At 62.8% G+C, this 84893-nt stretch carries 80 protein-coding genes, 2 tRNA genes and 2 pseudogenes (1 of these 84 running past the window's edge); 34 read left to right on the top strand and 50 right to left on the bottom strand.

What is annotated here, in order from left to right:
- Window positions 1-319 precede the first annotated feature (319 nt).
- Window positions 320-1705: a replicative DNA helicase gene (dnaB, locus tag ABH924_RS11115; protein WP_404498783.1), complete on the bottom strand. Its 1386-nt coding sequence runs from the start codon at window positions 1703-1705 to the stop codon at window positions 320-322.
- A 626-nt stretch (window positions 1706-2331) separates the two neighbouring features.
- On the opposite strand from dnaB, the gene ABH924_RS11110 reads away from it, so the two are divergent.
- Entirely contained in the window at window positions 2332-2811 is a 480-nt protein-coding gene (locus tag ABH924_RS11110) for a hypothetical protein (protein WP_234752894.1), read from the top strand.
- Between the two features lie 3 nt (window positions 2812-2814).
- Complete coding sequence (locus ABH924_RS11105; RefSeq protein WP_404498781.1) at window positions 2815-3390, top strand: hypothetical protein; 576 nt, start codon at window positions 2815-2817, stop codon at window positions 3388-3390.
- Window positions 3391-3418: 28 nt separating this feature from the next.
- Here ABH924_RS11105 and ABH924_RS11100 read toward each other — a convergent pair whose 3' ends face one another.
- The 6 genes from ABH924_RS11100 to rpsF form a co-directional block, all read right to left on the bottom strand.
- Window positions 3419-4045 carry an FMN reductase gene (locus tag ABH924_RS11100; RefSeq protein WP_404498779.1) on the bottom strand — a complete coding sequence of 209 codons (627 nt, stop codon included), beginning with the start codon at window positions 4043-4045 and terminating at the stop codon, window positions 3419-3421.
- A gap of 100 nt (window positions 4046-4145) precedes the next feature.
- Window positions 4146-4982: a PhzF family phenazine biosynthesis protein gene (locus tag ABH924_RS11095; protein WP_404498790.1), complete on the bottom strand. Its 837-nt coding sequence runs from the start codon at window positions 4980-4982 to the stop codon at window positions 4146-4148.
- 111 nt (window positions 4983-5093) lie between these two features.
- Window positions 5094-5546: a 50S ribosomal protein L9 gene (rplI, locus tag ABH924_RS11090; RefSeq protein WP_234752901.1), complete on the bottom strand. Its 453-nt coding sequence runs from the start codon at window positions 5544-5546 to the stop codon at window positions 5094-5096.
- Window positions 5547-5563: 17 nt separating this feature from the next.
- A complete protein-coding gene (rpsR, locus tag ABH924_RS11085; RefSeq protein ID WP_003800144.1) occupies window positions 5564-5803 on the bottom strand; it encodes a 30S ribosomal protein S18 in 240 nt (79 codons plus the stop codon).
- Window positions 5804-5926: 123 nt separating this feature from the next.
- Window positions 5927-6502: a single-stranded DNA-binding protein gene (locus ABH924_RS11080; RefSeq protein WP_078107100.1), complete on the bottom strand. Its 576-nt coding sequence runs from the start codon at window positions 6500-6502 to the stop codon at window positions 5927-5929.
- Window positions 6503-6557: 55 nt separating this feature from the next.
- The gene (rpsF, locus tag ABH924_RS11075) at window positions 6558-6863 is read right to left on the bottom strand and encodes a 30S ribosomal protein S6 (RefSeq protein ID WP_028267876.1); all 306 of its coding nucleotides are present in this window, start codon (window positions 6861-6863) and stop codon (window positions 6558-6560) included.
- A 260-nt stretch (window positions 6864-7123) separates the two neighbouring features.
- Here rpsF and ABH924_RS11070 point away from each other — a divergent pair, with 260 nt between their 5' ends.
- Window positions 7124-7462 (top strand): YnfA family protein, encoded by a 339-nt coding sequence (locus tag ABH924_RS11070; RefSeq protein ID WP_404498775.1) that lies wholly within the window; start codon window positions 7124-7126, stop codon window positions 7460-7462.
- 166 nt (window positions 7463-7628) lie between these two features.
- Window positions 7629-8300 carry a DUF1345 domain-containing protein gene (locus tag ABH924_RS11065; RefSeq protein WP_234752906.1) on the top strand — a complete coding sequence of 224 codons (672 nt, stop codon included), beginning with the start codon at window positions 7629-7631 and terminating at the stop codon, window positions 8298-8300.
- Window positions 8301-8332: 32 nt separating this feature from the next.
- Here ABH924_RS11065 and ABH924_RS11060 read toward each other — a convergent pair whose 3' ends face one another.
- From ABH924_RS11060 to ABH924_RS11035, 6 genes are all read right to left on the bottom strand, one after another.
- Entirely contained in the window at window positions 8333-9634 is a 1302-nt protein-coding gene (locus tag ABH924_RS11060; protein ID WP_404498773.1) for a M18 family aminopeptidase, read from the bottom strand.
- Window positions 9635-9690: 56 nt separating this feature from the next.
- Window positions 9691-10386 carry a response regulator transcription factor gene (locus ABH924_RS11055; RefSeq protein ID WP_234752910.1) on the bottom strand — a complete coding sequence of 232 codons (696 nt, stop codon included), beginning with the start codon at window positions 10384-10386 and terminating at the stop codon, window positions 9691-9693.
- Window positions 10383-11669, bottom strand: coding sequence for a sensor histidine kinase (locus ABH924_RS11050; protein WP_404498771.1), 1287 nt, complete (start codon window positions 11667-11669; stop codon window positions 10383-10385). Before ABH924_RS11050 ends, ABH924_RS11055 begins: the two co-directional genes overlap by 4 nt.
- Before the next feature lie 64 nt (window positions 11670-11733).
- Window positions 11734-12624 (bottom strand): ABC transporter permease, encoded by an 891-nt coding sequence (locus ABH924_RS11045; RefSeq protein ID WP_404498769.1) that lies wholly within the window; start codon window positions 12622-12624, stop codon window positions 11734-11736.
- A complete protein-coding gene (locus tag ABH924_RS11040) occupies window positions 12621-13619 on the bottom strand; it encodes an ABC transporter ATP-binding protein (protein WP_404498767.1) in 999 nt (332 codons plus the stop codon). The genes ABH924_RS11045 and ABH924_RS11040 overlap by 4 nt, the downstream gene beginning before the upstream one ends.
- A gap of 165 nt (window positions 13620-13784) precedes the next feature.
- Window positions 13785-15281, bottom strand: coding sequence for a bifunctional phosphatase PAP2/diacylglycerol kinase family protein (locus ABH924_RS11035; RefSeq protein ID WP_404498765.1), 1497 nt, complete (start codon window positions 15279-15281; stop codon window positions 13785-13787).
- Window positions 15282-15440: 159 nt separating this feature from the next.
- Between ABH924_RS11035 and ABH924_RS11030 the strand changes: the two genes are divergently transcribed.
- From ABH924_RS11030 to ABH924_RS11015, 4 genes are read left to right on the top strand one after another with little or no spacing between them, the layout of a single operon-like run.
- Window positions 15441-16988, top strand: a complete 1548-nt coding sequence (locus tag ABH924_RS11030; RefSeq protein ID WP_404498762.1) for an efflux RND transporter periplasmic adaptor subunit — start codon at window positions 15441-15443, stop codon at window positions 16986-16988.
- A 6-nt stretch (window positions 16989-16994) separates the two neighbouring features.
- A complete protein-coding gene (locus tag ABH924_RS11025; protein ID WP_234752919.1) occupies window positions 16995-17723 on the top strand; it encodes an ABC transporter ATP-binding protein in 729 nt (242 codons plus the stop codon).
- Window positions 17720-18967, top strand: a complete 1248-nt coding sequence (locus ABH924_RS11020) for an ABC transporter permease (protein WP_404498759.1) — start codon at window positions 17720-17722, stop codon at window positions 18965-18967. Before ABH924_RS11025 ends, ABH924_RS11020 begins: the two co-directional genes overlap by 4 nt.
- A 56-nt stretch (window positions 18968-19023) precedes the next feature.
- Complete coding sequence (locus ABH924_RS11015; RefSeq protein ID WP_404498757.1) at window positions 19024-19437, top strand: hypothetical protein; 414 nt, start codon at window positions 19024-19026, stop codon at window positions 19435-19437.
- Window positions 19438-19497: 60 nt separating this feature from the next.
- On the opposite strand, the gene ABH924_RS11010 is transcribed toward ABH924_RS11015, so the two are convergent.
- The 8 genes from ABH924_RS11010 to ABH924_RS10975 all read right to left on the bottom strand — a co-directional run bounded on the left by ABH924_RS11010 (window position 19498) and on the right by ABH924_RS10975 (window position 29202).
- Entirely contained in the window at window positions 19498-20691 is a 1194-nt protein-coding gene (locus tag ABH924_RS11010) for an MFS transporter (RefSeq protein ID WP_404498755.1), read from the bottom strand.
- Between the two features lie 267 nt (window positions 20692-20958).
- A complete protein-coding gene (locus ABH924_RS11005; RefSeq protein WP_404498753.1) occupies window positions 20959-22641 on the bottom strand; it encodes an ABC-F family ATP-binding cassette domain-containing protein in 1683 nt (560 codons plus the stop codon).
- A gap of 45 nt (window positions 22642-22686) precedes the next feature.
- Window positions 22687-23262, bottom strand: a complete 576-nt coding sequence (locus ABH924_RS11000; protein WP_404498751.1) for a TetR family transcriptional regulator — start codon at window positions 23260-23262, stop codon at window positions 22687-22689.
- 23 nt (window positions 23263-23285) lie between these two features.
- Entirely contained in the window at window positions 23286-24566 is a 1281-nt protein-coding gene (locus ABH924_RS10995) for an FAD-dependent oxidoreductase (RefSeq protein WP_404498749.1), read from the bottom strand.
- A 115-nt stretch (window positions 24567-24681) separates the two neighbouring features.
- The gene (locus tag ABH924_RS10990) at window positions 24682-24972 is read right to left on the bottom strand and encodes a hypothetical protein (protein ID WP_234752932.1); all 291 of its coding nucleotides are present in this window, start codon (window positions 24970-24972) and stop codon (window positions 24682-24684) included.
- 178 nt (window positions 24973-25150) lie between these two features.
- A complete protein-coding gene (locus ABH924_RS10985; protein ID WP_404498747.1) occupies window positions 25151-27142 on the bottom strand; it encodes a penicillin-binding transpeptidase domain-containing protein in 1992 nt (663 codons plus the stop codon).
- Window positions 27143-27238: 96 nt separating this feature from the next.
- Window positions 27239-27898, bottom strand: a complete 660-nt coding sequence (locus ABH924_RS10980; protein WP_404498745.1) for a response regulator — start codon at window positions 27896-27898, stop codon at window positions 27239-27241.
- Window positions 27895-29202 (bottom strand): sensor histidine kinase, encoded by a 1308-nt coding sequence (locus tag ABH924_RS10975; RefSeq protein ID WP_404498788.1) that lies wholly within the window; start codon window positions 29200-29202, stop codon window positions 27895-27897. The genes ABH924_RS10980 and ABH924_RS10975 overlap by 4 nt, the downstream gene beginning before the upstream one ends.
- 194 nt (window positions 29203-29396) lie before the next feature.
- Between ABH924_RS10975 and ABH924_RS10970 the strand changes: the two genes are divergently transcribed.
- Together ABH924_RS10970 and ABH924_RS10965 are read left to right on the top strand one after the other, a co-directional pair.
- Window positions 29397-30488 carry an ABC transporter permease gene (locus tag ABH924_RS10970; protein ID WP_404498743.1) on the top strand — a complete coding sequence of 364 codons (1092 nt, stop codon included), beginning with the start codon at window positions 29397-29399 and terminating at the stop codon, window positions 30486-30488.
- 40 nt (window positions 30489-30528) lie between these two features.
- Entirely contained in the window at window positions 30529-31299 is a 771-nt protein-coding gene (locus ABH924_RS10965) for an ABC transporter ATP-binding protein (RefSeq protein ID WP_404498741.1), read from the top strand.
- 49 nt (window positions 31300-31348) lie between these two features.
- Here the strand turns inward: ABH924_RS10965 and ABH924_RS10960 are convergent, their stop codons facing one another.
- Entirely contained in the window at window positions 31349-31741 is a 393-nt protein-coding gene (locus ABH924_RS10960; RefSeq protein ID WP_404498739.1) for a winged helix-turn-helix transcriptional regulator, read from the bottom strand.
- Window positions 31742-31823: 82 nt separating this feature from the next.
- Here ABH924_RS10960 and ABH924_RS10955 point away from each other — a divergent pair, with 82 nt between their 5' ends.
- Window positions 31824-32429, top strand: coding sequence for an NAD(P)-dependent oxidoreductase (locus tag ABH924_RS10955; RefSeq protein WP_404498737.1), 606 nt, complete (start codon window positions 31824-31826; stop codon window positions 32427-32429).
- A 270-nt stretch (window positions 32430-32699) separates the two neighbouring features.
- On the opposite strand, the gene ABH924_RS10950 is transcribed toward ABH924_RS10955, so the two are convergent.
- Window positions 32700-34145 (bottom strand): phytoene desaturase family protein, encoded by a 1446-nt coding sequence (locus tag ABH924_RS10950; protein ID WP_404498735.1) that lies wholly within the window; start codon window positions 34143-34145, stop codon window positions 32700-32702.
- A complete protein-coding gene (locus ABH924_RS10945) occupies window positions 34138-35709 on the bottom strand; it encodes a glycosyltransferase family 87 protein (RefSeq protein ID WP_404498733.1) in 1572 nt (523 codons plus the stop codon). Before ABH924_RS10945 ends, ABH924_RS10950 begins: the two co-directional genes overlap by 8 nt.
- 202 nt (window positions 35710-35911) lie before the next feature.
- On the opposite strand from ABH924_RS10945, the gene ABH924_RS10940 reads away from it, so the two are divergent.
- A complete protein-coding gene (locus ABH924_RS10940) occupies window positions 35912-36226 on the top strand; it encodes a glycoside hydrolase family 15 protein (protein WP_404498731.1) in 315 nt (104 codons plus the stop codon).
- 6 nt (window positions 36227-36232) lie between these two features.
- On the opposite strand, the gene ABH924_RS10935 is transcribed toward ABH924_RS10940, so the two are convergent.
- Entirely contained in the window at window positions 36233-36919 is a 687-nt protein-coding gene (locus ABH924_RS10935; protein ID WP_404498729.1) for a hypothetical protein, read from the bottom strand.
- Between the two features lie 441 nt (window positions 36920-37360).
- On the opposite strand from ABH924_RS10935, the pseudogene ABH924_RS10930 reads away from it, so the two are divergent.
- Window positions 37361-37660, top strand: a pseudogene (locus tag ABH924_RS10930) (IS1634 family transposase); the annotation flags it as partial.
- Window positions 37661-37767: 107 nt separating this feature from the next.
- Here the strand turns inward: ABH924_RS10930 and ABH924_RS10925 are convergent.
- The 3 genes from ABH924_RS10925 to ABH924_RS10915 form a co-directional block, all read right to left on the bottom strand.
- Window positions 37768-37908: a hypothetical protein gene (locus ABH924_RS10925; RefSeq protein WP_404498727.1), complete on the bottom strand. Its 141-nt coding sequence runs from the start codon at window positions 37906-37908 to the stop codon at window positions 37768-37770.
- A 579-nt stretch (window positions 37909-38487) separates the two neighbouring features.
- Window positions 38488-39072, bottom strand: coding sequence for a histidine phosphatase family protein (locus ABH924_RS10920; RefSeq protein WP_234752949.1), 585 nt, complete (start codon window positions 39070-39072; stop codon window positions 38488-38490).
- Window positions 39073-40569: a CCA tRNA nucleotidyltransferase gene (locus ABH924_RS10915; RefSeq protein ID WP_404498725.1), complete on the bottom strand. Its 1497-nt coding sequence runs from the start codon at window positions 40567-40569 to the stop codon at window positions 39073-39075.
- 216 nt (window positions 40570-40785) lie between these two features.
- Between ABH924_RS10915 and ABH924_RS10910 the strand changes: the two genes are divergently transcribed.
- From ABH924_RS10910 to trxA, 5 genes are all read left to right on the top strand, one after another.
- The gene (locus ABH924_RS10910) at window positions 40786-41286 is read left to right on the top strand and encodes an NUDIX hydrolase (protein ID WP_059388857.1); all 501 of its coding nucleotides are present in this window, start codon (window positions 40786-40788) and stop codon (window positions 41284-41286) included.
- Window positions 41287-41346: 60 nt separating this feature from the next.
- A complete protein-coding gene (murJ, locus tag ABH924_RS10905) occupies window positions 41347-43428 on the top strand; it encodes a murein biosynthesis integral membrane protein MurJ (protein ID WP_404498786.1) in 2082 nt (693 codons plus the stop codon).
- A gap of 143 nt (window positions 43429-43571) precedes the next feature.
- Entirely contained in the window at window positions 43572-45236 is a 1665-nt protein-coding gene (locus tag ABH924_RS10900; protein WP_404498723.1) for an ABC transporter substrate-binding protein, read from the top strand.
- A 276-nt stretch (window positions 45237-45512) separates the two neighbouring features.
- Window positions 45513-46469: a thioredoxin-disulfide reductase gene (gene trxB, locus ABH924_RS10895; protein WP_234752955.1), complete on the top strand. Its 957-nt coding sequence runs from the start codon at window positions 45513-45515 to the stop codon at window positions 46467-46469.
- Between the two features lie 36 nt (window positions 46470-46505).
- On the top strand, window positions 46506-46832 hold the full coding sequence (gene trxA / locus ABH924_RS10890) for a thioredoxin (protein ID WP_078107075.1): 327 nt from the start codon (window positions 46506-46508) through the stop codon (window positions 46830-46832).
- A gap of 6035 nt (window positions 46833-52867) precedes the next feature.
- On the opposite strand, the gene ABH924_RS10885 is transcribed toward trxA, so the two are convergent.
- The 8 genes from ABH924_RS10885 to rpmH all read right to left on the bottom strand — a co-directional run bounded on the left by ABH924_RS10885 (window position 52868) and on the right by rpmH (window position 58468).
- A complete protein-coding gene (locus ABH924_RS10885) occupies window positions 52868-54055 on the bottom strand; it encodes a ParB/RepB/Spo0J family partition protein (protein ID WP_404498720.1) in 1188 nt (395 codons plus the stop codon).
- A 67-nt stretch (window positions 54056-54122) separates the two neighbouring features.
- On the bottom strand, window positions 54123-55178 hold the full coding sequence (locus ABH924_RS10880) for a ParA family protein (protein ID WP_234752959.1): 1056 nt from the start codon (window positions 55176-55178) through the stop codon (window positions 54123-54125).
- An 86-nt stretch (window positions 55179-55264) separates the two neighbouring features.
- Window positions 55265-55915 carry a 16S rRNA (guanine(527)-N(7))-methyltransferase RsmG gene (gene rsmG, locus ABH924_RS10875; protein WP_404498718.1) on the bottom strand — a complete coding sequence of 217 codons (651 nt, stop codon included), beginning with the start codon at window positions 55913-55915 and terminating at the stop codon, window positions 55265-55267.
- 6 nt (window positions 55916-55921) lie between these two features.
- Window positions 55922-56497 carry a protein jag gene (locus tag ABH924_RS10870; protein WP_404498716.1) on the bottom strand — a complete coding sequence of 192 codons (576 nt, stop codon included), beginning with the start codon at window positions 56495-56497 and terminating at the stop codon, window positions 55922-55924.
- A complete protein-coding gene (gene yidC / locus ABH924_RS10865) occupies window positions 56497-57474 on the bottom strand; it encodes a membrane protein insertase YidC (protein WP_404498714.1) in 978 nt (325 codons plus the stop codon). Before yidC ends, ABH924_RS10870 begins: the two co-directional genes overlap by 1 nt.
- A 17-nt stretch (window positions 57475-57491) precedes the next feature.
- The gene (gene yidD, locus ABH924_RS10860; RefSeq protein ID WP_404498712.1) at window positions 57492-57890 is read right to left on the bottom strand and encodes a membrane protein insertion efficiency factor YidD; all 399 of its coding nucleotides are present in this window, start codon (window positions 57888-57890) and stop codon (window positions 57492-57494) included.
- Window positions 57883-58290: a ribonuclease P protein component gene (gene rnpA, locus ABH924_RS10855; RefSeq protein ID WP_404498710.1), complete on the bottom strand. Its 408-nt coding sequence runs from the start codon at window positions 58288-58290 to the stop codon at window positions 57883-57885. The genes yidD and rnpA overlap by 8 nt, the downstream gene beginning before the upstream one ends.
- 40 nt (window positions 58291-58330) lie before the next feature.
- Window positions 58331-58468, bottom strand: coding sequence for a 50S ribosomal protein L34 (rpmH, locus tag ABH924_RS10850; RefSeq protein WP_011776797.1), 138 nt, complete (start codon window positions 58466-58468; stop codon window positions 58331-58333).
- Between the two features lie 465 nt (window positions 58469-58933).
- On the opposite strand from rpmH, the gene dnaA reads away from it, so the two are divergent.
- The 12 genes and pseudogenes from dnaA (at window position 58934) to ABH924_RS10790 (ending at window position 72201) form a co-directional block, all read left to right on the top strand.
- Window positions 58934-60355 (top strand): chromosomal replication initiator protein DnaA, encoded by a 1422-nt coding sequence (dnaA, locus tag ABH924_RS10845; RefSeq protein WP_234752965.1) that lies wholly within the window; start codon window positions 58934-58936, stop codon window positions 60353-60355.
- 533 nt (window positions 60356-60888) lie between these two features.
- Entirely contained in the window at window positions 60889-62013 is a 1125-nt protein-coding gene (gene dnaN / locus ABH924_RS10840) for a DNA polymerase III subunit beta (protein WP_404498708.1), read from the top strand.
- Window positions 62014-62085: 72 nt separating this feature from the next.
- A pseudogene (gene gnd / locus ABH924_RS10835) lies at window positions 62086-62994 on the top strand (phosphogluconate dehydrogenase (NAD(+)-dependent, decarboxylating)); the annotation flags it as partial.
- Window positions 62995-63017: 23 nt separating this feature from the next.
- A complete protein-coding gene (recF, locus tag ABH924_RS10830) occupies window positions 63018-64211 on the top strand; it encodes a DNA replication/repair protein RecF (RefSeq protein ID WP_404498706.1) in 1194 nt (397 codons plus the stop codon).
- Window positions 64198-64752 carry a DUF721 domain-containing protein gene (locus tag ABH924_RS10825; RefSeq protein ID WP_234752970.1) on the top strand — a complete coding sequence of 185 codons (555 nt, stop codon included), beginning with the start codon at window positions 64198-64200 and terminating at the stop codon, window positions 64750-64752. The genes recF and ABH924_RS10825 overlap by 14 nt, the downstream gene beginning before the upstream one ends.
- Before the next feature lie 397 nt (window positions 64753-65149).
- Window positions 65150-67225: a DNA topoisomerase (ATP-hydrolyzing) subunit B gene (gene gyrB, locus ABH924_RS10820; protein ID WP_308193874.1), complete on the top strand. Its 2076-nt coding sequence runs from the start codon at window positions 65150-65152 to the stop codon at window positions 67223-67225.
- A 63-nt stretch (window positions 67226-67288) separates the two neighbouring features.
- Window positions 67289-70024, top strand: coding sequence for a DNA gyrase subunit A (gene gyrA / locus ABH924_RS10815; protein ID WP_404498703.1), 2736 nt, complete (start codon window positions 67289-67291; stop codon window positions 70022-70024).
- Window positions 70021-70716 carry a DUF3566 domain-containing protein gene (locus tag ABH924_RS10810; RefSeq protein WP_404498701.1) on the top strand — a complete coding sequence of 232 codons (696 nt, stop codon included), beginning with the start codon at window positions 70021-70023 and terminating at the stop codon, window positions 70714-70716. The genes gyrA and ABH924_RS10810 overlap by 4 nt, the downstream gene beginning before the upstream one ends.
- Before the next feature lie 113 nt (window positions 70717-70829).
- Window positions 70830-70903, top strand: a tRNA-Ile gene (locus ABH924_RS10805).
- Between the two features lie 57 nt (window positions 70904-70960).
- Window positions 70961-71077, top strand: coding sequence for a DLW-39 family protein (locus tag ABH924_RS10800; RefSeq protein WP_234752975.1), 117 nt, complete (start codon window positions 70961-70963; stop codon window positions 71075-71077).
- 72 nt (window positions 71078-71149) lie between these two features.
- Window positions 71150-71225 (top strand) — tRNA-Ala (locus ABH924_RS10795).
- Between the two features lie 67 nt (window positions 71226-71292).
- Window positions 71293-72201, top strand: a complete 909-nt coding sequence (locus tag ABH924_RS10790) for a DMT family transporter (protein ID WP_404498698.1) — start codon at window positions 71293-71295, stop codon at window positions 72199-72201.
- Window positions 72202-72216: 15 nt separating this feature from the next.
- On the opposite strand, the gene ABH924_RS10785 is transcribed toward ABH924_RS10790, so the two are convergent.
- Both ABH924_RS10785 and ABH924_RS10780 read right to left on the bottom strand, forming a co-directional pair.
- Window positions 72217-73101, bottom strand: a complete 885-nt coding sequence (locus ABH924_RS10785; protein ID WP_234752978.1) for a glycosyltransferase family 2 protein — start codon at window positions 73099-73101, stop codon at window positions 72217-72219.
- 122 nt (window positions 73102-73223) lie between these two features.
- Window positions 73224-74204: a hypothetical protein gene (locus ABH924_RS10780; RefSeq protein WP_404498696.1), complete on the bottom strand. Its 981-nt coding sequence runs from the start codon at window positions 74202-74204 to the stop codon at window positions 73224-73226.
- A gap of 153 nt (window positions 74205-74357) precedes the next feature.
- Here ABH924_RS10780 and ABH924_RS10775 point away from each other — a divergent pair, with 153 nt between their 5' ends.
- The gene (locus tag ABH924_RS10775) at window positions 74358-74900 is read left to right on the top strand and encodes a peptidylprolyl isomerase (protein ID WP_234752982.1); all 543 of its coding nucleotides are present in this window, start codon (window positions 74358-74360) and stop codon (window positions 74898-74900) included.
- A gap of 21 nt (window positions 74901-74921) precedes the next feature.
- Window positions 74922-75791: a rhomboid family intramembrane serine protease gene (locus tag ABH924_RS10770; protein ID WP_234752983.1), complete on the top strand. Its 870-nt coding sequence runs from the start codon at window positions 74922-74924 to the stop codon at window positions 75789-75791.
- A 15-nt stretch (window positions 75792-75806) separates the two neighbouring features.
- Here ABH924_RS10770 and ABH924_RS10765 read toward each other — a convergent pair whose 3' ends face one another.
- From ABH924_RS10765 to ABH924_RS10755, 3 genes are all read right to left on the bottom strand, one after another.
- Window positions 75807-76277 (bottom strand): SRPBCC family protein, encoded by a 471-nt coding sequence (locus ABH924_RS10765; RefSeq protein ID WP_234752984.1) that lies wholly within the window; start codon window positions 76275-76277, stop codon window positions 75807-75809.
- Entirely contained in the window at window positions 76252-76656 is a 405-nt protein-coding gene (locus tag ABH924_RS10760) for a metalloregulator ArsR/SmtB family transcription factor (RefSeq protein WP_344789090.1), read from the bottom strand. Before ABH924_RS10760 ends, ABH924_RS10765 begins: the two co-directional genes overlap by 26 nt.
- A gap of 527 nt (window positions 76657-77183) precedes the next feature.
- On the bottom strand, window positions 77184-77615 hold the full coding sequence (locus tag ABH924_RS10755) for an FGGY-family carbohydrate kinase (protein WP_404498693.1): 432 nt from the start codon (window positions 77613-77615) through the stop codon (window positions 77184-77186).
- A gap of 71 nt (window positions 77616-77686) precedes the next feature.
- Between ABH924_RS10755 and ABH924_RS10750 the strand changes: the two genes are divergently transcribed.
- Window positions 77687-77830: an SDR family oxidoreductase gene (locus tag ABH924_RS10750; protein WP_234752987.1), complete on the top strand. Its 144-nt coding sequence runs from the start codon at window positions 77687-77689 to the stop codon at window positions 77828-77830.
- A gap of 46 nt (window positions 77831-77876) precedes the next feature.
- Here the strand turns inward: ABH924_RS10750 and ABH924_RS10745 are convergent, their stop codons facing one another.
- The 9 genes from ABH924_RS10745 to ABH924_RS10705 all read right to left on the bottom strand — a co-directional run bounded on the left by ABH924_RS10745 (window position 77877) and on the right by ABH924_RS10705 (window position 84384).
- Window positions 77877-79232 carry an FtsW/RodA/SpoVE family cell cycle protein gene (locus ABH924_RS10745; RefSeq protein ID WP_234752988.1) on the bottom strand — a complete coding sequence of 452 codons (1356 nt, stop codon included), beginning with the start codon at window positions 79230-79232 and terminating at the stop codon, window positions 77877-77879.
- 141 nt (window positions 79233-79373) lie between these two features.
- Window positions 79374-80438, bottom strand: coding sequence for a cation diffusion facilitator family transporter (locus tag ABH924_RS10740; protein ID WP_404498690.1), 1065 nt, complete (start codon window positions 80436-80438; stop codon window positions 79374-79376).
- A complete protein-coding gene (locus ABH924_RS10735; RefSeq protein WP_234752990.1) occupies window positions 80435-80797 on the bottom strand; it encodes a metalloregulator ArsR/SmtB family transcription factor in 363 nt (120 codons plus the stop codon). Before ABH924_RS10735 ends, ABH924_RS10740 begins: the two co-directional genes overlap by 4 nt.
- Before the next feature lie 309 nt (window positions 80798-81106).
- Window positions 81107-81709: a DNA-3-methyladenine glycosylase I gene (locus tag ABH924_RS10730; protein WP_234752991.1), complete on the bottom strand. Its 603-nt coding sequence runs from the start codon at window positions 81707-81709 to the stop codon at window positions 81107-81109.
- Window positions 81710-81765: 56 nt separating this feature from the next.
- Window positions 81766-82461, bottom strand: a complete 696-nt coding sequence (locus tag ABH924_RS10725) for an alpha-ketoglutarate-dependent dioxygenase AlkB family protein (RefSeq protein WP_404498687.1) — start codon at window positions 82459-82461, stop codon at window positions 81766-81768.
- Window positions 82458-83078, bottom strand: a complete 621-nt coding sequence (locus tag ABH924_RS10720; RefSeq protein ID WP_404498685.1) for a methylated-DNA--[protein]-cysteine S-methyltransferase — start codon at window positions 83076-83078, stop codon at window positions 82458-82460. The genes ABH924_RS10725 and ABH924_RS10720 overlap by 4 nt, the downstream gene beginning before the upstream one ends.
- Window positions 83075-83581, bottom strand: coding sequence for an RNA polymerase sigma factor (locus ABH924_RS10715; RefSeq protein WP_404498683.1), 507 nt, complete (start codon window positions 83579-83581; stop codon window positions 83075-83077). The genes ABH924_RS10720 and ABH924_RS10715 overlap by 4 nt, the downstream gene beginning before the upstream one ends.
- Entirely contained in the window at window positions 83581-84090 is a 510-nt protein-coding gene (locus ABH924_RS10710; protein WP_404498681.1) for a methylated-DNA--[protein]-cysteine S-methyltransferase, read from the bottom strand. Before ABH924_RS10710 ends, ABH924_RS10715 begins: the two co-directional genes overlap by 1 nt.
- A 42-nt stretch (window positions 84091-84132) precedes the next feature.
- Window positions 84133-84384: a cell division protein CrgA gene (locus ABH924_RS10705; protein WP_234752996.1), complete on the bottom strand. Its 252-nt coding sequence runs from the start codon at window positions 84382-84384 to the stop codon at window positions 84133-84135.
- Window positions 84385-84682: 298 nt separating this feature from the next.
- On the opposite strand from ABH924_RS10705, the gene ABH924_RS10700 reads away from it, so the two are divergent.
- Window positions 84683-84893: the 5' portion of a class E sortase gene (locus ABH924_RS10700; RefSeq protein ID WP_234753039.1), read on the top strand. 518 nt of this gene lie beyond the right edge of the window; the window shows 211 of its 729 coding nt (coding positions 1-211); its start codon is at window positions 84683-84685; its stop codon lies beyond the right edge, outside the window.

The raw sequence follows: 84893 nt of genomic DNA, 5'->3' as shown, positions 1-84893 counted from the left end.
ATGAAAGTAAGCTCAAACATAGCCGGGACCTCCCAAACCTCACATGTGGCACTACCATTGCACTCCCCGGGAGCCGTCAGGCCAAGGGAGCCGTCGATGGCAACCCACGGCCCTGTGAAACAGAAGGCCCCGGCCCCCATACCCGCTTGCCCTCACGTTCCCCGTCCGGGATAGAGGACATCACCGCCGGGTTCCAGGCCCCGCAGCGCCGCCCTTCCCGCACCCCGGGGAACGGATCACACCAAGCCGGCGCTGCCGGACCGCCCCCGGCGATAATGGCCGGCCCGGACGGGCAGGATCTGCATTCACTTCATATCGTCTAGAACCCGCCGCCGCCGCCTGTCTCGCCCGCCATATTGGCGAAGCGGGAGTAATGCCCTTGGAAGGCAACCACGATGTCCTTGGTGGGACCGTTACGGTGCTTGGCGATGAGGATGTCGGCCTCGCCAGCGCGGGGGGACTCTTTGTCGTAGACGTCTTCGCGGTGAAGCAGGATGACCATGTCGGCGTCCTGCTCGATGGAACCCGATTCGCGGAGGTCCGAGACCATGGGCCGCTTGTCCTGGCGCTGTTCGGATCCACGGTTGAGCTGCGAGAGCGCGATGACCGGAACCTGGAGCTCCTTGGCCAACAGCTTAAGGGCACGCGAGAATTCGGAGACTTCCTGCTGGCGGGATTCCACCTTCTTGCCGGAGCTCATGAGCTGGAGGTAGTCGAGAATCACCAGTTTGAGGTCGTGCTGCTGCTTCAGGCGACGGCACTTGGCCCTGATTTCCATGAGGGACATATTGGGGCTGTCATCGATGAACAAAGGAGCGTCGTTCATGCGGCCCATGGTGGTGGCGATCTTGGACCACTGCTCGTCCTTGATGGTGCCCTTGCGCAGGTCCTGAAGGCCAATGGTGGCTTCCGCTGACAGCAGGCGCATCGCGATTTCGTTGCGTCCCATTTCCAGCGAGAACATCACGGTGGCGAGGTTGTGCTTGATGGCAGCGGAACGGGCGAAGTCCAGCGCGAACGTGGACTTACCGACGGCTGGGCGCGCGGCGATGACGATCATCTGGCCCGGGTGCAGACCATGGGTGAGCTCATCGAGTTCGTAGAACCCTGTGGGGACGCCCGTCATGCCTTCCCCGCGGTGACCGGATGCCTCGATCTCGTCAACGGTGGACTCCATGACGTCCTTGAGCGCCACGTAGTCTTCCGCGGTGCGGCGTTCGGCCACGGCATAGATCTCGGCCTGGGCCTGGTTGACGAGGTCTTCCACCTCGCCGTCCTGGCCGTAGCCCATCTGGACGATCTTGGTGCCGGCGTTGACGAGTCGGCGCAGGACGGCTCGCTCAGCCACGATTTCGGCATAGTAGCCGGCGTTGGCCGCCGTGGGCACGGTCTGGATGAGCTCGTGCAGGTAGGCAGGGCCGCCGATCCTGTTGATCTCGCCGCGTTTGGTCAGCTCGTCGGACACCGTGACGGCATCGGCAGGTTCGCCGCGGCCGTAGAGGTCGATGATGGACTCGTATATGGTCTCGTGGGCCGGGCGGTAGAAATCATGGCCACGGACTAGTTCCACGACGTCGGCAATGGCGTCCTTGGACAGCATCATGCCGCCGAGAACCGATTGCTCAGCGGGGATGTCCTGGGGAGGTTTGCGGCTGGCGTCCGATGTCCGGCCGCCCTCGATCGAATCCAAGTGCGTAACTGACAAGCCGTCCTCCATTGTGTACCGCGCAGATAACTGTTCCCGGCGGTGCGGTAGGCCAATGCCCCGGTGAGGGTTGCTCCGACCGCGCCGTTTATGCCGGCTGGTCCAAACTGTTCCGTAGGGCACCGACAATTTTGGTTCCCCGAGATTTCCACAACTTATCCACAGACAGGTCCGCGGGCACGCTGCTTACCGACGGCACCAACGCGCCGTCCACCAGAAACAGGGGTTTTCCAAGTACCTAAAGCAGGTACTCAGTCACGTTAGCCCTGCTTTTCCGAGGCACCAAGCCGGGCCTGTGGATAAAGTGTGGAATACACACCCCTACTTGTGCACAGTCTGTGCATGACCCTGTGGAAAGAGAAATTCTTTTTGCGGCAAATAGCCTCTGAACTGGGAAAACGTTCTTCCCGCCATGTGGATCAAAAGTATTTTCTTCGGCGGATCATCCACAGGCCGATTCGCTCAATCCACACCCCGTCCCTCGTCCAATGGCCCAAAGAGGGATAAATATGCCAAAAATGTGATGCTCCCCACAATCCCTCCCGGAATTTGACAGATGGCTCCCAGAAGCTATGCCAAAGCAGGAATGTGCTGTGGATAACTGCGTTCTGACATAAGCTCTAGGTATGGGTTTCACTGTTGGGGATGTACTGCTGGTCGCAATGCCCGTTGTCATCCTTGTGGCTGTGATTTGGGCCCTGACGGCGGCATTCAAGCCACGCAACTCGGGGTTGTCCGACGCCGAGCGCTATCAACGGGAGCTGGCCGCCCGCTCGGCAGCCCACCAGGCCGCCCAAGTGCAGGCGGCAACGGCGGCAAGGGCCCGCATCGATGCATCCACAAGGCCGAGTCAAAACGCGCAGCAACAGTCGCAACAGGACAGCCAGTCGCGGGCCGCGCTGAGGGCGCAGGTCGCAGCCAGCCCGGGGGTCGGCCAGGCCGGCTACAACGGTCCCATCCTGCCCAACGGGCAGTTGAATCCACAGTTCGCCCTGCAATTGCAGGGCATGGTCCGCAGTGGGCAGAAGATTCAGGCCATCAAGCTCCTGCGCCAGCAAACCCACTCGGACTTGTTGACCGCCAAGAACTACATAGATCGGCTTTAGCGCATGTCATCCCTACTCGTCCCGGTCTCGATCCTGGCCGCCGTCGCCGTCGGCGTGCTGCTGATCAGCCGCATGCTCTCCCGCCGCTCTGCGGAACTTCGCAGTAATGCTGCCACGGGCAAAGCGGCCGTGGATCCCGTGGAGCTGGCCCGCAGTGCCGCCGCAAAGCTGAACGAGGATCAGCACCGGCAGCTGTATTCCCTGATCGCCCAGGGTCAGGCCATGGCGGCCATCAAGCTGTACCTCAGCGCCACCGGAGAAGGCCTGCGCGCCTCACGGGACGCCGTCGGCGCCCTTGCAGCGCACCCGCAGCCCTTCCGCAAGCCCGAGCCTGCCCCACAGGACCTCATGCCCGACGACGACGAGCCGGAGCGCTTCCCGTACCGTTACCGGGCAATCGCCAGCAAGGGCGACGTCACGCGTGAGGTGAGCAGCAACATGCTCAATGACGAGATCTACGGACGGATCCGCACCTTGGCCAAGAGCGGCGATGTCGAGGCCGCGGCGTTGGCGCTGACCAAGCATTCCGACATCAGCATGAAGCAGGCCCGCGAGTTCATCGAGCTGCTGGACGACTAGTGCCAGGAGCTGGGCAGCCGAGGCTCCCCTAGCGTCCCGCCGTGATCCCCGCGAGTAGTTGCTCAAAAGGCAGGGATTCCATCGCGTCCACCTTGCGGTGCGGCTGTTCGCCGCTCAGAAGCCGGGCCAGCTCGCCCGCCGCCCGGTCCACGCGGACCGATAGTGGCGACGCGCCGTCGTCGGCGTTTCCCCAATCCTGGGGCCCGGCGAAAACGGACGTCTGGGTTATCCGGGTGCGAAGGTAGGTGAAGAGCGGACGCATGGCGTAGTCGAGCACCATTTGGTGCCGGTCCGTGCCGCCCGTGGCGCCGAGAAGAACTGCCTTGCCGTCCAGGGACTTCGGGTCCAGAACGTCGATGAAGGACTTGAACAGCCCGCTATAGGAGGCGCTGAAGACGGGCGTGACGGCGATGATGCCATCAGAATCCTCGACGCCGGCGATCACCTCCGCGAGGCGCGGTGCTGCATAACCGGCGACGAAGTTATTGGCGATATCCACGGCCAGGTCCCGGAGCTCGACAACGTCCACCCGCACCTCATACGCGGCATTGCCCAGCTGGCGCTTGGCCGACGCGGCGAGCTGGTCTGCAAGAAGCCTGCTCGACGACGGTACGCCAAGTCCGGCGGAAAGGACGGTTATGCGGCGGGTCTCCATGGCAATCTCCTGTTGCTGGGCGGTTTGATGGCTTCAAACCAGAGTACATGCGTTTGCATCTATACTCCCAAACTATGCCCCCGCCCCTTTTATTCCCCTGCTACAGCCGGACGGTTCCCTGGATGCACATCACCGAGCTCCCGCCCACCCAGATGTCGCCGTCTTCCGCCTTGACGTGGATCCGTCCCGCCCGGCCCAGCGCCCTGCCCTGCGAGGCGACGTATTGCTCCGGAGCCCGGCCACTGCCGATCAGCCACTGGGCCGCCCCCGCATTGAAGCTTCCCGTCACGGGGTCCTCCACCATGGCGTCGCCCGGAATGAACGTCCGGACCTCGAAATCGACGCCGGCACCCGGTTCTTGGGGACCGATCACGCCGACCTTCAGATCCCCCAACGCCGCGAGGTCCGGCTCGAGGCCAAGGACCTGCTCGGCCGACTCAAGCAGTACACCGATCCACTGCGGGCCATTGACCAGCCACGAGGCATCCAAAACCGCGGTTCGGGGCAGTCGAAGTCCGGCGGCCAACTGTTCCATGATTGCCTCGTCGACAGGCCCGAAGCGCGTCAGCGGCGGGGCAGCGAAGGCGAGGCGGCCGCCGTCGAGCTTCACCTTGACCAAGCCTGCGCCGCATTCCTGAACCAGCATCCCGTCCTGCTTCGGCACTCCGCCGGACGCCAGCCACGCATGCGCCGAGCCGAGTGTCGGATGTCCCGCGAAAGGAAATTCCTCGCTGCCGGTGAAGATCCGAACGCGGTAATCGGCCGCAGGATCGCTGGGCGGCAGCAGGAAGGTGGTCTCAGACAAGTTGGTCCAGTTGGCGAAATGCTGCATCTGCTCCGTGCTGAGCCCTTCAGCGTCGACGACGACGGCAAGCGGATTGCCGAGGTACGGCACGTCGGTGAAGACATCCACTTGCGAGAAGGGCCTGGTGCGCATCGTTTCAAGGTTCACCGCTGCAGGCTATCACCGGGGGGTGCGCGCAAAGCAAAGGACCCCCGCCTCCGGAAACCGGAGACGGGGGTCCTTCGAGCTGCGTCAGAGCTTACGCTACTTACTTGCAACGACCTCGAGGTCGATGACAGCAGAAACGTCCTCGTGCAGGCGGACGTTGGCCTGGTACGAACCAAGGGACTTGATGTGGTTCGGCAGTTCAACGTTGCGCTTGTCGATGGAGCCGAGGCCAGCGGCCTCAACTGCAGCAGCGACATCAGCCGGCTTGACGGTGCCGAAGAGACGACCGGACTCGCCGGCCTTCACTACGAGCTTGACCTTCTTGGAAGAAAGCGCAGAAGCCTGGGCCTGTGCAGCTTCAACCGAAGCGTGGGCACGAGCAGCGCGGGCAGCCTTGATGGACTCAACCTGCTTCTCGCCACCCTTGGTCCAGGTCAGAGCGAAGCCGCGGGGCAGCAGGAAGTTACGTGCGTAACCGTCCTTGACCTCGACAACATCGCCAGCAGCACCGAGACCGGTTACTTCGTGGGTCAGAATGAGCTTTGCCATGTTAGTTAATCCCTTCCTTAGCCGCGGCCAGCGCCGGAGTAAGGCAGCAGAGCAACTTCGCGGGCGTTCTTGATTGCCTGGGCGATTTTGCGCTGTTCCTGCACCGTGACGCCAGTGACGCGACGGGCGCGGATCTTTCCGCGGTCGGAGATGAACTTGCGCAGCAATGCTACGTCCTTGTAGTCGATGACGGTGATGTCAGCGGCCTTCAAGGGGTTGGACTTTGGTTTGGGCTTACGGAGTTCAGCCTTAGCCATCGTGGAGCTCCTTTTCTATGGAGCCCGTGGAATGGATCCACGGGATGGTGGTGCTCGACGGCGGTCGCCACCCGGGTGCCTCGCGGCACGTCCGGCGGGTTCCGGCGTCGAACTTGTGAGTGTTTAGAAGGGAGGTTCGGAATCCGGGCCGTTGCCCCATCCGCCCGCGTTGCTGACGCCCGGGGTAGCCCAGGGGTCTTCCTGCGGTGCGGATTGGCCGCCGCCCCATGTTCCGCCGGAGTTGCCGCCCTGGTTTGCACCAGCGCCGCCACCTCCGAAGCCGCCGCTGTTGTTGCCGCCGCCGAAGCCGCCCTGACCACCCTGACCGCCGGAGCGCTGGGTGCGGTTGACCTTGGCGTTGGCGTAACGCAGGCTCGGGCCGATTTCATCGACTTCGAGCTCGATAACGGTGCGCTTCTCGCCTTCCTTGGTTTCGTAGGAACGGCTCTTCAGGCGGCCGGAAACGATCACGCGCATGCCCTTGGTGAGGGATTCGGCGACGTTTTCGGCTGCTTCGCGCCATACCGATGCGCGGAGGAACAGGGTTTCCCCGTCCTTCCACTCATTGGACTGGCGGTCGAAGGTCCGGGGAGTAGACGCGATGGTGAAGTTCGCTACCGCCGAGCCTGACGGTGTGAACCGCAGTTCGGGGTCATTGGTGAGATTACCGATGACCGTAATAGTGGTTTCGCCTGCCATCTACTGCCTCCTTGTTCGTTCCTGCGGGGTAAAGAATGAAAGCTTGGAGCTGAAATTACTCAGCAACGACCTTCTGCTCTTCGGGGCGGGTGATCTTGGTGCGCATGATGGTCTCGTTGAGACTCAACTGGCGGTCAAGTTCCTTGGCGGTTTCCGGCTTGGCGGTGAAGTTCACCACAGCGTAGATACCTTCGGACTTCTTCTTGATGTCGTAAGCGAGGCGACGGCGGCCCCAGATGTCAACCTTTTCGATGGTTCCACCATCGGTGGTGATGACATTGAGGAACTTCTGAAGCGACGGCTCTACGGTACGCTCTTCGACCTCGGGGTCGATGATTACCATCAATTCGTAAGGACGCATATGTGAACCCACCTCCTTTGGGCTAAGCGGTTACGGCATTTCCGTAACAGGAGGTTCATTTGCGATGAACAGTGCTGCTGACCGCTTCCAGAAGCGGAAGCATGGCGCAGCACAGACTTCAATATCTTAGTCCATTTCCCGCCTCTAAGCCTATTCGGCGTGTCGGCAAGGTGGAATGCGCGGCGTCGCGTATGTGGATAACCCAGGTATGTGGATAACCCGCGTGGAACCGCCACGCCAGGCTCAGGCAGACTGAACCCATGACCATCCTCAAATCCACCGCCCTCTTTGTCCTCGCGGCCATCGCCGAGATCGGCGGGGCCTGGCTGGTATGGCAATCGGTCAAGGAGGCCAAGCCCTGGTGGTGGGCAGGCCTTGGGATCGTGGCCCTCGGCATCTACGGGTTCGTGGCGGCGTTCCAGCCAGACGCGCATTTCGGCCGCGTGCTTGCCGCTTACGGAGGCGTGTTCATTGCCGGATCTTTGGCTTGGGGAATGCTCATGGACGGATTCCGCCCGGACCGTTGGGATGTCATCGGCGCCATGATCTGCCTTCTGGGCGTCGCCGTCATCATGTTCGCGCCGCGATCGGGAAGCTGAGCCGCCAAGGCAGCTAAGCCGTCGAAGCGGCCGTCACGCAGCGCAACTTTCTGGACCGTCCGACGTCGGGATCCCCCGGTTTTCCGGAGTGCCGCTCCACCCGTGACGCTAAAAGTCTGCGTGGCGTGACGCCGGGGCCGGCCAGCCCCCGTGCCATGATCTGACTATGAACGCCGCAGCAAAGAGCCAAGGTCCGAAGTCTGTCCGTGCCAAACGTTCCCGATTGCGATTCGGGCTGATGATCGTCGCCGGCATCGCTGCGGCCGTAGCGACCGGAATATGGGGTCAGTGGATCTACGCACCCGCCGCCGGCTGGGCAGTGGCAGCGGCGGTCTACAACGTTTTCGTGTGGACAGTCATCACCCCGATGAAGGCCGATCAGACGAGGAGCCATGCCACGGAAGAAGATCCACGGCGCTCCACGGCCGACCTCCTCATCCTGTGTGCCGCCGTCGGTTCGCTCGCCGCCGTCGTGCTGGTGATGATCGGCGCCAAGGACGCGCACGGATTCGACAAATTCATGCTCGCACTGCTTGCCCTCGGCGGTGCGGTGGCGTCGTGGCTCCTAGTGCACACCCTCTTCACCTTGCGCTATGCCGAGGTGTACTACACGTCCGATCCGCCCGGCGGCATCGAATTCAACCAAAAAGCACCGCCGCAATACACGGATTTCGCCTATATGGCATTCAGTCTCGGGATGACCTACCAAGTCTCGGACACGTCGATCACCACCAGGGCAATGCGGTCTGCCGCTTTGCGGCACAGCCTGCTCGCCTACGTTTTCGGCGTCGGGATCCTGGCCACCACCATCAACCTCGTGGTGAGCCTCGCCTCCTGAGCCGGGCCGCCTTAGCCGGAGCTGCAGTCAAGCTAGATCGCTGTCCGGAAGAACAACTCCGCCACCGTGGCCAGGTGGCGCGGGTCTTCAACGCCGCATAGCTCGCGTGCCGAGTGCATCGACAGAAGGGGCACGCCGACGTCGACCGTCCGGATCCCCAGGCGGGTAGCCGTCAGCGGACCGATCGTAGAGCCGCAAGGGACGTCGTTGTTGGAGACGAACTCCTGGTAGGGGACGCCCGCCTCGCCGCAGAGCCGGGCCCAGAATGCTGCTCCGGTAGCGTCTGTGGCGTAACGCTGGTTGGCGTTGATCTTGAGGAGCGGTCCGCCGTTGAGGATGGGCCGGTTGGCGGGATCGTGCCGCTCGGGGTAGTTGGGGTGGACGGCGTGGCCGGCATCCGCAGAAACGCAGAACGACGCCGACAACGCCTGGCGCCGTTCGCTCACTGTGGCGCCCAATCCGTCGGAGATCCGGGTGAGGATGTCTTCGAGGATGGGTCCGCAGGCGCCGGAGCGCGAGGCAGAGCCGATTTCTTCGTGGTCGAAGGCGGCCAGGACCGCGATGGGGCCCCCGGCTGGCGCACCCGCGGCTGCGTGCGCAATTAGTGCCGCAAGCCCGGCGTGGGTCGAAGAGAGGTTGTCGAGCCGTCCTGAAGCGAAGAACTCGCCCTTGGCACCGAACTGCTCAGGCGCCTGGGTGTCCGCGACCACGATGTCGTAGCCGCCGATCTGGGCGGGATCCACGGAAGCCCCTGCCACGGAGTCCGCCAGTATTGCCAAGACGTCCGCGGAACCGGGATCGCCGAGGCCGAACACCGGGTTCATGTGCTGTTGCTTGTCCAGCGTGAGGCCGTCATTGACAGCCCGGTCCAGGTGGATGGCCAACTGCGGGAAGCGCAGGAGCGGTCCGGTAGCTGTGAGGTGCTGGGTGCCGTCCAGCATCACGAGCCGCCCCGCGAGCCGAAGCTCGCGGTCCAACCAGGAGTTCAACAAAGGGCCGCCGTAGACTTCCACGCCGGCCTGGAGCCAGCCGAACTTGCCTGTCGTCGGCTTGGGCTTGAGCTTGAAGGACGGAGAGTCCGTGTGGGCGCCGAGGATGTTGAATGCCGTGGTCGGAGTTGCGCCTTCCGGCGTTACCCAAGCAATGAGGGCGCCGTCCCGGATCACGTAGAAGCTGCCAGCCCCGCCCTCCCATGGCTGAAGTTCATCAAGGGCCGTGAAACCGGCCGCATCGAGCCGGCGTGCGGCCTCGTTGACGGCGTGGAAGCTCGACGGCGATGCGCTCACATATGCGCCAAGGTCCTGGATGTGTTCTGCAGCGGAGTTCGAAGGCATGGCTCCGAGTCTAGTTCCCTGGTCCGTTTGCGCGACGCGAGGCAGAATCAGCGTCGCTAGTAATCCGGGTTGCTCGGGATCACGAGTCCTGTTTCGTACGCGTAAACCACCACTTGGACCCTGTCGCGCAAGTGCAGCTTGGTGAGGATACGCCGGACGTGGGTTTTGACCGTGGCCTCGGACAGGAAGAACTTGTGGGCGATTTCCGCGTTGGACAGCCCGGCGGCGATAGCCTCCAGCATCTCGGTTTCGCGGGGGGTCAATTCTTCGAGCAGGGGATCGCGGGGCTGGGCTGTGGCCTGGCCCGGCACGCGACCCCCGCGGACGTAGGTCTCCAGGAGCCGCTGGGTGACCCGCGGAGCCACCACTGCGTCGCCGCTGGCCACGAGCCGGACGCCTTGGACCAACTCGGCAGGCGCAACATCCTTCAGCAGGAAGGCGGAAGCCCCTGCCTGCAGGCCGGAGAAGGCATATTCATCGAGGTCGAAAGTTGTCAGGATGATGATCCTCGCGTTGGATGCCGAGGCCGTGATCCGCCGTGTGGCTTCGATTCCATCCACGGCAGGCATCCGGACGTCCATGAGCACCACGTCCGGCTCCAGTTCCTCGACCTTCCGGACTGCTTCGGCGCCGTCTGAGGCTTCGCCCACCACCTCGAGGTCGTCTTCGCCTTCCAGGATGAGCCGAAATCCCATGCGCAGCAGGGGTTGGTCGTCCACCAGCAGAACCCTGATGGGAGCATTGTCCGTCATGATTTCCCCTTGTCGCCATTCCAATTCAGTTCCGCATGGACACGCCACCCGCCGTGTATTCCAGGACCGGCATCCACGGTTCCAGCATAAATTCCCGCACGTTCACGCATCCCCGCTATGCCCTGGCCCGTTCCCAGGGCCGCCTCTTCGGTGCCCGGATCCCGGGAGCCCCGGCCGTCGTCGAGCAATTCAATGGTGACCGAGTCGCCGTCCCGCACGATCCGCACATCCACTTGGCTCAAGGAGCGCCCGTACCTGAGCACGTTGGTCAGGGACTCCTGCACGATCCGGTAGACGGTGAGCTGGAACGCCGGGTCTTCAGGAAGGGCAGGTCCCGTGTGCGAGTAGTGCAACGGCAGCCCTGCCGTCCGGAATCCATCCAGCAGCTTGCTCAGGTCGTGCCCGGAAACCAACGGCTCCAAAGGCGCCGGGCGGGCTGAGTCGTCCCGCAGCACGCCGAGGACGCGGCGCATGTCGGCCAGCGCGGTCCTGCCGGTGCGGGAGAGTTCGCCAAGCACCTCACCCGCGCGCTCCGGATCCTTCTTGACCACGACGGCCGCGCCGTCCGAGAGGCTGATCATGACGGTGAGGGAGTGGGCCACGACGTCGTGCATCTCCCGGGCGATCCGGTTGCGTTCGGTGACGGAACCCAAGCGGGCCGTGCGTGCTGCCCAGGCCCTGATTTCGCTCTCATGCTCGCGGCGCTGCCGCACCGAAATGCCGATGCCGGTGGCGATCAGGTTGGACAACAAAATGCTGGCCGCGGCGGCGATGTTGCTGATGAGGTGGAAGTTCTCCGGAATCGCCTCTCCGTTGGATGGGGTCGCCGGGCTGGTCCACATGAACAGGTACACGAGGGTCAGCGGCAGGCTCGCCGCGCCAAACACCGTCAACGCGAAGGTCCGGGCCCTCGCCACGGCCACTGCATACAGCGCAAACCACAGTCCTGCGGAGACGTTCGAACCCCAGGGATTCAGCAGCGTCACCGCAACTTCGAGGACCGCAACGGCCGCAGTGACACTGAGCGGATTGCGGCGTCGAAGGAACACGATGGCAGCAATGGCGACGAGCAGCAGGGCGGCGAACCACTTGCCGTCCACGATGGAGCTGATGAACGTCGGCAGTGCCAGCAGCGAATAGCAAAGCACCACCACCGCGTCCATGACCCGCGGGTGCTCAAAGAGATAGCGGCGGAACCTGCCACGGCGGCGCAGCGTGATTTCAGCAAAGGACGCGTCGGCCACGTGGGCCGACGCGTCCTGTGCTGGCAACTCTTCACTCATGGCTTGAGCCTAGTGGCCTTGCCTGGAGTGGATGCCCCTGGATTGCGAATCAGACGATCGCGAATCAGACGTCGCGCTTCTTGAGCACAATGAGGGCAGGAACCATGAACAAGATGACGTAGCCAAGGAACACGAGGCCGCCCGCCCATGGATCCAGGGTGCCGTCTACATGGCCGATCGACAAGAAACGGCCACCGGCCTCACTGGGCAGGTACTGCGGGACGTACTTCCAAAATTCTCCCGGTGCGAGGCCGAGGAACTGGCCGGCGAACGGGAGGACGAACATGATGCCCACCAGGACAGTGATGCCGCCGGCCGGGTTCTTCAGCAGTGTTCCGAGCGAGAGGCCGATCAGCGCGACCCCGGAGACATAAAGGCCGCCGGTGAAGACGCTGTAGAGGACACCGTCCGTGTTCCAGCCGAGGTCAAGGGCAAAGTTGGCAAACATGGGTGACGCCACCAGGAAGGTCACGACGCCGGCCACAACCGAAAGGACGTAGGAGACCACAACCAGGACCACGGCTTTGGCGCCGAAGGTGGAGAGCCTGCCCGGAGCCGCGTTCATGGTTGACCGGATCATGCCGGTGGCGTACTCGGAGGCAATGAAGAGTACGGCAAGGGAACCCATGACGAGGATGCCGATGTTGAGTCCGGCGTTCGGCAGGTTGTAGAGGTTGAATCCCGAACCTGGCGGGAAGGAGTCAACGGCTTGCTGCACCGTTTCCTTGTGACCCTGGCGGCCGACTTCGACCATCTGGTTGATGAAATTCCAGCGGACCAGGGCGGACAGCAGGCCGATGCCGACAATCGCCACGAAGGTCAGGACCAACAGGAGCTTGGTGCTCATGAGGGTCCGGAACTTGATGGATTCGGAGTTCAGTACCCGGAGGAAAGTGACGCCACTGGTCCCGGCTGACGGGATCGCATGTTTCTTGTTGATGGTGGTGGTGCTCATGACTGGATCCCTTCCATGGTGGCAGCGGATGTGGCGCCGACGCCGGCGGGGCTTCCGTCCAACGGCCCGCCTGGTGCTGCCGGTCCGCCGGTGATGTGCGAGTGGTATTCCACTTCGTCCTTGGTCAGCTGGAAGTAGGCCTCTTCCAGCGACGACGTGAGCGGAGTGAGCTCGTAAACGAGTACCCGGTTGTCGAGGGCGAGCTCGGCGATGCGGAGCGGCTCCACCCCGTACACTTCCAGGGTTTCACGTTCGTTCTGCTCCACCCGGACACCGTCGCGGGCCAGCAACTCGGTCAGGCGCGTTGTCTCCGAGGTACGGACCAAAGTGCGTTTGCGGGACTGGCTCTCAATCAGCGCATCCACCGTGGTGTCTGCAATGATTTTGCCGCGACCGATCACAATGAGGTGGTCCGCGGTCTGGGCCATCTCGGACATGAGGTGGCTGGAAATGAAGATGGTCTTGCCCTGGCTTGCCAGGTAGCGTGCAAGGTTCCTGACCCACTGGACGCCCTCGGGATCGAGTCCGTTGACCGGTTCGTCAAGGATGAGCGTTTGGGGATCACCCAGGAGTGCGTTGGCGATGCCAAGCCGCTGGCCCATGCCGAGAGAGAACCCTCCGGCCTTCTTCTTGGCAACTGCGGTGAGGCCCGTCATCTCGATGACTTCCTCAACGCGCGAGTTCGGAATCCCGTGGGTGGCGGCCATGGCTCGCAGGTGGTTGTACGCACTGCGGCTGGTGTGCACCGCCTTTGCATCGAGCAGCGCTCCCACTTGGTGGAGCGGGTCTTTGTGCTGGGAGTAATGCTTGCCGTTGACGATGACGTCGCCCGACGTCGGGCGGTCGAGACCCATGATCATGCGCATGGTGGTGGACTTGCCGGCGCCGTTCGGGCCAAGGAAGCCCGTGACTTTCCCGGGCTGTACGGTGAAGCTGATTCCGTCCACGGCTGTCTTTGCGCCGTAGACCTTCCTCAAGCCTGTTGCCTCAATCATGGAAGCGTTCCCTCCGCTTGCTGCAGCTGTGTGGTGACTGTAGGTACAACGCTAGCCACCGGTAGGTCGGAATTCGCCGGTCTCAGGGATGATTCAGGGGCCGCTCAGGGTAGTCCCTATGGATGATGCCGGCCGCGGCCAGGTCTTCCCGACACTGGGAAAGCACTAGGAAAGCGGCGAATACACCCGCAGCGCCCGGCGCTTCACAGTGAACTCCGCGGTCCGCACACCAGGCAACGGCTCGCCGTCGACCGCTATCACTAGCGGTTCTCCTGACGCTTCGATGCTGAGCTCCGCAGCCTCACTAAGGTGGGTCACCTTGGAGGTACCCACGGTTCCGGTGAGGACCGCCCACAGCAGACGCAGCCGCGCGAAAGGCTCATCGGCCGTGACCATGCGGATGTCCAGCACGCCATCGTCAAGCACGGGACGCGTCAACGGCGCCAGGTCCCGCGGGTAGTAGCGGCCGCGGCCCAAGTAGAGGATCCACAACTTGTGGGGGACACCATTGATCCGGAGGGTCGTGGGCCTTGCCGCGCCGAAGGTGCGCAGGCCTGCGACGAGTCCCGCAAGGGGCTTCCCCAGGGCGGGTTGCAGCCGTTCGCGTCGCCGCACCAGGTTGGGGTAGACACCGACGCTTGCCGTATTGAGCATGATGAGCTCTGTGGTCTCGTCCTTGCCATCGACGCCGCGGCCCGCGCTCACATGACCCACGTCCGTCCATGCTGCTGCTCCCGTTTTGGCGGCTTTGAGCGCCCCTTCGAGGGACCGGGCGTCCACGTCACGTGCGAAATGGTTCAGCGTTCCGCCGGGCAGCACCAGCAAAGGCAGCGAGTGCTCGACGGCGGCCGCCGCGGCAGTGCCGACAGTTCCGTCGCCGCCCCACACGCCCAAAGCCTTCGTCCCGGGCCGCCCTGCTGCGGCCTGGATTTCGGCAACCACGTCATCGCCCTCGGAAATCAGGCGAATATGCGCCTTGGGGAATATTTCCCGAAGCTGCGTCTCGGTCTCCGGCGAGTAGGAACCGCCGAGGGTGTTGACCGCAATACTCAGCCCCTCGCCGGTGCCGACTGCGGGGGCATCGGCCGGTGAACGGTCCGTGGCCGGAACGGGAGACCGGGCCGGCCACCATTTTCGCGTCACGAGGGCCGCTCCGGCGCCGATCGCCGAGCCGAGAACCACGTCGGAAGGCCAGTGGGCACCGGTATGAACCCGGGAGTACGCCACACCTGCCGCAACCGGAGCCAGAACTGCACCGAGCCGGGGACTCACCAGCGCGGCGCCAAGAGTGAATGCGACGGCAGACGCCGAATGGCCCGAAGGCATCGAGGAGCTTGTGGGTTGCGGGTTGACAAAGCGGAAAGCCGGCAGGAGTTCGGGCAATGGCCGCATCCGCGGAAGAAGCGTCTTGAAAGCGAGATTGGTGACGGCCGACGCAACGCCAAGCGCCAGGAGTCCGTGGATCGCTGCATTGCGAGGCTTACCCGGAAATGCCGCGCAAACTCCAGCGACGGTAAACCAGAGCTTGCCCTTGGTGGCAGCCTCCGAAAGGTTTTTCAGAATGAGGTCGTGCTGGCCTTCCGGCCACCGCGAGACCGCTCGGACCGCTGCCCGATCGAGCCGCGCCATCCGCCCTGAACCCCATCGCAGCATGCTTCGCATCCCACCAGACTATCGGCGGGCTAGTTAGGATGTGGAGATGGTGAGGGTCGTTCTTCCCCGCATGCCCGAGGAGAGCGGCACGCCGAGCAGAACGTCACATAGGGTAAACCATCAGGTAGCACTCGGCATGCTCCAAGACAGCGACCATAGTCTTCGGGCATGCTCTCAAAGCCTCAACTCATCAACAGCGGCATCGGGGTGGCCGTTATCGGCATTGCCGCCGGTGCCTTCTTCGTGCTGAACGGTGTGCCGCAAACGGCCGCCGACACCACCGCCCGCACCGTCGCCGTCAGCGCTGCGGACCTTGCCGCGGTCTCAACGGCGAGCGGAAACGTCTCGCCCGCAAGCACCACCGTCATCAACGCGCAGAACTGCACCGGACCCATCGCCACGGTCTCCGCCGTGACTGGTCAGCAAGTCACGGCCGGGCAGGTGCTGGTCACCATTGATCCGACGAACGCCCAGAACGCCCTGGCAGTTGCCCAGGCCCAACTGGATTCCGCCGCGGCGCAGGCTAACCAACAGCAGGCCTCAGCCAACAACCAGGTAGCTTCGGCGAGCCAGAGCCTGGCCAACGCCCAACAAACGGCAAACCTGGACGCGAGCCAGCAAGCCAGTGCCGTAGCCGCCGCGCAGACGGCCGTGAACAATGACAATGCGACTGTCGCTGCGGCTCAGACCGCTGCCAGTGCCCAGCCCAGCAGCCAGCCGGCGCAGAACGCGCTCAGCACGGCACAGGCCCAGCTGGCGAAGGACAACCAAGCACTGACCCAGGCAGCTAACCAGCTAGCCAGCTCGGCCCTCAAGGACAAAGAGCAGATCGCCTCGGCTTCGACGGCCCTCAATTCCGCCCAGAGCGGTGGCGGCGCCACGTCCAACACCACGTCTGCCCAGATAGCAGTCGACACTGCAACCAAGAACCTGGCGTCCTGCTCCCTCGCGGCCCCGGTTTCAGGAACGGTCACCGCCGTGAACGCTGTCGTCGGAGGCAACGCCGGCAGCAGCTCCGGCTCTTCCGGGTCCTCCGGTTCCGGCTCTTCCGGAGCATCCGGTTCCTCGAGCAGCACTTCCACGAGTGCCGCGAGCACATCGTCCTCCGGACTGATCACGATTAGCGACACCGCGCACCTGCAGGTGATCGCCAACTTCGCCGAATCGGACATTGCCGCCATGAAGACCGGCGACTCAGCCACCTTCACCTTCCCGGCACTCAAGACCGACCCCTCCGCGGCACCCGTCACCGGGACCATCACGGCGATCGCCCAGAACGCCACAACCACCAACAACGTGGTCAGCTACCCCGTGACGATCTCCATCAAGAACCCCCCGGCTGCCCTCCGGCTCGGCCAGAGCGCAAACATCTCCGTAACCACGGCGACGGCCAAGAACGCGTTGACGGTGCCTTCGCTGGCCATCACCACCACGGGAACCAAGCAGACCGTCAACGTGATGAAGAACGGGACCACGACGGCGGTGGCCATCACCACCGGGATCACGGACAACGGCCGCACCCAGGTGCTCACCGGACTCAGCGCGGGCGATCAGATTGAACTCCCGGCCATCTCCTCCACCCTGGACACCACCGGCACTACCGGACGAACCGGGACGGGCGGGGCGGGCGGACTTGGCGGTACGGGCGGATTCGGTGGCACAGGCGGCGCCGGAGTTACGGGCGGTACCGGTGGCGCACGCGGAAATGGCGGGTAATCAGCCGTGAACGACGCTGTCATCCAACTGGACTCCGTGAGCAAGATCTATGGCAAAGGTGAGGCCGAAGTACGGGCACTTGATTCCGTCAGCATCTCGATTGACCGAGGCGACTTCGTGGCCATCATCGGCGCCTCGGGCTCCGGAAAGTCCACGATGATGAACATCATCGGCTGCCTCGACGGCGCCACCCAGGGGACTTATCACCTGGACGGCATCGATACCGGGACCCTGGACGAATTCCAGCTCGCGCAGATCCGCAACCGGAAAATCGGCTTCGTCTTCCAGAACTTCAACCTGATACCGCGCACGCGGGCCGTGGACAACGTCTCCATGCCGCTCGCCTACGCAAAAGTGCACCGCAAGGAACGGCGCGAGCGGGCCTTGGAGGTGCTCGATTCCGTGGGTTTGGCCGAGCGGGCGGACCACAAGCCTTCGCAGCTCTCCGGTGGACAGCAGCAGCGTGTTGCCATCGCCCGGGCACTCGTGACCAACCCCGTGCTGCTGTTGGCCGACGAGCCTACGGGTGCCTTGGACACCAAGTCCTCGCATGAAATCCTGGATCTCTTCGAGTCGTTGCACGCCAACGGCCGGACCATTGTGATGATCACCCACGAGGCCGACGTCGCGGCGCGGGCCAACCGCGTTGTGCGGTTCCAGGACGGGCACATCATTGAGGACCACCGGATCCGCGCCGTTAACGCGCACCCCGTAGCGACGGCGGTGCCGGCATGATGATCGCCGAATCCGTTCGCTTCGCCCTGACCGGGGTGATGGCCAACAAGATGCGCTCCATCCTCACCACCCTGGGCATCTTGATCGGCATCGCATCCGTCATCATCCTGCTGGCCGTGGGCGCCGGAACTTCAAACGCCATCAAGGCCCAGATCGGCAAGCTAGGAACCAACGTTCTCACCGTGAGCCGCCAGACGACGGCGGGCGGCCGCGCCGCAGGCGGCGGACAAGCGGTCACCGGTCCGCGGTCCCGCGGCACCAACCTCACGCTCCAGGACATGGCCGCGCTGACAGATCCCGTCATGGCCCCCGACGTCGCCGCGACGGCGCCGGTGGTCACGGCACAGAACGTCACGGGTACTTACCAGGACGCAACCCATGCGGTCGCAACGTTCGTGGGGACCACGCCGTCGTACTTTTCCATTTCGAACGACACGCTCGCGGCGGGGTCCTACTTCAGCGACGGTGACGCCAGCAGCGGCACCGCAGTGGCGGTGATCGGCAATACCGTGGCGCAGGATCTGGTGGGCAGCTCGGTGGCCTCGGCTGTGGGGCAGACGATCGCCCTCAACGGCCAGAACTTCGTGGTCACCGGCGTCCTGGCCCAAAAGGGGTCCTCGGGTCTCAACGATCCAGACGACATTGTGGTGATCCCCTACAGTGCGGCCCAGGACAAGTTCACCGGATACTCGCCGTCGCTCGCCTCCATCACTGTCCAGGCGAAGTCAGCGGACGTGATGAACCAGGCCCAGAACGAGGTTCAGATGATCCTCGATGCCAGGCACAACGTCACCTCCGCCAACCGTGACTATCAAGTGCGGAACCAGGCGCAGATCCTCACGACGGCCACCACCACCACGGCCACACTGACCATCCTCTTGGGCGCCGTGGCCGGCATTTCGCTCCTGGTGGGCGGAATCGGCGTCATGAACATCATGCTCGTCACGGTCACCGAACGTACACGCGAAATCGGCATCCGCAAGGCGATCGGAGCCTCGCGGGGCAGCATCGTGAGCCAGTTCCTGATCGAATCGCTCATCATCTCGCTGATCGGCGGAGTGCTGGGAATTGCCGCGGGCTACATCGGAAGCGCCTTTCCCTTGCTGGGAACGCAACCCGAAGTCCAGTGGTGGACCGTGTGGCTGTCGTTCCTGGTATCCGCGGCGATCGGCCTGGTTTTCGGAATCTACCCGGCCAACAAGGCGGCGAAGCTACGGCCGATCGACGCCCTGCGGTACGAATAACCGCCCACAGTTCCACCTCCAGCAACTAAAAGAAACAGCCAACAGGAGATCCAAAAATGTCCTATTCAGCACCGGAGCCCGGTCCCACGAACCAGCCGGAGCCCCAGCCGCCCTACACCCAACAGCCCCACGCCGGACAGCCGACCGCGGTCCTGCAAGCCACCGGCCAGGAACCCACCGGGCAGGGTTGGGGCCAACCCCAGACGCCGGAGCCGTTCGTGCCCAAGAAGCGCTTCAAGATGGGCCGCCTGACGCAGATCCTCCTTGCCGTGCTGCTGGTCGCAGTGGGCTTCTTCGGAGGCGTCGGCGTCACCAAGCTCATGGACGCCGGACAGGCCCGTCCCGGCCGCGGCCAGTTCCAGAACTTCAACGGCCAGGGCGGCCAAGGCCGGAACCGGCAGAGCGGCGCTCCCACCAACGGGGCCTCGCCGAGCGCTGTTCCTTCGGCACCCGCCACCTCAGCGCCGTAACCACCCAACTCACTCGCAGTTGTTGTCGTTCTGAGCCTTCATAACGACAACAACTGCGAGTCAGTTGCTTTTCGGCAGGGGTTTCGCGGCGCCGGCCAGCCACAGGGCAATCAGGATCGGCGCCCCGATGGCAAGCAGGGCCAGGTGGATGCCGGTGTGATCGCCCAGGTATCCCAGAAGCGGCGGGCCGGCTAGAAACGCCACATAGCCGATTGTCGAAACCACCGAGACGCGTGCGGCTGCGTGTTTCGGATCATCAGCAGCAGCGGACATGCCCATGGGGAAGGCCAAGGCTGCGCCGATACCCCAAAGGGCCGCACCCACGCCGGCAAGGATGAGGTTGCCCGCGAAAACGAAGAGAGCCAGGCCCACTGCTGCGGCGCCCATGCTGACCCGCAGCACGGCTACACGTCCGAATCTGTCGATCGCGCGGCCGCCAAGGAAACGCATCAAGGTCATCGCCGCCACGAAGAGCGCAAACAAAAGAGCTCCCGTCGATTCGGAAGTATTCAAGCCATCCACCGAGGCCTTGGCGATCCAGTCGTTTCCGGCGCCTTCCGTGAGGGTCGCTCCGAGCACCACCACGCCGATCAAGAGGGTGCGGGAGTCCCGCCAGGCCGACGGACCCTTGACAGCGGGCGCGCCGCCGTCGGGCGTTCTTCCTGTGGTTTCGTGGGGCATGAAGTAACGCGGCGCCGTCAACGCGAGAACAACCACGACGCCGGCAATGACGAGCAAGTGCCCCGGAAGTCCAACGCCGATCTCGGAAAGCCACGCACCAATCAGCGCACCCACAAAGGCGCCCCCGCTAAAAGCGGCGTGGAACTGCGGCATGATGGTGCGCCCGAGCCGGTGTTCGACGTCGGCCCCTTCGATATTCTGCGACACATCCCACAGACCGACCCCCACACCGAAGAAAAACAGCGCCAGCGCGGTGGCGGAAACGGAACCGGCCATCAAGGAGAAGGCAATAGCCGCTCCGGCCGAGGCGGCCAGCAGTCCGGCAGCGCGAACGGTATTGGCCGTACCGATCCTGCCGACAATCCATCCCGCGGAGGGCAGCGCCACAAGGGACCCGACGGCGGTGCACAGCAGGAGGGTGCCCATCTGTCCGGACGTCAGGTGCAGGGTTTGGGTGACGGCGGGTATCCGGGCAGCCCAGCTGGCAAAAACCAGCCCGTTCATGCCGAAGACCAGGAAAGTGGCGATTGCAGCGGCTTTGACGTTCGGAGCGGTTCGGGTGCTGGTGGTCATACGATCACAACTTCCACGGAGAGATTTTCAAGTAGGGTGCGTTCTTCAGTGCTTGGTTTCCGGTCCGTCACAATGACATCTACCGCGTCCATGGCTGCAACCAGGGCCACAGCCTGTGCATTCCATTTACTTCGCGTGCAGGCCACTATCACCCGTCCGGCCGAACGGCTCAGACGCTCGCTCACCTTTGAGGCGTTTCAGGCCGACGCTCGCTCACTAATAAGGTGAGCGAGGTTTCCGGGCTCGGCGGCCGGAGTCGGCTGGAAGTCAGCGGGCCCGCTCTACCCGGGACTCGTCCCAGACGGGCTCGGCGGACTCGTAGACTTTGCCGTCGGATCCGAAGACGAGGAAACGGTCGAAGGACTTCGCGAACCAGCGATCGTGCGTGACGGCCAGGACGGTGCCTTCGAACGCGTCGATGGCACGCTCCAAAGCTTCGCCCGAGTGCAGGTCCAGGTTGTCGGTTGGCTCGTCCAGGAGCAGAAGCGTGGCACCCGACAGCTGGAGCAACAGGATCTGGAAGCGCGCCTGCTGCCCCCCGGAAAGCGACTCGTACTTCTGCTCGGCCGAACCCACCAGCCCGTAGGAGTCGAGCGCGCCGGAAGCGGCCTCGCGGCCCAGCCCGGAACGGTGTTCGTCACCGCGGTGCAGGATGTCCAGGAGCGTCCGGCCCAGGAGATCCGGACGGGAATGGGTCTGCGCGAAGAATCCGGGACGGATCCTGGCACCCAGTTTGACGGTGCCCTCGTGCGGAACTTCAGCGATTTCGACGTCCGAAACGGGCAAATGCTCGCGCTCCGGGTCGGTGCCGCCGGCGGCGAGGAGCCGCAGGAAGTGGCTCTTGCCCGAGCCATTGGAACCGAGCACGCCCACGCGGTCCCCGAACCAGATCTCGGTGGAGAACGGCTTCATCAGGCCCGTGAGTTCAAGCTTTTCAGCCACCACGGCGCGTTTGGCCGTGCGGCCTCCCTTGAGGCGCATGTGCACGTTCTGCTCCAGCGGCAGGGCTTCGGGCGGTCCGGCCTCCAGGAACTTGGCGAGCCGCGTCTGCGCGGCCTGGTACTTGTTGGCCATGTCCGAGCGGAATGCAGCCTTGGTCTTGTACATGATGACGAGTTCCTTGAGCTTCAGGTGCTCCTCGTCCCAGCGCTTGCGCAGTTCCTCGAATCGCGCGTTGCGGTCGATACGCGCGTCCACATAGGTGCCGAAACCGCCGCCGTGCACCCAGGCGCCGGCACCGTTGATGCCGGGTTCAAGCGTCACGATCCGGCCCGCGGCGTTGTTGAGCAGCTCGCGGTCGTGGCTGATGAAGAAGACCGTCTTCTTGGATTCGTTGAGCTTGCTTTCGAGCCAACGCTTTCCCGGAACATCGAGATAGTTGTCCGGTTCGTCGAGGAGCAGCAGCTGATCCGGTCCGGAGAACAGTGCCTCAAGCACCAGCCGCTTCTGCTCGCCGCCCGAAAGGCTCGACGCCGGGCGGTGCTGTGCGCGGTCAAAGGGGATGCCGAGCGCGGCCATGCAGACCTCGTCCCAGACGGTCTCAACGTCGTACCCTCCGGCGTCTCCCCAGTCCACGATCGCTTGGGCGTACCGCATCTGGGTTGGCTCGTCGTCGTGCTCCATCATGGCGAGCTCGGCGTCCTCGACCGCCTTGGCAGCCGCGGCGAGGGTTGGCGGCGCGGCGGAAACCAGCAGGTCGCGCACGGTGGATTCATCGCGGACCTGCCCGACGAATTGCCGCATGATGCCCATGGTGCCGGAACGGCCCACTACGCCTTCGTCAGGCGTGAGATCGCCGGCGATGATCTTGAACAGGGTGGTCTTCCCCGTTCCGTTGGGCCCGATCAGGGCCGTTTTGCTGCCGTCCGGGACCTTGAAAGTCACGCCGTTGAGCAGCTGGGTACCGTCGGAGAGGAAGTAGTCGATGCCTGAAACGTCAATATGGGCCACTGCCCAATCTTCCCACGGACCGCGGGGGACTCCTCAGCCGCCCACTCAGGCCGACAGTTCGCCGCTTACCGCGCCGGTGAGATACCGCTGGATTGTCGGCCCCAGCGCCTGAACGACCACCGCGTGCGGCGCCGAAGCGATCGGCTCCAGTTTGATCAGGTAACGGGTCAGGATGAGCCCGGAAAGCTGCGATGCCACCAGGTTTCCGCGCCACGATGCCTCTTCCGCGGGCACCCCAAGGCCAGCCAGAAGCGGATTGATGGCGCGGTTCAGGATGAACTCGCGGACCAGCGCGGCACTCCACTCGTGTTGCATCGCCGTCCGCAGGACCGCGACGCCGGCTGCCCCAGCGGGCGAGTCCCACACGGTCAGGAAGCGCGTCACCAGCCTCTCCCCAACGTCCTCCCTCGGCCCGCTCAGAACAGCCGATACGTGGTCCTTGGGGTCCACGGGTGACTCGAGCGCAGCCATGAACAGCTGTTCCTTCGTGCCGAAATGATGGTTGATCATGGATGGATCCACGCCCGCCTCGGCCGCGATGGCCCGGACTGTTGCGGCGTCATATCCTTTGCGACTGAACTGTTCACGGGCCGCACGGAGAACCTCGTCCCGGCTGCTCACTTGTCCCGGCCGGCGACCCCTGTTCACGCCGGTTTCCGGTTCACGGTGGGCTTCCGGCGCGCAAAGTCCGGGGCGTGCTCCGGCCGCGGCCCGAAGGCGATCATGAGGGCTGGAAGTTTCCCGAAACCGGGTACGTGGCGGGCGATAAAGACCACCGGACCCGGCGGGCCCACCAACTGGCCTCTCACTGCGGGGCCGAAGACCGCTTTTTGGATGAGGAGCTGCATACTCTGGATCACCACGGTGGGGAACCAGCGCCGCTTCTGCACCGAAGCGAGATCTGCCTCGCCGAGCGTGCCCTGAAGCAATGGGCGGGCGATGCGCTGGGCCGCGGCAACGGCGTCCTGGATAGCCAGGTTGATCCCCACACCGCCTGCTGGAGACATCGCGTGGGCGGCGTCTCCGATGAGGAGGAGGCCCGGTTTGTGCCATGGCTTGATCCGGTTGAGCTTCACATCGAGCAAATGGAGATCGTCCATGGACCTGATTTCGTCCACGCGGTCCGCCAGATCCGGGCGGATGCGGGCCACACGTGCACGGAAACTCTCCACCCCTTCGGCGCGCATTTGCGGGTCCTTGCCCTTCTCCGCGATGTAGGCGATCTGGTAGAAGTCCTTGCGGGTCAGGCTAAGGAGCACATCGGTGCCGGAGAAGCGGGGCATGATCGAGGCCAACTGTCCCTGTTCGTCCGCGCGCCGGGAGAGCCTGAACCACCAGGTGTCGAACGGCACGGGAAACTCGCGGGGGACCAGTCCTGCCTTCTGCCGGAGCACCGAGCTGCGGCCGTCGCACGCCACCGTCAACGTCGCGCGAAGCTCCCCCGTCCCGGTTTCCTCTCCGGACGCCGCGTCCCGGGTGCGGTACGCCACCCCGGCGACCTTCCCGCCGTCGTCGTACAGCAGATCCGTGGCCTCAGTGTTCATCCGGAGCGTGAACTGCGGCTCTTGCTGTGCGGCGTCCACCAGGAAATTCAGCAGGTCCCATTGCGGAACCATGGCTACGTAATCGTAGGGCGGCTTGAGGCGATCGAAGTCGACCAGGGTCACTTCCTTGCCGCCCGCGGGGAGTTTGAAATTGCCGAGCTTGCTTTGGGGCAAAGCCCGGAATCCCTCGCCCAGCCCAAGCTCATCCAAGAGTCGGATGGTGGACGGGTGGACCGTGTCGCCGCGGAAATCGCGCAGGAAGTCGGCATGCTTTTCGAGGACGGTGACGTCGACGCCGGCCCGGGCCAGAAGGAGTCCGAGCATCACCCCCGCCGGGCCCCCGCCCGCGATGACGCATGTCGTGCTTTCAGGCTGGTCCATGGCCACTCCCACCGTTGCAACTAATTCAACAAGCGTTGAATTAAGTGTGCACCCGCCGGGAAGTCGTGTCCAGAGGGACTGTGCAGCTCAGCCTGCCGCGGTCAGGAATGTTCCGTTACGGGCCGGTGCGGCCCGGGTACGGGGTGTGTGGCAAGTTCGCGATGATCGCTGCGAACAGGACAATGTAGGCAACGAAAAACAGGACCCATAAGATGAACAGGCCGATCCCCACCCAACCGAGGATCTTTCCTTCCTGAGCCGCTACCCCGAATCCCTCGGCTTTCTTCGCCTGCATAATGGCCAAGGGTCCGAAAACAACGCCCAATGAGAAGATTCCGATCACGCCGAACACAGCCGCCAGGCGCGCGTGCCTCATGCCCTCGATGTACCACTGCAACTGACCCATGTTCACAGGGCGTTGATCGGACGGTGGTGGGTAAGCGGACTGAAATCCTTGCTGCGGCGTCGACATGGGTTCCCCTCGGTTCTGTTGCTCTCTAGCGTTACCTTCCAGCAGAAGGCGCGGCGTGACAGCCTGAGAATACGTCCATCCAGAGAACAAACACCAGCGGTCTGCGGACGGCTCAGCCGGCCACGGTCAGGAACGATTTGAGCAGCGGGCCACTGGTTGTCGCACCGAGGCCGCCGTCTTCCACGAACACTGCCACCGCCAGATCTCCGTGCACTGCAACGATCCAGGCGTGCGTCTTGGGCGGATTGTCGTTTCCGAACTCGGCCGTCCCGGTCTTCGCGCCCACAGGCGCCCCCGGCACCGACGCGAGGAAACCGGCGTGGCCGGAGGTCACCACGGCCCTCATCATGTCGCTAAGCGCGGCTGCCTCCGCCGGCGTAACCGGCTTGTCGGACGCCGGCGGGGCGGGAGACACTGGCGCGGCGGGGGACGCCGACGACGGCGCGCCGGACGCCGTCGGGGTGGCACCCGCGGAGGGCGAGACTGCGCCGGGGTTCAAGACGAGCTGCGGCGACACGGGCGCGCCGTGGGCCACCGAGGCGGCCATAATGGCCGCGGCGAGCGGGGAAAGCAGCACTTTGCCCTGGCCGATCATCGAAGCTGCGTGCTCGGTGCCGTCAGCATTTCCCGGCACGGAGCCCAGGAACGCGTCGGCCCCCAGCTTCGGGGCTTGGACTGCCAATCCCAATGAAGTTGCCGCAGATTCGAGCTGGGCCTGGCTGACCTTGTCCCGGGAACTGATGAAGGCAGTGTTGCACGAATGCGCAAAAGCGTCCCGCAAAGCAACAGAGCCGAGGGACGACACCGGATAACCCTCGGCGTTCTTGAAGGTCCGGCCGTCGACCGTAATTGTTGGCGTGCATTCCACCTTGGAATCGGGCGTCATTCCATTGCGGATCAAGGCGAGGGAATCAACGATCTTGAACGTGGAACCCGGAGCGTACTGGCCCAGCATTGCCGTGTTGTAGCCGTTGCTTCCAGGGCCGGAGGCCGCTGCGAGGACGGCGCCGGTGGAGGGGCGCAGCGCCACAATGGCCGAGGCCGGGCCGACGCCCGCCAAGGTGTCTTCGTCGAGCTGCTGCAAGCGCGGATCCAGGGTGGTCTTCAACGGATCGCCGGGCTTCGCATTGACGGCAAAAAGCACTCGGCGGGGATCCGGATTTGCTGCCTTGATCTGGTCGTCGGTCATGCCTTGCGGCCGGGTCTTGATGGAGACCCCGTCCTGGCCTCGGAGCTGGGCGTCATATTGTTCCTGCAGGCCGCCGGTTCCGACGGTGTCTCCCACCTTAAGGGCACCCCCGGCCTTTTGGATCTGTTCGGCGCTTGCCTCAGCCGCGGTACCCAACACAGCCCGGGCGAAGGTGCGGGTGGGTGCCAAGGGCAGAAAATCGTGGATGGCACGGGCGCCCGGAATCGCCGCAATCTGCTGGTCCGTCACCGTCCGGTTTCCGTCCTCGCGCAGGGTGATGGCGCTGACGAATGCCTGCGGGCCGGACGCCTGGACCTGTTTCACATACGCGGCTTCGTCCACGCCGACCAGTTGTGCGAGCTTCGCCGCAGAAGCTGCAGGATCAGCCGATCCGATCGTTGTCTTGTCGATTCCCACGTGAACCACGGGACGGTAGCTGACCAATTTGGCGTCCCCCGCTCCGAGGATATCGGCTCTGGAGGGCGAGTTGACGGTCTTGTCCAGGACTTCGCCGTCCTTCAGGTCCGGCTCCAGGAGTGTCGTGGTCCATTGGACGGCCCATTTGTCGCCGGATTTCTTCAGTGCGGCCTGGGAGGTGTATTTCCACTCCGCGGTTCCGATCTTCCACGTGAAGTTGAGCGGGACCGACGCTTTGTCGCCGTCGAGCTTCACAGGGCCGCTTTCAACGGAAGGCTTGGCCGGATCGAGGGCCGCAAACACGGCCTTGAGCTGCTCGTTCGCCGCTGCGGCGTCTTTGCCGTCGACGGCGAGCGATCCGACGTCGAGCGCTGCCAGGGACGACGCGAGCTGCTTGGCCGCGCCGTCCGCCCCGGAGCGGCCGTCATCACAAGCGGTCAGCGAGCCGGCAATCATCAGGGCGGCAAGCCCCAGAACAAGATTCTTGGTTTTCCCCATTTGCGCCATTATGCCTTCTTGGAGCGACAGGAATGATCCAAAGCACAGCACGTTGTGCTTTTGTGATGGTTCAGGCGCTCGGTTACGCGCGAATCCCTATTGGCTCCGGATGATCCTGCGCTGGGTTGCCGCTGCGATGGCCGCCGTCCGGTTGTCGACGCCCAGCTTGCCGTAAATGTGCACTAAATGGGTCTTGACTGTGGCCTCGGAAATGAAGAGTTGCTTCGCCATCGCACGGTTGCTCATGCCAGTGGCAAGGAGCTCCACGAGTTGGACTTCACGCGCACTCAGGGCATGCACTGGATTGCGGATCCGCCCCATGAGCCGGGCGGCAACCTCGGGCGCAAGGGCCGTCTGACCCGCTGCGGCAGACACCACGGCCTGTCGGATTTGCTCGGGTGGCGCGTCTTTGAGCATGTATCCGCTGGCACCGGCTTCTACTGCGGCGAGGATGTCGGCGTCGTTGTCGTACGTGGTCAGGATCAGGACCGGCGGCGGGGGAGTCCCGGCTTCACCGGCTTTGATCTTGCCCGTGGCGGTGACGCCGTCCATCCCCGAGCCCATTTGCAGATCCATGAGGACCACGTCCACGGGCTCGCCGAGCGTATGGAGCTTCGAAAGTTCTGCCAACGCGGCGCCGCCGTCGGCCGCTTCCGCCACCACTTGGACGCCTTCGAAGTCGGCAAGCATGGCGCGGAGCCCCGCGCGGACCACGGGATGATCGTCAACGAGCAAAACCCTGATGTTGTCGGTCATGGGGACGCCTCCAAAGCCGGGTTGCCAGTACCCAGCGGCAGCCGGATTGCCACCACAGTCCCCTCACCGGGAGCCGACTCCACGTCGAGCGTTCCGTCCAGTGCTGTAAGGCGCTCGCGCAGGCTCTTGAGCCCGACGCCGGTTCCGTCACCGCGGGTTTCCGCGGCCGCGGCCGCTGCGGGATCGAAGCCAGCACCGTCGTCGAACACGTCCATGGTCACCTCGCCGTCCAGGAAGGACAAGGTGACGACGGCGGTGCTCGCCTGGGCATGCGCCCACACGTTCGCCAAGGAAGACTGAGCCGCGCGCAACAAAGTGGTCTGGTAAGGGTTGGGAAGCGCCACCGGCGTGCCCTGGAGCTCGAATCGGCAGTGCAACGTGGCTCCGCGGGCGGCGGCCTCGGTCTCGGTCTTAGCGCAGAGGCGCCGCAGAGTGTCTGCCAGCGTGGACTCGTCCAACTCCGGTGACCCGAGTCCCCGGACAAAATTGCGGGCCTCAGCAAGGTTGCCGGCAGCTGTCTCCCGGACCGTCCTAAGCCGGTCGCGGGCCGCGGCGTTGTCACCGCCGTCGAGGGCTTTCTCAGCCGAGCGCCCCATCAGGACGATGCTCGAGAATCCCTGCGCCAGAGTGTCGTGGATCTCGCGGGCAAGTCTTTCGCGCTCAGCCAGCACACCGGCGTCGTGCTGGCTGCGTGCCAGCTCGGCCCGGGTGCGGCGCAATTCCTCAGCGGCGAGGCGCTGGTTCTCTGCCTCGACGTAGAGCGCCCGATACGCCAGGCCGGTGACAACCGCGAAGGCGGCCCCGAAAACAGGCCCGAGGACCATGGCAAGTTGCAAGGCATCCGCTCCGGCACCACGGTTATGGAACCACATGGCCGAGATCAGCAGTGCGGTGCTGGCAGCTATGGCGGGGAGGGCCAAGCGCCGCGGCAAGATATGCAGTTGCAGGAAGAACAACGGGAAAGCTATCCAAGCGAAATCCGGACTGATGAGCATGAGCAGCAGCCACAGGAAACCAACGACCGCGAGCCACCAGCGCGCGTAAGGCTTCGGATCGAAGCGCTCGGGATTGCCGGCGCGCCTTTTCTCGAGAACCGTGCCCACGAGGTAGACGGCAGCCAGTAGCAGCGCAAGGCCGAGGCCGGACCCGGTGGCAAAAGGGGAAAGTCCCGCGGCCGCAAGCCTGACGACTGCCACGAACAAAAGCACCGCGAAACCGACGTGCAGGCTGACGCGCAGGACACGCAAAATCACGGCGGAGCCACTGGGCTGCTGAGTGTCTCGCGGCGAATCGTCTCCCTGCATGCCCTCCAGCGTAGCCTCGTCCGCCGAGACTTTTGCCCCGATTCCGCGGTATTCGGGCCCAATCAACCAAACGGTTGATCCGCGGGTCAACCAAGGCGATCGGATGAGTCCATCCACTTCCCGATGTTGTACGCGCCCCCTGCCCTGAGAGTTGAAACAGGACCAGAAGATCGCCTCCGAACCAAAGGAATTCCATGTTTCTCGCCGTGCGCGACATCCGCTTCGCCAAGGGCCGCTTCGCCCTCATGGGAAGCGTCGTCGCCCTCATCACACTCCTTCTCGTCATGCTCTCCGGGCTGACCGCGGGCCTCGGCAACCAGTCGACGTCGGCCATTGCAGCCCTTCCGGCGCAGCTAATCGCCTTCGGCGCGCCCGCCGGGGGCGAGGCCAAGGCGTCTTATACGGAATCGGAGGTCTCCAACAAACAACTCGAAGCCTGGCGGAACCGGCCGGGTGTTGTTTCTGCCGAAGCCGTGGGTATCAGCCAGACGCGGTTCCAGTCCCTCGATTCCTCCAATAATGCCGCGGGCACTGCCAACGTCGCGGTCTTCGGGACCGACGGCGGCATCTCGCCGGTGGCGGTCAAGGAGGGCGAGGTGGTGGTCGGGGAGTCCTTGGCGAAGGAACTCTCGCTGAGTACCGGGAGCCGGGTGACCGTGGGCGGTACCATCCTGACGGTTTCCGCCGTTACCCGGGACGAGTGGTATTCGCACACCGGAGTCGTGTGGACCTCCCTGGCTACATGGCAGAAGCTGGCTCATATTTTTGCCGCGGAATCCATCGGGACGGTCCTCGCGGTGACGTACGACGCCGGTACCTCCGTGGACCTCGACGCCGCCAATGCGGTGGCGGGCACTGTTAGTGCCACCCCCAGCGGCTCGTTCCAGGCCCTCGGCTCCTACAAGAGCGAAAACGGCTCCCTGATGCTGATGCAGGCTTTCCTCTACGGCATCTCGGCGCTTGTCATCGTGGCATTCCTGACCGTCTGGACTGTTCAGCGCACACGCGACATCGCCGTGCTCAAGGCCATGGGTGCCTCCTCCGGCTATGTGGCGCGGGACGCACTGGTCCAAGCGGGAATCGTCCTGCTCGCCGGCGCGGGACTGGGTGGAGGCCTTGGCGTGCTGGGCGGCTTCTTCGCTGCCAGGGCGGCACCGTTCCTGGTAACTCCGCTGACAACGCTCGTCCCGATTGCCGGGATCGTGATTCTCGGCCTTGGCGGTGCAGCGGTTGCCGTACGCAGCATCACCCGAGTGGATCCGCTGATCGCCCTCGGCGGCAACTAGGCCATTTCCGAACACCTAATATTCCACGAAAGGCATATCAATGAATCCCGTCCTCAACCTGGTCAACGTCACCCTGGAGTACCCCGACGGAGACTCCACCCTCAAGGCCCTGGACGCCGTGGATCTCCGCGTGGACGCCGGCGAATTCTTTTCCCTCGTAGGCCCGTCCGGCTCAGGGAAGTCCTCGCTTCTGGCCGTGGCAGCAACATTGGTCCGGCCGAGTTCCGGGCTCGTCCTCATCGACGGCATGGATGCCACCGGACTCAAGGACACCGAACTCACTTCCCTGCGCCGGGAAAAAGTCGGCATCATCTTCCAGCAACCCAATCTCCTGCCTTCACTGACCGCCGTCGAGCAGCTGATCCTCGGCGACCACCTCCGGGGGAAGCCCGTTGTTAGGGCACGCAAGCGCGCTACGGAACTGCTCGACGTCGTCGGGCTCGGGACTTCGCTCAACAAGCGACCACACCAGCTCTCCGGAGGACAGCGGCAGCGCGTGAACATCGCGAGGGCGCTCATGGGCCAGCCTCGGGTGCTGCTTGTCGACGAGCCGACGGCAGCCTTGGATCACGAGCGCAGTGAATCGATCGTGCGGCTACTGCGACAGGTGACCGACGAATTCGCGACGGCGACCGTCATGGTCACCCACGATACCGAGTTCCTGCCGCTCACCGACTCCGTCGCAACCATGCGGGACGGGCGCCTCGGTTTGGCCGTACCAGCCAGCCCAACTAGTCCCCACCGCCACCCTCGCCTCGCAAGCTCGGCCAGGGAACCCTGGCGGCGTGGGCCCACGCAGATGTCGTTCTGAGCCCTCAAAACGACACTTACTGCGAGTCAGTTGGCGAAGGCCCGAAGGGTCAGCCCCCTATGACCGCATCGTCCCGGGCGTCGTCATAGGCATCGCGGGCCTTGAGAATACTGGGCACGTGGTCCTCCGCCCAGAGACGCAGAAGGGTCAATGGCTCCAGCAGGGAAGCGCCAAGCTCGGTCAGTTCATAGTCGACACGCGGGGGCACCTGCGCGTGGACAGTCCGGGTGATGAGACCGTCGCGCTCCAGGGTGCGAAGAGTCTGGGTGAGCACCTTGGGCGTCACCACGTGGACCATCTTGCGAAGCTCGGAGAAACGGATAGGGCCGTCCGCGAGGACCTGGACCACCAACGAGGCCCATTTGTCGCCGATGCGCTGAAAGATCACTCGAGACGGGCAATCAGGGTCGAGGATGTTTGCCGGCAGATCATTGGTATCCATAAGGTCACTAAGTTCCTTTGAAGCTATCAGTATCAAATAGATACCGTATTGATATTGCAAGGATAGCAACCCAAGGAGAGTCATGAAAATCGCAGTTTACGGCGCAACAGGCATGGTCGGAAGCCAGATCGTCAACGAATCCCTCACCCGCGGCCACGAAGTCACCGCCATCTCCCGCAAGGGCTCAGAGGTTGCCGGAGCGAAGGCCGTCGCTGCCGATCTCGCTGATGGCCAGAGCTTCGCGGAAATCGCCAAAGAGCACGACGCCGTCATCCTCGCCACCGGCCCGAGCCGCACCGGCGGAGACCACGGGGAATGGCTTGCGGCAATGGACGCCGCCTACGGCAACGCCGAAGGCACACGCCTCATGATCGTCGGCGGTGCAGGCACGCTGGAGATCGACGGCGTCCGCCTCCTCGATTCGCCGGACTTCCCTGAGGCATACAAGGCCGAGGCAACCACCGCGGCCGCAGCTTTCGCCGCCGTCAAGCAAGCTCCCGAGAGCCTGGACTGGACCGTACTCGCACCCGCGCCTGTCATCCAGCCTGGTGAGCGCACGGGAATCTACTCCACTGCTAAGGATTCTCCAGCCGGCAACACCATCTCCACCCAGGACTACGCCGTCGCCATGCTGGACGAAATCGAAACTCCGGCCCACCGCCGCGCCCGCTTCACCGCAGCCAACTAAGCCAACGCCCGCTCACATATGACTGCCCATTTCCCAACGCCCGCTCACATCTGACGGCCCATTTCCCAACGCCCGCTCACATCTGACGGAAAACAACGGATCGCTCGTGCAGATCGTCTGCAGGGGCGATCCGTCGGGGAAATCCGGCACATAGGTGAGCGAGCGTCGGGGAAATCCGGCACATAGGCGAGCGGGCGTCGGGGAAATTCGGCACATAGGTGAGCGGGCGTCGGGGAAATTCGGCACATATGTGAGCGAGCGTCCGGGGTGTTATGTGTCCAGGCCAAGCCCGGGTATCTGCAATCCAAACATGTCCTTCAAGGCATATTTAGCAGCATGGTACCCGGGCATTCCTGTCACTCCGGGCCCGGGGGGCGTGGACGAGGAGCACAGGTAAACCCCCGGAAGCGGGGTCCGCCATGGCACAAGTGAAAGCACGGGACGCTGCACCAATCCCCGAAGGTCCATCAGTCCTGCACTGAAGTCTCCGCCAACATAGTTCGCGTTGTAGTCCGCCAGGCCTGCCGCAGTCGTCGTCTTCCAGCCCACCACCACGTCGCGGAAGCCCGGGGCAAATTCCTCGATCCTGGACATGACCGCCTCGGCCATGTCCACAGTCGATCCTTTGGGCACGTGGCAATAGGACCAGAGAATGTGCCGCCCAGCGGGAGCCCGCCCGGGATCCACAATGGATGGCTGGGCCACCAGGACGTACGGCTTCGCGGGATGCCGGCCCGCAGCTACCAGGTTCTCGGCCTCGCCCATGGCGGCACGCGTGCCACCCACGTGCACTGTCCCGGCGGCGGCTAGCCGTGGAGCTGCCCAGGGCACCGGCCCGGACAGGATGAAATCCACCTTGCATGCTGCATTCCCGAAACGGAATGTTTCCAGCGACCGCCTATAGCGATCGGGGAGCGCCGCAGCCGCCATGCGCAGCAGTCCCGGAGGCGCAACGTCCAGCAGGATCGCCTTCGCCGGACGCAGCTCTTCCAACGAATCGATCTGCACGCCGGTCTCAATCACCCCACCGTGGGCCTCGATGTCCCGGGCCATGGCCTCCGCCATTGCCACAGAGCCACCAACGGGAATGGGCCACCCGCCGGCATGAGCCAACGCACCCAGAAGGAGTCCCGCCCCCGCCGCGGCGAGCGAAGGCAGGGGAGCCACAGCGTGCGCCGCGGCCCCGGTCAGGAGTGCCGGAGCCGCGTCCCCGGAGAATCGCCGGTTCCACCACGGCGAACCCTGCTCCAGGGTCGCCAAGCCAAGTCGTAACGCCGCCACCGGATCGGCCGGGATCCTCAGCAGTTGGTTCTGTGTCACGTCCAGCACCCCGCGCAGCCGCTCCACCAACGGTCCCATCAAGCGGGTAAACGCAGCTCCGTCGGCCCCGAGTTCAGAAGCGGTCCGCTCCAGCGAGCGATACGCAAGGGCTGCCCTGCCGCCGTCGAGCGGCGTTCCGTATTGGACTTCCGGCAAGCGCAGCTCCACGCGCCGCTCGAGTTCAAAATCCCGGAAGAAGCGCGAAGCCAAGGCCATCGGATGGACCGCGGAACAGACGTCGTAGACGTGCCCCGGTTCCAGCAGTTCGGCCGTCCGTGTTCCCCCACCGATAGTCTCGGCGGCTTCATACACCCGCACGGCCAGGCCCGCGCGGGCCATGACTACCGCGGCGGCCAAGCCGTTCGGTCCGGAGCCGACGACGGCGACCTCAGCCATCGCGTTCGGCCTCGCCGTGCGTAGAGGGCACTGAGTCGTGGGAAGGTTTGGGCGTATCGAGCCCGGATGGCGCGTCGAGCCCGGACTGCTCCTCCACGGAGTTCAAGGCAACGCGCCGCCAGGGCAGCACTGATGCCGCCGGACTCTTGAGGTCTATCCGGAACCAATCCTTGGCCCCGTTGAACACACCGCCGTGGGGGTCGTCCACACCCTGGACCCGGAGGGGATCCAGGTCGGGTTCCCAAATGCCCCACGCAACCCTCAACATCAAATATGCCGTTGCGGCCATATGTAGCATCACGGCCATGACGTAGTACGGCATATCGATGTTGTTCTGTGCAGCCCCGCCGCTGCTCGTCTGGCCCAGGTACATCCACGTGGCGGTCCAATGCAACGCCTCGGCGGCCTGCCAGAGCAGGAAGTCGCGCCAGCCGGGCCTGGCCAAAGCGAGCAGTGGCACTAGCCAGAGCACATATTGGGGCGAATAGACCTTATTGCTCAGGATGAAGGCCGCCACGATCAGAAACGTCAACTGGGCCAGCCGCGGGCGCCGTGGCGCTGTCAATGCCAATCCAGCAATCAAAACGCAGGCAACGAGGAACATGTCCATCGCCAGGGCATTGATGGCTTCGGGGCCAAGCTGGACCAGTTGAAGCCGTTCTGCAACGAGGTTGTAGGCGAACCACGGCGAGCTGTATCCAGCGGGGCGATCACGTGTGTAGTCGAAAAAGTAGCGCCAGCCGGCCGGGTTGACGGCTGCGATCGGGACATTGACTGCCAGCCAGGCTACCGTGGCGGACAAGGTGGTCACAAAGAGGACCCGCAGCCGGCCGCTGCGTAGCGCGAGTAGAAAGACTGCGCCCAGTATGAGCAGCGGATAGAGCTTGGTGGCCGTCCCCAAACCGATGAACAGACCGGCCAGGACGGGACGTTCCTTTGCGAAGAAGTACATCCCCACCGCGAGCATCGCCACGGCCCACATGTCCCAATTGATGACTCCGGCCAGCACAATCCCGGGCGCTAGCGCCACCATGGCCGCGTCCCAAGGCCGGCGCCGATTGATGCGCGCGGTGGCCAGAACCACCACGATCCACATGGCCGCAATCAGGGTGGCATTCACATCGAAATAGCCAAGGATCCGTTCGGGGCTGACACCGTGCCCTGGTACGAGCCACGCAGTGACACCCGCTATGAGACCCGTGATCACGGGATATTCGAAGAGGGCTTTCTGGTCGAAGAGCGGAAACACTCCATCCGCAAGGCCGCGGCTGCTGAAAAGTTCGGGGAAATCCGAGTAGCAGGTGGCGTAGAACTGCTGGGGAGTGTGCCAGCCGTTGACGCGGCAATAGCCCTTGATCATGATCGACAGGAGTGCCGCAACGATCGTGAGGATGATCAGGACCCGGTCAACGGTGAAGAATCCCGGGGAGACCGTCCCGGGGGAGGACCGCTGGCCGAGGGGTCCTCCGATCAACTCGGTGACGTTCCTGAGCAAGGAATCACTACGGCTGGGGACCACAAAGCGAGCACGCTTTTCCTGGCTGTGCGGCTTCGTCTCCTGCATGAATCGAGCTTACCTTCAGGCGCGGCAGACAGCCCCGCGCCTAACTCCCGCATTAAAAGGCGGAAGCCCACGCATAGCCGCGTGGGCCCTGACTTGGCTCACGGGTCGCGGCATCGCGGTCGGCCGGGGCTCTGACCTGCGGTGATGTGTTCGGATTGGTGCTTTTTCACGCACTAATGGGATTTGTTCTAGTGTCACCGGTGTGGCATTCATCAGAAGGGTGCGGACGGCTTCGGGAGCGACAGGCGTGCAGATCGCCGAGTACGTGCACGGGCGTCAGCGGATCGTGGAGGCAGTGATCGGCGTGGGCCAGCGGCGCGAAGCCAAGGAACTTTTCGAGCGGCTGCTGGCGCTGCGCAACGACGTCGGCCTGCTGAGCGAGGAGTGGGAGGTGGAAACCGGCCGGCAACTGGGCAACACACCGCAGGCGTTCAGCCACTTTGCCCTGGTCATGAGCCCGCTGGACCTGCACGAGGGCAGCGTGCACCGCAGCGACGTACCGGTGCGGGGACGCTGAGAGCGACTAGCGCAAGAAGTCCGGGCTGAAGGAGTTGAGGTCGACGTAGATTCCGCCGATGTCCTGGCCGAGTTTTTGCTGGACACCGACACGCATGTTCCCCGGCACGTTCCAGCCGCCGTAGGAAACCGGCGCGGGCGAAAGAAGGTCCGGAGTCCAATGCGCGTAGTCGAGGTCATGGAAATCCCCGTCCCACAGCGGAAGATCCGAGAACTCGCTGCTGTCGCCCATTATCAAGGGCCAGTGGGTATGAATGCCGTAAACAATGGGCCGCACGCCCATGGCCCGGACACCGTCAACCATGTTCCCGGTAATGGGCGGTTCGCCTAGCTCGACGTCCAGTGCAAAGAACTCCAGCTGCCCACGGTACGGACCGGTGGCCTCAATGCCGCCCTCCCAGCATTCCGCGTTGCGGGTGTAGACGGCAATCCTGAGTCCGGCGTCCAGCGCCATCTTGAGCTGCGTTTGTGTCCGGTCCCATGGAGTGCAGGTCCCCCACGCGGTTGAATGCATCACGTACAGCCGGAAGCCCGCGTTGTAGGCACTGACGAACCAGCCCGGGTCGGTGATGGTGGCAGTGGTGTCCAGGACTTTCACCGACGGCTCGGCCGAATGCGCCGCAGGGGCAGCGAGCGCGCCGGCCACGGCCAGGAGCGAGGTCAACACCACTGTCAGTATCTTCCTGTTTTTCATCGGGTCTCCCGGGTGGTCCTCTCGCACAGTGTAGGACTCCCGGGGCTGAAGAGGAATAGCCCGCCGTTTGGCGGGATTCGAGGCCCGCGCCGGCCTGCCGCACAGTCACATTAGGTTCCACTGGAAGCCGCCGCGCGCGGCGTGCTTCCATGGTTACGGAACCAAATTGCAGCAACCCCAAAGGGCCTGGTACTCCTGATCATGGACCCGCGGACGAACATTGCCTACGGGACAGCCGACCCGGCCATCAGGTGACCGTCGCTTTGCTCAACAGGCGTTTGACGGGCGGACAACATGGAGGGCGCGTCACGACCAGTTGGAATTACCCAACCGGCGTCTGTCATTGGCGTGGTGCTCATGCTCTGGTTCTTCGCGGTCGCTCTTCAGTTGACCACATAGGGTCAACTGAAACTCGACACCGAATCAATTTCCGCGGGCACTCACGTGGAACAGTCTTTGCGGACGAGCAAGACAGCCCTGCGCGCCAGGCCCATGTTCCACCGCACCCGCGACGCGATCGAAGCACACCTGACCATCGTGTTCAGCGCCCTCGCCGTCTCCCGGACTGTCCAGAACAGGACAGGGCTCGCGGTGGCCAACGTCATCAAACAGCTCCGGCCCCTGCGCTCAGCGACCATCGCGATCAACAGCACCACGCAGACGTTCGCCCCCGACATCCCCGCCGAACAGCAAACCATCCTCGAGGCCATCAACCACCGAAAACACATGCTAAGCAAATGAGCCAAGTCAGGTTAAAAGGCGGAAGCCCACGCATGGCCGCGTGGGCTTCCGAGGCGAACGGTCCGATGTGTGCCATCAGTCCCTCCTGAATTGCGTGGTGGGGAGACTTAGCGGATGACCCCCATTTGGTGCAGGACGACGTAGACGTCTTCCCGGCGTTGGTCCAGCAGTTGTCCGTTGAAGAGGGTCTTGTCTTTGACGACGGGCTTGCTGTTGAAGGCCATCAGGTCCTTGAGGCGCTTGGCCAAGGTTTCACCTCCTTTCGCATTGAGAGAATTGCCGGAATTCGGACATGACAATTAAGCCCCCTGAATTCGAAGAAAACAGCGGCGGAATTAGGCGTGTGAATGCCGGGCATTGATGGGCGGATTAAGCGGATTTCTCGAACACCGCGTGAGTACCGGAGCATGGAGTTCCGGTACGTGGTATCCAGGGGCAGACGTCCCCAACAAGAAGCTGGTTCCGAACTATGAGGAAACTGCGCACCACGTCAATCGCGTGATACCGCTCAATGGCAGGCCCAACTCGGAGCCTGATTGCACCGTGAACCGCCCCAAATAATCAGGGGAGGAAGTACATCAGGGGGAGTTAGGCCGCAAAACGGCGTCGAGCAGCGAAGGCCGGGGTGCCAGCAACGGTCTTCTTCCATCCGCTAGTCAAAGTAATCATTTTCCCAACCTCCTTTTCTGCTTTGGCACTACCGCAGCTGACTGACTGGGTACTGCACGCCTCAATCCCGGCAGATCGCTCTGGGATCAAAAATAAAGTTACACCATGAATCGCGCTATTGGCCAGCCAATTACAAAGAATTTAGAAAATAATTCTTCCTACAGTCCCCACCGAAGAATGGCAGGCGTCCGCTTGTCCCATCCCAAGGTACAAACTTTGGCTGTTCCCAGGACAAAGTGGCGTCCTTCCCTGGCATCCAATTCAAGCCAGCGGGCCGTGAGGATGCGGGAGAAATGGCCGTGGGCCACAATCAGGACGTTGTCCATTCCAGACTCGAGGACGCGGGCAATGATCTTGTCGGCCCGGGCTGCCACAGAGTCGAGCGTCTCGCCGTTGGGAACGCCGTCGGTCCAGATGAGATAGTCCGGGTTGTCCTTGCGGATGAGGTCCGAGCTGATGCCTTCGTAGTCGCCGTAGTTCCACTCCACAGCGAGCGGTTCATGAACGGCGTCGGGGAAACCCGCCAACTCCGCGGTACGCCGGGCTCGGCGCAGCGGCGACGTCAGGACCAGGTCGAAGTCGATGCCTTCCAAGATCTTGCGAGCTTCCACGGCCTGCTGCTCGCCTTCCACCGTCAAGGGAAGGTCCGTCAAACCGGTGTACTGGCCACTCTTGGACCATTCCGTCTCCCCGTGACGCATGATCCAGAGCTGTGGCCGGGAGGGCCTGGCTGCAGGGTTCACTTAGGACTCCTCTGGTTCGGCGGTGCCTGCGTTGGCATCGACGGCTGGTTCCGATGAAAGTTCGACGACGGACTCGGGTTGCATAGTCCACCACGCCAGGAGCTTGGACTCGGCCTCCTCCTGGGACAGCGGGCCGTTTTCCATGCGCTCCTCCAGGAGGAACTTGTAGGCGCGGCCAACCACGGGTCCGGGCTTGAGTCCCAGCAAAGCCATGATCTGCGCTCCGTCCATGTCCGGCCGGATGGCATTGAGCGATTCCTGCTCGGCCAGGACCTCAATCCGTTGCTCAAGGTCATCGTAGGCAAAGGAGAGCCGCTCCGCCTTGCGCTGGTTACGTGTGGTGACGTCGGACCGGGTCAGTCGGTGCAGGCGCTCCAACAAGGGGCCAGCGTCTGCCACGTAGCGGCGGACCGCGGAATCCGTCCAACCCGCGTCTCCGTAGCCGTAAAAACGCATGTGAAGCTCTACAAGCCGCGCCACGGCTTTGATGGTGTCGTTGTCGAAGCGCAGGGCCTTCATGCGTTTTGCGGTCAGCTTGGAGCCCACCATGTCGTGGTGGCGGAAGCTCACCGCGCCGCCCGGTTCGAATCGGCGCGTCGCCGGCTTCCCGACGTCGTGCATCAGCGCGGCGAAGCGCAACACAAAGTCCGGACCGGGCACCGGGCCGTCCGGGCCCGTCTCGAGCGACGCGGCCTGCTCCAGGACCTGCAGGGAATGCTGGTAGACATCCTTGTGCCGGTGGTGCTCATCGGCTTCAAGGCGCAGCGCAGAAACCTCGGGCAGGACGAATTCGGCCAGTCCGGTATCCACGAGGAGGTCGATGCCCGCGCGCGGATGCGCACCATTAATGAGCTTGACAAGCTCCTCGCGCACGCGCTCGGCGGAAATGATCTTGATCCGCTCGGCCATCCCGGACATGGCGAGGCGCACGTCGTCGTGCACTGCAACACCAAGCTGCGCCGCGAACCGGGCAGCGCGCATCATGCGAAGGGGATCGTCGGAGAACGACGATTCGGGTGCTCCCGGGGTGGCGAGGACCGAGGCGTGAAGATCGCGGACCCCGCCGAACGGATCCACGAGCTCCAGGGACGGCAGCCGGAGCGCCATGGCGTTGATGGTGAAGTCGCGACGGAGGAGGTCGTCCAGCAGCGAGGAGCCGAAGGCCACCGCGGGCTTGCGGGAATCGGCCTCGTAGGCTTCGGCGCGGTACGTCGTGATCTCAATCTGGAAGCCGGATTTCTTCATCCCGATCGTTCCAAAGGCGCGGCCGATCTCCCAGAAATTGTCAGCCCACCTCTTGATGATGGAAAGGGTCTGGTCCGGAGTGGCGTCGGTGGTGAAATCCAGGTCCGGCGAGACACGGCCCAGGAAGAGGTCCCGTACCGGCCCGCCAACCAGCGACAGTTCGAATCCGGCGTCCACAAACCGCTGTCCGAGGTCCAGGACCACTGGATCCATCTGGAAATTAACTGAAGAACTGTCCAATACTTGCGCCATAGTTCCTTAAGCTTGTCAGATTTCGCAGCGCCATCCCACCGGATCCTTGTCATTGCGCTGCGATTGCGTAGTGACGGCCCCGGGATCACCGCCGAACGCCATCCGCACGTCACCCCGAGTCCATGTCCCGGTCATCACCAACGGGCAAGAGTCGTTAGAGTGGACTTCATGGCCAACCCGATCCCGAGTGCTCCTGGCAGGAGGACGAACGCACCATTGCCGTCGGCAATTGGTGCCCACGTCGCGCCCGCTCCGCACCCGGCACAGGCTGCCCTTCCGACGGTGGAAGAAGTCTCCGCCGGCGGCGTCGTAGTGGACACGTCCGACGGCGAACTGAGGGTTGCGATCATCGCCCGCCTTAATAGGGGTGGCCGGCTCGAGTGGTGCCTGCCGAAGGGGCATCCGGAGGGCAAGGAAAACAACGAGGAAGCAGCCGTCCGCGAGATTGCTGAAGAGACCGGAATCGAAGGCAACGTCCTCGCTCCTCTCGGCAGCATCGACTATTGGTTCACCGTGAGCGGGCACCGCGTCCACAAAACCGTGCACCATTTCCTGCTGCGCGCCACGGGCGGAGAGCTGACCATCGAGAACGATCCCGACCAAGAGGCAATCGACGCCGCTTGGGTTCCACTTCAGGAATTGGCCCGCAAGTTGTCCTTTCCCAATGAGCGGCGCATCGCCGATCTTGCCCGGGAAGTCCTGCCCGAACACCTCTAACGCGGCCCTTTATACAGTCTTGACGCAACAGGCAGCCCGGCTCATGGGACGATAATGACAATGTCTGCCGCCAAAACAACCCAGTCAGTCCAGTCCGGAGAAACCCGTTCCAGCGCCGTCATGGCCGCCGGGACGCTCGTTTCACGGTTCCTCGGCTTTGCCAAAACCTGGATGCTTGGCGCCGCACTGGGCCTGGGATCGACGGTCAACGACACCTTCATCAATGCCAACAACCTGCCCAACCTGATCTTCCTCCTGGTGGCGGGCGGTGTGTTCAACGCCGTACTTGTCCCGCAAATCATCAAGGCCAGCAAGGGCCCGGACCGCGGAGCGGACTACATCAGCCGGCTCCTGACCCTGGCCGTGCTGGTTCTCTTGACGCTGACGGCGCTGGTTACGCTGGCCGCGCCAATGGTCATCGACCTCACTACCCAGGGCTATTCACCCCAGCAGAAATCGCTGGCCGTAACGTTCGCGTTCTATTGCCTACCGCAGATCTTCTTCTACGGTTTGTACGCTCTGCTGACCCAGATCCTCAACGCCAACGGCGCCTTCGGCCCCGCCATGTGGGCGCCGATCCTGAACAATGTGGTGGCCATCGCTGGACTGGGCATGTTCATCTGGATCCTCGGTGCCAACAACACCAACCCCCACACCTTGGACAATTGGGGACCCTTCCAGACCTTCCTGATCGCCGGATTCTCCACAGTCGGCGTGCTCGCGCAGACCGCCATACTCCTCGTCCCGGTGATCCGCTTGCGGCTCGGGCTCCGGCCGCGCTTCGGCTGGCGGGGCGTGGGACTGGGCCAGGCAGCAAAACTGAGCGTCTGGACGCTCCTGACCGCCGCCGTCGGGCAGCTCGCTTTCCTTTACGTCATGAGGATCGCCACGATTCCCGGCTCCGAGCGGCTCCGCCTGGAGCACGCGCAGGACCCGGCGGCCGCCACTCTCCCCGGTAACGCGGTCCTGGAAGTCGCCAGCCAGCTGTACCTGCTGCCACACTCAATCATTGCCTTGTCCCTCGCCACGGTGCTTTTCAACCGCATGGCCCATGCCTCCCAGGCCGGCAACAAAGCCGAACTGCGCGAAGCCCTTTCGCACGGACTACGGACCATGGCCGTCGCCACCGTCTTCGGGGCCCTGGCCCTCTTTGCCCTCGCCGGACCGCTGGGCATGTTCTTCTCCGGCGGGAAACCCCAGGACGGCGTCATGCTCGCCCAGACGCTGACGATCCTCGCGCTGAGCACGCCGTTCATGAGCGCCAACTTCATGATGTCCCGCGTCTTCTACGCCAACGAAGACGCCCGGACCCCTTTCTACATCCAGCTCATGTTGGCCCTGCTCAACGTTGTGGGCGCGTTCATCATCCAGTTCCTGCCGGTGGGCCGGATCATCTTCGCGATCGCCGTCCTGTACACACTCGGCAACATCCTGTCCGTCGTCATCAGCGTCTGGTTCCTGCGACGCCTCCTCGGCCATGTGGACGGCCCCCGGATCGCAAACTCGTACATCCGCATGGGCTACGCCGCCTTGGGCTCGGCGATCGCCGGCGCCTTGGCTCTTTGGCTCCTGGGCAGCTATCACGCTGACGGCTTCGCCTGGAGCAGCAGGCCCGCCGCCTTGGTGACGGTGGTCGTCGTCGGGCCCGTCATGCTTCTTGCGTATCTGTTCCTGCTGCGCGTTTTCCACGTCAGCGAGCTGCGCGATTTGCTCCGGCCGGTGCTCGGCCGGCTCGGCCGGGGCGTTCCGGTTGCCAAAACACCGTCCGCGAGCGGAAAGCAGACCCCGACGGCGGTCCGTGCCACAGTGTCCGACGACACCGGGCTCATTCCGCGCATCTCGGGCGAGTTCGACGCCGCATCCTTCCGCGCCGGTCCGGCCTTGCAAACCATCCCGTCCAAGGACGGGTGGGATGGCAGCCACGATCCTGGCCACCTGGCCGATGGGGGCATTGCGGAAGGGAAGGATAGAGTGGACGCTTGGTCCGACGTCGAGAAGTCGTATCTGCCGGATGAAGACGTCCCGAGCACCGCGCAAGGAGCCGCCGGCCGCCCGGGCATCCCGTTGCCGGGCCGCCGCACCTATCAGGGGACGCTCGGAAACAACCCGTATTTCCGCGGTGGACCCCGCCGCAAAAGGTGACGCATCCTCGCAAACCCGGAGCCGGAACGGCCCAATCAGCTAGGATCAGAAACTAATACAGGTAGTTGCAGACCACGGGTCACCCGGCTGGCCGGATCCCGTATTCAGGACCCGCAGCTTCCGGACAGTCATAGGAGGAACCCGTGTCCCACCCGATCGATGTCGGATCAGTGCTTGGCGGCCGCTACAAAGTCACAGCCACCGTGTTGACTTCGCACGACCAAGATCTGGTGCTCGACGGCGTGGACCAGGTCCTCAACAGACCTGTCAGCATCCTCGTGGCCGGCCCCGGAAACGCCGATCAGGTTGCCAAGAGCGCCCGCGAGGTAGCCACCGGCGAACGGCCCGGGCATGTCCAGATCCTCGATCTCGGCGTCAGCGACAGCACCACGTACCTCATCACCAACCACAGCAGCGCTCCTGACCTGCTGGACCTCGTTGTGGCCACCAACCCGCCCTACGTCGAACCGTTCTTCACGGACACGCTCGGCAGCGAGATCTTCGGCCAGGCCCGGTCCCACGAGCCCGAGACCTACGACGGACTGTACGACGACGAAGAGCACGACGCCGAGTACATCAGCTACGACGAGGTCGAGCCCAGTCCCGCCGGCGAATCACTGCCAGGTGCCGCGGCACCGGCGGACCCGCGCCGCCCGGTGGTTCCTCCCATGCCCGCCAGCCGGCCGGCGTCGGCCCCTGGGGGCATCGGTTCCCGCATCGCTGCTGGGGCAGCGGGAGCAGGGGCGGCTGCCGCCGCGGCCGCGGCCACCGTAAAAGGTGCCGGCAGGGCAAACAGCGACGACGGCGAAGCCGCACCTTCCGCGAGGCCCGGATCCGCTTCCGCCGCCGAGTCCAACCGGACCGCTGAGTCGAGCCGGACCGCTCCGCAGCAAATCCAAGCGGCGCCCGCCACGCAGGCTGTTCCGGCGTCCACCCCTCCGGCGCCTACCTCCGCGAACCCCGCCCAGGAATCCAAAGTCTCTCTCTGGTCTGAAGACGATTACGGCTTCGTTAACGACGACGCCGGCTCCCGCGGTGCGGCCGCTTCCCGCGGTGCGGCCGCCGCTACCGGCGGATACAGCCGCGGGGCATCGAGCTTCCCGTCGACTGCGCGTGAGCAGGCAGAGCCCCTTGACGAAGACGAATACTACGACGAGGAGCCGGTCCGCGAGCCCCGTTCCTTCCGTTGGCTCGTGGGTGGGGTCCTCGCCGCTGTCTTGATCGTGGGTTTGATTCTGGCTGTCACCAACCTCGGCAACCTCATCCCCGGCGGGACTCCGGCAGCCAAGCAGTCCTCCACAGCGTCCCAATCTGTAACTGGACAGCCGAGTAGCAGTGCGTCAGCACCTGCGGTCGCAGCGCCGCCGGTCATTGACGGAGTCACTCGCATGGGCGATTTCGAATTCGCCGCGAGCTACGACAAGGACCTGGTCAAGGCCTACGACGGCAATGCCGCAAGTTACTGGTCGGACATGGAGTTCGCCACAGCGGATTGGGGTGGACTCGCTCCTGATGGAGTTTCGCTGCTCGTCAAGCTCAAGGCACCCTCGCAAGTGACATCCGTCACTTTGAGTCAATTGGGTGCTTCCGGTGGAAACATCAGCGTTTACACCAATGATCGTCCCGCCATGGACGGCGCAAAATTGGTCGGCACCAACAGCTTCACCTCACCGGAGCTCACCATGCCGCTCAGTGCCCCAGTAACGGCACAGTACGTAATCATCTCCATCAAGTCCCTGCCCAAGCTGACCGCGCCCAAGACACGCTATGGGTTCGGCCTACGCCTTGCCGAGATCAAGGTCCAGTAGTCGACGGCGGGAGGCCCTTCGGGCGCAGGTGACCGTTTCGGGCGCTTGCGTTTGTTGGGGGAGTTTGCGTCCACGGGTGATTGCGTCCAGGGGACCGTCAACTCCGGTAACCGAGCCCTCGTCCTTCCATGCCCTGCGCTGCCGGAAGGTACCCTGAATGGTGGCGGATATTAGGGTCCCCGGGAACATCGGAATATTCCGCGCCGACAGAGGGTTGTGCCATGTGGCCGGCCGCAAGGATCCGGTGCATCGACTAAGGAAGAGGTTCACCCACCAGTGAGCAACGCAGAAAACACCGCGTCCAACGTACGTGATGTCATCATCGTAGGCTCAGGGCCTGCCGGTTACACGGCGGCCGTCTACACGGCACGCGCCAACATGAACCCGCTGCTCATCGCCGGTTCCGTGACTGCCGGTGGCGAACTGATGAACACAACAGACGTCGAGAACTACCCCGGTTTCCCCGAGGGCGTCATGGGACCTGATCTCATGGAGAACTTCGAAAAGCAGGCGGCACGCTTCGGGACTGAAATTCAGTTCGAGGATGTCACCGAACTGGACCTCGACGGCGACATCAAGTCCGTGACTATCGGCAATGGGGAGACCTTCAAGGCACGCGCCATCATTCTGTCCACGGGTTCCGCATACCGTGAGCTCGGCCTCGAGAACGAAAAGCGTCTCTCCGGCCACGGCGTGAGCTGGTGTGCAACCTGTGACGGTTTCTTCTTCAAGGACCAGGACATCGCAGTGATCGGCGGCGGCGACTCTGCCATGGAGGAAGCACTCTTCCTCACCAAGTTCGCCAAGTCCGTCACCGTGGTACACCGCCGCGATACCCTCAAGGCTTCGAAAATCATGGGTGACCGTGCCCAGGCCCACGAGAAGATCAACTTCGTGTGGAACACCGCCGTCGAAGACGTCATCGGTGGGGACAAGGTGACTGGCCTGAAGCTGAAGAGCCTCGTCGACGGCACCGAGTCCGAACTCGCCGTCACCGGCGTTTTCGTGGCCATCGGCAACGATCCCCGCACGGAACTCGTAAAGGGAAAACTGGAGCTCGCCCCTGAAGGCACCATCGCCGTCGACGGCCGGAGCTCCAAGACCAGCATCAAGGGCGTCTTCGCCGCCGGCGACGTCGTGGACCCCACCTACCGCCAGGCCATCACGGCCGCCGGTTCCGGTTGTGTCGCGGCCTTGGACGTCGAGCACTATCTTGCAGACCTGCACGCCTAATCGGCACAGCAGCCATCCATTCGAAGGGAAAGAATTATGAGCAACGCTAAAAACGTTACCGACGCCAGTTTCAGCACCGACGTCCTGGCCGCTGAAAAGCCGGTCATTGTGGACTTTTGGGCAGAGTGGTGCGGCCCGTGCCGCAAGTTGGGTCCCATCCTCGACGAGATCTCAGTTGAATACGGAGACAAGGTCGACGTCGTCAAGCTGAATGTCGACGACAACCCGGCCATCGCCGCTGAGTACGGCATCACGTCTATTCCGGCGGTCTACCTCTTCAGTGGGGGAGAAGTGAAGAGCACAGTTATCGGTGCCAAGCCGAAGCAGTTCTTCGAAAAGGAATTTGAATCCGTCCTGTCCTAGGACGTCCGGCGCCCCTTTAGCGGTCGCTTCTGATTCAGCCGGTGGTTTTCGCTATTGAGCGAGGACCACCGGCTTTTTCGTGCCTTCGGGTACACGGGTCCTGGGGTTCGTGGTCTCGCCGCTAGTGGTGCTAGTGGTGATTGGCGGGGTATTGGCAGGCAGATGGGAAGGCTGCTCTGCTGGTTGTGGCTTGATGGTGCCGCTTGTGAACCCTTTTCAATTTCAAAATTGATTGCCTTTCCGGGGAACGGCCTGGACTGACGTGAGATCTGTTGCGCGACCCGACCCGGGCTGGGATGAGGGCGACTGCAGGTGGGCCTGACTTGGACCAGGGACTAGGGGACACCTGCGCCCTGTCGATTCTTTTGAGCCGTGGTCGATGCCGGGGAGTCCATTCGATTGCAGCGTTTCCCTGTCTGATGTCAACGACGAAGTAGTCGATTCGGCTGTTTCACGTGAAACAATGCTGGCGGTTCGTGGAATGCCGCGGAGTTCCAGTTTCGAAATCGGTTCCAGGTAGATCCCTGCCCGCGCCGAGCGTATGCACCGTTTCACGTGAAACATAGCTGATCGCTCGAGAACCCTCGAAATGCACTTTGGTGTTCGAGTTGGATGCGGACGAACAGCGTGACAGTTGGCGCTCGTGCGGTTTCACGTGAAACCTAGTCGCTGATCGTTGCTGGGGTTGCAGGCACTGGCCAAGTTGCCGGTCGATAGCGATGGTGTACTCAACCTCGACTGGATTCCCACCACCGGCTCCAGCGACTGCAGCTTCTTGCCGGCGACCTGGGAGTCATCTCCTGGGCGGGGGATGGTGTCGGGTCACTCTTCGTTGAAGGTGTGGGGCGTCCTTGGGGGGAACCCTTCCGTACCATGTTTCACATAAAACTTCCGGACCATGTTTCACGTAAAACTTCCCTACCATGTTTCACGTGAAACACCGTGCCAGCCTGAAGATCATGGACTCACGCTGCCCGACGCAGACTCGGTACGACTTGGCCGCCAGGGTTCTTCGCGACGGGCCAGCATCGGCCGGCCTGGTGCGGCGGCTTTGCACTGCACAGAACCCAGCCAGTCCCATTCGGGGGATTCGAATCCGTCAGGACACCTCGCTACGTATCGGCGATGCAAGAGTAATTCGCCTTAGTACTCGCTTCCGTGACTGCACCTTTCAAAACGTATACAGACAGCGACCACTTTGCCGCCCAGTTTGCTTAGCCGCGCCCACCTTCGGCGCCGCCGAACCAAGAACTCACATTCTGCAACTGATTTGAGCTGTTTCACCTCCCATGAGTCATCTTCCGCGCTCGAGAACCCAGTCCGTCATCCGTGCGGTGACATCCGTACCTTTCGGATGCATTTCGACACTCCGGGTACAGACAGAGTAGGTAAAAACCCGCTGACTGGGGTTGAGGGGGGATGAGCCGCCCGCGGTTCTACGGCACGATGCTAATGCGAGTATTTACCCTCTGGCAGCTTGTTGACCCTTGCGGGTGGGCGCTGCGCAGACACATCAGGCCCAGTAGACCTAGGGGAGTGCCAATTGGCGTTCCCGGCACCCACACGGGCTGGATTGCGGCGTGGCGTAATCGACAATCCCACGCACATCTGTCGGGCGGCCCCGGATTGTCGGGTCCACACAAAATAGATCGGAGAGCGGCCCTAAGGACCGCCTCACGCGCGTTCGCAGGGCAGCTCGGATTGTGAGGCCGGCGAGAGGGCACCGGTACTGCATCCACTGTCCGCACGGCAGCGCCCGGGAAAGAGGCAGGACTTCATCACCTCCCAATTCCCTCAGCGCGGCGATTCGGCGATTGAATCGCGATTGAGGGCGCGAACCAAGTCTGATCGTGGCGGTCAAGCTCTCAAATGCCGCGACCGATAGGCGGGTCATGTTCGCGAACCATCAAGCGGTCCGGCCCGAATTGGCCCAGGCCACGTCCCATTGAACCCAGGGATACAGCGTCTAGCCGTAGCTCCTACGCCCGGAACTAGCTTGGAGCCGAGTTCGTGACGGCACCCGACGCAATTCTGCATCGATGAGCATTGGCGTGATATTTGCCCTCAATCACCGCACTGTAGCCGGCGCCCAGCTCACTCCGATCGAGTTACGGACCCGGACTTCGACAGGCCCCATTCCTACCTCCCCTTCGCGAGCCCGCACTCTCCGGCGCTGACAAGAGCTGGCGCTAGAAGAATCGAACGCGGGGATGGGTGGACGGAGGCGGGAGATGGAGCTTCCCGGTTTGGTCCTGAGCGCAGGCTCACCCGCACGTACCGAAGGGCGAGTTCGTATATGGGGGTGCGGGGCCCGATCATTCGTCACGCTGAAAATCGGGACGGCAATTCCAATAGGCGAGGAGTTCGCCAGCCGTGAGCCTGCGGATCGCCCACAGGTCTTTGCCCCTCTATGCACTGACGAAATCTCGACTCGGCACAGGCGTCCGCAGCTTCGATATCATTTGAAAGGGCGAACCATTGCGCACTGGTTCTGCGGTCCGGGCACCCAGGTCGACGGCATACCCCCGTCACCATGCACAGAGTAGGCGAGCGTGTGGTCCGTTGGATGGCAGCACTGGGGCCTCGTCGTCCCAACGGCTACTTCCGCCTCAGTGTTGTATTGGTGTGCCTCTGCCTCTGGGCGGCCGCAGCGCGTCGTTCTCATCAGGTTAGAAAATATCTCTGCCATCGGCGGGCGCCGGGGCGGGCGCCGTTTCACGTGAAACATGACGAGACCATAGTGCTCAAACTCGATCACGCTGAGCTCGGGAGGCGCCAGAAATCCGGAGGCTGCTGACCAAGATACGGGCACTAGTACACAGCATGAGGCCGACCTTCCGGGGAAGTCGCATCGGGGCCGCGAAGGATATCCACCGACGGGCCCAAAGTTATGCACATAGTTATCCACAGCGATATCCACCGTCAAAAAAGACCGGTCCGAACAATTCCCCGAGCGTGGTAATGAGCACGTCCAGTCGGAACCAAGGCGGCGCCCAGACCTTCACATGGAATCAGACTTACCTTGGGTCGCGAATGCGCCCGAAAGCCTAGGAATCGCCCAAAATCAGTTCAAATTTGGGTGAGAATGGCGAGTTTGAAGACGATGGCTATGTTTCACGTGAAACAGCGCCGTCGAAGAGCACGAGCACCACGCGAGTACCACCGCCGGCCGGATCGATCCTCGCTGAGTCCACACCGTCGACCCCTCCACCCGACCGACTTATCAACAAAGTTATCCACAGCGATATCCACCGTTGCTCTGCGACTTTTCAACAGCGGTTAGTCAGGGTCAAGAAGGTGTGGGCATCGCGCGAGCGGAGGAAATTTGCTTCTTCGCATGCCGAGAAGGCGCTCACACCGCGCCTCGATTTTCCGCGACCGTCGGCGTCCAGGATCGTCGATAGTCCCAAGCGGCCTTCGGGACGTAGTGACTCGCGTAGTCTCAATGCTCCGACGATGACCAATCTAGAGCCTCATACGGCCGCTTCCATGCCTCCAGAATTTGGATACCGATGTGAACAAGCAGGAGGTTCGCACGGAGAGTTTGCACCAACCATACCGCAGATCCGCCCGGCCAGAATCTGCCAGGCACGAGCGTCCCGGGTCGAGGCCAAATCCATATACGCCACGGACTGCGGTATTGATGTCGCGTTCCCTACGAGTGGGTCGCCATTCAGCTTGCTTCGGATCAGTCACATCGCAGACACACACGGGCGAAGCAAAAGTGCAGTCGCGGCGGGATCGCGGTCACGCAGGAGAGGGTACGACCGCTCAAAGCTCGAGGGGAGATGCAGGCATAACGCACCTGGGGGGCTAGCTGCTCTCAGCTTCATCCCAAACAATCTCGGCAACTGGCACCAATGACACAATCGACCTGTCCGCTTACCGGCGTGGCCGCCGGTCTCGGCTCCAACACCGACACCGCCACCGCCACACGTTAACCCCCCGAGTCGCTCGGGACTAGAGGGGGACTGCGATCACGTTGTGTCTTGAACCGCTGGCAATACTGACCATCGATTCATGACGCCCGGCTGACTGAACAGGCTGGACGATTCCCCCAACGGTTCCGGACGGTCAGGAACGATCATCGGCTCGATGACGGAACACTTTGGTTCGTGCCAATCTAATGTTCAAGCCAATAGGGGATTAGTACCCGAGCGCTGGCCCCGACCTCATGCCGCAGATGTCAGCGTCCAAAGGGAGGTCGGCGTCAGCTAGATCCGGACGCTGCAGTGGCGATCACCCGCAGTCCCAAACACGCATCAGCAACCAGGGGTTGCAGTCAGCAAGCACTCCACCTAATGCTGCCTTGTCGCGGTTAGCTCCCGCCCCTGACTTCCCACCGGTCGGCGCCAGGTCGTGGTTATCCCCAGTTCCAGACGGCCAGAACGCCCTCAAACGCTGCACACAGTCGTGCGTACCCGCCACCGGACCGACCCCGAGCACCGTTAGCGCCCGACACGAACAGGCTGGGGCTGGACCCCGGCTCACGCTGGAGCCAATTCGCCCTCAAGAAGGCTCGCCGGAAGTTCGATTCTCAGTGTCACGCACGCCCACTAAGATTGCTTCCTGCCCTGCCGCTCGCATCGAATTGCTCCTATCGCCGAGTGTGGTACCAGTCCACCAAGAGGGAGATCAGGGCGAAGAATGGTGATTTCGAAGCTCGGGGACCAGAGGTGGCAAGACCTAGCCGAGCCTATCGCTACTAGGGGGACTTTCCTCCGTGTCTCGAACCGTAGGCGCCGCATTCCTTGAGATGCCTGATGGGGGCGTGGCAGAATGCCTGAGCTCCCCTTCTAGGCGCTGAGTGGATAAAAGCAAGCCGAGAAACCATCAGCTTCTGAGCCGTCAGGCAGAGCAGCGTCGCTGATCATTCACCTCGTACTGCGAGTCAACTACCAATTATCGAGGCATGTGCTGGTGAGTCGATCCCGGCCCGGCCTGCAACTCACGGTTTCACGTGAAACAAACCGAGTCGACCGTCCAGCCCAGAGTGACTGACAGACTGACTGACGTGTCCACGCCCTGGCCCAGCTCAGGCTCGACGGACCCCAACGGTTGAGTCAACTGTTTCACGTGAAACATCCGACGCCTCCATTAGGCACAGGAGGCGCCGATTTCCTTGGTCCAGCATGCTCGGGCAGTTACGTCGTCTCTGGCTGAAGTTGATGAGCAGGGTCCGGAGCTGTGCGGGTGAGAAGTGTGATTCGAACCTTCCTTAGGCGCTGTCCGCCAAACCGGCCTTTCGACGGCACGACACAAAAGAACGAGAGTGGAAATATACCGGGCGCCCAAAACCAGATCCGCCAAGGATGGCAGATGCCCGTGTCGACCAGGAAGAATCTAGCGAGACCGCCGAGGTTCGAACGTTGGAGATCCAGGCGAACGTCAATTGAAGGCAGGCGAGCCTTGTTGTTTCACGTGAAACGCGAACACACATGCTCGCAAAGGAAGCGGGCAGCCTGCACCCCACGCTCAGGGTAGCTCGAAGTTGCGCGCCACGGAGGCATAGTCCAGTCAGCTCGAACGGAAGCATTCGAGAGGGCCTTCAAGTGTCCTATCGCCGAAAGGAGGCCAAAATTGGCCAACTTCTTTGTGCGAACGAAAGGCTGGACTCCAATCTTCCTACCCTCCAAATCTTGTTCGTTTCACGTGAAACGCTTGATTTGATCCGCGACATCCCCGGTCGTTCCAAGCGCGAGAGTCATCGGACGCGACGTCCGGCGAAGAGCTCTCATAAAAAGATGGAGGCCACACCCCGCGTGAAGGCTTACGGACTCTTCAGGGCTAAGCGTGCCGGCGCGCTCCAGTTGCAGGAGAAGGGCCGCAACCGGCCACACGTGCAGTACAGGCAATCGATCTCAGATAGCTACCCACAGCCACGCACAGCCCTCGAGAGCGCCTGCACGGCGCTCCCTCAACGATAGACCTCGCTCGTGAATCGAACGATTTCCGCACACCCCTCGAGCAACTCTTAAATGAAAATGGGGCCTGCCTCCGCAGAAGCAAACCCCAATTCCGTAGAAATCGAGCGCCTAGCCTTCATCTCCGGGCGACAAAACATCCATGATGCGGTTCAGATCTTCAACACTGGCAAACTCAATGCTGACTCGACCTTTTCGGGCACCCAGGGTGATCTTCACGTTGGTGTCCAGTCGATCGGAAAGAGAAGAAGCAAGATAGTCGAGGCGCTCATGGCGTGCATTGCGGCGCGGGATGCTGTTCTTCGGCGGCACTGTAGGATCCTGGTACAACGCCACCGCTTCTTCAGTGGCCCGTACGGACATCCCCTCGGAGACGATCTTCTGCGCGAGGCGCTCCATCGCGGCTGCGTCCGGAAGAGCGAGCAATGCACGTGCATGGCCGGCCGAGAGCACACTGGCCGCGACGCGCCGTTGCACGAGGGGAGGAAGTTTAAGGAGACGAAGAGTGTTAGACACCTGCGGCCGCGAACGTCCGATCCGATCGGCCAGCTGCTCGTGGGTGGTACCGAAGTCCTCCAGGAGCTGCTGGTAGGCAGCTGCTTCTTCCAGGGGGTTCAGTTGGCTGCGGTGGAGGTTCTCCAGCAAGGCATCGCGCAGGAGGTCGTCATCGTTGGTATCGCGAACAATCGCGGGTATGGTTTCGAGCCCGGCGGCCTGTACAGCCCTCCATCGCCGCTCACCCATCACCAGTTCGTATGGTTCTCCACCCTTTTCGGTTGAAGTACGTACAACAATTGGCTGGAGGACGCCTATTTCCTTGACGGAGTGAACCAGCTCCGCCATGTCGTCCTCATCGAAGACGCTGCGCGGTTGCTTGCGGTTGGGGTGGATGTCCCCGACAGGGATTTCGGCGAAGCGCGCCCCGGGAACCTCGACTAGTTGGACCTCGGGCAATTCCGCGGGAAGCGACTCAGAAAAACCGTCATCGGTAGTAGCCTCGGCCCGCTCAGACGCGGCCGCGCCGTCACCGGCGGTGACCTTCGCGGCGGGCGACTTCGCAGGAGGAGTCTTTGCCGCCGTCGTACTATTTGACGAAGAGCCTCGTGAAGGCGAGCTCTTCGCTACTTCGGTTTCAGGCACCTCAGGGGTATCCACCGTCTCCTGGGCCTTGCGCGCCTCAGGGAAGAAGAGGTCCACTGGGCGGGACGTCGGAACGCCATTGCCCGATGCACCAGCCGAAGCGGAGCTGGGAATGAGAGCCCCAAGACCCCTACCCAGGCCTCGTCGCTTTTCGCTCATTAGTATGTCCCTCCGGTGGAATGGCAAGAATAGAGCCCGCCAAGGATATTGCAGTGATTAAGGAAGTCTAGCGCTCGGCGATTTCCGCGGCGGCTTCCATGTAGGACAACGCGCCGCTGGATGACGGATCGTAGGTCATCACCGTCTGTTGATAGCTCGGAGCTTCCGAGATGCGCACGGAGCGTGGAACCACGGCGCCGAGAACCTGCTCCGGAAAATGTTGGCGGACTTCGGAAGCCACCTGCGCGGCCAGATTGGTGCGGCCGTCATACATAGTGAGGAGGATGGTGGAAACGACCAGATCAGCATTGAGGTGCTTCTGGATCATTTCGATGTTCTTGAGCAACTGGCTCAGGCCTTCCAATGCGTAGTACTCACACTGGATGGGAATGAGTACCTCGCTGGCCGCGCAGAAGGCGTTGACGGTCAGCAGGCCCAGGCTGGGCGGGCAGTCGATGAAGATGAAGTCCAGGCGAGCTTCACCGTTCTTCGCGCGTTCCTTCGAATACACATCGATTGCGCGGCGCAGGCGCTGCTCGCGTGCAACGAGGGAAACCAGTTCAATTTCAGCGCCCGCCAGGTGAATGGTTGCCGGCGCGCAGATGAGATTGGGAATGTCAGGGCAAGGAGCCACAACGTCACGCAGCGGAAGGTCGTTGATCAGCACATCGTAAATACTGTCGACGTCGGCGTGGTGTTCAATACCAAGAGCCGTCGATGCATTGCCTTGGGGATCGATGTCGATCACCAGGACATTGAGTCCAGCGGAAGCCAAGGCGGCCGCAATGTTGACCGTCGTGGTGGTCTTTCCGACGCCGCCCTTTTGATTGGACACGGTAAAAATACGGGTTTTCTCCGGCTTGGGAAGCTCCCGCCCCACCAGCCGTTCGCGACGTCGGGTCTCGTTGGCGAGCTGGCGCGCAATGGGGCTGGAGTCGTCGATGGAGTCCATGACGTTGTCGTGTCCGACAATCAGCGTTTCACGTGAAACAGCGGCGTTTGCAACCGAATTCGTGCGCATCAGCGCAGATTCAAAGGACGCCGAGGGTGCAGCCATGGCCCGAGCCGACCCCAAGGAAATAAATGGCGGGATCCGCTGGGTGGAGGTTTCGCTACTGCCCACTGTCACACTCTCACTCTCATTCGGCTCTAGCTGCCGTTCTCTAGCTTAACCGCTCAGTTGCGGACACGCGGGACACAGCGCCGAAACTAAGTGATCTTCCGCTGTTTGTTAACGACGATCCTCACCACTGTGGTGGGTTCTTCCAAGAGCTCCTGCCCACAAACCACAACAGACGTTTCCACGCCGCCGAGCCTGCGGATGACTTTCGCAGCTTGCTCAATCTCCTCGGCAGCACTGCGGCCCTTGATCGCAACCACTTCACCCTTGCCGTTAAGCAAGGGAATGGTCAAACCAGCGAGCTTGGACAGGGCAGAGACAGCCCTGGCCGTGACAACGTCCGCGTCGACCATTCCCACTGCGAGCTCTGCCCGGGTGCGCATGACGGTGACATTGCCCAGCCCGAGGTCGTCCACCACTTCCTGAAGCCAAATGACGCGTCGCTCCAGGGGTTCGATCAGCGTGAGTTCAAGATCGGGACGTGCAATCGCCAAGCACAAGCCGGGAAGCCCGGCGCCGGAACCGACGTCTGCAACGTGGCTGCCATGGGCTATTGCCGACTCGATGACGGCGCAATTGAGAACGTGCCGGCTCCACAGGCGGGGAACCTCGCGCGGGCCAATCAGCCCGCGCTCGGTTCCTGATGTCGCCAAATGTTCTACGTACCGCCGGGCGAGACCAAGCCGGTCACCGAAGATCTTCTCTGCCGCCTGGAGTTCGGCTGCCGTGATTTCAACCATGATCCGCTAGTCGGCCGAAACCACGATGTGGCGGCCAGCGCCTTCGCCCTCGGACTCGGATACGAAACCGAGGTCCGCAACAGCATCGTGCACAATCTTGCGCTCGTAGGCGCTCATAGGTGCAAGCGCCACAGAGGCGCCGGTCTCCTTGACCTTCGCGACGGCGTCTTCAGCAATCTGCTGCAGATCGCCGGCACGTTCCTTGCGGTAACCGTTGATGTCGAGCACCAGGCGGGAACGGCTCTCGGTCGCCGACAGCACGGACAGGCGAGCAAGTTCCTGAAGGGCTTCGAGCACTTCACCGTCGCGGCCTACCAGGCTCTCAAGCCCCTCGGAGTCGTCTTCGGCCGCGATGGAGATGTAGGTGCGGCCATTGCGAACCTCAATGTCGATGTCGCCGTCGATATCGGCAATGTCGAGGAGTTCCTCAAGGTAGTCTGCGGCGATGTCGCCCTCTTCCTCGAGGCGGCTCACGGAAGTTCCCCTGCCGGCAGCAGCGCCTTCTTCGGAAGTTTCTTCTGTGGCTTCTGCCAGTTCCCCGGCGGCAGCGGCCGTTGCCTCTTCGGTGCTTTCAACAGACATTACTTCTTCTTCCTGTTCTTACGTTGTGGCTGGATGCGCTGCTGTGCCTTGACCTCGACGGCGGCCACTTCGGCAGCGACGTCTGCGTCCTTCTTACCGCCCAAGAGGGGGTGGGACGGCAAGCCCTTGGCGGCGCGACGCTCAGCAAGCGCCCTCGCCGCGGGGGAACCCGGCGTCGGCATGCGGCGGATGACAAAGAACTGCTGGCCCATGGTCCAAAGGTTGGTGGTGGTCCAGTAGATGAGCACACCAATCGGGAAGTTGATGCCACCCACACCGAAGACGAGCGGCAGGATGTAGAGCATCATCTTCTGCTGGCGCATGAACGGGCTGGCCATCGCCTCTTCGGACATGTTCTTGGCCATGATCTGTTTCTGGGTGATGAACTGCGACGCCGTCATGGCCAGGATCATCACGATGGAGAGGATCCACACGATCGTCTGATCGGCTCCGGGGAGACCACCGCCGTGAAGCAAGGAAGCCGAGAGCGGTGCGCCGAAGATGCTGGATTCGTCGAACTGCACCACCTGGTCGTGACTCAGGGCGCCGATGCCGATACCGCTCTGGCGGGCCTGGGTGATACCGGAAAGCACCTGGAACAGCGCGAAGAAGAACGGCATCTGGATCAGCATGGGCAAACAAGCGGAGAACGGGTTGGTTCCGTGCTTCTTGTACAGCGCCATCTGTTCCTGCGCCATCGCCTGGCGGGAGAGCTGGTCAGTCTTGCCCTTGTACTTTGCCTGCATCTTCTTCAGGTCAGGCTGAAGCAGCTGCATGCCACGCTGTGCCTTGATCTGCTTCACGAAGACAGGGATCAGGGCGGCACGGATCACCAGCACCAAGCCGATGATGGACAGCGTCCAGGTCCAGCCGTTCTCCGGCGGCAGGCCAATGAAACTCAGCCCGTCGTGGAACCCCAGCATGATCGCGGACACTAGCCACTTGAACGGGGCCAGAATTGTTCCAAAGATGTCCATACGTTTTCCCTATTTCCTCAGGCCGCTGTGCGGCGACCGTCTTCATCAGACCACACAGCCAGGAACTGGTCCGGGTTGTTCAGTACAACAATTGTGGGCGTCTGGCCTTCGGGCCAGTGACGATGTCCGGCGGGGACGTGGTCCACGCCGCCGGCGTTCCAGGGGTGGCAACGCGCAAGGCGCCGCGCTGCGAGCCAACTTCCCTTGACGGCACCATGCACCGTCACCGCTTCGAGTGCATACGCCGAGCAGGATGGGAAGAATCGGCACACCTGGCCGTACAAGGGAGAGATGATCCTGCGATACGTCTTCAACAAGATGATGAGGACGTTGCGCGGCAGCTCCCACAGAAATTTTCCGAGGATCCCCGGGGCGACTCTAAAGAAGCGGACGACGGCGGAGCTCAGCTCATGCACGCGGTGTCCCTTCCGTTGTGGTGCCCTGGGTGGGCGAAACAACTCGCGGAGAGGATCCGCCGAGCCGTTTCGTGGTTGCCGCCAAGGCGGCGTTGTAATCCGTCAGCAGCTGGTCCCAGCTCGCTGTCGCAGCCGCGGGCAACGCCCGGACCACAACAGCAAGACCCGTGCCATGCCTATTCAAAGACAAAGCACCTGCTTCTCTCAGTCTCCTCTTAACGAGGTTCCTGGTCACAGCGTTCCCGACAGCTTTGGAAACGATGAAGCCGATGCGGCTCGGTTCTCCGGCACCAATAGATGCCGTATATAACACTAAGTTCCGGCGTCCATTGCGGACGCCGGAACGTACAGTTGTTGAAAAGTCGGTAGAAGTCCGTAGACGGTTATGGGCGGCTAGCACCTATTAACTCGCTTGGAAGGCTGACCGACGAGTCAGTTATTTAGGCCGACAGTTCGACGCGGCCCTTGCCACGACGGGCGGCCAGGATGGCACGGCCGGCACGGGTGCGCATACGAAGGCGGAAGCCATGCTTCTTGGCCCGACGGCGGTTATTCGGCTGAAAAGTCCGCTTGCTCACGTTAGTTACTCCAGTGGATCAAAGGTGCGCCCACCCGATCAAAAGGGGAAGAACTGGCCGACGCTAAGTTTATTGAGTATCCGCCGCCGCCCAACGCCGGATTTACCGGAGATGCGGGCGGTCAAAAAGCGGACACATAGGACTTCACAACGTTAGGGCAAAAAGACCCTCCAGGTCAAACCGGGAGCCGCAGTGCCCGCTATCCCCAGCTGTGGCTAACTACCCCCGCCAGCCTGTGGATGAAGTGGCTCACAGACCCCGTTTCAGAACCACAACGGTGTAATTATCCACAAGCTTCTTCCCAGCTATCTTCTGGAGTTTCCATCCCCTAGAGTGTCTCAGTAGCCGATTATCCACGGACTGTGCATAACCCTGTGGATTCGGTTCGGAATCCACGCCCTTTGATCGGCCACGGACCTTCGGCTGCCGCAATCCAGGCAAGCAAGCACTCGAGGGAACCAATTGATGACGGTAGACGAAGCCAACCACGCCAACACGGTCGGAAGTTCCTGGCGGCGGGTGCTGAGCCTGCTGGAACAAGACGATCGCGTCACACCCCGGCAGCGTGGTTTCGTCATCCTTGCGCAGGCGCAAGGCCTGATCGGCTCCACCCTTCTGGTGGCCGTACCCAACGAGCTGACCCGCGAGGTTCTCCAGACGCAAGTCAAGGACGCCCTCGATGACGCCCTCCGCAGCGTGTTTTCCGACGACATCCGGTGCGCGATCGACGTCGACACGGATCTGGTGCCCATCCACGAAGAGCCGGTGCCCGCCGTCGAACTCTCTTCCGCGAACGACCTGGCCGTCGAACTGAAGCCGCAGCCCACACCGCCGAGTACTTCGCACGAATTCGGCCGGCTCAACCCGAAGTACGTCTTTGACACCTTCGTGATCGGTTCTTCCAACCGCTTTGCCCATGCTGCGGCGGTCGCGGTCGCGGAAGCACCGGCCAAGGCTTACAACCCGCTGTTCATCTACGGTGATTCCGGGCTCGGCAAGACGCACTTGCTGCACGCGATCGGCCACTATGCCCGCCGTCTCTACAGCGGCATCCGGGTACGCTACGTGAATTCCGAAGAGTTCACCAACGACTTCATCAACTCCATCCGCGACGACGAAGGCGCCAGCTTCAAGACCACGTACCGCAACGTCGACGTGCTCCTGATTGACGACATCCAGTTCCTGGCAGGCAAGGACCGGACGCTCGAGGAGTTCTTCCACACCTTCAACGCCCTGCACAACAACAACAAGCAGGTGGTCATCACCTCGGACCTCCCGCCCAAGCAACTGGCCGGCTTCGAGGACCGCATGAAGTCCCGTTTCGAATGGGGCCTGCTGACCGATATCCAGCCGCCGGAACTCGAAACCCGCATTGCGATCCTCCGCAAGAAGGCCCAGAGCGAGGGATTGTCCGCCCCCGACGACGCCTTGGAGTACATCGCTTCCAAGATCTCCAGCAACATCCGCGAGCTCGAAGGCGCGCTGATCCGCGTCACTGCGTTCGCCAGCCTCAACCGCCAGCCCGTCGATGTGGCCCTCGCCGAAATGGTGCTGAAGGACCTGATCACCGACGACGGCGCCCAGGAGATCACGGCCGACCAGATCCTGAAGCAGACGGCCGAGTACTTCAAGCTCAGCATGGAAGAGCTTTGCAGCAAGTCCCGCACGCGCACCTTGGTGACCGCGCGGCAGATCGCCATGTACCTGTGCCGCGAGCTCACGGACATGTCCCTGCCGAAGATCGGCCAGGAGCTTGGCGGCCGCGACCACACCACAGTGATCCACGCAGACCGCAAGATTCGCGAACTGATGGCCGAGCGCCGTGTGATCTACAACCAAGTGACTGAGCTGACCAACCGCATCAAGCAGCAGCAACGCGATTCCTGACTCACTCCCTCGAGGTACTACATACCTTATTAACAGGCACATGTGGATAAGCCTGTGGATACTTAAGGGGACAAGCACGGTTAATGGGCTTAAAACCCTTAAGCCGTCTGTGGATCGTTAAAAACGGGCCTGGGGGTTATCCACGTCCACACCCTGTTTAAAACCCCTGTCACCCACATATGGTGAACAGGGCTTAACCGCGGAACTGCGGGTCCAGGGGCGGTTATCCACAGTTTCCACAGGGGTTATTAACACTACTAATCCCAAAAAATGAATTCCCTCAAATAACAATCTCCTTCCGCCCACCCAACGCCGCAGCCCGTGGCTGCTTCGAACCACAAGCCAGCAGGCCGGGGATGGGTTAATGCCCGAAGTTCCGGCTAAGCTGTCTGCATCGCGTCCATCCTTGGCGCTGCTTTGTAGTTCGCTCGCTGCGGACCATGCAGCTTTCGGGTTCCGGGCGCTGGTTTTCGGGGCTCCTGGGGGAGTTTCCGGTGGAACACTGGCAGCAGCAATGAAAGGCGGCACCTTCCGTGAAGTTCAGAGTCGAGCGGGATGTCCTGGCAGAAGCCGTCACATGGACAGCCCGGTCCTTGTCTCCGCGGCCGCCCGTCCCGGTACTCTCAGGTCTCCTGCTCAAGGCAGAAGCCGGAACAGTGAGTCTCTCGAGCTTTGACTACGAGACCTCCGCGCGCCTTGAGATTCCAGCTGACGTCACCACCGAGGGAACCATCCTGGTTTCCGGGCGCCTTTTGGCAGATATCTGCCGCAGCCTCCCATCGGCTCCTGTCGAAATCGAAACCGATGGCAGCAAGGTCACCCTCACGTGCCGTCGAAGCAGCTTCCATCTCGCCACAATGCCGGAATCCGAATACCCGCCGCTTCCGGCGCTTCCCGCCATCAGTGGAACCTTGCCCGGCGACGCCTTCGCCCAGGCTGTTTCGCAGGTCATCATCGCCGCAAGCCGGGATGACACCCTGCCGATCCTCACCGGTGTCCGGATGGAGATCGAGGATGACATGATCACCCTCCTCGCCACGGACCGTTACCGCCTCGCCATGCGAGAAGTACCGTGGAAGCCCGTCACCCCGGGAATTTCCACGAGTGCCCTGGTGAAATCCAAGACCCTCAACGAGGTAGCCAAGACCCTCGGTAGCAGCGGCGACATCCATCTCGCCCTCGCCGATGACGACAGCCGGCTCATTGGCTTCGAAAGCGGCGGGCGCACCACCACTTCCTTGCTCGTTGACGGCGACTACCCCAAAATCCGGTCCTTGTTCCCGGATTCCACGCCGATCCACGCAACGGTCCAAACGCAGGAACTCGTTGAAGCCGTTCGTCGCGTGTCCCTGGTCGCCGAACGAAACACGCCGGTTCGCCTGGCGTTCACGCAGGGCCAACTGAGTCTCGACGCCGGTACCGGCGAAGACGCGCAGGCATCCGAGGAACTGGAAGCCCAGCTCAGCGGTGAAGACATCACGGTGGCGTTCAACCCGCATTACCTCGTGGAAGGCCTGAGCGTGATCGAGACCAAGTTCGTGCGCTTCTCCTTCACCACGGCGCCCAAGCCGGCCATGATCACCGCGCAGGTTGACGCCGACGGCGATGACAAGGGCGACTACCGCTACCTCGTCATGCCCGTCCGCCTCCCCAACTGACTGGCAGTAGTTGTCGTTCCGGGCTCCCAAAACGACAACAACTGCGAGTCAGTCGGGTCACTACCAAAACAACCAACGCAGAAAAGAGTTCACACGGTGCACATCGGACTGATCGGCCTTGGAAAAATGGGTTTCAACATGCGCGAACGCATGCGCAAGGGCGGAATCGAGGTCACTGGTTTTGACCGCAATCAGGACATCGCCGACGTCGCGTCCGTTGACGAACTGATTGCTGCCCTTCCGACGCCGCGTCTGGTCTGGGTCATGGTTCCCTCCGGCGACATCACCGATGCCGTGATCAGCGAACTCGGCGAGAAGCTTTCTGCCGGTGACATGGTGATCGACGGCGGCAACTCACGCTTCACCGAAGACCAGAAACACGCCGCTTTCCTGGACTCCAAGGACATCCGCTTCGCCGATTGCGGCGTGTCGGGAGGCGTCTGGGGCCTGCAGAACGGCTACGGACTCATGGCAGGCGGCGCGGATGAGGACATCGAACTGGCCATGCCGGTGTTCGACGCGCTCCGTCCCGAAGGCGATCGTGCCGACAGCTTCGTCCACGTGGGCGGCGTGGGAGCGGGCCACTACGCCAAGATGGTCCACAACGGCATCGAATACGGTCTGATGCAGGCCTACGCCGAAGGCTACGAGCTGCTCGCGGCCAAGGACATCATCAAGGACCTGCCCGGCACCTTCCGGGCCTGGCAAAAAGGCACGGTTGTCCGTTCCTGGCTGTTGGACCTCATGGTCAAAGCCTTGGACGAAGATCCGGGCCTGGCCTCCATCGGGGACTACGTCGAGGACTCCGGCGAGGGACGATGGACCGTTGAGGAAGCCATTGCCAACGCGATCCCCGCCCCGGCAATCACCGCCGCGCTCTTCGCCCGCTTCTCCTCCCGCGAGGACAACTCGCCGGCGATGAAGATGGTGTCTGCGCTGCGCAACCAGTTCGGCGGACACGCCACCCGTCCGGCCAACTAGGCCCCGGTCGACCAGCAGTACGCGTGTACCTCGAACATCTTTCGCTGACCGATTTCCGCAGCTACGCGCAGGTTGACCTCAAGCTCGGCCCCGGTGTCACGGTCCTGGTGGGGTTCAACGGCATCGGCAAGACGAACCTCGTGGAAGCCATCGGATACCTGGCCACCCTGAGTTCACACCGTGTCAGCACGGATGCGCCCCTCCTGCGCTTCGGGACGGACCGCGCGTTGATCCGGGCGAAGCTAGTCCGCGGGGAACAATCGACGGTGGTCGAGCTCGAAATCAATGCCGGCCGTGCCAACCGTGGCCGGATCAACCGCGGAAATCCTGTACGTGCCCGAGACATCCTGGGCATTTGCCAGACGGTGCTTTTCGCCCCTGAGGACCTCGCCTTGGTCAAGGGTGATCCGTCCAACCGCCGGCGCTTCCTCGACGAACTGCTGGTGAGCCTGATGCCGGTGCACGCGGCGACCCGCAGCGACTACGACCGCGTGCTCAAACAGCGCAACGCCCTGCTGAAATCGGCCCGCACCGGCAAATTCACCTCGGGCCACGAAGCAACGCTCGATGTTTGGGACCAACACATGGCGCGGGCCGGCGCGGAACTTCTGCATGCACGGCTGGAACTCGTTGAACGGCTCCGACCCCACCTCAAGAGTGCTTACGCGCAACTGACGGATGGCTCCAAAGAAGCGGGCGCGGTCTACCGCTCCACCATCCAGGGCGTGTTGGACGACGACGGCGGTCCCGCCGAGGGTCTCCCTGACGGTTCGGAGGGGGTTGAGGACCTCCGCTTGCTGTCCGTGGAGCAACTTACCGAGCGCTACGTCCAGGCCTTCGCTGCCTCGCGCCGCAAGGAGTTGGAACGCGGGATTTCCCTGGTCGGACCCCACCGCGACGAACTCGAACTGGTTCTGGGCCAGGCTCCGGCCAAGGGCTATGCCTCCCATGGTGAAACTTGGTCCATGTGCCTCTCCCTGCGCTTGGCCTCGTACTACGTCATGCTCGATGACACCCGCACCGGCGGTTCCGCCCCGATCCTCATCCTCGACGATGTGTTCGCCGAACTGGACGTCCAGCGCAGGCGTAAACTGGCTGCAATAGTGGCCGGCGCCGAACAGGTTTTGGTGACGGCCGCCGTCGACGCCGACATTCCCGAGGAATTGGCGGGGCGACGCGTGAAGGTTGTGCCCGGAGGCATTGATGGAGAAGGATAGCCCCGGCGGACGCCAGCCGGGCAGGGACCCTGACGAGATTGACGCTGCCCAATCAGCTTTGAATCGGATGCGCGAAGCGGCGGCCGCGCGGGGCGAAATCCGCCGCGCTGCCCCGCGGACGGGCGCCGCTCCTAAACGCAAGGGCGTCCGCGATACCCGCGGATTCAGCCAATTCCACGGCACCGGCCGGGATCCGCTTGGCTTGGGGAAAGTCGTCGGGAGGCTCGTGGCCGAACGGGGCTGGACGTCTCCGGTGGCCGTGGGTTCCGTGATGGCCGAGTGGGATGCCTTGGTGGGACCGGAGATTTCCGCGCATTGCACCCCGGAGAGCTTCACCGACACCACGCTCCATGTCCGCTGCGATTCCACCGCCTGGGCAACGCAGCTCAGGCTCCTGAGCACCAGCCTGCTGGACATGTTCCGAAGGGAACTCGGAGACGGAGTGGTGACGTCCATTCAAGTGCTCGCGCCCACCGCACCGAGCTGGCGCAAGGGCGGCCGAAGCGTCAATGGGCGGGGCCCCCGGGATACCTACGGGTAACTTCCTCGGCACCCGCGTCAGCGGATTTGCTTGAACGGCGCACAGGGGCGAGAAACCTCCCCGGACCGTACAGCTCCCTAGAGGGTGCCGTTTTGGCGGCTTGCAGATGGGGCCAGCGGCCTCCCAGAGCTAGTTTCCTGAGCATATGGGCCGGGTTTTGCAAGGAACTGCGCCCAGTCACGATAGAATCGGCATAGACAACTGGGCGCCGGTGAACGTTGATTGGCTCCGCTGAACAGCACTTGTAAAAGCGGATCCGCCAATGACGAAGTAGCCGGCGTTAGCAGTGACGTCCCTGTTGGCGGCTGCCGTATCCCTGTGGTGTGTCCTGACGGACGTGCTTTCTTGGTGCGGTGACGGCTGGCGACCATCGAACACGGAGGAGTCGAAAGCGCCTGTGGCTAACGACAATGCAGAGACCTTGGCAGTAGATCCCGCGAAGGAGAACGCCCATAAGCCTGACACACCCTCGGGGTCCAAGGAGTACGGTGCGAGCGACATTACCGTTCTTGAGGGTCTCGAAGCGGTGCGTAAGCGCCCGGGTATGTACATCGGATCCACAGGCCCGCGTGGCCTCCACCACTTGGTGTACGAAGTGGTGGACAACTCGGTGGACGAGGCCCTTGCCGGGTACTGCAGCCACATTGAAGTGACTCTCCAGGCCGACGGCGGCGTCAAGGTCGTGGACGATGGCCGTGGCATCCCGGTGGATATGCACCCCACGGAGAAGAAGCCGACCGTCGAAGTTGTCATGACGATCCTGCACGCCGGCGGCAAGTTCGGCGGCAGCGGCTATGCCGTGTCCGGTGGCCTCCACGGCGTCGGTATTTCCGTTGTCAACGCACTTTCGCGCAGGGTCGACACCGAGGTGCGTCGCCAGGGACACGTTTGGCGGATGACCTTCGCCGACGGCGGCAAGCCACAGGGTGGGCTCGTCCAGGGCGAAGCAACGGACCAGACCGGAACGTCCCAGACGTTCTACCCGGACGGCACCATCTTCGAGAGCACCGATTTCGATTTCGAAACCCTCCGCGCGCGATTCCAGCAGATGGCCTTCCTCAACAAGGGCTTGCGCATTACCCTCACGGACGAGCGCCCTGTCGCAGGAGCAGGCGACGATGACCTGGATCTTGACGCAGTTGTCACCGACGGCGAAGTGGCGGCAGAACACCGGACGGTGGTTTACCAGTACAACGACGGTCTGCTCGACTACGTGAAGCACCTGAACTCGAACAAGAAGGTGGACATCGTCCACGAGGACGTCATTGCCTTTGAAACCGAAGACACTGAGCGGCACATCGCCGTCGAGGTCGCGATGCAGTGGACCACGGCCTATTCCGAGAGCGTCCACACTTACGCCAACACCATCAACACCCACGAGGGCGGCACCCACGAAGAAGGTTTCCGTGCCGCGATGACTTCGCTCATCAACCGCTACGCGCGCGAGAAAACCATCATCAAGGAAAAGGATGACAACCTCACCGGTGACGACATCCGGGAGGGCCTCACAGCCGTCATCTCGGTGAAGTTGTCTGAACCCCAGTTCGAGGGCCAGACCAAGACCAAACTGGGTAACTCCGAGGTCAAGGGCTTCGTCCAACGGGTGGTCACCGACCAGCTTGGCGACTGGTTGGAACGAAACCCCGGCCCGGCCCGTGACGTCATCCGCAAGGCTGTCCAGGCCGCCCAAGCCCGCATGGCCGCCCGCAAGGCGCGCGACAACGCACGTCGCAAGAGCCCGCTGGAATCCTTCGGCATGCCGGGCAAACTGTCCGATTGCTCCTCAAAGGACCCCGCACGCTGCGAGGTCTACCTCGTCGAGGGTGACTCCGCCGGCGGTTCGGCCAAGCGCGGACGTAACCCCGAGACCCAGGCCATCCTGCCGCTGCGCGGCAAGATCCTGAACGTGGAGCGGGCACGCCTGGACAAGGCCCTCGGCAACAACGAAGTCCAGTCCATGATCACTGCCTTCGGAACCGGGATCGGCGAGGACTTCGACATCTCCAAGCTGCGGTACCACAAGATCGTCCTGATGGCCGATGCAGACGTGGACGGCCAGCACATCACCACGCTGCTCATGACCTTGCTGTTCCGCTACATGCGTCCGCTGATCGAGAACGGCTACGTCTACCTCGCCCAGCCGCCGCTGTACCGCATCAAGTGGTCGAACGCTCCTCACGACTACGTCTACAGCGACCGTGAACGCGACGCCAAGCTGGTCTCCGGCCAGGCCGCCGGCCGCCGGATCCCGAAAGACAACGGCATCCAGCGCTACAAGGGCCTCGGCGAAATGGACTACACCGAACTCTGGGACACCACCATGGACCCGGACCACCGCACGCTCCTGCAAGTCACCATGGACGATGCCCTGGCGGCGGACCAGACCTTCTCCGTGCTGATGGGTGAGGACGTGGAATCGCGCCGGAACTTCATTCAGCAGAACGCCAAGGACGTCAGGTTCCTGGATATCTAGAGACTTCAAAGCCCCTAGGAATATTCCAGTACTGACATATACCTGAAACGGAAATCATAAACTATGAGTGAAGAAACACCCGAGGTTCCCGCCGAGTCGGCCGGCATTCCGGAACCCGTACTTGAGGGCGATGTGCTGACCGACCGCGTGGACCAGGTCGATCTGCAGACGGAAATGCAGCGTTCCTACCTGGACTATGCCATGGCGGTTATCGTTGGCCGTGCGCTTCCGGATGTCCGCGACGGCCTGAAGCCCGTCCACCGCCGAGTGCTCTACGCGATGTTCGACGGCGGTTACCGCCCGGACCGCTCCTTCAACAAATGCGCCCGCGTGGTGGGCGAGGTCATGGGCCAGTACCACCCGCACGGTGACACCGCGATCTACGACGCCCTGGTCCGCCTCATCCAGGACTGGACGATGCGCTATCCGCTGGCGCTGGGCCAGGGCAACTTCGGTTCCCCGGGCAACGACGGCGCCGCGGCTCCGCGATACACCGAGACCAAGATGGCCCAGCTGGCCATGGAGATGGTCCGCGACATCGACGAGGAAACCGTCGACTTCCAGGACAACTACGACGGCAAGAACCAGGAACCCACCATCCTGCCGGCGCGTTTCCCCAACCTGTTGGTCAACGGCTCCTCAGGCATCGCCGTCGGCATGGCCACCAACATCCCGCCGCACAACCTGCGCGAAGTCGCCGACGGCGTGCAGTGGTATCTGGCCAACCCGACGGCCAGCCGTGAAGAGCTGCTTGAGGCGTTGCTCGTGCGCATCAAGGGTCCGGACTTCCCGACCGGTGCCACCATCCTCGGCCACAAGGGCATCGAGGACGCGTACAGGACGGGCCGCGGCTCCATCACCATGCGCGCCGTAGTGAACGTCGAGGAACTCCAGGGCCGCACGTGCCTGGTGGTCACCGAACTTCCGTACCAGGCAAACCCGGACAACCTGGCGATCAAGATCGCCGAACTGGTCAAGGACGGCAAGATCCAGGGCATCGCGGACCTCCGCGACGAGACGTCCGGCCGCACCGGACAGCGACTGGTGATCGTGCTCAAGCGGGACGCCGTGGCCAAGGTGGTGCTCAACAACCTCTACAAGCACACCCAGCTGCAGGACAATTTCGGTGCCAACATGCTGGCGATCGTCGACGGAGTACCCCGTACCCTGAGCCTGGACGCCTTCATCCGGCACTGGGTGGCCCACCAGGTGAGCGTCATTGTCCGGCGGACACGCTACCGCCTGCGCAAGGCCGAGGAAGAGGCGCACATCCTGCGCGCACTTCTCAAGGCTCTGGACATGCTGGACGAGGTTATCGCGCTCATTCGCGCCTCCAACACCACCGAAGCTGCCCGCGATGGCCTGATGGGGCTGCTGGACATTGACGAGCTCCAGGCGCGCGCCATCCTCGACATGCAGCTCCGCCGCCTTGCCGCGTTGGAACGGCAGAAGATCCAGGACCGGCACTCCGAGCTTGAGGCCATGATCACGGAGTTCAACTCGATCCTTGCCTCCGAGCAGCGCCAGCGCGACATCATCAGCCAGGAGCTGGCTGAGATCGTGGCCAAGCATGGTGATGACCGCCGGACCCACATCCTCATGGGCTTCGACGGTGACATGTCCATGGAAGACCTCATCCCCGAGGAAGAAGTGGTGGTCACCATCACCCGCGGCGGATACGTCAAGCGCACCCGCAGTGACAACTATCGTTCGCAGCAGCGAGGCGGCAAGGGCGTCAAGGGTGCCCAGCTTCGCGGCGACGATGTCGTCGAGCACTTCTTCGTCACAACCACGCACCACTGGTTGCTGTTCTTCACCAACCTGGGCCGCGTGTACCGGGCCAAGGCGTACGAGCTTGCCGAGGCCGGCCGTGACGCCAAGGGACAGCACGTGGCAAACCTGTTGGCCTTCCAGCCGGACGAGCACATCGCCCAGGTCCTTGACTTGCGCGACTATGAGCAGGCCCCGTACTTGGTGCTCGCCACCAAGAACGGCCTTGTGAAGAAGACGCGCCTGGAAGACTACGACACCAACCGCACGGCCGGCGTCATCGCCATCAACCTTCGGGATGAGGACGAGCTTGTCTCGGCGCAGCTTGTGTCCGAAACCGACGATCTTCTCCTGGTTTCCCGCAAGGGCCAGTCGATCCGCTTCACGGCCACCGACGAGGCACTGCGTCCCATGGGGCGCGCCACCTCGGGTGTGACCGGCATGAAGTTCCGTGAAGACGACGAACTCCTCGCGGCCGACGTGGTCCAGGACGGCTCGTTCGTGTTCGTGGTGACCGAAGGCGGATACGCCAAGCGCACCGCCGTCGAGGAGTACCGGCTCCAGGGCCGAGGCGGCCTGGGCATCAAGGTGGCCAAGCTCCAGGAAGAGCGAGGCGACCTTGTCGGTGCGTTGATCGTCAACGAAGAAGACGAAGTCCTGGTGGTCATGGAGGGTGGCAAGATTGTCCGCTCCGCCGTGGCCGGTGTTCCTGCCAAGGGCCGTGACACCATGGGCGTCATCTTCGCGAAGCCTGACAAGAACGACCGCATCATCGAGGTGGCCCGCAACAGCGAACGCGGCCTCGAGGAGTCCGACGACGATCAGGGCGAGGGCACAGACGACGCCTCAAGCGTCAATAGTGTCGAAAATCCCGCCGGAGGAACGTCCGAGGCGGACGATGACGTAACGTTGGCTGCAAACGGCGGCGCCGATCAGGCGACCGCGACGGCCGAATCGGGATCGGCCGCAGGATCCGGTAATGGGTCCGGCGTCGAGCTGAACGAAGACAACACCGGAGGTAACGAGTGAGCAATTCGGACTCATATCCCAAGCCGAGTACGGGTGTCCCTGGAGGATTGCGGCAGCCGTCGGCTACTCCGCGGGTAGACGCACCGGCCCGTCCCCAGCAGCGCCCTGTGGCATCCTCTTCGGGTGCGGCAGGAACTGGCGCGGAGAGGGTCCCAGGTCAGCGCCCGGCCGTTCCCGGTCAGCGCCCGGCCGTCCCAGGCCAGCGTCCCGCAGGAACGCAGCGCCCGGCGGGTCAGCGTCCCGCCGCGCCCGGCCAGAGGCCCGTGCAGGGCCAGCAGCGCCCCGCCCCCGGGGCTCCAGGGCTTGTGAAGCCGGCACCCAAGGCGAAGGTTCGCCGCGCCCGCCTGCTCGTCAGCAAGGTTGATCCGTGGTCTGTCCTGAAGATGGCGTTCCTGTTGTCCGTTGCCTTGGGCATCGTGACTGTGATTGCCGCAATCGTGCTTTGGACGGTTCTGGACCTCACGGGCATTTTCAACCAGGTGGACAGCCTTCTGGGCACCCTGGCAGGCTCGGAAAGCGGTGGCTTCGAACTCAAGAAGGTCGCTTCGCTCGGACAGGTCGCCTCTTTCGCCACCATCATTGCCGTGGTGAATGTTGTGTTGCTGACTGCCCTGTCCATGCTGAGCGCCGTGCTTTATAACATTGCCGCAACACTCGTGGGCGGCATTGGCGTGACCCTCACCGACGACTAACCCAAACGGTCGGAAATTGAGGGAAACTGCTGGAAAACAGTGGTGAAAATACCTCGATTTGAGATCGGGCCGGGATGTGCTGTAAAGTCATGTCTCGGCCCGAAGAGGTATCGGGGCGTATAGCTCAGGCGGTTAGAGCGCTTCGCTGATAACGAAGAGGTCCCAGGTTCAAGTCCTGGTACGCCCACGGAACCTGCACAGGTTTTGCTAAAGGTTCAGGAAACTGAACCGGAACGGGGTGCATGTGAAGAAGTTGCTCGTAGTTGCAGCTGCGATCGCAGGCGTCCTGCTCTACAGGAAAGTGCAGGAATCCGAAGCCCGGAAGACAGTCTGGAGCAAGGCAACCGACACGGTTGACTAGCAAAGACGCCCGGTCTGGAGATGGTGCAAACCATCGAAGGAACTAGGGTATTATGGACGGGTTGCTTCTTATGGGGGCATGGCGCAATTGGTAGCGCACCTGCTTTGCAAGCAGGGGGTTCGGGGTTCGAGTCCCCGTGCCTCCACCATAAGAAAGAGTCCCGGTCAGAAATGACCGGGACTCTTTGCGTTAAGCCGCCCCACTAAGGTTGAAATGTGAACTTCATTGTTGCTGCTTTGGGTGTGCTCGGCGTCGCATCATCCGGACCCCTCATCGCCGGAACGCTTGGAGCTACCTCCGTCACGGCACTGGCTATCGCCTTCTGGCGCAACGCAATCGCCGCCGTCGTCATGGCCTCGCCGGTCCTGATCCGCGAGCCGCGCCAGTTCCGCAAGATCACCCGCAACGAGTTCACTTGGTCCGCTGTCGCAGCAGTGGCGCTGGCCTTCCACTTCGCTTGCTTCATCACCGCGCTCCAGCTCACGTCGGTCGCGGCCGCTACCGCCCTGGTGTGCCTGCAATCGGCGTGGATCGCCGTTTTCCAGCTTCTCCGCGGCATCAGGCACCGTTGGCCGGTTCTGGTTGGCCTGGGTATCGCGCTGGGCGGCGTCGCGGCCATTACGGGCTTCGATATGGGAACTTCCCCTAAAGCCCTCATTGGTGACATCCTGGCCCTCGCCGGAGGTGCCCTGGCCGGCCTGTATACCTTGGCCGGAGGCAAAGCCCGCCAGAGCATGGGCATTGGAACGTACACGACGCTTTGCTACGGGATCTGCGCGGCCATCGTCGCCGTGCTGGCCCTCACGGGCGGCCAGCCGCTTGTAGGGTTCGACGCCGGCGGCTGGCTGGGGATCGTGGCCATCACCGTGTGCGCGCAACTAGTCGGGCACACCGCGTTCAACCATCTCCTGGCGACCATGAGCCCGCTGCTGGTGTCCATGATCATCCTGTTGGAGATTCCGGGCGCAGCCCTTCTCGCTGCGGTCTTCCTGCACGAAACCTTGCCGGCCGGTACCTACGGGGGACTCGCCTTGATCCTGGTTGGACTCGCCGTCGTCGTCGCTGGTCAGCGGCGGGGCAAGGGCGACGCTGAGGGCAAGATCGCCGGGCTCGGTGCTGACTGAGCTGTATTCGCGCGGCTACAGGCCGCCGCGGCGGACGCCTTGGCCGGCATTGGCCGTGTGGATGGCCCGGAGAAGCTTGGCCGGGAAGTAGACGGAGAAGAACACCACCATGGGGGCCTTCAGGGCCATCTTCTTGACGTTGTGGGCCTTGTAGGTGCGGTCGAAGCGGGTCACGTAATAGCGGTAGTCGCGCGGTGAATCCTCGAGCCTGCGGGCAGACATGCCCGAAACCATCTGCGGCCAGTACTGCACCCTGAGATCGTGGTCGGCAAGATGCAGGGAAAGATCGATGTCCTCATGCATCTCGTCCTTTTCATCCAGGCAGGTTTCGTCGCGGACGGTTTCCCAGGCGGAACGGCGAAGGGCCATGTTGGATCCAAAAAGGAAGTGGTACTGGTGCTTCGCAAGCCGAAGCATGAGCTGGCGCATTTTGTCGTCGGCTTTCAGTCCGAATCGACGCATGGGCATGTCGTAGTAGACCACGGGTCCCGTGGCCGCCTGCACCGAGGGATCGGCGAAGGCCTTTTGCACCTGCTCAACCCAATCAGGTTCCACAACCGAGTCGGCATCGATCCGGCCGAGGATATCCGACGTGGCGCTATTGAGGCCAAAGTTGCGTGTGGGGATGAGTCCCTGCGCCTTGTCCTGGCTCAGCAGGATGATGGGGCTCTCCGGGTATTCCTGCTGCATCTGCTGGACAATCTGCGCAGTGCGGTCCGAGGACCTGTTGTCCACGACGATGATCTCGTCCGCAGGTACTGACTGGTAAATGGCCGCGATCAGGCATTGCCGTATGACGCTTTCCTCGTTGTACGCCGGGATGATGATTGAAACGCTCGGCTTCACGGGTGCGACGGCTGCGTTGGTGGCTGCATCTACGAAAGATCTATCGGCTGGCATCCCCATAAATCTAACATCAGGGCGGTAATCCTAGAGGAAGCCTTCGGTGACAAGTGGCCAAACAATTGAAGGGACCCCGGCGAACCGGAATCCCTTCAACGCGGAGCGAAGATGGCCTTCGTCTAGGCCTCGTGTTTGCCGGCTTCGTCCGTGGCTGCCTGCTCCTTGGCCCCTTCGTCCTTGTGGAGGCTGGCGGCGATGTTCTTTACGGCGGTCTTGGCGTCGGTTGCCACCTTGGCTGCGGTGTCCGTAGCGTCCTCGACAACGTGCTTTGCCTTCTCGGCTACGGTTTCGGCTTTATCAGCTACGTTGAGTTTCACGTCGTCAACCGTGTCAGCTACCTTGGTGGCGGCCTCGTTGGCCTTGTCAGCGACTTTCTCGGCTGCCGCTGCGGCCGGGACAGGTGATGGCGTAACCGGAACCGGAGTCTTCCACGGGTCCTCCACCGGGCGGCTGGCCTTCCACGCGGCGACGCCGGCCGCAGCTGCTGCTGCCACAATCGTGAAGATCAGGAAGCCCCGCTTTTTGGGCTTCCGGGTCCTGGCGAGTTCTTTAGAGACTGTTTTGGATGCTTCCCCGGCCGCGGCTTTCAGCTGGGCCCCTGTCGCTTGTGCTTGCTCCTGCAGATTGTGAACCACTCCCGAGTCCACCAGCTTCTGGGCGACGGCGTCCACGTGCGCGGGTGCATTCTCAAGGGCTTGGTGGACGACCACCGAGGCTTGCCCGAGCTGCTCTGAGAGCTTGGGCAGGTACTCCTCAACAACTTTGTCCCGGGCGTGGCTGAGCGCCGGAGTGGCTTTGTTAAGGGCTTCCTGGATCTTGGGGGAGGCGTCCTCGACGACGTCGTGGATCTTCGGTGCGAGGTTCGCCAGGCCTTCCTGGAGCTTCGGCGTGACGGTTGCAACGCCGTCGGCGAGGTTGTACGCCGCCGACTTCAGGCCTTCCTGAAGCTTCGGCGAGGCGGTGTCGATTCCGTGCTGGATGCGGGGAACCGCCCAGTTCACAGCTGCTTCGACGCGCGGTGTCGCCCAGTCCTTGGCATTTTCGACGCCACTCACAACGGTGTGTTCAAGTTCGCGGGCAATCCGGTCCGATTTCTTCACAACTACCTCCCGATCAACATGCTCGTTTGTTGTTAGCCTACGTCGCTTGTTCGGCACCGGCTATTCATCCAGCGGATTCATGGAAGATTTCACCGAGCGCGGAACCGCCTTCCTGGCCGCCTCGGCGTTGACCCTGCGTGAAACAATGGCGATATGACCATCGCAACCGCAAAAGCAACTTTCCACACGAGCCTCGGTGACATCGTGGTTGACCTCTTCGGCAACCACGCGCCCAAGACGGTCGCCAACTTCGTTGGCCTGGCCACAGGAGAAAAGTCCTGGACGCACCCGGAGACCGGTGAAGACAAGACCGGTACCCCGCTGTACGACGGCACCATTTTCCACCGCATCATCAAAGACTTCATGATCCAGGGCGGCGATCCCCTTGGTCGCGGCATCGGCGGACCGGGCTACAAGTTCGACGACGAGATCCACCCGGAACTCAACTTCAACGCCCCTTACAAGCTGGCCATGGCCAACGCCGGCGTCCAGATGGGCAAGGGCACCAACGGTTCCCAGTTCTTCATCACCACGGTCAACACCGACTGGCTTTTCGGCAAGCACTCCATCTTCGGTGAGGTTGCAGACGAAGAGTCCAAGAAGGTTGTAGACGCCATCGAGGCTGTCCGCACGGGTATGGGCGACCGCCCTGTTGAAGACGTCGTCATCAACAGCATTGACATCGTCCAGCTCTGATCCCCGGAACCTGAGCAGCATATGAGTTACGGAATCCCGGCGGCAGAGCCGTCAGCTGACATTCCGGTGTGCCCCAGGCACCCGGACAGGCCCTCCTATGTGCGGTGCCAGCGTTGCGGGCGTCCTGCATGCCCCGAGTGCCAGCGGGCGGCCGCCGTCGGGTTCCAATGCATTGACTGCGTCAATGAAATGAAGCGTTCGACGCCGGCAGTGCGTTCCGCCTATGGCGGCGCCGTTGCGACCGGACGTCCTTTGGCGACGTACCTGCTTATCGGGCTGTGCGCCCTGGTGTACGTGCTGCAATGGCTGATTCCCGGTGATGTCGTGGAGGGTCAGCTTGCCTTCGCGTCCGCCTATGCCTCCCCCCAATACGGGGCCTTCGAGCCATGGCGGATGCTGACGAGCGCTTTTGTCCACTCACAGGGCTTTGTCCTGCACATCGTGCTCAATATGTACATGCTCTGGATCTTCGGCCAGGTGCTGGAGCCCGTTCTCGGACGCATCCGCTTCCTCGCCGTCTACCTCCTGTCCGCCATTGGCGGCTCTGTCGGTTTCCTGCTGCTGACGCCTGTCTTCCCTGTAACCGCTGTTGAAGGTGCGTCAGGTGCGATCTTCGGTCTCTTTGGCGCACTGTTGGTGATCCAAAGCCGGCGCGGCGGAGACACCCGGCAGCTGTGGATCCTTATCGTCATCAACGGCGTGATTGGCTTTGTTGTCCCGGGAATCGCCTGGCAGGCCCACTTGGGCGGCCTTATCACGGGAGGCCTGTGTGCCGCCGTGATTGCCTTTGCTCCGCGTGGACCCCGCCAGGCGCTGTTGCAGACTGCCGGGATGGCCCTGGTGGCCGGAATCCTGGTCCTGGCCACCGTCCTTCGGGCCACTGCGGGCTAACAATTCCTTAGCTTTTTACGCTAGGAGTTCCTCTAAGCGGTCCATCGACTCTTTGATGCCCGAATCCATGCCGCTGGCTACTGCCATGTCACGGGCCTCCACCGAGGGAAACACGGAATGCTGCACCACGCGTGTGCGGCCTCCGAGGTCTTCAAACCTGGTGGTGTCCAACGTGACTTGCCCCGGGGCGCCGTCGAACTCGAAGGTCTGGATGATCCGGAATGGCTCCTGGACCTCGTGGAAGACCCCGCGGAAACCGAACTCATTGCCCTGGCCGTCCAAATGTGTGTAGCGGTAGCTGCCGCCCGTGTGCGCGTCGTAGGACTCGAGGCGCATTTCCAGGCGACGCGGACCCAACCATTTGACGACGAGTTCGGGATCCGTGAAAGCCTGGAATACGCGCTCCGGTGCGGCGTCGAAGTCGCGGCTCGTGTCGATGAACGGCGTGCCCGCCGCGACGTCAATGGTTGTTGTGTTGGTGCTCATTGTTCTTCTCCTTTTCCGGATTGTCCTGATGGGCTGTTCTGGCCAATAGTTCGTCCAACCGGGCGAAACGCTCCTCGGCCTGAAGGCGGTAGTTCTCGATCCACTCGGCCAAGGGGCCCAGCGCCGTCGTGTTCAAGTGGCAGGGACGGCGCTGCGCTTCCCTGCTCCTCGTGATGAGCCCTGCGCCCTCGAGCACTTGAAGATGCTTGGAGATGGCTTGGAGGGTAACGGTGAAGGGCTGGGCGATCTCATTGACGGTGGCATCGCCCAAGGCCAACCGCGCCAGGATCTTGCGGCGGACAGGATCGGCGAGGGCCATGAACGCCCGGTTGAGCTGGTCTTCCGGATCCAGCACTGCTGTACCCATTGTGTCCGGCATACGTCTCCCCTGCCCGGCTCCAGGCTCAAGTGTTTCGGATTTCCGAGTCTTCCGCAGTACTCAAGCAAGTGGTTTATCAACTAATTCATTGAATAAAACCAGCCTAAAACTGTGCACTGAGTCCGTCAAGACCCCTTGGATATGTTTTCCACAGGGGTTATCCACAATGTGCGTAACTTACAAGGGTGTAGTTCGATGATGAATGGACTCTGTGGAGCGAGATGGCAGGGGCTGCGCTTTTCTCTGGGGATTAACGTCCACACCTGTGGATAACTTTTGCTCACACGCCTGTGGGTATGTGGATAAGGAGTGCGTTTTCCGGGTGCGTGTGGACAACCTCACCCTTGGCAGCCGCAAGAGCGCAATATCAACAGAGTTATCAACATTGTTAATAACTCACAAGACTGTAGTTCGGCGTCCTTGCTGCCCCTTGAGGCCCGCCGTTCTGGGAGTTTTCCACGTTGTGGGCACAGTTTTTCCCCAACTGTGGATAACTTGTGGGTAGCTGCCTGTTGTTAAGTGTGTAACTACGGTGCGACGGCCAGGATGGGCTCGCTATGTAAGTTCAGCGCCGTTGCTGCTTGGCGTGCGGCTCCCAGTGCGGCATATTCCCGGGATTCCGGCCATGCCACGGCGCGTCCCGTGAGGTCGGCTACTGCTTGGCGAAGCGCCGCAGACCGCGATCCGCCGCCCACCAGAGTGACCCTTTCAATCTCAAGGCCGGCCCGGGACAAATCATCGATGGCATCAGCGATCGCGCATGCCAAGCCGAGTATGGCGGCGCGCCCGAGGTTTTGGGGCGTCATCGAGAACCTCGTGAGACCGATCAGTGCTCCCTGGGACGCGGGCAATAGCGGGGTACGTTCCCCGTCCAGGTATGGGAGGAAGCAGAGCCCTTGGGCGTCAGGCGGCCCTTGGGACGCAAGTTCGTCGAGCTCGCCGAGGCTGAGGCGCAGCATATGGGCCGCTGAGTTGAGGATTCGGGCGCCGTTGAGAGTGGCAACTATAGGTAGCTGGGCACCGATAGCTGATGGCCGAAAGCCGCGACATTCCCGTTGGCCGCTTCGCCCAGCCGGAAGAAGTGGCGTCGCTCATCGCCTACCTTTGCGGTGACACGGCCGCTATGATCACCGGTACGAACGTCCTGATCGACGGCGGGTTTACGACCGTCTGAGTGCCCTGGATTGGTGGCTCGGAAACCGGAACAGCGCCCGGGATCGTCAGACCGGAACGTGTTCGGTCTGCGAAGCAACTGTTTGGGGCCTGCGGGCTGCGTCACTGATCCGCAACAGCAGGGCGACGATGATCCAGTTGGCAAGGAGGGAGGATCCGCCCGCGGAGAGGAACGGCGTCGTCAGCCCAGTGAGGGGAATAAGGCGGGTGACGCCGCCGATAATGATGAAGCACTGAAGGGCCATGGAGAAGGCCAGCCCGCAGGCAAGGAGCTTCCCAAAGGCATCCCGGATGCCCAGGGCGGCCCGGAATCCCCTGGTGAAAAGCAGCAAATAGAGGAGAACGATCGCGAACAGCCCGATCAGGCCGAGTTCTTCACCGAGGGAAGCGATGATCATGTCGCTGTTCGCGAAAGGCACCAGGTCTGGGCTTCCTAGCCCCAGGCCCTTGCCGATCAGGCCGCCGTCGGCCATTCCGAAGAGGCCCTGGACGATCTGGGCGCTGCCTCCGGGAAAGCGGGTGAAGACCTGGGGGTCGAAGGCATTGATCCAGGCGTCAATGCGCAAGCCGACATGGGAAAAGATCTTTGCTGCGGCGTATCCGCCTAAAAGCATGAGCACGACGCCGAGGACGAGCCAGCTGGCCCGGCTCGTGGCAACGTAGATCATCACGATGAACAGGCCGAACAGCAGTATGGACATGCCGAGATCGTGCTGGAAGACCAATACGCCCACGCTCGCGGCCCAGGCGGTGATCATCGGCCCTGTGTCCTTGATCCTGGGGAACTGCAGGCGCCCGAATTTCCTGCCGGCCAGCAGGATCAAGTCCCGATTGGAGGACAAGTAGCCCGCGAAGAAGACGGCGAGTGTAATCTTCACGATCTCGCCAGGCTGGAACTGCAGGGAACCGAGGCGTATCCAGACATTCGCGCCGTTGATGTCTCCGGCGGAAATGCCCGGAATGAGGGGAAGGATGAGGAGGGCGGCGCTGACTGCGAGTGCGATGAAAGTGTACCGGCGTAAGAGCCGGTGGTCCTTCAAAAGCCATAGCACGGCGGCCGCGACCAGGACCGAGACGATCGTCCATGTGAGCTGATTAGTCCCGGCAGTAGTGCCGTTTGACGCGTCCAGGCGTCGGATCATGGCGATGCCGAGGCCGTTCAAAGCCACCACAATCGGGAGGATCACCGGATCCGCATACCTTGCCTTGAACCGCAGGACAACGTGGAAGATCCCGGCCAGCGCGGTCAAGGTACCGGCCTGAAGCCAGAATCCAACGTCAAGGGCCTCTTTCTTGTCCACGCTGGTCATTGCAAGGGCACCAATGCCTACGCCAAGTGCCAGCACCAACAGCACCATCTCCACGTTTCGGCGAGGCTTCGCCAGAATCGCTTGCTGGCTCATGGGCATCTTCTTTCGTGGATCCCGGACGGCCGGACGGGTCCGGTTCGGTGGCTCAAGATCGGGTCAGTGGCTCAACATAAGGTTCAGTGGGCCATCATAGCCGCAGCGGCTGGGCAGCGGTTGGGAACAGGATCCGGTCGATCAGCGGCCAGCTTCCGTAACGGCCTGTATCACCATGTCGTCGAGCTTAGGGAGCGCATGCTCAAGCCGATGCCTGGCCTCGCCGACAGTTTCTTCCACCGCTGACAGTGGCGCGTTGGCGACGACGATGGTGGTGGCGCCCTGCAGGCGATGGCCGACCCAACGCAGTTGCAGCTTCGGCACGAAGAGCACGCCCGGTGTCGTTTCCAACGCCGCCTGGGCGCCGTCGAGCAGTTCGGGTTCTATGCCGTCCATCAGGCGTCGTCCGATGCTGCGAACCGTGCCCCAGAGCAGGACGATGATGGCCGCCGAAATCAGCAGGCCGACAATCGGGTCCGCCAAAGGGAAACCGAGCAGCACACCGCCGGCGCCAAGCACCACCGCGAGGGACGTGAATCCGTCAATGCGCGCATGCACGCCGTCCGCGACGAGCGCAGCGGACCCGATCTGCCGGCCGACCCTGATCCTGTACACGGCCACAATTTCATTGCCCGCAAAGCCGATGAGTCCGGCCGCAAGGACCCACCACAGATTGTGCAGGGGTTGCGGATGGAACAGGCGATCGATGGATTGCCACGCGGCCACCACTGCCGAAAGCGCGACCACGCCGACAATGAACAGTCCGGCAAGGTCCTCCGCCCGGCCGTATCCATAGTTGTAGCGTCGAGTCGCCGCACGACGTCCCAGAATGAACGCAATCCACAGCGGCACTGCAGTGAGTGCGTCCGAGAAGTTGTGGATGGTGTCGGCCAGCAATGCGACGGAGCCGCTGATGAGGACCACCATGAACTGCAGGACGGTGGTGCCGAGGAGGATGAAAAGACTGATCTTCAGTGCCCGGACGCCCTGTGTACTGGACTCAAGGGCATCGTCGATTGAATCGGCGGCATCGTGGGTGTGCGGGACGAAAAGCTCATACAGCCACCCCTTGAGACCCTTGTGATGCTCGTGGGAGTGTCCGTCATGGTCATGGTCATGGTCATGGTCGTGGTCGTGGTCGTGGTCGTGGTCGTGGTCGTGCACGTGCACGTGGTGCTCGTGACCAACTTGCTGGTGACCGCTCATGCCGATTCCTGTTCTGCGCGGTGGTGTGCAGGGGTACCGCCCAAGGCGTGTTCTGCTTGGAATATTGCATCCGCGACCAGCTGGCGGGCATGCTCGTTCTCGAGACGGTACATGACCCTGGTTCCGTCCTGCCGCGTGGAAACCATTCTCGCCAAGCGCATTTTGGCAAGGTGCTGCGATACTGCCGCCGGGGATTTCCCAACGAGTTCCGCCAACGCTCCGACGGCCATTTCGCCGTTCCGGAGCGCGAGGACGATCCGGACCCTCGTGGCATCGGCGAGCATCGCGAACACTTCCACAGCCAATTCAACGTATTGGCTGTCGACCCCCAGTGCGCAGGCCTTCTTATCTGCATTCATACGCAGATTCTTTCACAGATCCGGGCCAAACACACATCGAGGACTCGGGATAGTGAACTGGAATTCGATCAGGCGCCACGATCAGTGGGGGCCTGAATGAAGTTCTCAATGCCCCGGGAGTGAACTCTCAGTGAACCCGCGGACACTATCCACAGCCTTGTGCACATTGGGTAAAACCACGGGTCCAGGGCGCGAGGTCCTGATTATCACCTGAATGTCGGGGATCCCGGCTTCATGTACGTGGATGTCCACATGAATTGTCCACAGCTGTGGATAAAGTTACGCACTTCTGTGGAAAGAGGGTTGGTATCAGAGCCAAACTCCGGAGCTGCCCCGACGATGGCTGTCAAGAAGATGGGTATCGATCATCCCGATCGCCTCCATCAGCGCGTACATGGTGGTGGGGCCCACGAAAGCGAAGCCCTTCTTCCTCAGGGCTTTGGACAGAGCAATCGACTCCGGCGATTGGGTAGCGACGTCGGCAAACGTACGCGGTTCCGGCGTCGACTCCGGTTGGAACGACCACACGAAGTCCACCAATCCGCCTTCGCTCCGCAATGCGATCGTGGCTTTGGCGTTGGTGATGGTTGCGCGGATCTTGAGGCGGTTGCGCACAATTCCCGAATCCTGCATCAGCCGTTCGACGTCCGCCTCCGTGAAAGCCGCGACGCTTTCAGGGTGGAAGTCCAGGAAAGCGGACCGGAACGCGTCGCGCTTGCGCAAGATGGTGGCCCAGGACAAGCCCGCTTGGAATCCCTCGAGGCTGATGCGCTCATACAAGCCCCGTTCGTCCCGTACAGGCATGCCCCACTCGTGGTCGTAGTACTCGCGCATGAGCGGGTCAACGGATGCCCAGGGCGGACGCGCAAGGCCGTCGTCGCCGATGATGGTGCCGTTCTCGGGCGGGTTCATAGGTGTTCCTCCACAGGGAGCCGGGCAGAAGCTGTTGTTGACATTGTGCCCCGGTGCTACGACATTCCAGTGACGCGCATGGTGATGTTGATCCGCCCCCTCGGCAGCCCGTAGCCTTCAGGAGCCGTTCCGGGGAGCACTTTGGTGATGCCGTGGTACGCAAAACGGGATGCGCCTCCGAAGACGAACAGGTCCCCTGAAGACAGTTCGACGTCGGTATACGGCTTGGTGCGCGTCTCCGTGTTTCCGAAGCGGAAGACGCAACTGTCTCCGATGCTGAGCGACACCACAGGGGCCCGGGACTTTTCGTCCCTGTCCTGGTGCATCCCCATCTTGGCGGCTTCGTCGTAGAAATTCACCAGCGCAGTGTCCGGCGTGTAGCCGGCGGCTTCGGTGGCGTCACCGTAGGCCTCGAACAGTGCTTTGCGGCCCAGCCGAACCATCCAGTCAGGAAAGTCGAGCACCCGCCGCCCATTGACGTCAAAGGCCTCGCGCGTGTACCTATAGGGCTGCCAGTGCCAGCCAAGGCACACTGTCCGGACGGACATCGGGTGCCCGCCCGGAAGGACGGCGGCGCGCAAGGGGACGGGACCGCGTGTCCACTCTTCGAAACGGGCCGCGATCCACTGCTGCTGCTCAAGGCTTAACCAGCCCGGAACATGCACCGCGCCGGGCGCGATCTCCCGTGGACCGGCGTCGGGCGCGTCCGGCAACTCAAGCGGAAACAGCGGTTCCGTCCACCCTGAGTTCATGCTGCCTCGAGAGACAACAAGGTTCGTTTGGCTTCCGTGCCGCCGAGGTAGTTGCCAAACGATCCATCGGATTTCACCACCCGGTGGCAAGGAACAATCACCGGCAGTGGGTTGGTGGCGCAAGCAGTGCCGACGGCGCGCACGGCTCGAGGGCTTCCAGCCGCCAAGGCCACTTGCGCGTAGCTTTCCGTGTGGCCGTAGGCGATCTGCGGCAAATGTTCCAGGACGCTGAGTCGGAACCCGCGCGAAAGGCTGAAATCCAGGGGCAGGTCGAACCGGTGCCGGGTCCCGGAAAAGTATTCGTCCAGTTCGCGGGCCGCGGGATCGAGGCGGCTCGTTGAGAAGAGGATCCGCGGACTGAGCTTTTCCGCGAGCAGCTGCAATACGGCGTCGTGGTTTTCCACTTCGAATGCCACGCGCACCATGCCGCGTTCCGTGGCCGCAAGCAGCAGTTTGCCTATCGGGGAATCCACCGTGCGGTAGGCAATATCGAGGGTGTGCTGCTCCGCGGCCGCCGTTGCGAGGCGGTCGTGGAGCCGCTGCATGACAGCCGGTTCCACGGAGTCGAGGGGTGCGAGGAGTTCGGAGACGTCCGGTTCGTGGTGGTCGATGGTCATCGGGTTTCTTCTTTCACGTAGCTCAAGGAGCTGTCGAGGAGAATGGTGCGCAGCGCCTTGACGCCGTCGGCTCCCGCGCGACGCGCGGCGTCGGGGGTCCCGCCGAGAAGCCCGGCGACGTCCTTGTAGGGGAGCCCGGCGAGGTAGTGGTAAGCCACCGCCTGGCGCTGCTTCGGCGGAAGCTGCCCGACGGCGTCCAGCACCTCCCGGTGACCGTCGCCGGGGATTCCGATTCCGGAAGGCCGCACAGGCAGTTCGTCCACGGGAAGCGGCTGGCGGCTCCTGGCGCGGACAATGTCGATGGATTTGCGGTGGGCGATGGTGACGAGCCAGGCCTGGACGTTGGCACCGGCCGGAAGTTCGGGGTAGGCGTTCAGGGCGGAGAGGAAAGTCTCGGACCAGCCGTCTTCCGCGTCGTGGGCCCCGAGAACCGCGCGGCACACGCGCAGGACCGTGGGTCCGTGCTCCCGGACGACCAGCTCGAACGGCTTCTTGGGCTCCATTAGAAGAGCTTGCTTTCCTTCGCCGCCGCTGGTTCTTCGAGTTCCAGGAGGAATCGCTTGTTATCGAGGCCGCCGGCGTATCCGGTGAGCTTCCCGTCGCGCCCCACAACCCGATGGCACGGGATGATGATACTCAGTGGATTGCGGCCAACTGCCGAGCCGACGGCCTGGGAAAGGTTGCGATCGCCCAGTTCGGTAGCCAGTTCTCCGTAGCTGACGGTTTCCCCGTACGGAATTTCTTTCAGTCTTGCCCAGACCCGCTGCTGGAACGGATTCCCTGAAGCTTTGAAAGGGACGTCGAACACCTTTCGCTCGCCAGCCAGGTATTCGCCGAGTTCAATGGCAGTTTGCTGGAACAAGGGATCCTCGGCGGTGACGGCTTCACCGAAGAATTCCGAAGGTGGCATATGCCAATGGCCCTCGAAGAAAATGCCCGTGAGAAGCTCCTCCCGGGCAGTCAGCGTGAGCCGGCCCAGCGGGGAATCAATGGTTGTGTGCCTGGTGGTCATGTCTAGTAGACGCTGCAGGCGGCCGAAATGTGAGGTCGCCGCTCAGGAGCGCCAGCGGGTAGTCATAAGGAAGCCGATAATCGCGATGCCGAAGCCTGCCACGATGTTCCAGGACGCCCATGCGGGCACGGGTAGCTGGCCGCTCGTGATGTAGAACGTGATGATCCACAGCAGGCCGATGATCATGAGACCGAACATGACTGGCTTGTACCAGATGGGGTTCGGCTTGTACTGCTGTGCGGTGGCCGCTTCGGTGGGGCGGGCGGCCCTCTTGCGGGGCTTGGACTCGGGCACGGATCCTCCTTGGCCGGCTGAATGAAAGGCCACGCGCCAGCTTGATATCCTGCAGGAAGGAAAATTCCAGCGGTCAACGCGCGCGCGGCAATTCCGGGGTTCGTTCTAGCAGTCAAGTCTAGCCGGATTTCGGAGACTGCTCGTCGTCGGGCATCCGCGCCTGTAAAGAGGAGATCCAGTGGCGCAGCAGCAGACGCAGCAAGCCGCTGCCGTGCCGGACGACGGCACAGGAACCGGCGCGGAGGGTCCCCGCCGGCCGCGCTCAACGAGGCGCAAGGGGCGGCCCAGCACGGGCGACATAGTGCGCAAGGTCGTCCAGATCGTGGGCGAGCTGCTCCTCACCGCGGGACTCATCCTGTTGCTCTTCGTGGCCTGGGAGCTGTGGTGGACCAACGTCGAAGCCGATGCCAAGCAAAGCCAGGCCGTCCAGGGTTTTGCGAAGAGTTTTGCGGGACCCGTGGCGCCGGTTGCCCCTGCCAACCCTGCTGCACCGCCCGACTACGGGAAGC

The organism is Arthrobacter sp. GAS37 (assembly GCF_044908325.1).
In the GTDB taxonomy this organism is placed as follows: Bacteria; Actinomycetota; Actinomycetes; order Actinomycetales; family Micrococcaceae; genus Arthrobacter; species Arthrobacter ramosus.
Note: the sequence above shows the minus strand (reverse complement) of the source record. Positions and strands in the feature narration are given on the sequence as shown.

Coding starts and splice junctions, on each gene's coding strand:
- ABH924_RS11110 (WP_234752894.1), top strand. CDS start 2,332: ATGGGTTTCACTGTTGGGGATGTACTGCTGGTCGCAATGCCCGTTGTC.
- ABH924_RS11105 (WP_404498781.1), top strand. CDS start 2,815: ATGTCATCCCTACTCGTCCCGGTCTCGATCCTGGCCGCCGTCGCCGTC.
- ABH924_RS11100 (WP_404498779.1), bottom strand. CDS start 4,045: ATGGAGACCCGCCGCATAACCGTCCTTTCCGCCGGACTTGGCGTACCG.
- ABH924_RS11095 (WP_404498790.1), bottom strand. CDS start 4,982: ATGCGCACCAGGCCCTTCTCGCAAGTGGATGTCTTCACCGACGTGCCG.
- rplI (WP_234752901.1), bottom strand. CDS start 5,546: ATGGCAAAGCTCATTCTGACCCACGAAGTAACCGGTCTCGGTGCTGCT.
- rpsR (WP_003800144.1), bottom strand. CDS start 5,803: ATGGCTAAGGCTGAACTCCGTAAGCCCAAACCAAAGTCCAACCCCTTG.
- ABH924_RS11080 (WP_078107100.1), bottom strand. CDS start 6,502: ATGGCAGGCGAAACCACTATTACGGTCATCGGTAATCTCACCAATGAC.
- rpsF (WP_028267876.1), bottom strand. CDS start 6,863: ATGCGTCCTTACGAATTGATGGTAATCATCGACCCCGAGGTCGAAGAG.
- ABH924_RS11070 (WP_404498775.1), top strand. CDS start 7,124: ATGACCATCCTCAAATCCACCGCCCTCTTTGTCCTCGCGGCCATCGCC.
- ABH924_RS11065 (WP_234752906.1), top strand. CDS start 7,629: ATGAACGCCGCAGCAAAGAGCCAAGGTCCGAAGTCTGTCCGTGCCAAA.
- ABH924_RS11060 (WP_404498773.1), bottom strand. CDS start 9,634: ATGCCTTCGAACTCCGCTGCAGAACACATCCAGGACCTTGGCGCATAT.
- ABH924_RS11055 (WP_234752910.1), bottom strand. CDS start 10,386: ATGACGGACAATGCTCCCATCAGGGTTCTGCTGGTGGACGACCAACCC.
- ABH924_RS11050 (WP_404498771.1), bottom strand. CDS start 11,669: ATGAGTGAAGAGTTGCCAGCACAGGACGCGTCGGCCCACGTGGCCGAC.
- ABH924_RS11045 (WP_404498769.1), bottom strand. CDS start 12,624: ATGAGCACCACCACCATCAACAAGAAACATGCGATCCCGTCAGCCGGG.
- ABH924_RS11040 (WP_404498767.1), bottom strand. CDS start 13,619: ATGATTGAGGCAACAGGCTTGAGGAAGGTCTACGGCGCAAAGACAGCC.
- ABH924_RS11035 (WP_404498765.1), bottom strand. CDS start 15,281: ATGCGAAGCATGCTGCGATGGGGTTCAGGGCGGATGGCGCGGCTCGAT.
- ABH924_RS11030 (WP_404498762.1), top strand. CDS start 15,441: ATGCTCTCAAAGCCTCAACTCATCAACAGCGGCATCGGGGTGGCCGTT.
- ABH924_RS11020 (WP_404498759.1), top strand. CDS start 17,720: ATGATGATCGCCGAATCCGTTCGCTTCGCCCTGACCGGGGTGATGGCC.
- ABH924_RS11015 (WP_404498757.1), top strand. CDS start 19,024: ATGTCCTATTCAGCACCGGAGCCCGGTCCCACGAACCAGCCGGAGCCC.
- ABH924_RS11010 (WP_404498755.1), bottom strand. CDS start 20,691: ATGACCACCAGCACCCGAACCGCTCCGAACGTCAAAGCCGCTGCAATC.
- ABH924_RS10995 (WP_404498749.1), bottom strand. CDS start 24,566: ATGGACCAGCCTGAAAGCACGACATGCGTCATCGCGGGCGGGGGCCCG.
- ABH924_RS10990 (WP_234752932.1), bottom strand. CDS start 24,972: ATGGGTCAGTTGCAGTGGTACATCGAGGGCATGAGGCACGCGCGCCTG.
- ABH924_RS10985 (WP_404498747.1), bottom strand. CDS start 27,142: ATGGGGAAAACCAAGAATCTTGTTCTGGGGCTTGCCGCCCTGATGATT.
- ABH924_RS10980 (WP_404498745.1), bottom strand. CDS start 27,898: ATGACCGACAACATCAGGGTTTTGCTCGTTGACGATCATCCCGTGGTC.
- ABH924_RS10975 (WP_404498788.1), bottom strand. CDS start 29,202: ATGCAGGGAGACGATTCGCCGCGAGACACTCAGCAGCCCAGTGGCTCC.
- ABH924_RS10970 (WP_404498743.1), top strand. CDS start 29,397: ATGTTTCTCGCCGTGCGCGACATCCGCTTCGCCAAGGGCCGCTTCGCC.
- ABH924_RS10965 (WP_404498741.1), top strand. CDS start 30,529: ATGAATCCCGTCCTCAACCTGGTCAACGTCACCCTGGAGTACCCCGAC.
- ABH924_RS10960 (WP_404498739.1), bottom strand. CDS start 31,741: ATGGATACCAATGATCTGCCGGCAAACATCCTCGACCCTGATTGCCCG.
- ABH924_RS10955 (WP_404498737.1), top strand. CDS start 31,824: ATGAAAATCGCAGTTTACGGCGCAACAGGCATGGTCGGAAGCCAGATC.
- ABH924_RS10950 (WP_404498735.1), bottom strand. CDS start 34,145: ATGGCTGAGGTCGCCGTCGTCGGCTCCGGACCGAACGGCTTGGCCGCC.
- ABH924_RS10945 (WP_404498733.1), bottom strand. CDS start 35,709: ATGCAGGAGACGAAGCCGCACAGCCAGGAAAAGCGTGCTCGCTTTGTG.
- ABH924_RS10935 (WP_404498729.1), bottom strand. CDS start 36,919: ATGAAAAACAGGAAGATACTGACAGTGGTGTTGACCTCGCTCCTGGCC.
- ABH924_RS10915 (WP_404498725.1), bottom strand. CDS start 40,569: ATGGCGCAAGTATTGGACAGTTCTTCAGTTAATTTCCAGATGGATCCA.
- murJ (WP_404498786.1), top strand. CDS start 41,347: ATGTCTGCCGCCAAAACAACCCAGTCAGTCCAGTCCGGAGAAACCCGT.
- trxA (WP_078107075.1), top strand. CDS start 46,506: ATGAGCAACGCTAAAAACGTTACCGACGCCAGTTTCAGCACCGACGTC.
- ABH924_RS10885 (WP_404498720.1), bottom strand. CDS start 54,055: ATGAGCGAAAAGCGACGAGGCCTGGGTAGGGGTCTTGGGGCTCTCATT.
- rsmG (WP_404498718.1), bottom strand. CDS start 55,915: ATGGTTGAAATCACGGCAGCCGAACTCCAGGCGGCAGAGAAGATCTTC.
- ABH924_RS10870 (WP_404498716.1), bottom strand. CDS start 56,497: ATGTCTGTTGAAAGCACCGAAGAGGCAACGGCCGCTGCCGCCGGGGAA.
- yidC (WP_404498714.1), bottom strand. CDS start 57,474: ATGGACATCTTTGGAACAATTCTGGCCCCGTTCAAGTGGCTAGTGTCC.
- dnaA (WP_234752965.1), top strand. CDS start 58,934: ATGACGGTAGACGAAGCCAACCACGCCAACACGGTCGGAAGTTCCTGG.
- ABH924_RS10825 (WP_234752970.1), top strand. CDS start 64,198: ATGGAGAAGGATAGCCCCGGCGGACGCCAGCCGGGCAGGGACCCTGAC.
- gyrA (WP_404498703.1), top strand. CDS start 67,289: ATGAGTGAAGAAACACCCGAGGTTCCCGCCGAGTCGGCCGGCATTCCG.
- ABH924_RS10785 (WP_234752978.1), bottom strand. CDS start 73,101: ATGCCAGCCGATAGATCTTTCGTAGATGCAGCCACCAACGCAGCCGTC.
- ABH924_RS10775 (WP_234752982.1), top strand. CDS start 74,358: ATGACCATCGCAACCGCAAAAGCAACTTTCCACACGAGCCTCGGTGAC.
- ABH924_RS10770 (WP_234752983.1), top strand. CDS start 74,922: ATGAGTTACGGAATCCCGGCGGCAGAGCCGTCAGCTGACATTCCGGTG.
- ABH924_RS10765 (WP_234752984.1), bottom strand. CDS start 76,277: ATGAGCACCAACACAACAACCATTGACGTCGCGGCGGGCACGCCGTTC.
- ABH924_RS10760 (WP_344789090.1), bottom strand. CDS start 76,656: ATGCCGGACACAATGGGTACAGCAGTGCTGGATCCGGAAGACCAGCTC.
- ABH924_RS10755 (WP_404498693.1), bottom strand. CDS start 77,615: ATGCTGCGCCTCAGCCTCGGCGAGCTCGACGAACTTGCGTCCCAAGGG.
- ABH924_RS10750 (WP_234752987.1), top strand. CDS start 77,687: ATGGCCGAAAGCCGCGACATTCCCGTTGGCCGCTTCGCCCAGCCGGAA.
- ABH924_RS10745 (WP_234752988.1), bottom strand. CDS start 79,232: ATGAGCCAGCAAGCGATTCTGGCGAAGCCTCGCCGAAACGTGGAGATG.
- ABH924_RS10740 (WP_404498690.1), bottom strand. CDS start 80,438: ATGAGCGGTCACCAGCAAGTTGGTCACGAGCACCACGTGCACGTGCAC.
- ABH924_RS10735 (WP_234752990.1), bottom strand. CDS start 80,797: ATGAATGCAGATAAGAAGGCCTGCGCACTGGGGGTCGACAGCCAATAC.
- ABH924_RS10730 (WP_234752991.1), bottom strand. CDS start 81,709: ATGAACCCGCCCGAGAACGGCACCATCATCGGCGACGACGGCCTTGCG.
- ABH924_RS10725 (WP_404498687.1), bottom strand. CDS start 82,461: ATGAACTCAGGGTGGACGGAACCGCTGTTTCCGCTTGAGTTGCCGGAC.
- ABH924_RS10720 (WP_404498685.1), bottom strand. CDS start 83,078: ATGACCATCGACCACCACGAACCGGACGTCTCCGAACTCCTCGCACCC.
- ABH924_RS10715 (WP_404498683.1), bottom strand. CDS start 83,581: ATGGAGCCCAAGAAGCCGTTCGAGCTGGTCGTCCGGGAGCACGGACCC.
- ABH924_RS10710 (WP_404498681.1), bottom strand. CDS start 84,090: ATGACCACCAGGCACACAACCATTGATTCCCCGCTGGGCCGGCTCACG.